Genomic DNA, 115,343 nt, shown 5'->3' on the forward strand with positions numbered 1-115,343 from the left:
GTGTGGGTTCGATTCCTACTGCCCCTGCCACTATTTTATTTATTCATCTTCAGATTATGGCGGTTGTGGCGAAGTGGTTAACGCACCAGATTGTGGCTCTGGCACTCGTGGGTTCGATTCCCATCAATCGCCCCATTTTATCATTGGGCTATAGCCAAGCGGTAAGGCAACGGACTTTGACTCCGTCATGCGTTGGTTCGAATCCAGCTAGCCCAGTTGCATTTTTTAAAAAACAACAGCATAAGATGTATTAAGTTCTTTTACATGTTGCGGAAGTAGTTCAGTGGTAGAACATCACCTTGCCAAGGTGGGGGTCGCGGGTTCGAATCCCGTCTTCCGCTCCAAATTACGGCGGCATAGCCAAGTGGTAAGGCAGAGGTCTGCAAAACCTTTATCCCCGGTTCGAATCCGGGTGTCGCCTTTCTATTGCCGGGGTGGTGGAATTGGCAGACACACAGGACTTAAAATCCTGCGGTAGGTGACTACCGTGCCGGTTCAAGTCCGGCCCTCGGCACCAATTTAACTTTGAACGAACTATGTTAAATTGGTCATCAGTTTTCACATTATAAAACATATATGAGAGTGATTTGCATATTGCAGATCACTTTTTTTATATAATAAAAACGTAATGACTATCAATATAAGTTTCTTGCTTGTATCGTATATACTGCATTACCATTTAAAAAACTTTGCTAAAACCGTTGACGTTTTATGAAATACATGTTATATTTATATACGTCGGTTGAACACGACGCATTACATGCCGGTGTGGCGGAATTGGCAGACGCGCACGACTCAAAATCGTGTTCCTTCTGGAGTGCCGGTTCGACCCCGGCCACCGGTATACAAAGGCTTCTACAATATGTAGAAGCCTTTTTTGTTGTGTGAAAATATCCTCCAAGGCTTGTGAAAACATGATACCTGCTGATTGTATAAATCCGCTTTTTTCAAAGATACTAACAAGAAGTTCTTTGAAAGAGGTGTTTTTTATGGAAGGGACTTGGGCTTGTCTTATCCCATTTATTCTGGTCATTCCCATTTCAATCATTACAAAGCAAGTGCAGTCCGGTCTGTTTGTCGGTTTGCTGGTCGGAAGCTATCTTTTGCATCCCAGCTTGCTTGGCGGGATTGAACATATGGTTCAATATGTCATCAGCAACATTGTCGTCACCAATAATATTAGAATCATTGTGTTTCTATATTCATTTGCTGGCCTTGTAGGGATTATAAAGCTGACCGGCGGGATAAAAGGATTCGTCCATTTGATCAGTAAAAAAGTTAAAACCAAAAAAGGTGCGATGCTGCTTGCATGGCTGTCGACATTTGGCACGTTCAGTGAACCGGACTTTCGCATCGTCACAATTGCACCGATCATGAAAGCTTTAAGCAAGCGTCTGGACCTGTCGAAACAGAAAATTGCGTATGCCATTGAGTTTACGGCAAACCCTGTCATTGCCTTGATTCCGATAGCAACGGCATTTGTCGGCTACATGGTTTCCATTATCGGACAGGCCCTTAAAACGTCAGGAATAGATCAGCCGGCTTACACGGTGTATGTGAAAAGTATTCCCTTCAATTTTTTCTCCATTGTGATTATAGTAGTCGGAATTTATTACTGCTTTTTTAAGAAACAAAAAGCGGACGAAAGCTTAGAAAAAACAGAAAAGAGCGGACAAACTACTGCTCGCAAACATAACAAAAATACGGAACCGATTCCGCGGAACAGGGGTGTGTTGCTTTCAAAAGGATCAGGTTCATTCAACATGGAAACAGGGACGATCTCAGATATTCACGGTGGACATACGGGAATGTTCAAAAGTGATGAGCATGCTGACCAGCAGGAGGAGCTGGATTCGGCGCACCGTGCTTATATTAACGAAACACCGATTCGGCCTTGGAATTTAATCATTCCGATCGGGCTGTTTTTGCTATTAACACTCTTTCTCAGCTGGTGGGACGGCCATTCAAAAGCACAAGGGTTTTTGAATGCTTTTATCAAAAGCGATATGCTTGGCGTCATGTTAACCGCATTATTGGCAGCGGTTATTGCAGCATTTGCTCTTTTTATGTTTCAGCGTTTTCATGCAGGCGAGCTTGTTACCCATTTTATTAAGGGCGGAAACGAATTGGTCAACGTTATTATTATGTTATCGCTGATTTGGGCCGTAACAGCAGTATCTGAAGACCTTGGATTCTCGAAATATGTTACTTCTCATTTAACGTCATGGATCCCTCATATGTTTATTGCGCCGTCTCTTTTTATACTGGGGGCTGTTATATCCTATTTTATCGGGTCATCCTGGGGGACTTGGGGGCTATTAATGCCGCTCGGCGTAACGCTGGCGGTTCAGTCACATACCAGCTTATTATTAGCGATCGGGGCCGTGTTTGCGAGCGGAACATTTGGAGCGTTTGCTTCTCCTCTCAGTGATAATACGGTGACAACCTGTACGGTGTTGGGGATCGATGTTGTGAAGTATGCCCGTTCGAAGCTTGTTCCGGCGCTTATCGCCGCGGGGATCTCCGTTTTGTTATACGGTGCGTTTTCATTTTTCAGATAACAAATACTTTTTAAAGGCGGTATCCGAAATGGGGATAACGCCTTTTTATGAGCTGTTATACTAGAGGAAAAAAGAGGTGATGACATTGAAGCAGATTATTGCAATGGGCGGCGGGGGCTTTTCCATGGAGCCGGATCATCTTGTGCTGGATCAGTATATTTTAGAGCAGTCGGCGCGGTCAAAGCCGAAAATTTGTTTTTTGCCGACGGCAAGCGGAGATTCGGAGAATTATATCGGCAGGTTTTATCAGGCCTTTCAAAAGCTGCGGTATGAGCCGGATCACTTGTCGCTGTTTAAACCGCCGGGTTCTGATCTCAGATCCTTTCTCATGAAGAAAGATATTATATATGTCGGCGGCGGAAATACGCGCAATATGCTTGTCTTATGGAAAGAGTGGGGGATTGACCTTATTCTTCGTGAGGCTTGGGAAAACGGCATCATGTTGGCGGGTCTCAGCGCCGGGGCGATTTGCTGGTATGAAGAAGGGTTGACGGATTCGGCTGGAGATTTGAGAGAGTTAAGAGCTTTAGGATTTTTGCCGGGAAGCTTTTGTCCGCACTATGACGGAGAAGCGGAGCGCCGGCCGGTGTATCACCGTCTGATTTCAGAAAAGAAACTCAGCGAGGGCTATGCCGCTGATGATGGTGTTGCGCTTCATTATAAAGACGGTCAGCTGTTCCGGGCTGTCTCTTCCAGGGAAACCGCAAAGGGTTATCGGGTTTTTAATACCAAAGAAGGCGTTCGGGAAACAGAGCTTATGACCGTACCGTTATCTGAATTTTGATAATATGCTTTTTTTTGTACACAACTTATGTTACGATGAGAGCGAAATCAATAGTTACTGGGGGTGCCCGTCTGAGCGGGCTGAGAGAGAAGCGGCGGCTTCTTAACCCTTTGGACCTGATCTGGTTCGTACCAGCGTGGGGAAGTAAAGGTTTTATTATTGTTGATGAAAACAATAATAGTTTCTTTCTGACTGCAAAACCGGGTTCTTCTTTGAACCCGGTTTTTTTGTGCTGGTGCTGAGCTTGGTTCTGTTATTCAAATGATAAAGGAGAGATTTGTATGCAAAATCAATCAGTACAGCAAGCGAACATTTCCATTATGTCGAGTTTTTCCGGCAGTAAAAAGGTTTATACAGAAGGTTCTTCGCCCGATATACGAGTGCCGATGCGGGAAATCAGCCTGAGTGCGACTACGAGGGCATTCGGGGAAGAGGAGAATGCGCCGGTCCGTGTTTATGATACGAGCGGGCCGTATACAGACCCGGATGTACAGATTGATATTCATGAAGGGCTGGGGGCGCTCCGCACAAAGTGGATTACCGGGCGCGGAGATGTAGAAGAATATAATGGCCGGACCGTGAGACCTGAAGACAACGGTTATAAAAAAGAGGGCCGTGCCGCTGAATACCCCGGCCTACAGCGGAAACCGCTTCGGGCCAAGCCGGGGAAAAATGTAACACAATTGCATTATGCGAGAAAAGGCATCATTACGCCGGAAATGGAGTTTATCGCAATACGTGAGCATGTGTCTCCCGAATTTGTCAGAGACGAGGTAGCCAGCGGCCGGGCGATTATTCCTTCTAACGTCAACCACCCGGAAAGCGAGCCGATGATTATCGGCCGGAATTTTCATGTGAAAATTAATGCAAATATCGGCAACTCGGCTGTTACATCTTCTATCGAAGAAGAAGTTGAAAAAATGACGTGGGCGATTCGCTGGGGCGCCGATACGATGATGGACTTATCCACGGGAAAAGACATTCATACGACGCGTGAATGGATTATCCGCAACTGCCCCGTGCCTGTGGGGACGGTGCCGATTTATCAGGCGCTTGAAAAAGTAAATGGCATTGCCGAGGATTTAACGTGGGACATTTATCGTGACACATTGATTGAGCAGGCGGAGCAGGGCGTGGATTATTTCACCATCCATGCCGGCGTACTGCTTCGTTACGTCCCGTTAACGGCTAAACGCAAGACGGGAATCGTATCCCGCGGCGGGGCGATTATGGCGCAATGGTGCCTGGCTCATCATCAGGAAAGCTTTCTGTACACGCATTTTGAAGAAATTTGTGAAATCATGAAGGCCTATGATATCGCTTTTTCTCTTGGTGACGGGCTTCGCCCCGGTTCGATTGCGGATGCCAATGATGAAGCGCAGTTTGCGGAATTGGAGACTCTCGGAGAATTGACGGAGATTGCGTGGAAGCACGATGTGCAAGTGATGATCGAAGGACCGGGTCATGTGCCGATGCATAAAATTAAGGAAAACATGGACAAGCAGCTGGAAATTTGTAAAGAGGCGCCTTTTTACACGCTCGGGCCATTAACGACGGATATCGCTCCGGGTTATGACCACATTACTTCAGCAATCGGCGCGGCGATGATCGGCTGGTACGGGACGGCGATGCTTTGCTATGTCACGCCGAAGGAGCATTTGGGGCTGCCGAATCGTGATGATGTAAGAGAAGGCGTCATTACGTACAAAATCGCGGCACATGCCGCAGACCTTGCTAAAGGGCATCCGGGTGCACAGATCCGTGACGATGCTCTGTCTAAGGCGCGGTTTGAATTCCGGTGGCGTGATCAATTTCATTTGTCGCTTGATCCTGAAAGAGCAATGGAATATCATGATGAAACGCTGCCGGCTGAAGGCGCAAAAACGGCTCACTTCTGTTCGATGTGCGGTCCGAAGTTCTGCAGTATGAGAATTTCTCAGGATATTCGTGATTATGCGAAGGAAAACGGACTTACTGAAGACGAGGCCGTCAACGAAGGGCTGAAAGAAAAAGCAAAAGAGTTTGCAGAGAAGGGAAGCCGTTTATATCAATAAAAGAAAAGATGAAGATGGAGTTTGCCCATCTTCATCTTTTTTAGAAAAACGGTGAACGGCGAAGCGGCGGAATGCTCTGCTCAAAGCGGAATATATTTTCCGGATCATATTTCGTTTTGACTTGACGGAGGCGGTGAACATTTTCTCCGTAATATGTTTGCAGCCAGTTTCTGATTTCTCTATCAGGCCAATTCACGTAATCTCCCATCGTTTCTCTTGATAGGGACGTTCTCAGTCCTTCGATCCAGCGGACATTTTGTCTTTCTTCTTCAGCAGATGTCCAAGTTGTAATATATTCTTGGGCAATGATTGCGTTGCGATAGTAGAATGCCGTTTGGTCCGGAGCGATCCGTCCGGCCGCCCCGCCGAGAGATTGCTGCCAGACACTGGCGTTTTCGTTCGGAGCGTGCTCTAAATAGCGCTTTAAAGTGGATATTGCGCGTGTTGATAATGGTTTTTCAATAAAGGATCCTGACCGCTTCATCTTTTGCGGCTGATTGCCTCCCGGGCTGTTAAAAAAGGCTGCCGCTTTAATAAATGGCACTGTCTTGACCATGCCGCTTGTCGGTTTTCCCGCTTTCATTAACGGAGCCAGCAGTTCTTTCAGCTCATCTTTTGTCCCGGTAAATTGACCGAGCGCTTCTATGCGGTTTACTTCCTTAGGCCAAAACTGAATTGATGAGGTAAGCCGGTTGTCTATAAATGGAGCCCAGCGCTGCCATGTGTTAAATACTTCCTCAAAATCATCCCAGCCCCAAGTGACAGAAAAAACAGACACGCACGAGATCGGTACGGCTTTAAACATCATGGATGTGATAATGCCGAAGTTGCCTCCCCCTCCTCCCTGAGACGCCCAAAGTAGATCAGAGTGCTTTGAACGGTTGACTGTGATCAAGTCAGCACCTGTTTTTTCGTCCGCTATGATCATTTCGAGCTGGAGGAGACGATCGCAAGTAAGTCCGGCTGTCCTTGTTAAATATCCGATTCCTCCCCCGAGCGTCAGCCCCGTGATTCCCACATTCGCAATGGTTCCCGCAGGAAGGGTCAAGCCGTACCGCCAAAGTGTCTGGTAGACTTCCCCCAATTCGGCTCCCGCTTCAATCGAGACCAGCCGCTTATCCTCATTTACTCTTATTTTCTTCATTTCACTGAGATCAATGACTAGTCCGTCATTTAACAGGGAAAAATTTTCGTAGCTGTGTCTTCCGCCTCTGATACGGAAAGGCACATTGTTCTCACGCGCCCATCTCACCGCATTGAGGGCGTCATGTTTGTTTTGACAAAACACAATGATGTCTGGATATCTTTGCAGGCTTAAATTGATATTGGTTCTCGCAGCATTATAGTCCGGGTCATCTTTTTTGACGATGCGACCGGTCAATGTTGTCTTCTCCACATTCTCACTCACTTTCACTTGTACTCTGCTATGTTTTCTAGCATATGCGGAAAAATGAGAGAGTGTATGAGGAAAACCCCCGGAAGGAAACGATATTTTAAATTGTAGTTGACAGGTAGGGATTGTATGAATTAACATAATCATTACATATTTCCAAACGATGGCTGATCGGATCACCGAAGGCTCTTATCTTTTAAACAGATAAGGGCCTTTTTTGCGTGAAAGTCATGAATGAAATGAAAAGCGGAGGGATGAAAAGTGGCGTTAAAAAAGGTATCACATGTGCGCAAAAAGAGCAAAAAACGAAAAAAGTATAGAAAACACACATTGAATTTCGAACTGCTTGTAGAGAAAAACAAACGGGAGATTATGAGAAATGAGGAACAGATGGAGCAGATTTATATAAAGATAGATGAAAAGCATGCGGGGGTTCGATAAAGATGAAGGAGAGAAAATGGAGGATAAAAACAACGGTACTCGCGCTGTCGGTATCCATCATGTTATCAGGGTGCGCGTTCGGGAGTGCCGGAGAAGAACCGTCATCTGCGGCGGATAAAAAGGAAGAAACACGTATTGCCCATGTCAAGACAAAGGAATTTAAAGCTTCTCATCCGGCGGCGATTCCCGCTAAATCGAAAGCCAGAACTGACACTTTTGTTGCTGGGATTTCCGCGCCGGGCGGTGTGTTTCTGCCGTACTTTTACGAAAACGGCTGGGACGGAAATGCGACAGATCCTATTTTTGAACCGTTAGTCAAATTGGATAAAACGGGGAAGCCTACCCCGGCTCTTGCGGAAAGCTGGAAAATTTCCAAAGATCAGCTTACATACACGTTCCGTTTAAGAAAAAATCTCGTTTTCAGCGACGGTTCACCGCTGACCGCAAAGGATGCCGCATTCACTTTAACACTGCTGCATGATCCTGCATATGCGGGCTATGAAGATATCACCACGGCTTATATTAAAGGCGGTAAGGCTTACAAAGAAGGAAAGGCAAAGATGATAGAGGGCATTCGTGTCCTTGATGACAGAACCATTCAAATCACGACTGAGAAAGTCAGTGCGAAGTCGCTGCTTCTTTTGGGCGGGCAGGTGCTGTCAGAAGCCTACTACGGAAAGAATTATCAATTCGGCAAACTGGACTATTTAAAAGAGCTTTATGCCAAACCGCTCGGAGCGGGACCTTATCAATTTACAGAATATCTTCCGGGACAGGAAATACGCTATCAGGCTAATGAACACTATTATGCAGGAAAACCGAAAACGGAAAAGCTGATTTATAAAATTATCGATCCGTCAACTTCCCTTCAGCTGTTTGAAACGGGTGACCTTGATTACGCTTCTTTCTCACCTGATGATGATACGGTTCAGCATTTAAAAAGTCTCGGTTTTGCCAATATAAGCGTATCTGTCGTGAATGATTACGGGCTTGTGTACGTCAATCACAAGCGTCCGCCTTTTCAAGATAAGGAAGTGTCCCAGGCGCTTATTTACGGACTTGACCGTCAAAAAATCGTCGATGTCCGCTTTAAACGCTACGGAGAAGTCGCGAATGTGCCGGTGTCTCCGGTTTCGTGGGCTTATGATGACAAAGATGTCAATCGGTACGCGTTTAACCCTGAAAAAGCCAAAAAGCTTCTCGATGAAGCAGGCTGGAAAACGGGCAAAGACGGTGTACGTGAAAAAAACGGCAAAAAGCTTGAAATCAGCTATTACACGTCTAAAGCGGATGATGATTTCATCCCGATCGCGAAAGAAAATTACGCGGACATCGGAATCTCATTAAAACCGGAAGTGATGGATTTTAATACAGAAGTAGCGAAAATAAATGACAAACAATATGACCTTGCCGCCGTTTCCACCTCGCAGATTCTTGATCCGAATGACACGGTGGAAAAGCTGGCTTCCGGCCATCCCAATAATGTAACGGGGTATTCCAATCCGAAAGCGGACCGGCTGATAGAGAAAGGAGCCGGCACGCTTGATATCAGCAAAAGAAAAGAGATTTATCACCAGCTGTACCGGGAGCTCGGGGAAAACCCGCCTTACATTCTGATTCATTACCGTCAGAGCGCAAGGGCGGTCAGCGGAAAAATAAAAGGGCTTGAGCCTGACAATTATTCTGGAATCAGTTCAAGTCTCTCAAATGTCTCAATTCAATAGAACGGTTGGGCAAAATACCCGGTGCATCCTGGGGATTTTGCCCTTTCAGCGGAAAGGAGGGGCTTTTTGTGAAACGGTATGCCGCAGAACGATTCATTCAAATGCTTGTGATCTTATTGGGTACTTCCTTTATTATTTTTTTCTTATTCGCCATGCTGCCGGGCGACTATATTGATTCCAATGTCAATCTGACTCCTGAAAGAGCGCAGGAGTTAAAAGCGCTTTACGGGCTGGATCAGCCGATTTGGCAGCGCTATGTGACATGGCTCGGAAATGTGCTCAGCGGAGATTTTGGGTTTTCTTTGAAATATCAGGAGAACGTCCTGTCACTGCTTCGGAAATATGTCTGGAATTCGTTTTTTGTCGCGTTTTTGGCGTTGCTTGTCACATGGTCAGCCGCGATGATAACGGGTGTCATATCCGCTGTCAGGAAATACTCATGGTTTGACGGGATCGTGACGTTTCTTGTTTTTGCTTCCATGGCGTTCCCGTCTTTTTTTATCAGCCTTCTGTTTATTAAGTGGTTTGGGGTGGATTTGAAAATATTGCCCGTCGGCGGGATGATTGATACCGGAAGCACGAGTACAGGTTTTTCGTACGTGCTTGAAGCCGCCAGACATATGATTCTTCCGGTCGTGATTTTATCTATGCTCGGCATCGGCTCGCTGACAAGGTATTTCCGCTCCGGCATGCTGGACGTGATCAGACAGGATTATATCAGAACGGCGAGAGCGAAGGGATTGAAAGAGCGCACCGTCATCTGGAAACATGCGTTGAAAAACGCGCTCATTCCGGCCATCACTCTTCTTGCTTTTGAACTGCCGGGACTGTTTTCCGGAGCCATCATTATTGAACAGATTTTCGGGTGGCCGGGTGTCGGACGTATTCAGCTGGAATCTGTGCATTATCGTGATTATCCGGTTTTGATGGCGTTTACCTTGTTTTTGTCTTGTTTAACGATTGTGGGGAACTTCTTGGCGGATATCGCTTATGCCGCGGTTGATCCGCGGGTCAGGCTGAAATAGGGGGTGTTCGGAATGAAAAAACAAAAAGGGGTGCCGCCTTCTCTTTGGAAGCAGACGTACCGCCGCCTGCTGCAGCATAAGCTGACGGTCATCAGTCTTCTTTTCTTATGTTTTATGTTTTTATTGTGCTTTATCGGGCCGTCTTTTTCTCCGTACATAACAGATCGGACGGATATTTCAAATGCCAATCAGCAGCCGGGAATCCATCATTGGCTGGGAACTGACCAGTACGGGAGAGATGTGCTGACGAGGCTGATGCTGGCGGGGCAGATTTCTCTGACCGTGGGGCTTGCTTCAATGGTGCTGTCGCTTGTCATCGGTTCTTTACTCGGGGCTGCGGCCGGATTTTATCGGGGAGCCGCTGATATGATCATTATGCGCATTGCTGATATGCTCATGTCCATCCCGGGCCTGCCGCTGCTTTTGATTTTGGCTGCGGTGATGTCGGAGTGGAAAGTGCCTTCTGAATACAGGATGTACCTGATTATGATGATGTTAAGCTTGATCGGATGGCCCGGTCTGGCGCGGCTTGTACGCGGACAGATTTTGTCGCTGAAGGAGCAGCCGTTTATGATGGCCGCGGAAGTTTTGGGGCTTAGTGATAAACGGAAAATCCTCTATCATTTGCTTCCCAATACATTGCCGTTATTACTGGTAGCGGCGACTTTGCATGTGGCGGGAGCGATGCTGAGTGAATCGGCGCTGAGTTTTCTCGGGCTTGGCGTTGCTCCGCCGACACCTTCTTGGGGAAACATGATGGAAGCGGCGAATCATTTTATGGATTTTACACTCCGTCCGTGGCTGTGGATTCCGCCGGGAACGGCCATTTTTCTGACCGTTGTGGCGATTCATCTGCTTGGAGACGGTTTAAGAGACGCTTTTGATCCTAAGGTAAAACGGCAGGTGAAAATGAAATGAAAAAACCGCTTTTAGAAGTGATGCATTTGGAAACGGCTTTTTATACAGAGGAGGGGGCGGTAAAGGCCGTGGACGATGTCAGCTTTACGATACATGAGGAGGAAACGGTTTGTATTGTAGGGGAGTCCGGCTGCGGGAAAAGCATGGCGTCATTGTCCATTATGCAGCTTATTCCCGAGACGGGGAGAATCGAACGGGGAGCGGTGCATTTTTCCGGACGGAACCTGTTGGAATTGAAACCAAAAGACATGCAGAAAATCCGCGGCAGCGAAATCGGGATGATATTTCAGGAACCGATGACATCTTTGAATCCGGTGTTTACAATCGGTGAGCAGCTGGCCGAACCGATTCGCGAACATTTATTGCTGAGTAAGAAAGAAGCATGGCGGAGGGCCGTTGAACTGATCACGTTAGTGGAGATCCCGCATGCCGAGCAGGTTATGCACCAATATCCTCATGAACTGAGCGGCGGCATGCTGCAGCGCATCATGACGGCTGTCGCGCTAAGCTGCGAACCGAAACTGATCATTGCCGACGAGCCGACGACAGCGCTTGACGTAACCATTCAGGCGCAGATATTGGATTTATTGCGGGATATGAAAAAGCAATTTCGCACGTCTATTTTATTCATTACTCATGACCTTGGCGTGGTTGCTGAAATGGCTGATTATGTGATTGTCATGTATGCGGGAAAAATTGTGGAGGAAGGACCGGTTGCAAAGCTGTTTTCTGATCCGAAGCATCCGTATACGAAAGGGCTGCTCGCGGCCAAGCCGGTTATCGGTCAAAGAAGGGAGATGCTGTACACCATTCCGGGGCAGGTCCCCGAGCTTGCGGACCTGTCGGGATCGTCTTGTTATTTTGCGGAGCGATGTGAACACAGCACGGAAATATGCCGGAGATCGAGCCCGCATTTTACTGAATTCGGGAAGGGGCATCAGGCGGCGTGCTGGCTTTACAGAGAGGAGAAAGCAGATGAGTGATGTGTTGCTGGAGGTCAAGGGGCTGAAAAAATATTACGAGGAGCATGGGGGGATGAGAAAGACCCGCAAAAATCCCGTAAAAGCGGTTGACGGTGTCAGTTTTACGATAGAAAAGGGAGAAGTGTTCGGCTTAGCGGGAGAATCGGGCAGCGGAAAGTCATCAATCGGCAAGACCATTTTGAGGCTTCATGAAAAAACAGCGGGAGAGGTGTTTTTTCAGGGGCGTGATGTGTTTCGGATGAGCCGGCGCGAGCTCAAAACTTTCAGATCAGAAGCGCAGCTCATCTTTCAAGATCCGTTCAGTTCTTTAAATCCCCGGCGCCGGATCGGAGAAGCCATTGGTGAAGCGATGATCGAGCATCAATTGGCGGTAAAACGGAACGCGCGTGATAAAGCGGCGGAAGTTCTTGAAGCCTGCGGCCTTTCCGCAAACTTTATCGACCGTTATCCGCATGAATTTTCCGGAGGGCAGCGGCAGCGGATCGTGATTGCAAGAGCGATGGCGCTCAAGCCGCAATTTATCATTATGGATGAACCCGTGGCGGCGTTAGATGTCTCCATCCAGGCGCAGATGATCAATTTGTTCAGCAGCCTTCAAAAACAGCACGGGCTGTCATATTTGTTCATTTCTCATGATTTAAGCGTGGTGGAGCACTTATGTACGAAGGTCGCCATTATTTATTTAGGGACGATTGTGGAATACGCGTCAAAGGAGGAGCTCTTTTCACGGCCGCTTCACCCTTATACGAAAGCGCTGTTATCAGCCGTGCCTGTTCCTGATCCCGGAGCGAAAAGGGAGCGGATAATTTTAAAGGGTGATATACCGAGCCCCTCTGATCCGCCTTCAGGCTGTAAATTCCGAACGAGATGCCCGGCAGCCAAGAAGATATGTGCTGAGAAAAGTCCGGCGCTGTCAGAAAAAGGGCTTCATCATTTTGTGGCATGCCACTTCGTATAATTGAGAAAAAAACGGTTTTATTGATAATAAACAGGAAAAACCTGCCGGGCAGACCGGCAGGTTTTTTGATGTTATTTTGGTGATGGCAGTCCGAGTCCTTCGGCAACGCGTCTGCCGTATTCAGGATCAGCTTTGTAGAAGTGGCCGATCTGGCGCAGCTTAATTTCTTCTTTTTCCACAGGTTTCATCGCACTGACGATATTGGCGACAAGGCGCGCGCGCTCTTCTTCGCTCATCAGGCGGTACAGGTCGCCGGCTTGTGTGTAATGATCATGATGATTATAGCTTACACTGTCAGCGAAACCTGATACAGGATATGCCGCCTGTTTATCTTCAGGTGACTCTTTCGGGCCGCCGAAGCTGTTAGGCTCGTAATAGACAGAGCGGCCGCCGTTATCATCAAAACGCATTTGTCCGTCACGCTGATAGTTTTTCACTTCATTGCGGGAACGGTTGATCGGCAGCGCCTGATGGTTCGCGCCGACACGGTAGCGATGCGCGTCATGGTATGCGAACAACCGGCCTTGAAGCATTTTGTCAGGTGAGACGTCGACGCCGGGGACTAAATTGCCGGGAGAGAACGTCGCCTGTTCTACTTCCGCAAAGTAATTTTCCGGATTGCGGTTCAGAACCATGCGGCCGACTTCAATGAGCGGATAGTCTTTTTGAGACCATACTTTTGTGACGTCAAACGGATCAAAGCGATATGTGTTTGCGTCTTCTAACGGCATTATTTGAACATATAATTTCCATGCGGGGAAATCGCCGTTTTCAATCGCATTGAACAAATCTTCCGTATGGTAATCGGGATTTTCGCCCGCGATTTTTGCGGCTGTATTAACATCAAGGTTTTTCACGCCTTGCTCTGTTTTAAAGTGATATTTGATCCAGACGCCTTCGCCTTTATCATTTGTCCATTTAAATGTATGGCTTCCGAATCCGTACATATGGCGAAGAGTCGCCGGAATGCCCCGGTCTGACATCAGAATGGTGACCTGGTGCAGGGATTCCGGTGACAGAGACCAGAAATCCCAAACGGCCGTCGGGTTTTTCAGATGTGTTCTCGGATCTCTTTTTTGTGTATGGATAAAGTCAGGGAACTTGATGGCATCGCGGATGAAGAACACGGGTGTATTGTTTCCGACGATGTCGTAGTTTCCTTCTTCTGTATAAAACTTAACGGCAAATCCGCGCGGGTCGCGCACTGTGTCACTAGAGCCCAGTTCGCCCGCAACGGTTGAGAAACGGATGAAGAGCGGCGTGCGTTTACCGACTTCTGACAGAAATGCGGCTTTCGTATATTTTGTAACGTCATTTGTGACTTCAAAATAACCGTGTGCGCCCGCGCCTTTTGCGTGAACGACACGCTCGGGAACGCGTTCTCTGTTAAAGTGCGCCAATTTCTCAAGCAGATGGACGTCTTGTATTAAAGCAGGACCGCGATCGCCGGCCGTCATTGAGTTTTGGTTATCTCCGACAGGAGCGCCCCAGCTGGTTGTCAATTTATTTGAACTCATGTGATCACCTCTTTAGATTTATAAAAACATAATATCACCTATCATTAAAAAGTCAATATTATTTTATAATGATTATAAAATAATTATTTTTATTATCGAAAAAAGGGTTTGGATTTGAAAGCTTACTTGACTGACGGGAATAATGGGTTTAAGATGAGGAAAAATAGAAACCGCTGACTTGGACACAAGAGGCTTTTATTCTTCACTGGATAAGGGCCTTTTTTTATTGTCAGGCGGTAAGGGAGGCGGCGATTGTATGCTTTTCCGGCAGCATTTTAAACCTGTCGATATTCACGGTCATCTGCCGTACAGCCTTTATTTCGGCAAAAACGATAAGACATTTTCCGATTATAACCGGGAGCGGTCAGATAGAATGAATCTGACTTGGGATTTTCCTGATCCGCATGATGTTGAGGGCGATGACGGCGAAATCGCTTTGATGACAAGATGGGAGAATGAATTAGATAAGTACGGCATTGACGTGCTGAATTTTTTAACAGCAGAGAGCAATGACCGGATGGCGGCGTTTATTCAAGCCAATCCCGCGAGATTTACCGGATTTGCATATCATCCTTTGGAGCGGGAGGATGCGTATGAAGAGCTGAAAAGAGCGGTAGAAGAGCTCGGTCTGAAAGGATATAAACTGTTCGGGCCGCTGACAGACATCGATTTTCATGATCCGTCGCTGAAAAAGCTGTGGACGTATCTGGCTGACAAAAGGCTGCCTGTATTAATTCACTTCGGGCTTTTAGGAAGAGCGGGGGGCATTGTCAGCCATCGCAACATCAACCCGCTCTCCATCTATCGCGTCGCGAGAGAGTATGCTGATATACCGTTCATCATTCCGCATTTCGGCGCCGGATATTATCAGGAACTGCTGCAGCTGTGCTGGAGCTGCCCGAATGTGTATATTGACACGTCCGGCTCAAATCAGTGGATGAGGTGGATGCCGTACCCGCTTGATTTGGAAATTCTGTTTCGAAAGACATCTGAATTAATCGGTGCTGAACGGATCATCTTCGGGACGGATTCGAACGGATTTCCGAGAGGATATGTATACAGATATCTTCAGGAGCAGGTGAGGACCTGCCGGGAAATCAATATGCGGGAAGAAGATATAGAAAACATTTTCGGCAACAACGCGCGGACATTATTGAAAATCGCCCGTCAAGAAAAGGAAGTAAATACGTGATACAGCCGATGCGCTCTCTGGCGGGGTTATGCCGGAGGGCGTATTTTAATCCTTATAAAAAACAGTTGACAAGTCGGAATAATTTGAATTAACATGATATTCAAATTTAAAAACAAACGGGTTGCCGATCGGACCGCCGAAGGCTCCCATCTCTGCAAGCAATCGGAGATGGGGGCCTTTTTGTTTTTCGATCGCACGCGGCAAAAAGAGAGGGGGAAGACAGATGGCTGTAACCATCAGCATACAAGAAAAAGCTTTTGAGCATGAAGGCCGGAAAACGCCGGTGCTGAATGATATTGAGCTGTCAATTGCATCGGGAGAATTTTTGACTGTCATCGGTCCGAGCGGATGCGGCAAAAGCACGCTTTTAAAATTGATTGCCGGTCTTGATACCGATTATAAAGGCTTTGTCACAATAAACGGCCGCAATGTGTCGGGACCGGGCATCCGGCAGGGATTTATCTTTCAGGAGCACCGGCTGTTTCCCTGGCTGACGGTAAAACAAAACATCGCTGCCGATCTCAATATGAACGACCCGGCCGTTCGGAAAAAAGTGGATGATCTGATTGAGGTTGTCAGGCTGCAGGGAGCGGAGAACGCTTATCCGCGCGAATTATCCGGCGGCATGTCGCAGCGGGTTGCCATCGCCAGAGCTCTTTTGCGCGAACCGGAGGTGCTGCTTTTAGATGAACCGTTCGGGGCGCTTGACGCTTTTACGAGAAAACATTTGCAGGATGTGCTGCTTGATATATGGCGCGAGAAAAAAACGACGATGATTCTGGTCACGCATGATATTGATGAATCCGTCTATTTAGGCGATAAGCTGGCGATCCTCAGGGCAAAGCCCGGCCGGCTGCACAGCCTGATGCCGATTCAGCTTCCGCATCCGCGCAATCGGACGTCAGCGGATTTTCAGGCCGTCCGGCAGAAGGTGCTTTCTGAGTTTGAGAAAACGGAAGACCTCCGGTTTGCGGATGGGTCCGGGATATAGAAGGGACGAAGCGAAGTGAAAAAAATCATCATTCTTTTAGCCGCAGCAGTCATGATATCAGCCGGATGCAGTGCAAACGGGACAGGAGGGAGCGGGAAAACGGTGAAAGAAATCCGGATCGGCATCCAGCAGAGTTTAAGCCCGCTTCTCATTGCCAAGGAAAAAGGCTGGTTTGAAGAGGCCTTCAAAAAAGACGGAATAAAAGTAAAATGGGTCGAATTCCAAAGCGGTCCTCCGCAGTTTGAAGGTCTTGCCGCCGATAAGCTTGATTTTTCCCAGGTCGGCAATTCACCGGTCATTTCCGGTCAGGCGGCTGGAATTGATTTTAAAGAGATCGGGCTGTCTCAGGACGGGTTAAAGGCAAATGGCATTCTCGTAAACAAGGGCAGCGGGATTCAGAGCCTGAAAGAATTGAAAGGTAAAAAAATCGCTGTAGCCAAAGGCAGCAGCGGCTTTGATTTTCTCTATAAAGCTTTAGATAAAGCGGGGCTTTCCGCCGATGACGTCACCATCATCCAGCTTCAGCCTGATGAGGCGGTTTCCGCTTTTGAAAACAAATCAGTTGACGCATGGTCCATTTGGGAGCCGTATTTGTCAATTGAAACGCTGCAGCACGGGGCGGAAATATTGGCGAACGGAGAAAGCACAGATTTATATTCTCCCGGTTTCACGTTAGTCAGAACGGGATTTTCCAAAGAACACCCGGATGAGGTTGTCCGTTTTCTGAAAGTGTTCAATAAAGCAGTTGCATGGCAAAAGGAACACAAAGATGAAGCTGTCTCCTTATATGCGAAAATCAAACATCTTGATCCGAAAGTCGTCAGAAACGTGCTTAACAATACTGAGCCTCTCAATGAACCGATCAATGATGATATTGTCAAAGCCCAGCAGGAAACCGCTGATTTTCAATATCAAACAAAAGCGATTCATAAGAAAATTCATGTAAAAGACGTTGTCGACAATTCATTTATTAAAAAAGCGCTTGAAACGGGGGATGGCAAGTAATGAAAGCAGAAGCATCAACGGCTGCCGGCGCAATAAGCCAATCAGAAAAGAAAGCTCTGGCAACTTCCCGGAAGTATTCATACCAATGGATGAAAGGGGTTGTACTCCCGGCTGCGGTCATCGCAGTATGGCAGGTTATCGCAAGTCTGGGCATCGTCTCGACAACGGTGCTCCCGTCACCTGTCGTCATCTTGCAGACGTTTCAGGAACTTCTTCTTTCAGGTGAGCTTTGGGGTCATTTAGAGATCAGCTTATACCGGGCGGCTGCCGGATTTCTGCTTGGCGCTGGCCTCGGGCTTGTTTTCGGGCTGCTGGTCGGTTTTTCAAAGCGGACGGAAGCATATCTTGATCTGTCTCTGCAAATGCTCAGAACGGTTCCGCACTTGGCCGTGACTCCTCTGTTCATTTTGTGGTTCGGGTTTGATGAGACATCAAAAATTCTGCTGATCGCATTGGGGGCTTTTTTCCCCGTGTACATTAATACATTTCTCGGAATCCGCAGTGTGGACGCGAAGCTGTTTGACGTCGCGCGGGTGCTGGAATTTAACTGGTATCAGCAGATGACAAAATTAATTCTTCCGGCATCTCTGCCGAATATCCTGCTCGGCATCAGGCTCTCTCTAGGCATCGCGTGGCTCGGTCTTGTGGTGGCGGAACTGATGGGCTCGAGCGAGGGCGTCGGTTATATGATTATGGATGCCAGACAATTTTCACAGACAAATAAGGTGTTTGCCGGCATTATCATTTTTGCGGCTGTCGGCAAGCTGACAGATGCATTGGTCAGAATGCTCGAACGGAAACTATTAAAATGGCGGAACAGTTATGAAGGGTAACCTATTAAAAAAGGAGAGATTCATATGGAGATTCTTTGGTTTATTCCGACGCATGGTGACGGCCGGTATTTAGGGACGCAAACGGGAGGGAGAACGGCGGATCATCTTTATTTTAAGCAAGTGGCACAGGCGGCGGACAGACTCGGGTATACGGGGGTTCTGCTGCCGACGGGGAGATCATGTGAAGACCCGTGGCTGACGGCTGCCGCTTTAGCGGGGGAAACGAGTGACTTGAAATTTTTAGTGGCGGTCCGTCCGGGACTGATGCAGCCGTCTGTCGCCGCGAGAATGGCGTCGACAATGGACCGGCTGTCAGACGGCCGTTTGCTCGTAAATGTCGTAGCGGGCGGAGATCCTTATGAACTGGCGGGAGACGGCATGTTTATCAGCCACGATGAACGTTATAAGGCGACTGAAGAATTTTTAACCGTCTGGCGCGGACTCATGCGGGGCGAAACGGTGACATATGAAGGGGACCATATCAAAGTGGAAAACAGCAATCTGCTGTTTCCGCCAAAGCAGTCTCCGCATCCGCCATTATATTTCGGCGGTTCATCACAGGCGGGAATTGAGGCTGCGGCGAAACATACAGATGTCTATTTAACATGGGGAGAGCCGCCGGAGCAGGTAAAAGAAAAGATTGAAACCGTTAAAAAACAGGCTGCCAAGGAAGGAAGGACGATGCGTTTTGGCATCAGACTTCACGTGATTGTCCGGGAGACTGAGGAAGAGGCATGGGAAGCGGCTGATCGATTAATCAGCCACTTAGACGAAGAGACGATTGCGAAAGCGCAGGCTGCGCTTCGGCGCGCTGATTCATCGGGACAAAAACGGATGGCCGATCTCCATAACGGTGACCGCTCGAAGCTTGAGATCAGCCCGAATCTCTGGGCCGGCATCGGACTGGTCAGAGGCGGAGCGGGCACGGCGCTTGTCGGTGATCCGCAGACTGTCGCTGCTCGAATTTTAGAGTATCAGGCACTCGGCATTGAGACGTTTATCTTTTCAGGCTACCCGCATCTGGAAGAAGCTTATTATCTGGCTGAACTCGTGTTTCCGCTTCTGCCGTTTCAGAATGAACGGACTAAAAAGCTTGAGCGCAGACTGGGTGAAGCAATGGGCAACGACCATTTTGCAAGAGGAAATAAAGCGACAGTCTGATGACGTCGCAAGGCGATAATTGACGGCGGGCGCTTTCTGCGGTTTCATTTCCGGGGAAATGCCGGCAGTGAAGGCGGGTATTCACCCGCCTTTTTAAGCGCTTAGCTTGCACGATGCTCATATGGATGATATGATACAAAACGTAACAATTACGATTTGATAGGAGTGCTGAAATGGCAAAAAAATCAAAAGTGATCAAAGAGCTCAAGCGGCAGAAGCTTGTTGAACAATATGCGGACATCCGAAGAGAATTAAAGGCAAAAGGAGACTGGGAAGCGCTGAGCAAACTGCCGCGTGATTCTGCTCCGGGCAGGCTTCATAACCGCTGTACGGTGACGGGGCGGCCCCGCGGATATATGAGAAAATTTAAACTGTCCAGAATCGCATTCAGGGAGCTGGCCCATAAAGGCCGGATTCCCGGGGTGAAAAAAGCGAGCTGGTAATGTAAAAAACTCCGGATCTGTCATGAACCGGAGTTTTTGCCGTGCTTATGAAAAGTGAAAACATAAGCCAAATGCTGAATCATCATCAGAATGAAAATCAAAAGAATCGGAAAAAAGGGAAGATGCGGCTGAATCAGCGGATAAAACAAAAGCAGAACGGCTGCGGCCGGCAATGAGAAGTAAACGGCGATATACGAGGAACGGCAAGCTTTAGCCGTCATCATTCGTTCTCTTTCATCCTGCTCCTCAAATTCATCGGGCACAAGCCTGTGCTTTTTGCCGTTTCGTTTTTTCTTTTCGGCATAGATATACAATGCGGCACAAACGGTAAACAGCAGAAACGGCGTGATATTCAGCTCAAATGAACCGCTCCCCTCCGTTTGGAAAAACTGAGCGATCCGCGGCGCCGCTTCCATAAAGGAAATAAGTGTCCAGCAGGCCAATCCGTAGAGTGCAAGGTGAAAACACGCTTTTCTTTTCAAACTCATTTTTTCTCCTCCTCCAGCCAGAAAACTTCCTCCATCGGCAGGGAGAAAGCCCGGCAGATGTTAAGCGCCAATAAAAGTGAAGGCACATAATCTCCTTTTTCAATCGCTGCAATCGTCTGTCTGGTGGCTCCGGCTTCTTTTCCGAGCGTTTCCTGAGAATAGCCGAATCTGGCTCTCAGCTCTTTTACTTTATTTTTCATCATCAGGCGTACCTCAAGTTTTCTTCTTTTTTATATTGTATGAGACTCTTAACAAAATGTAAACCCAACTTAACATGTGGACAAAAAAAGAATTTTTTTCGACAAATTTTTTAACATTCCCTTGACGAAAAAAAAATAAACATGTAATATTAGAAACATCAAATCGGTACTGACAAAAAATAATTTTGATGCGGGTGTAGTTTAGTGGTAAAACCTCAGCCTTCCAAGCTGATGTCGTGAGTTCGATTCTCATCACCCGCTCCATACATACGTTATTAACGCAGTGTTTCGTTTCTCTGATAAACGAAGTATTGCGTTTTTTTATGTGAAAAAAGACACGAAAGGCGTGTCTTTTTATGAAAGCCAAGAGACGGTATGCGTGCCTCCGTGAATTTGTTCAAACATTTTGGTTAAGGATGATAGCAGCTCATCCGCCGCGTCGGCATGAAATGAAGGCGGGAAAAAGATCAGCTGCAGCATTTTCCTTGTGCCGGGCGTGACAGGGCGTGTATTGATATGTCCGGTGAAGTCGCCGAAAACGCCGTCCGGGCCGGAGAAAGACAGTACGCTTTCTTTTTCTCCGATCGTAATCGAAATCGGTTCATCTATTTCTGCGGCGTCATACGCCATGATAGGCAATGAATATTTCAAGGAGAAAAAAAGTATGGTATCATGGGCTGAATTCACACTTTCAATGAATCGTTCCCGGGAAATATCGCCGAGCATAAGCTCCATCGGCGTTTTTTGTCCTGAAAAGGCGGGACTGAGCTGTTCCATTATACGCGCCCACTCTTTTACAAAAGGCTGCTCTTCTATACCGCCGTCAGCATAATCAAAGTAAAGAGATTCTTGAAATAAACGGAGGCGGCCTTTCAGCATTTGCGGAGCAGGCCCGACTTCGATCTGTTCATATAAGACGGCTGCCGCTTTGATCCCCGGCACCCGTTCAGCAATAAGTGGATCTAAACTGATGTTCAAGTGTGTTCACTCCATTTCGGGATGATAAAACTCTATTATACCTGTGCGGGAGCCTGATCACAAAGAAAGGAGGCTGTGCAAAAAATGAATATTCATAAACTGAAAGAGGAATTAATCGAATACGCCAAAAGCATCGGAGTCGACAAAATCGGGTTTACGACGGCTGATACGTTCGACAGTCTGCGGGACCGGCTGATTCTTCAGGAATCACTCGGCTATTTATCCGGTTTTGAAGAGCCGGATATTGAAAAACGGGTTACTCCGTCTTTGCTTCTCCCGAAAGCCAAATCAATCGTCGCCATCGCCCTTGCGTATCCTTCCAAAATGAAAGATGCGCCGAGGAGCACGAGGGACGGGCGGCGCGGCATTTTTTGCAGAGCTTCCTGGGGGAAGGATTATCATGACGTGCTGAGGGAAAAGCTTGATCTGCTGGAGAATTTTCTCCAAAGCAAACATGAGGATATCCGCACGAAGTCAATGGTGGATACAGGAGAATTGTCCGACAGGGCCGTGGCTGAACGGGCGGGAATCGGCTTCAGCGCCAAAAACTGCATGATCACCACGCCTGAATACGGCTCTTACGTCTATCTGGCTGAAATGATCACCAATCTGCCCTTTGAACCGGATGTGCCGATTGAAGATATGTGCGGTACGTGCACAAAATGTTTAGACGCGTGTCCGACCGGCGCACTCGTCAATCCCGGACAGCTTAACGCCCAGCGCTGTATTTCGTTCCTGACCCAGACAAAGGGATTTTTGCCGGATGAGTTCCGCACGAAAATCGGAAACCGTCTGTATGGCTGTGACACGTGCCAGACGGTCTGTCCGATTAATAAGGGGAAAGATTTTCATCTTCATCCGCAGATGGAGCCTGATCCGGAAATCGCAAAGCCGCTGTTAAAGCCGCTTTTGACCATAAGCAACCGCGAATTCAAAGAAAAATTCGGACATGTATCGGGATCATGGCGCGGCAAGAAGCCGATACAGCGGAATGCGATTTTAGCTTTGGCTCATTTTAAAGATGCCTCGTCTCTTCCGGAATTAACGGCCTTGATGCACCAAGATCCGCGCCCCGTTATCAGAGGGACGGCCGCCTGGGCCATCGGGAAAATCGGTGATCCTGATTATGCGGGGGAATTAGAAAAAGCGCTTCAAAAGGAGCAGGATGAGGAAGCTATACGGGAAATTGAAAAGGGACTGGAGCTGTTATCGGTTTCTGATAAGACTAAAACCGGCCGGTCCTGACATATGTATAGAGAAAAAGCACTTGGCGTGAGTTCAAGTGTTTTTCTTTATAAAACAGTATGGTGGGTGGAGCGCTTGAAGCATATTATTGAAGATTTAGCGGAGGCCCGGCTTCATTATTTAATCAACGGAACCGAGATGAGGCACAATGGGCAGCCCGGCGATCTTGAGGTCCTGACGAGAAAAAAAGAGCTGTTTGAAAAACGGAAAGTTGACATCGTGAAAGCGAAGGCAAAAGCCGTCATTGTCAAAAGCAGCCTTGAGGACGACGGCACGTTATGCGTCATGTACACGATTCATTTCGAATATTTGTGCAAGGAGCATGACGGACACCTTTACTTAGAAGAGCAGATTGAGGAACGGACTGCATTTCTCTATGATCAGCTTTTGATTAAAGACCGGGAAGTAAAGAAAAAACCGGCGGGATTTTCTGACGGAAACAGCGTAATTGAATATGAGCGGAGTGAACGGGAAGATTTCGGGCGGGCGTTTCAATACGACCGTCTGGCTGCCGTGCAGTACGCGGAGAAGTTTTGGAATAAACGAAATCCCGCTTATAAAAATTTCAGCGACAACTGCACCAATTTTATTTCTCAATGTTTACATGCCGGAAAAGCACCGATGCGGGGGCATCCGAACAGAGGCTCAGGCTGGTGGATGAAGGCAAGCTCGTGGAGCTACAGTTGGACGGTCGCGCATTCGATGAAGATGTATCTGGCCCAATCCAAGGCAGGGCTTCGCGCGGTGCAAGTATCAAGAGCCGAAGAACTGATGCCCGGAGATATCATTTGCTATGATTTTGAAGGGGACGGCCGTTTTAATCATACGGCGATCGTGGTCGCGAAAGATAAAAGCAATATGCCGCTTGTCAATGCCCAAACGTATGACAGCAGAATGAGATATTGGTCATATGAGGATTCAACGGCGTATACTCCTTCCATCAGATATGCGTTTTTTCATATTACGGATGATACGACAAAAGAGTAATTAATGATATAATGGTGGGCGGAATAAAAAACAGAGGTGAACATCGTGGCATTACATGTCGTTTTATATCAACCCGAAATCCCGGCCAATACGGGAAATATCGCACGTACTTGTGCGGCAACAGACACAACGCTTCATTTGATCCGCCCGCTCGGATTCTCGACCGATGATAAAATGCTGAAGCGCGCCGGACTCGATTATTGGGAGTTCGTCAACGTCGTATATCATGATTCATTGGAAGAGTTATTTGAGGCATATGAGAACGGAAAGTTTTTCTTCATTACAAAATTCGGCCAAAAGCCGCACACATCATTTGATTACTCAAATACGGAGGAAGACTTTTTCTTCGTATTCGGCAGAGAAACGAGCGGACTTCCGAAAGAATTGATCGAAAACAATATGGACCGCTGCCTGCGTCTGCCGATGACCGAGCATGTGAGATCATTAAACCTGTCCAACACGGCCGCGATTCTTGTATATGAAGCGCTGCGCCAGCAAAATTACAGAGATTTGACGTGAAAAAAACGCCCGCATCCGGGCGTTTTTTTTATTCAATAAAAAAGACGGACAGCAGCTGTTCACAGCATTTTTATATTTCAGGCTTAACAACGTAACAGTGTTATGTTACAATACTTTCATTGAAGGAGCTGGATTCATGGAGGAACAACTGATTTCTAAAAAAGAATTGCTGGAAGAAACATCAATCTCATACGGGCAGCTGTACCGCTGGAAACGGAAAAATTTAATTCCTGAAGAATGGTTTATCCGAAAATCAACATTTACAGGCCAGGAAACATTTTTTCCGAGAGCGGAAATATTAAAACGTATCTCAAAAATACAGAAAATGAAAGAAAATCTGTCTTTGGATGAAATGAGAGAAATGCTGTCTCCGCAAATGACTGATGTCAATATAACGTCTGCGGAGCTGCTTCAAAAAGGACTGATTTCAAAGGCTGCGCTGCAAGTTTATGGCGAAGACGGCGTGACATTCACGTCCCGCCCGCTGCTGTCTTTATATGTGCTTGAAGGGCTTTTGCAATCGGGCAATATCAGCCTTGAGGAAGGAAAATTGGCGGCAGGGGTGCTGAAAACATATGAGGCTTCCGAACTGAAAGCAAATACGGAGCTTGTCATGCTCCGAAAGCTTGGCGTAACGACGTGCTTCATCGCAGACGCGGAACATATTTTATTTGAACCGACTGTCAAAGTGGTTGAACGGGTGGCGCTTGCTGCGGCATCGGAAGAATTAAAAACGAAATGGATGCAGGAGGACCATCAATGGAAGTAACAGATAAATTAATCATCAACGGTTCAGGAAGTTCAAAAGGAGGCCGTTTTCATACAGTGGAGATCAACGGAAGCGGCACGGTGTCAGGTGATGTGGAGTGCGCGAGCTTTTTGTTTAACGGCAGCGGAAAAACAGACGGACATGTCAAGACGCAAACGCTGACGATCAGCGGTTCGGGGAAAATTTCCGGCAGTGCCGAAGCTGAATCCATCCGAATCAATGGAACGGGTGTCATTAAAGGTGATGTCAAAACGGAGCGGCTGAACGTCGCGGGATTTTCATCTTTCGGCGGCGGTGTGAAAGCTGATGATATTTTCATATCCGGGAAAGCCGGGATTGAAGGCGATTGCGAGACAGAGACGTTCCGTTCGGAAGGCAAATGTAAGATCGGCGGCCTGCTGAATGCCGATGAAGTCAGTATTAAGCTGGCGGCGGGAGAAAGCCATGTGAAAGAGATCGGCTGCCGCCATTTGAAAGTGATGAGCAGAAAGAGCGTGCTTACGCGTTTTAAGCTGATGCCGGCCCCGGTGCTGACAGCGGAGCTGATTGAAGGTGACATCATTGAATTGGCGGACACGAACGCGAAGACAGTCCGCGGAAATCATGTGCGGATCGGCGCAGGCTGCACCATTGGGACTGTGGAATACAGCGGCGATTTTACATGTGATCCTTCCGCTTTGGTTAACAAAGTCGTGAAACGATAGGAGGAACTGCGATGGAAACGACAAAAAAATTGAGTCATTTAAAAATGTACGGAGCCGGACACGCCTCCGGCGGCTCCTATCAAAATGTAAGCATTAAAGGGGAAGGAACTGTCGGCGAAGGACTTCAAAGTGAACGCTGCCGGATATTCGGTACGGGACTTTTTCTCGGAGATGCCGAGATCAACAGGCTGAAAATTTTCGGAGAGCATGAAGTTGCAGGAGATTTATCAGCACGTTCAGCAAATGTGATGGGCACATTGAAAGTCGGCGGCTCCATGCGTTTCGCCACGATGAGGCTGAAAGGACTTGCTGAAATTGGCGGCGGGGCCGCGGGAGAGCAGTGTCATATAAAAGGCAGTCTCACCGTCGGCGGCGATTGCGAGACGGAGCTGTTTCATGTAACAGGATGTATCAATGTGGCGGGATTGTTAAACGCGGGGGACGTAAACATCCATTTGCGTTATGACCGAAGCCGCGTGAAAGAAATCGGCGGCACATCGATCACCGTCAGACGGAAACCTGGTTTTCTTAAACGGAAAGCCGGCACGCTTTCTGCTGAATTGATCGAAGGAGACGCAATTTACCTCGAATACACGGAAGCGGACATCGTCAGAGGAAAGCATGTGGAAATTGGCCCGGGCTGCAAAATCGGAAAAATAGAGTATCAAACAAGCTGCAAATCTCATGAAAAATCAACTGTCCAAGAACATATTCAAATATGAAACATTGTTATGTTGTATAGGAAAGGGTGCTCTTCATAAAGAGCACCCTTTTGCCGTTATTTGTTTTCAGGTTTGCTGTCGTAACCCGCCGTAAAAATGGATACTAAAAAAGTGAGAATGACCCCAAGTAAAATGATCGTTTTCATCATTTCTCCTCCTCTTTGCTTTTCCATTTGATGTCCGAGTCTGGATGAAACTGTATTTCTTTCATTATGAACGGTGCACCGGACCCTTGTCAATGACGGCCTTGTAACGTCTTTATTTTTAAGAAACGAAAAGCATGTATTATCACGTCACCGCATAGATTGTAACAAAGTACCTTATTTCTAGTGCATTAACCATGATAGAGGAGGTTCTTATGGATATATTAAAGAAAATTGAAAAGTACAGAGAGGAAGAGCAGCGTCTCAAATGGGAAGGGACGTTCGCTGATTATTTGGAGATCATAAAAGAAAATCCATTGGTCGCGCAGTCTGCTCATTCTCGCGTTTTTAATATGATAAAAGACAGCGGAATCGAGGAGGATGACGGTAAAAAGACATACAGCTTTTTCTCGCGGGAGCTGTTCGGCCTTGAGGAATCTCTGGAACGGCTCGTGGAGGAATACTTTCACCCGGCTGCCAAGCGGCTCGATGTAAGAAAACGGATTTTACTATTGATGGGACCCGTCAGCGGCGGAAAGTCAACTCTTGTCACCATGCTGAAAAAAGGGCTTGAAGCCTACTCATTGACAGACAACGGCGCTGTTTACGCCATTAAAGGCTGCCCGATGCATGAAGATCCTCTCCATCTCATTCCCCATCATCTGCGCGACGACTTCTACAGAGAATACGGCATCAGAATTGAGGGCAGCCTTTCTCCGCTTAATGTCATGCGGCTTGAAGAAGAATACGGCGGCAGAATTGAGGATGTAAAGGTTGAACGTATATTCTTCTCGGAGGATAAACGTACCGGAATCGGAACCTTCAGCCCGTCTGACCCGAAATCACAGGATATCGCCGACTTGACGGGGAGTATTGATTTTTCAACAATTGCCGAATACGGCTCAGAATCAGATCCGCGCGCTTATCGGTTTGACGGTGAATTAAATAAAGCGAACCGCGGAATGATGGAGTTTCAGGAAATGCTGAAATGCGATGAAAAATTTCTGTGGCACCTTCTGTCACTCACGCAGGAAGGGAATTTCAAAGCCGGACGGTTTGCGCTCATCTCAGCCGACGAATTGGTTGTTGCGCATACGAACGAAACGGAGTACCGCTCGTTTATTGCCAATAAGAAAAATGAAGCCCTTCACTCCAGGATCATCGTGATGCCTGTTCCTTATAATTTAAAGGTGTCAGAGGAAGAACGGATTTATGAAAAAATGATTTCTGAAAGTGATGTTTCTGACGTACACATCGCCCCCCATACATTAAAAGTGGCCGCGATGTTTTCTATTTTGACCCGGCTGAAGGAACCGAACCGCTCTGATATTGATCTCGTCAAAAAAATGAGGCTTTATGACGGAGAAAGCGTTGAAGGTTACAATTCCGTTGATCTTGAGGATATGAAGAAGGAATTCCATGATGAAGGAATGAGCGGAATTGACCCGCGCTATGTCATCAACCGCATTTCCTCAACAATTATCAGAAAAAATATGGAATCGATCAATTCGCTTGACGTGCTGCGTTCCTTAAAAGAAGGACTTGACCAGCATCCGTCGATCTCCGCCGAGGACAAAGAGCGGTATATGAATTTTATTTCCGCCGCCAGGAAAGAGTACGATGACATCGCTAAAAAAGAAGTGCAGAAGGCGTTCGTCTATTCATATGAAGAATCCGCTAAAACTCTCATGGACAATTATTTAGATAATGTGGAAGCGTACTGCAATAAAAATAAGCTCCGCGACCCGCTGACGGGTGAAGAAATGAATCCTGACGAAAAACTGATGAGATCCATTGAAGAGCAGATCGGCATTTCAGAAAACGCGAAAAAAGCGTTCCGCGAAGAAATCTTAATCCGCATATCCGCCTATGCAAGAAAAGGAAAACGCTTTGACTATAATTCGCACGAAAGACTCCGCGAGGCGATTCAGAAAAAGCTGTTCGCAGACTTAAAAGATGTGGTGAAAATTACGACCTCAACCAAAACGCCGGATGAGCAGCAGCTTAAAAAGGTCAATGAGGTAGTGGCAAGGTTAATAGATGAACACGGCTATAATTCGACTAGCGCTAATGAACTGCTGAAGTATGTCGGAAGCTTGTTAAACCGCTGATGTTTGATTTCATTGAGAGGCCCGTCTGTAAAAGGACGGGTTCTTTTGTCTGTTTTTCGCAATTGTTTGTCAATTGGAGAGTCCGGCCGGCATAAAATAAAAATAAATCTTTTCGCCGGACTTGTTTCATAAACAGGACCAAGCCGGAATACACATGTAAAACGACCATAACGGTTAAGGAGGGGAATTCATGTCCCGTAATGACAGCGGAAATTTTTTGATTTCAGAGGAAGACTGGTCCCTCCATCGCAAAGGCTTTGACGACCAGCAGCGCCACCAAAAGAAAGTACAGGAAGCGATAAAAAACAACCTTCCGGATCTTGTTACTGAGGAAAGCATTATTATGTCCAACGGAAAAGATGTCGTGAAAATCCCGATTCGTTCGCTTGATGAATATAAAATCCGTTATAATTATGATAAAAATAAACATGTCGGCCAAGGCGACGGCGACAGCGAAGTCGGCGATGTTGTCGCAAGAGACGGCGCAGATAAAAAGCAGGGAGCTGGAAAAGGCCAGGGAGCCGGCGATCAGGCAGGCGAGGATTATTATGAAGCGGAAGTTTCATTGATGGATCTGGAAGAAGCGCTGTTTCAGGAATTAGAACTGCCGAATCTGCAGCAAAAGGAAAGGGACAATATCGTCCATACCGATATCGAGTTCAATGATATCCGGAAAACCGGGCTGACAGGGAATATCGATAAGAAAAGGACGATGCTGTCGGCCTATAAACGAAACGCCATGACAGGCAAGCCGTCGTTTTACCCTATTTATCCGGAAGATCTGAAATACAAAACATGGAATGATGTGACGAAGCCGGAATCGAAAGCTGTCGTTTTAGCGATGATGGATACAAGCGGTTCGATGGGCGTATGGGAAAAGTATATGGCGAGGAGCTTCTTTTTTTGGATGACACGATTTTTACGGACAAAGTATGAAACGGTTGATATCGAATTTATCGCTCACCATACGGAAGCGAAGGTTGTGTCCGAAGAAGATTTTTTCTCGAAAGGCGAGAGCGGGGGCACCATCTGTTCCTCCGTTTACCGGAAGTCTCTTGAATTAATTGATGAAAAATATGACCCCGCCCGCTACAACATCTATCCGTTTCATTTTTCAGACGGAGATAACCTGACTTCGGATAACGCCCGGTGCGTAAAGCTCGTCAATGAAATCATGAAAAAATCGAATCTGTTCTGTTACGGTGAGGTCAATCAATATAACAGGCATTCCACCCTCATGTCCGCCTATAAAAATGTCAAAGATGATAAATTTAAATACTACATCCTGAAACAGAAATCAGACGTATTTCAAGCGCTGAAAAGCTTTTTTAAAAATGAGGAAGCCGGTGTAAGCAAAGCATCGTATGAAATATAAAGCCGAGTGAAGAATCGTGCGGCCGCGGTTCTTCACCCGGCTTTTTTAAATTAAAAATAAAGAGAAAAAACGGCATAAAAAAAATCCTTAAAAAATGAAACTTTTCTCTTTACAAACCTTCTTTCATTTATTAATATTTTATCTTGTGAACTATTATTAAGGGAATGAGGTGAAAATACGGTGATTGAATCAGAGCTCGCTTTGCTCAGTTTTGAACAACTGTTTGATACTTCCAGATCGATTTACAAAAAGCAGAAAATGATTCTGGAGACAGTTCTTGAACCTTTTGATATTACAGTGCTGCAGTATCTGCTGATGTTCAAAATACATAAGAGCAAAAGCACGCAGCTTTCAAGGCTGGCTTTGTCGCTTGATCTGAAACCGGCGTCTGTCACGAGAATGACCGATATTCTGTATAAGCGCCGCCTAATGGTTCGGAGCGACTATCACGACGACCGGCGTGTTGTTATGATTCAGTTAACCGAAGAGGGGGAAGAACTTCTAAAGAAAGCTGCTGTTCAATATGCCGAAAAAGCGGCGGTCTTATACCGGCAGCTCAATACCGCTGAACTGCAGTACCTGCGCAAGCTTGCGGAAAGTTTAACGAAGCTTGCAAACGGCTGTGCAGTGAAAAACGGAAAATAAAAAAATCCCCACATATTTTTATCATCATTCCACAAAATGATAGAGGAAGAAACGAAAGGAGAAAACAAAATGAACAGAGGACGTTTAATTCTGACCAACATTATCGGTTTGATTGTTGTTCTTGCAATTATAGGCGGAGGTGCTTACTACTATTATCAAAGCACACACTATGTAAAAACCGATGAAGCAAAAGTTGCCGGCGACATGGCTGCTATCACAGCTCCTGCTGCGGGTAAAGTAACTGACTGGAACCTTGATGAGGGGAAAGAAGTAAGCAAAAACGACGTTGTTGCAAAAATCAAAGGACAGCAAAATGCTGACGTAAAAGCCATCATGGATGGAACAATCGTGAAAAACGAAGTGAAAAACGGCCAAATGGTGCAAGCCGGTACGACAATTGCCCAGGAAATTGACATGAAACACCTTTACATCACTGCAAACATTAAAGAAACAGACATTAGAGACATTGAAGTAGGAAACAAAGTAGACGTAATTGTTGACGGCGACCCTAATACAACATTTGACGGAACAGTAGAAGAAATCGGTTATGCGACAAATTCAACATTTGATATGCTGCCTTCTTCAAACTCAAGCGGCAACTACACAAAAGTAACGCAAAAAGTTCCTGTTAAAATTTCACTCAGCAACCCATCTGACAAGGTGCTTCCTGGTATGAACGCATCTGTAAAAATCTCTGAATAATACAGATCAGTCATCAAACCATGAAGGGAGGTTGTCTTAGGTGGCTAAATCAGATAATCAAGTAAAAAGTCCTAAAACATTGCTTATTGTGCTTATGGCCGGGTTATTCCTGGCGATCTTGAACCAAACGCTTCTTAACGTGGCGATGCCGCACTTAATGACCGAGTTCGGTGTGAGTGCGACGACGATTCAGTGGCTTACGACCGGATACATGCTGGTCAACGGTGTTTTGATTCCGTTATCTGCGTTCTTAATTACCCGGTTCGGACAGAGAAGCCTCTTTCTCGTAGCCATGTTCTGTTTTACAGCGGGAACGTTAGTCTGCGGAATCGCGCCTAACTTCTCAACCATGCTGATCGGCCGGTTAATTCAGGCGGTCGGCGGCGGTATCCTGCAGCCGCTGGTCATGACAACCATTCTGCTTATCTTCCCGCCTGAAAGCAGGGGGAAAGGAATGGGGATTTTCGGTCTTGCGATGATGTTTGCTCCGGCGGTCGGACCGACTCTTTCCGGCTGGATCATCGAGCATTACACATGGCGCATTATGTTCTACGGCCTTGTTCCGATCGGGGCAATCGTTATTATCATAGCGTTCTTCCTCTTTAAGAACTTGGTGGAACCGCAAAAAATCAAACTCGACAGCTTGGGTGCGATTCTATCCATTGTCGGATTTGCCTCATTGCTTTACGGAGTCAGTGAAGCGGGCAGCGACGGCTGGGGAGATCCGATCGTGCTGTCTACCGTCATTGTCGGTGTCATCGCGATTGCCGCGTTTGTCATTCAGCAATTGCGCTCTGAAAAACCGATGCTCGACTTCCGGGTATTTAAATATGATATTTTCTCACTTTCCAGTGTAATTAACATCATTATTACCGTTGCGCTTTACACAGGAATGTTCCTGCTTCCGATTTACCTGCAGAACTTAGTCGGCTTTACGGCGCTGCAATCGGGCCTCTTGCTATTGCCGGGCGCGATTGTCATGCTGATCATGTCGCCGATTTCCGGTATTCTGTTTGACAAAATCGGTCCAAGACCGCTTGCGATTATCGGGCTGGTCATCACGGTCGCAACGACATTCCAGTACACAAAATTGACAATTGACACACCTTACACGCACATTATGCTTGTCTATGCCATCCGCGCATTCGGTATGTCACTGTTAATGATGCCTGTTATGACAGCCGGAATGAACCAGCTTCCGGCACGGTTGAACAGCCACGGCACGGCGATGAGCAACACGCTCCGCCAGATCAGCGGTTCAATCGGAACAAGTTTGATCACAACGATTTATACGAACCGTACGACAATGCACTATTCGCAGATTGCGGATAAAACAAGCACGGCTGATCCAAGCTTCATGCAGTCGTTCCAAAGCGCGGTTTCGAATTTAATGGTCAACATGAACATGTCGCTTGATGCGGCGAAACAAACCGTTTATTCTTATCTCTACAAAACAGCTTCACTTAATTCCAACGTTATGGGGATTAATGACGCGTTTATGTGGGCGACGATCTTTGCGGTTATCGGCGTAGTCCTGAGCCTGTTCTTGCGTGACGTACGGAAAGACAAACAGCGGGCGAAGAAAAAAGAGGAGCTGTCATTGCTTCCGGCCCCTAAAGAAGTGAAGGAATCTTAATCATCTGAATGGGAGGTTTCCTGAATGAAAATTTACGTAGTGTACGATAGTGAAGGCGAACATACAAAACACCTTGCTGAAGCCATTGCCGAAGGAGCACGAGAAAACGCTGAGGCTGAAGTCCTGATCGACCATGTCGATCAAGCAGACATCCGCAAGCTGAAAGACATGGATGCCATTATCTGGGGATGCCCGGGACACTTTGGCACCATCAGTTCAGGCTTAAAAGCGTGGATCGACAGACTCGGCTATCTGTGGGCTGAAGGCGAGCTGATTGATAAAGTCGGCGCCGTATTCTGTACGACGGCGACAACACATGGCGGATTAGAAATGACAATGCACAATCTGATCACTCCTATGTTTCACCAAGGCATGATTGTTGTCGGACTTCCTGGCAACGTTCCTGAAAACGCGCTGTACGGCTCTTACTACGGCGCGGGCGTCACATGCCCGGTTGACAGCGATGTGCTGATGACGGAAGAAGGCCTTCAATTAGGCCGTGCGCTTGGCAGACGTGTCAGCCAAGTCACAGGTAATCTAACTGCCGGACGACAGTAAGGAGAGGGTTATATGGCCATTATTATAGCGGTTATTGCTGCTGTCATTGTGATTGCACTTCTTATCACATTCAATGTCCGCAGCACTTCTGCAGGACAGAATGTCAAAGAAGAAAAGAGAGAAGCGATCGGCACTACAGCCGAACAGCCGGAAAAGCATGATCCGGCCGAGGAGCGCTCAGCCGAGCATGCTCCAGTCGTTGTAAAATCTGAATCTCCCCGTGAGAAAAAGAATACAATGGGCGATGATGTGTACCGTCAGGCGCTTCAGAAGTTTAAGACTTCTGAGACGGATCAGGAACCAAACGATCCTGATAGCGGCGGCAAAATGCAGGATAGCAGCTATCGTGATGCGCTGCTCTCCTTAAAAAACAAAAAGAAGTAATTGAAAAGGCAAATCTGCGTAAGAGCGGATTTGTCTTTTTTTTATTGAAGATATTGTAATACATGATGATCTAGTGTACTATGTTACTCATACACTTGATCCGAATGGAGAGAGAAAGAATGACATCGTTTTTAGGTTTGCTGAAAAAAGATGCGAAAGTTTCATGGATTTGGCTCGCGGTGTGGCTTTGCGGCATGATTTGCTGGGCGTTTGCAGCCCATGTCATCGCTGCCCGTCAGAAAGAACCGCTCGTCATTTTCGGCTTTTTTACGGCAATGGGGTTTTTTCAATTTCTTGTAGCGCCGCTTTTTATGTACTATCACCTTCATAAAGAAGGAAAAAATCAGCTGTGGCTTTACAATCCGAATGGAGGGTTTTATCTGCTGGCTTCCAAGCTGACGGCCTCACTGCTGTATCAGTTGATCGGGCAGCTGGCGCTGACCGGTTACGGCATTTGGATGTACCGGATGCTTTCTGCAAAAGGAGCGCTGGAACACACCATTCCCCTGGCCGGCACATTAACCGGACTGAATGCTTACCTGCTGATCAGTTCAGCGTATTTATCTGTGATCGTGGCCGTCTTTTGGACTGTTTTTCACTCATTAAAACATGTTCCCGTCCTCCGTTGGGTGATCTGCATCGTGCTTGCGTTTGTCTGGACCTATATTGACGATAAAATCATTACGCCTTTCACTTCATCTCAACATGATTTATGGCCGGTAAAAGTGTATGCGGATTTTGATTTTCACTATACAAAATTGACCGGCTGGACGGTGGAGCTGAAGGCCGTCCACATCTCGCTTTTCAGCTTCCTGGCAGTGATCGTGCTTGCGGCGCTCTGTCTCGCACTGGCCTCTATGCTGCTGAATCGAAAGGTTGAGGTGTAATGATGGAGAATGAATTTCAGTCATCCAAGCCGATTTATCTGCAGATTGCCGATCGTGTATATTACCGGCTGATCCGAAGTGAGCTTTCACCGGGGGACAAACTGCCGTCCGTAAGGGAGATGGCCGTACAGATGAAAGTGAATCCGAATACGATACAAAGAACGTACAGTGAAATGGAAAGGCTGGGGATCGTGGAGACGAGAAGAGGACAGGGAACCTTTATAGCGGAAAGGTCCGATCTGAAAGCGGAGCTGAAAGACAGGCTGACTAAAGACGTTTTCAAACGCTTTATTCAGGAAATGGCGGAGCTGGGGTTATCTCCTGAGGAAATGATCGACGGGATCAAACAATATGCGGAGGAAGCAAACGATGAATCTTGATTTTGAACGCGTAACAAAAAAATACGGCCGCAGGCTCGCGGTCAGCGATGTATCATTTTCATTGTCTCCGGGTAAAATCTACGGAATTTTAGGGCCGAACGGAAGCGGTAAATCAACAACGCTTAAAATGCTTGCCGGGCTTGCGTTCCCGACCTCGGGCGCCGTCCGGATCGGAGACTGCGCAGTAAGCAGGAACATGCTGTTTCGTACGGCTTATTTAACCGAACATGATATGTTTTTCGCCCGGACGACCGTCGGTGATATGCTCACATTTTATTATTCGCAATTCCCGGATTTTCAGCTGGAAAAAGCACATAACCTATTAACGGAAATGAATCTTTCAGCGGGGCAGAAGATAAAAGAGCTGTCCAAAGGCAGCCGGGGCAGGCTGAAAATCGTTTTGGCCCTGTCGAGAAAAGCATCCGTCATTCTGCTGGATGAGCCGTTTTCAGGTCTTGATCCGGCGGTCAGAGAATCGATTGTCAACAGTCTCGTATCTTATATTGATTTTGACAGCCAGATCGTCGTCATCGCCACGCATGAGATCGGCGAGATTGAGACGCTGTTAGACGAAGTGATGGTTTTCATAAAAGGGAAAATCGCTGAACGGCGCGAGGTCGAAGAAATTCGGGAACAGGAAGGAATGTCCGTGCTGCAATGGTACAGAAGCGTCATGCAGGCGCACGAAATAGAAGGGGGATTCTAATTGGAAAAGGTATTAGAACTGCAACAGGTAAAGAAAACGATAAAAGGACGAACGATTATTCATGATCTGAGCTTCTCCGTCCGGGCGGGCGAAGTGTTTGGGTTTCTAGGGCCGAACGGAGCGGGGAAAACCACTACAATCAGAATGATGGTCGGATTAATGAAACTGTCTCAGGGAGACATCGTAATCTGCGGGGAATCCATTACGAAAAACTATGCAAAAGCGGTCAGGCACGTCGGAGCCATCGTGGAAAACCCGGAGCTGTACAAATTCCTGAGCGGTTATAAAAATTTACAGCAGTACGCAAGGATGGTAAAAGGCGTTACGAAAGAAAAAATAGATGAGGTCATCGAGCTCGTCGGGTTGCAGGACAGAATACATGACAAAGTAAAAACCTACTCTCTCGGAATGAGACAGCGTCTCGGCCTCGCCCAAAGCCTGCTGCATAATCCTAAGGTGCTGATTCTGGATGAACCGACAAACGGCCTTGATCCCGCGGGCATCAGGGAAATCAGGGACCATCTGAAAAAGCTGACACGTGAAAAAGGAATGGCTGTCATCGTCTCAAGCCATCTGCTGTCAGAAATGGAGTTAATGTGCGACCGAATCGGCATTCTGCAAAAAGGGGAGCTTGTCGATATTCAAAAAGTAAGGGATGAAGGAAAAGAGGATAAAGATACATACTTCTTCCATATTGAACAAAGAGAAGAGGCTCTTGCCGTTCTGAGTCAGTTTGACTGTGTGAAGAAGACAAACGGCATTGAGATCAAGCTGTCAAAACAGGAAGTGCCTGATGTGATTTCACTGCTCGTCCGTGAAAACATCCGCTTATATGAAGTGAAAATCATGACAAAATCTTTGGAAGACCGTTTCTTGGAGATTACCGGCGGGACGAAAGAGGAGGTTCAATATGTTTAAGCTGATCTATAATGAATGGATAAAAATTTTCAGCCGCGTCGGCACGTGGGCTATGATTGTAATTTTAGGCGTTTCGATGATCGGTTTTGCGCTTCTGTCAAACCATTTCACCTCGAGCGAAGCCAATCCGAATTGGAAACAGGAGCTCCAGGCCGAAAACAAAGAAATGAAACAGCAGATGAAGGAAACCGGAAACCAGACGCTCATTGATAACCTGAAACAGAATGTCGCGATAAATCAATACCGTATGGATCATAACATCCCTGAGGATACAGGGTACACAGTGTGGTCATACGTAGCTGATTCTTCGATGATGACTGTTTTGACCGGGCTGTTTACGATTATCATTGCCGCAGGCATCGTGGCGAATGAGTTCAACTGGGGGACGATCAAGCTGCTGGCTATCCGTCCGCTCAGCCGTTTTCAGATTTTGCTTTCTAAATATATGACGGTGCTGCTGTTCGGACTGCTGATGCTTGTGATTTTATTTGCCGGCTCCGCTCTGTTGGGATTGGTCTTTTTCGGTACAGGGGGAGATACTGCGGCTGATGTTCATCTCGTATACAAAGACGGCCATGTTTTTGAGCAAAATATCATCGCCTTCCTCGCTAAAACATATGTCTATGAATCTGTCTCCGCTTTTATGCTTGCGACGATGGCGTTTATGCTGTCTGCGGTATTCCGGAACAGCTCATTAGCGGTCGGATTTTCTATTTTTCTATTGGTTATGGGAAACACGGCGACTGTATTTCTTGCCACGAAATTTGAATGGACCAAATATATTTTATTCGCCAATACGGATTTGTCGCAATATATGAACGGGACTCCTTTAGTAGAGGGGATGACGATGACATTTTCGGTTGTGATGCTTGTGATTTACTTCGTTATTTTTCTGGCGCTCGCATTCGGCGTCTTCTTAAAACGCGATATTGCCACCTGATATAAAAAGCTGTTTTGCCTTTGCAAAACAGCTTTTCGTTTTAGATGAAAAAAACCCTGCCGGCGTACACCGGCAGGGTTTTTAAACAATTTATGCTTTTGTTACGTTAGCAGCTTGTGGTCCGCGGTTTCCTTCAACGATTTCGAAAGAAACAGATTGGCCTTCTTCTAAAGTTTTGAAGCCTTCGCCTTGAATAGCAGAGAAGTGAACGAATACATCGTCTTGACCTTCTACTTCGATGAATCCGAATCCTTTTTCAGAGTTGAACCATTTTACTTTACCTTCTAACATGAAATTTCCTCCTAAAGCGACATAACGCTTAAATTCACTATTCTTGCTCTAAAACAAACTTCCAAGACGAAAACTCTTACAAAACTTTCTTCTTAAAGATAGTTCGAACAAAAATAATTACCTTTACTCTACCAGTAATTCGAAGAAAAAACAACTGCTAAATGTAACTTTTTTCGAAATAACATGTTTTAAGAGGGGAACGCTCGGATACGGAAATCTGATTTGAGACTAGAACAGCCCATTTTCAGCTGATAAAAACCGCTTTGCAGCCTCTTAAGGAAGCAATTGACAACCCTTTTTTAAATCGGTATTGTATGTAATCATGAGCCCGAATACCATGGTGCAGCCTCTGTACATAAAAATAGATAGGGAGTAGGTCAACTTGAACCTGCGGCTTATAAACAGTCTGTTTCTTTTCATTTTGATCATGTCACTTACTTCATGTCATTATCCTGACGGGAACCGGACAATTACTATCGGAATCAATGAATCTGATCAATCGATCTGGGAGTTTGTCGCGAAAAAAGCCGGTGAGGAAGGATTGCAGCTCTCTTTGGTAACGTTTTCGGATTATGCCGAGGCCGATTTGGCGCTTGCCGGCGGGGATCTCGACGCCAATGCGTTTCAATCCGTTTCTTATTTTCAATCTTTGCCGCCTCATGTGAAAAAGAAGCTGGCTCCTTTAGGAACGACATATGCGGCATCGCTGGGGGTGTATTCCAAGCAACATAAACGGCTGAAGGATATACCGGACGGAGCGGTCATTGCCGTGCCTGGTGAAGCGGCGGCCTTCGGCAGGGCGCTTTTTCTCATGCAGGAGGCCGGACTGATGACATTGAAAAAGGGATTCACCGGTCCGGGTTCAACTGATATGATCAAGGACAACCCGAAGCATCTGACCTTAAAAACGGAAACAAAAAAGAACGCCTATCAGGCGGCGGAACATGCTGACGCAGCAGTTCTCAGTCAAAGCGAGGCGAAAAGAGCAGGATTTCATGCGGAGAAGGACGCGCTGATCCGATCGGCGCAAATGAAGGAAGCGTATATTCATCTGATCGCCGTCAGGGCTGAGGATAAAGATGATGAACGGATGCAAAAACTCCTGTCTTTGTATCAATCAGATGATACCGCGGCGTTTATTGAAAAAGAATATGAGGGCAGCCTGATTCCTGTTTTCCTGAGGGGCGGCTTTCTCACTGAAAAGAAAGAATGATTTCCTCTTCGGGCGATCATTCTTTTTTTTCAGTGCTGCACACTTGATTGCGCCCTGATGTTTTCGCTTTGTACAGCATCCGGTCCGCGATCAGGGGCAATGTCTGAGGGTCCGATGTATTTGTCGGATAATGCGCGATGCCGAGGGAAACGGTCACGGGAATTGTATCTCCGCTCGTCAGCAGAATCGGGTTCGCGTCAATCGTGTGCCTGATTTCTTCTGCGAGGTGAAGCCCTTTTGTATACGTGCAATTGGGCATAAGCACGGCAAATTCTTCCCCGCCGATGCGGGCTGACGGATCAGAACTGCTGAGTAAGAGCCTCAGGCGCGCCCCCAGTTCCTTCAGCACTTGGTCCCCTTCATAATGGCCGTATTGATCATTGATCTGCTTAAAGTGATCAATATCCAAATAAATAAGCGCGAGCTGAGACGAGGGGGATTGAGACGCCCGATCGTACAGAACGCGCGAGACTTCCTCGAATTTTCTCTTATTAAAAATCCCCGTCAGAAAATCATAATTCGCTTGAAACTTGTATTGCTTGAACAAAAGGCGGGCATCGGCTTCGTGTTTAATGATATACAGCGACAGCATTCCGCCCAAGGTAGAAATGAGCCAAAAATAAACGAGGGCCCCGGCAGGCTGTTCAGGCATAAGTAACAGCAGCGTCAGGGTGATAATAACATTTGAAAAGAGCAGCATAACGAACGCATTTTTGTGATTCGGCTTTTTTCCTCTGAATACGGCCACAGAAAGTATCGCAATCATGCCGACTGCGGCGATAGAATAAATGGCGCTGGCATTGAAATTGATCAGGATACGGCCTGCCACGATAATGAAAAAGGCAGCTGCTGTAGACACCCAGCCTCCGTAAAGAGCGGCGATGATAATGGGGATATTTCTGAGATCAATGATGGAATCGGAGTAAGAAAAGCCGAAAGCAATCAGAAAAACCCCTAAAAGCCCGCAAACCGCCCCTTTCAGTAATTGAAACATCGGACGGTCTTCTTTATGTGAAAGCGACTCTTTAAAAAGAACGGTGAAGAGATAATTAAATGTGATTAAAATCGTCAAATTAAGAAACAGTTCCTTCAGCATAACAATCACCCTTATATAAGTTACTAAAGAAAGGATGGAAAGAAAAGAGAAAAATCATTAAAAATACATATATTGTCAATTCTTACTTGACCGATCGGAATTGATGTAATATAGTGTTTAAGGATAATGAGCAAGGGAGTGTTTACCTGTTTTGGAGAATTTATTTGTAATCTTACATGTTTTTATTTTGTTTTTGTTTATAGCAGGTCTGTTTGTGATGCAAAAAAAACACGTTTCCTTTTCTAAACGTGTCTTTACCGCACTCGGATTAGGCATTGTATTCGGTTTTGCACTGCAATTGATTTACGGGCCGGCTTCACATATCGTGACACAAACGGCCGATTGGTTTAATATTGCCGGCGGCGGTTATGTCAAATTGCTTCAGATGATCGTCATGCCGCTAGTCTTTATTTCTATTCTCGGCGCATTTACGAAGCTGAAACTGACCCATAACATCGGGAAAATCAGCGGACTGATCATCGGAATTTTGATTGCTACGACAGCAATTGCCGCGGCAGTCGGAATTGTTTCGGCGCTTTCCTTTGATCTGAAAGCCGTTCATATCGACCAGGGGAGCACTGAGTTATCAAGGGGTCAGGAGCTGCAGCAAAAATCTGAGGACATGACGGCCAAAACGCTGCCTCAGCAAATCGTTGAGCTTCTGCCGGGGAATCCGTTTCTTGATTTCACGGGAGCCAGACCGACTTCCACCATCGGAGTCGTTATTTTCGCCGCTTTCCTCGGCATCGCTTTTCTGGGCGTGAAACGGAAGCAGCCGGAGCACGCAGCGACATTCAGCGGAATTGTCGATGCGGTTTACGCGATTATTATGCGCGTCGTGACATTAATTTTAAGACTGACGCCTTACGGGGTATTGGCGATTATGACCAAAACGATCGCGACAAGCGACATCGACAGCATTGCGAAACTGGGGATGTTTGTGATCGCTTCATACGCCGCGCTTATCGCCATGTTTATCATTCACTTGCTGCTGATCACGTTCAGCGGTTTAAATCCGATCACATACGTGAAAAAAGCATTTCCGGTTATGGTGTTTGCGTTTACGTCCCGTTCAAGCGCAGGGGCTTTGCCGCTCAATATTAAAACACAAAAAAGCATGGGCGTACCGGAAGGCATTGCAAACTTCGCCGGTTCATTCGGCTTATCAATCGGTCAAAACGGCTGTGCCGGCATTTATCCGGCAATGCTCGCGATGATGATTGCTCCGACAGTGGGGCAAAACCCGTTTGAACCGGGATTTATCATTTCCGTCATCGCCATCGTGGCAATCAGTTCATTCGGTGTAGCAGGCGTGGGAGGCGGCGCGACATTTGCGGCTCTTCTCGTCCTATCCGCTTTGAACATGCCTGTGGCGCTTGCCGGGCTGCTCATCTCAATTGAGCCGTTAATTGACATGGGGCGCACCGCCTTAAATGTCAGCGGCAGTATGACCGCAGGGCTGTTAACAAGTAAAATGACGAAGGAAACCGATACCGCGGTGTACAATGATTCCTCAATCGTTATTGAAGCTGAAGAAGCTTAACAAAAAAGCAGATCAATGGTTCATTCTCTTATAGAAAAATATGAGATAGAGCGCTAAAACGAAAAAATCCTTCATCGTTGAACGAATGAAGGATTTTTTCGTTTCTAATGATTTCCGGGTTCAATTTCTTCCAGCATATTCATCACGGTGCTGTCATTTAAAACATTTACCGCGCTTTCTTCGAAGTGAATCGGCTCGGTATAGTGAGGCTTCGGCGAAGTTTCTTTACTGCGGCTGCGGTCTGCCTGTCCGTCCGTATGGGATGAGCCGGAGTGATTGCGGGAAGTCTGCTCATGCTGCTGTCCGCCGGATTCCCCGCCGAAAGCCTGTTTGATCAGCTCGGCAGGCTGTAATGAGCCGGTTTGTGAATGCCGGCCTTTGTCCGTGTGCTGCTGTCCGCCGGATTCCCCGCCGAAAGCCTGTTTGATCAGCTCGGCAGGCTGCAATGAGCCGGTTTGTGAATGCCGGGCTTTGTCTGCGTGCTGCTGTCCGCCGGATTCCCCGCTGAAAGCCTGTTGAATCAGGTCAGCAGGCTGCATGGAGTGTGTGCCATCTTTATGCTGCATTCTGCCTGAAACCATTCCGGAGATTTTCCGGCGGATTTCGGGTGATAAAGCTGCAATCAGAATCGATGATCCGATCAGCAGCGCTGTCGGGCTGATGCCGCTTTTTTTTCTGAACAAGTTAAATCCCTCCTCATTCAATTGATTACGCTTACCTTTCCCTTTCCTTCTGATATTTATCCAAACCGCTCAGAATGCAAACGGCGTGCATAAATCCCGCCGAATAGAAAAACCTATACGTAAAGTGAGAAAGGAGGAATTCACATGATAAAAAAGCAAGCAGTTATCTCTGCCCTTCTTCTGCCGATGCTGATTACCGCAGGGTGCAGTATGGGGAACCAGGGAGAAGGAAAACGAAATGACAACCGCACCCAGAATGTAAATTACCGCAACACGCCTAACGACGGTGCGACAAATATGAATACAGTGAACCGTCATAACCAAAACACCGATCACAATGACAATCGTAACCTGAGAGTGGCTGATAAAGCCGCCGACAAGGTGACTGATTTAAAAGAGGTTAAAAATGCGACTGTGATCGTTGCCGGAAACAGCGCATATGTTGCTGTTGTTTTGACAAACGGGCAAAAAGGCGCCATCGCCAACCATTTAAAAAATAAGATTACCGATAAGGTGAAATCAGCCGATAAACATGTCCGGACTGTATATGTATCAGCGAACCCGGACTTCGTTGAACGCATGCAAGGCTACGGAAAACGAATCCAAAACGGACATCCTGTATCCGGTCTGTTTGATGAGTTCGGCCAAATGGTGCAGCGTGTATTCCCAAACCCCAATAAATAAATGAATGGAAAAGCCGCATTTGCTGCGGCTTTTTTATTTTATCTGCCGTCACGACCCAGCGCTCCTGAGCATAAAGTAAAGAATGAGATGAAAATGAAAGGATCGGGGAGGGGAGCTTGTTTGCGTGACGGCATGGGGAAACGGGCGGTATTCACTCTGATCCTGTGCGGAGTCCTTGTCATATTGGCTGTCAGTTCAGCCGTTTCAGTAAGTATGATGTACATCCTGTCAGGCCAAAACAGCCGCTCTGTTCCGACGAAGGAACAAGTGACTGAACACATGAATAAAGAAATTTACAAACATACAGCGATTTATTATACGGCGGATGAAAAGCCGCTCTTGGATCTGACCAAGCTTACGCTGGACCACGCAAAGCGTATCAATCAAATCATTGTCGGCTATAAAGGTGCAGCGCCGCTTGAACTCATTTTCTTTTCGGATGAAGCTGAAATGGAGCAATATTCAGGATTGAAAAATGTAGTCGGTTTTTATTCAGAACAGGAGCAGATGATGGGGCTTTTGCCTGAAGAGAAAAAACAGCTTTTGAAAAAAGATGAGCTGGCCGTTTTCATGTATAAGCAATTGATTATACATGAATATACACACTATGCGTTTCATCAAAAAACGCGGCAATTGGGGACGGATACGTCTGTATTTCCGCTTTGGTTTCATGAGGGGCTGAGCGAGTGGGTTGCGCATTATGATGTAGTCATTGATCCGATTGCATTTTCCGTCGTGCCGTTTGATCAATTAACGACCGACCGAAAATGGCAGAAATCGCGTATGGAATATGAAACGGATGTCTATTTGCAAAGCTTCTATATGATAAAGGACTTAACCGAAACATTCGGAGAAGGCATTATCTTAACCATTATCAACAAAACCGCCGAAACACAGGATTTTGAAAAAGGCTTTGAAGCGGCTACGAAAGAAAGCCTGAAACAATTTGAACATGATTTCATAAAAGCATATGAAAAAAAGAAAACGGCATTGGAGAGTCAGGTTTCCAACGCCGTTTTTTAATCAATGGAGGTTTTGCTGCTGCTGTCCCATTTGTCCTTTAATCGGAGGCATTTGCGGCTGTCCCTGGGCCGGCGTAAATGAATTCAGCATGGTCTGCATATCTTGTGCATTGAGCTGAGGAACCTGATAATAACCGTGTTTGTTTTGGTATAAGAAGATTTCATACGCCATTTCGACATATTGCTGAATTTGGGCGGAGAGCACTCTTCTAGTGACGGGATTGGTCATTTCAAGCGAGCTCATCGTCAAGAGAGAAGCTTGAGCTTTAATCAGGCCGAGCATATGGCCGCTGATCCCGAGATCTTTGACATCATTTAATGATTGATTCGGTTTTTTCGGCTGAGTCGGTTTTATACCGTAGACGGCCTGGTTCTGTTCCTTCATCATATATGTCGACGTTTCCTGAGAAGGCTTTTGGCCTGTCTTAAAGCATTCTGCCGTCAGATTATAGAGTCCGAGAATGAATTGATACTGGCGGTCAAGGATGTCGGCCAGCTGCTGATCCTGTATAAATTGTCTGAGCATCATAAATTGATCCAAAACGCCGACTGTTCCGGCCAGCACTTCATGCATATCGAAAAGCTCATGTCCTCCGTGATTCACTTGCGGTGAACCCGGAATCCCCTGATTTACTGGCTGCTGCTGATTCTGCTGCTGTTCCACTGGTTGTTTTCCTCCTTCATGTCAAATCATCATTAAGATGTGAAAAAAGCCGATCCGTTATACATCAAGTCCTGTTTCGTTACGTGGGGATTATTTACTATTTTGCGCCAGTGAAGACAATCTTTACAAAAAAATGATGTGATTTTTAAGAAAATAAGCTAACGTATTTCTTAGAAGACAGGGGGGAAATAAATGAAGAAAAAAAGGGGTATGCGTCTTACGTGCTGTTTGCTGACGGTTTGTTTTATGATGTTCAGCGTGAAAGATGCGGAAGCAATCGGACAAGCAGGATCACTGAATGAAGCTGGAATGGATAAAGCGTATAAAGAACGGCAGACTGAAGACTCCGGCCGTGTCCCGCTCAGAATCATCAGCATGAATGATCTGCACGGAAAAATTGATCAGCAATATGAGCTTGACCTTAACGGAGACGGTAAACCGGATGGCACGTTCGGGCGGATGGACTACGCCGCAGCGTACATTAAAAAGGCGAAAGCCGAGAAAGAACACGCCTTTGTCGTGCATGCGGGCGATATGATCGGGGGCAGCTCTCCCGTGTCAGCCCTTTTTCAGGATGAACCGACAGTAGAATTGATGGAAGACATCGGTTTTGATGTCGGAACTGTCGGCAATCACGAATTCGATGAAGGAACGAATGAGCTTAAACGGATCATCAATGGAGGAGATCATCCGGACGGTAAGGGGACAAGCGGTTATGACGGCCAAAATTTCCCGCTCGTCTGCGCCAACTGTAAACTGAAGTCAGGGGAGTCCTTTCTGCCGCCGTATGAAATTAAATACGTTTCCGGAATTCCGGTCGCATTTATCGGGGTTGTAACCAGATCGGCGGCAGGCATGGTCATCCCGGACGGAATTAAAGATATTACGTTTACGGATGAGGTAAAGGCCGTCAATGACGCCGCCGCTGACCTGAAGAAAAAAGGAATTAAAGCAATCGCCGTGCTCGCCCATATGTCTGCTGAACAAAATGGCTCAGCAATCACGGGAGAATCCGCAAAGCTTGCAAGCGGAACAGACTCAGAGATTGATGTGATTTTCGCCGCGCACAATCATAAAGTCGTAAACGGAGAAATCGACGGCAAGCTGATCGTGCAGGCATTTGAATACGGAAAAGCAATCGGAATCGCCGATCTTGAACTTGATAAAGAGTCGAAGGATATCGTGAAAAAATCAGCGGAAATCCAATATATCGATCAAAGTAAAATCAAGCCTGACCCGGCTGCGGCAGGCATATTAAGCAAATATGAAGAGAAAGTGAAACCGATTATCAGCGAAGCGGTCGGGGAAGCGGCCCATGATATAACGGGCGGGTATTCAAATGACGGCGACACGGCGCTCGGAAATCTGATTGCCGACGGTATGAAAGCGAAGATGAAATCCGATTTTGCGCTTATGAATGGGGGAGGCATCCGGGACGGCATAAAAAAAGGGGCGATCACATGGGGAGACCTTTATAATGTACAGCCGTTCGGCAATGTGCTGACGAAGCTTGAAATCAAAGGAAAAGATTTGCGGGAGATCATTAACGCGCAAATTTCTCCGGTGTACGGTCCGGATTACAGCATCAGCGGATTTTCCTATACATGGAACCCGGAAACCGGACAAGCGGTTGAAATGAAAATGGCGGACGGGACAGACATACAGCCCGAAAAAGGATATACAGTAACAGTCAATCAATTTATGGCGACGGCAGCGGGGGCAAAATACGGTCCGATCGGGAAACTCGGCAAGAATCCGGTGACGGGGCCTGAGGATTTGGAAGCGACAGTAGACTATGTCAAAAGCTTTTCCGCGCCGATTTCTTATCAAACCGACGGCCGCATCCGCACGGCATCAGCCGCCGAAACACCTGATGACACCGGCAATCAGCCGGGAAGCGGGGAAACACCGGGCGGCACCAGGCCTGATAAAGGAGAAAAACCTCAAGCGAAAAAACCCGCTAAAAAACCGGATGCGGCAGAACAGCCTGATCAAACCAAAAAACCTGAACGTCCTGTCGTAGAAGAAACAGCATCTGATACAGTGCAGTCAATTCCCGAATCCCGTCCGGCGCCTGCCGCAAATTCGGAACAAAGGACAAAACAGACTGAAAGCGGCACACAAAAAGGCCGCCCATTGCCTGATACTTCAGCGGGCAGCCATCAGACGGCATTGGCCGGCCTGGTGATCACGGGTGCCGGCGTATATTGGCTTTTCAGAAAGAAAAGGGGAACCCACACACGATGAACAAACTGAAACATATTCCGCTTCTCGTCATCATCGCCGGTATCATCATCACATGTTACGGAAGCTGGAAGATCATTGATTCACATATGAAAACGAACCATTCGCTTGAAGAAGCAAAAAAAGCAACAGAACCTGTCTTGGAAAAGAACGAAACAAAAAGCGCTGTGCTGACACAGCGCAAAAAAGAATTTCACCCCGAAACGGGTGAGGCAAGCGGCATTTTAGAAATCCCTGAAATCGACGCTGAGCTCCCGATCGTGGAAGGGACTGACGCAGATGATTTAGCAAAAGGCGTCGGACATTATAAGGACAGCTATTATCCGGGCGATCACGGCCAAATTGTGTTATCCGGCCACAGGGACACGGTGTTCCGCCGGACCGGCGAATTGAAAAAAGGAGACAGACTGAACGTGATTTTGTCTTACGGCACGTTTTCTTATAAAATCAGCCGTACAAAAATCGTCAGCCGGGATGATACATCTGTCATCACCCTTCAGCACAAGCGGGAGGAACTGATCCTGACCACTTGCTACCCGTTTTCTTACATTGGAAATGCGCCGAAACGATATATTATATATGCCGACCCGGTTTAAGAAAAATACGTTTCGGTAAAATGAGCCAGATCAGCCGGCATCGGCGCCTCGGCAACGATTTCTTCTCCTGAGATCGGATGGACGACACTGACTTTTTTTGCGTGAAGCGCCTGCCTGTGAAACAGCGTCCTGCTTCCGCCGTACAGGTCATCGCCCGCCAACGGATGGCCGATGCTTGCCATATGAACCCTGATTTGATGTGTTCTCCCGGTTTCCAGTTCAAGCTCTGCCAATGTAAGCTGCGCACCGGGATGATAGCCTTTCACTTTGTAATGGGTGACGGCGGCTTGTCCGCCGGGTGAGACGCGCCGTCTGACGGAATGTGACCTGTCGCGGCCGATCGGCGAGTCAACCGTGCCTTTTTTCGGCGTGACTTTTCCTTCCGCCGCGGCGATATAGGTGCGTTTTAATGTTTTGGTTTCGAGCTGACGGTCAAGGATTGCATGGGCCAGGCGGTGTTTCGCGAAAACGACCGCGCCTGACGTGTCACGGTCAAGACGGTGAACGTGGCGCACTTTCGCCTGCTCGCCGTTGATTTGAAAATGGTAAGCGATCAGGTTGCTGAGGGTGCCGGTCTGACCCTCTTCATTTGGATGAGTCGGCATTCCCGCCGGCTTATTTGCAATCAGCATATGATTGTCCTCAAATAAAATGTCCGGCTCTCCGTATTCCGGAGTCACCGAAGAACCCGTTTTTTCTTGAAGATCAATGAATAAGCGATCTCCGCTTTTCAGTATGATGTTGTTTTTCGGGGATGTTCGATTCACCTGAATGCTTTCTTGGTTCATCCATTCCGTAATTACGGGTTTTGACGCCTGGAATTCAGATTTCAGGATTGAAAACAGCCATTGTCCGGCGTGCTTTTCCGTAATCAGGAGTTCCAGACCGCGGTCATTTTGTTTCATATCATAAAGCTCCTTTTCAAGCGGAAAGCGGCTGTTTCAATAGGAAACACTTACCTTAGCTTTCGCGTTTTTTTCTGTGCTATTCTTGATAAAGATTAAGGATATTCACATGGCAAGAAAGGTGATTGATGTGAGAATTGTGAACGCAGCGACTGACGGACAAGAAAGCGCGATACAAGAGCTTTCCTCTGAATTGTTTCAAAATGTCTTTCCTCTTTATTTCTCCGAACTGGAAATTCAGCGCTTTAAAAAAAGGGGCGTATTATCATTACAAAACCAACGTTACCAAGGAACTTTAAAAGAAGCGTTTCAAATTATGGCTTGTCTGCAAACGGTACATATCATGCTGTCAAAGCCGCACCCGGTATATGATGTCAAAGAGCGGGCGCTGTTTGATAAAAATTGCGCTTTGCTGAATGAATGCGGAATGAATTTTCCCTTTACCTATGATGATTTCGAGACAGGGGCCGGATCAGAAGCCTGCGGTCACAGAAGGCTGATCTGACGGGTATAAAGAGCCTTTTGACAGGCTCTTTTTTGCTTCCTTGACATGATACCACAATTTCTTTCCTCTAACTCCCTTTATAATGAGACAAATCCCCGAGCATAATAAATATCGAAAGGGGTGCTTTACAATGAGTTCAATCAAACAATCAATGACTACCCACGTGGCTACCGTTTCTCCCAATCAAACGATTCAGGAAGCGGCTGCGCTGATGCACCAGCATAATGTCGGAGCAATTCCCGTCGTTGACGGAGGGGAATTAAAAGGAATGCTGACAGACCGTGATATCGCATTGAGAACAACGGCTCAAGGCCGCGACGGCCAAACACCTGTTTCACACGTGATGTCTTCTGCAGTTGTATCCGGAAACCCGGAAATGAGTCTTGAAGAGGCGTCACATCTGATGGCCCAACACCAAATCCGCCGCCTTCCCATTGTCGATCAAAATCATCTGGTCGGGATCGTTGCGCTTGGAGACTTAGCGGTTGATCAGCGTTCAAATGAGTCTGCGGGAGCGGCTCTTTCCAATATTTCCAGTCAAAACACACAGTAACGGATGAAGAGAGCTTGCACTTATGCAGGCTCTTCTTTCCGTCAGAATGTTACATTTTGAACGCGAAAGAAATTCACGGTATAGTGTATACATAGGTCAGTACGTTTAACTAAAGGAGCTGTAACCATTGATAAAAGCATTAATCTTTGATTTTGACGGGTTAATTTTAGATACAGAAACCCATGAATATGAAGTGCTTCAGGAAATGTTTGAGGAACACGGTTCAACATTGCCTTTATCCGTCTGGGGAAAGGTGATCGGAACGGCCGCGGGGTTTAAGCCGTTCGCATATTTAGAGGAGCAGCTGGGAAGAAAGCTCGATCATGATGAACTGACGGCGATCAGGCGCGGGCGCTTCGAACAGCGGATGAAGACGGAAACGGCTCGCCCCGGGGTGGAAGCTTATTTAGCCGCGGCAAAAGAATTAGGATTGAAAGTGGGGCTCGCGTCCAGCTCAGATTTTAAATGGGTATCGGGCCATCTGAAGGAATTAGGCCTGTTTGATGAATTTGAAGTGATTCAGACGGCTGACGACGTAGAAGAAGTGAAGCCGAATCCGGAACTCTATCTGAAAGCTGCGGAACATTTAGGCGTTGAACCATCTGAATGTCTGGCCTTTGAGGATTCGGTCAACGGCTCAATCGCAGCCAAACGGGCCGGCATGAAATGTGTCATCGTCCCGAATAAGGTAACAAGCGCCCTGTTATTTGAAGAGTACGATCACAGACTGGAATCGATGGCTGAAATGGAACTTGAATTACTCTTACAGCGATTGAACGATCAAAACGAACCGGCAGGGGGAAGCAGCATTGTCTGAGAAACTTGATCTGACCCGTTTTGAAAAGAAAATGGTCATACGGAATATGGAAGAGAAAGATATTAACAAAATTATTGAACTGCAAAAGGATTGTTTTCCGGGGATGGAGCCGTGGGAGCCTGAGCATTTAATCAGCCATCTCGCGCACTTTCCGGAAGGTCAGTTTTGCGCCGAGTATGAAGGGGAAATTATCGGTTCATGCTCAAGCCTGATCATCAATTTCGATGAATATGATGACCGCCACACGTGGCAGGACATTACAGACGACGGTTATATCACGAACCACAACCCGGACGGATTGAATCTGTACGGGATTGAGGTAATGGTTCACCCGGAATACAGACGGATGAAAATCGGACACCGGCTGTATGAGGCGAGAAAAGACTTGGCGAGACGATTGAATCTGAAAAGCATCATTATCGGCGGGCGGATTCCGAATTATCATAAGTATGCGGAAGAAATGACGGCGAGAGCTTATGTCGAACAGGTGACGCGCCATCAGATTTATGATCCGGTGCTTTCTTTCCAGCTGATGAACGGATTTACGCTCATGCGGATCAATCCGAATTATCTCCCGGATGACACCGCGTCCATTAAATATGCGACATTAATGCAATGGAACAATGTCGATTACCTGCCGCAATCGAAGCGCTATTACAAATCGGCATTTCCTGTGCGCATCTGCGTCATTCAATATGAAATGAAAAAGATTTACTCCTTCGAGGAATTTGCCAATCAGGTTGAATATTATGTCGATGTGGCTTCCGATGCGAGATCTGATTTCGCGGTGTTCCCGGAGATTTTCACGACGCAGCTGATGTCTTTCCTCGAGGAGCGTTCTCCGAGTCTGGCCATTCAGAGGATTACCGAATATACCGAGGACTATATCAGCCTCTTTACAGATCTCGCGGTGAAATATAACGTCAACATCATCGGCGGCTCCCACTTCGTTGAAGAAGAGGGGAAAATTTATAACATCGCCTACTTATTCAGACGTGACGGCACGATTGAAAAACAATATAAGCTTCACATTACGCCGAATGAGCGGAAATGGTGGGGCATCAGCGCCGGAGACAGGGTGCGCGTATTTGATACGGACTGCGGAAAGATCGCCATTCAGATCTGTTACGATATCGAATTTCCGGAGCTTGCGAGAATTGCCGCGGATCAAGGGGCGAAAATTATCTTTACGCCGTTCTGCACTGAAGACCGCCAAGGCTACTTGCGCGTAAGGTACTGCTCTCAGGCGAGAGCGGTTGAAAACCAAATTTACACCGTCATCTCAGGTACGGTCGGAAACCTGCCGCAAACAGAAAATATGGATATTCAATACGCGCAGTCAGCCATTTTTGCTCCGTCTGATTTTGAATTTGCCAGAGACGGAATCGTCGGTGAAACGAATCCGAATATCGAAATGGTCGTGATCGGGGACGTGGACCTTGAAATCTTAAGAAGGCAGCGTGAAAACGGAACCGTGCGCCAGCTGAAAGACCGGCGCAAAGATATTTACCGGATTACGCATCTGAAATAAAAAAAACGCCCGCTCCGCTTAAGGGGCGGGTTTTTTTATAAAAACACTTGCACCGGCCCCGGTTTCGGGATATGCTCTTGTAGCCCTTTCGCTTTCTGGGAGAAAGCGTTTTTTTAATTGCCGCCGCTTTATTGACTCGCCCATGCCGCGCCTTTATATTCTTATTAAGAGGAAAACTTCACCAAGAGAATCGGCGTCAGAAGCCGGGCAGCTTTCGATACAGTGCAATGATATTGAAAGGGAGATGAGCGGTGTGGAACATGTACAAAAAAATCAGTCACTCAAACAAAAGGATAAAGAGCTGATTTGGCACGCGATGAAAGGGGCGGAGCCGGATGACAGCATAATCGTCCAAAAAGGGGAAGGCGCCTGGGTTACGGACATTGACGGCAGACGGTATTTGGACGGCATGTCAGGCCTGTGGTGCGTCAATATCGGATATGGGAGAAAGGAACTTGCCGATGCGGCTTACAGCCAATTGAAGGAGCTTCCTTATTATCCGCTGACCCAAAGCCATCAACCTGCGATTGAGCTTGCAGAAAAATTGAATGAATGGCTCGGCGGCGATTATGTAATCTTCTTTTCCAACAGCGGATCGGAAGCAAATGAAACCGCGTTCAAAATTGCCCGCCAATACCACATTGAAAACGGCGATCACAGCCGCTTCAAATTCATCTCCCGGTACAGAGGCTATCACGGTAATACGATGGGGGCGCTCGCCGCTACCGGCCAGGCGCAGAGAAAGTATAAATATGAGCCGCTCTCACAAGGTTTTTTGCACGCGGCGCCGCCTGATCTCTATCGGAATCCCGGCGATGCCGTCACATTGGAAAGCGCGCATGAAATCGACCGGATCATGACGTGGGAGTTAAGCGAAACGATTGCCGGCGTTATTATGGAACCGATTATTACAGGCGGAGGGATACTGATGCCCCCGGACGGGTATATGGCAAAGGTAGAGGACATTTGCCGCCGCCACGGCGCGCTTCTGATCAGTGATGAAGTTATTTGCGGTTTCGGCCGCACGGGAGAGCCGTTCGGATTTCAGCATTACGGCGTTTCACCGGACATCGTCACAATGGCAAAAGGCATTACGAGCGCTTATCTGCCGCTGTCGGCAACGGCAGTAAAACGGGAGATTTTTGAGGCGTATTCGGGCGGTGAGCCGTACGGCCGCTTCCGGCACGTGAATACATTCGGAGGCAATCCGGCAGCCTGCGCCCTGGCCTTGAAAAACCTGCAATTGATGGAGGACGAAAATTTGATCGCCCGCTCCCGGGAGCTTGGAGAAAGGCTGCTCCGTGAGCTTGAGCCGCTCAGAGAACATCCGGCGGTCGGAGATGTACGGGGCAAGGGCCTTCTTGCCGGCATTGAGCTCGTCAAGGACAAAGTCACGAAGGAACCCGCTGATGCCGCCCTTGTGCAGCACGTCATCACCGCGTGCAGAGAAAAAGGCCTGCTTGTCGGGAAAAATGGCGATACTGTAGCGGGATATAATAATGTCATTCAGCTGTCTCCGCCTTTTTGCCTGTCGGACGAGGAGCTCTCTTTCATCATTTCGACCGTCAAGGAAAGCGTGCTGAGCATTGATTTTTAATGTAAAGGAGTAAAACATGAGTTTTCACAACCAGCAGATTCTACCGGCAATCCGGAACATGAAGCAATTCGATGCATTTTTAGAAAGTCCGTTCTTATACGGCGTCATTTTAGATATCCACCTCGGTCAATTAAAAGGTGTCGTGAATGAAGCAAAAAAACACGGAAAACTTCTGATGGTTCACGTCGATTTAATCCACGGCATTAAGCATGATGAATACGGTGCGGAGTTCATTTGCCAGGATATCCGGCCCGCGGGCATCATTTCGACGAGATCATCAGTCATCGTCAAAGCGAAACAAAAGAAAATATACGCGATCCAGCGTCTGTTTCTCTTGGATACAAGCGCCATGGAGAAAAGCATGGAATTCGTCGGAAAGCATAAGCCTGACTTTATCGAGGTTCTCCCGGGCATCGTTCCGACTTTAATCAGAGAAATTAAAGAAATGACGGGGATTCCGATTTTTGCCGGCGGCTTCATCCGCACGGAGCAGGACGTTGAAAACGCCTTGCAGGCAGGAGCCACGGCCGTGACGACTTCAGACACCGAACTATGGGCTAAATATGAACATTCTATGACAAAAAAAGATTGACACCGCTTACACCCATTGTTACAATAGACCTAGGTTAATACTATGTGATGGAGACCCGGAGACCCACAACAGCTCTTTACGGAAGCAATAAAGCGTAAAGCGGTTTGTTGTGGGTTTTTTATTCTCTATAACTCTGTCAAACCTGCTATTTTGTCATTTAGGAGGAATGATGATGACAGCATTTTGGGGAGAAGTAATCGGTACAATGCTGCTTGTTATTTTCGGCGGCGGCGTTTGTGCGGGAGTCAACTTAAAGAAATCGCTTTCATACCAATCCGGATGGATTGTTATTGTATTCGGCTGGGGATTGGGAGTAGCCATGGCGGCATATGCCGTCGGCAGCATCAGCGGCGCCCACTTGAATCCGGCTTTAACGATAGGCCTTGCGCTTGAAGGCAGCTTTCCTTGGAAAGAGGTACCTGTTTATATTGCGGGACAGATGATCGGAGCAATGATCGGTGCGGTTGTTGTGTACCTTCATTATCTGCCGCATTGGAAGGCGACGGATGATCCGGCCGCTAAACTGGGCGTTTTCTCGACCGGCCCGAGTATTCCTCATACATTTGGGAATATGATAAGTGAAGTCATTGGTACGTTTGTGCTTGTGCTCGGCATTTTGGCAATCGGAGCGAATGAATTTACAAAAGGGCTGAACCCGCTGATTGTCGGATTCCTCATCGTTGCCATCGGGATTTCTCTTGGAGGGACGACCGGATATGCGATCAACCCTGCGCGGGATTTGGGGCCGAGAATCGCTCACGCCTTTCTGCCGATCCCGAAAAAAGGGCCTTCAAATTGGAAATATGCCTGGATTCCCGTAATCGGTCCGATCATGGGCGGTGCGTTCGGCGGCGTATTTTACAATGCCGCGTTTAAAGGAAATGTGACACCTAGCTTTTGGTTTGTAAGCGTTATAATGGTTGTAGTGCTTTTCATACTCTATATTTATACCAAGAAATCTCAATCACGGAAAACATTATCAAATTCTGAATATATTTAAAAAGGAGAGCGGCATCATGGAGACCTATATTTTATCAATTGACCAAGGCACAACAAGTTCAAGAGCGATTCTTTTTAATAAAGAAGGAAAAATCGTGCATTCCGCTCAAAAGGAATTCACACAGCATTTCCCTCAGCCGGGCTGGGTGGAGCACAATGCGAACGAAATCTGGGGATCGGTGCTCGCCGTTATCGCGACTGTGATTTCCGAGTCCGGAATCAGCGCTGATCAAATTGCCGGCATCGGCATCACGAACCAAAGGGAAACGACGGTCGTATGGGATAAAGATACCGGAAAGCCGGTATACAATGCGATTGTGTGGCAATCGAGACAAACATCCGGCATTTGCGAAGAGCTTCGTGAAAAAGGATATAATGATACATTCAGAGAAAAAACGGGACTTTTGATCGACCCTTATTTCTCTGGAACGAAAGTCAAATGGATTCTTGACAATGTAGAAGGCGCGCGGGAAAAAGCGGAAAACGGAAATCTTCTGTTCGGAACGATTGATTCATGGCTCATCTGGAAAATGTCCGGAGGGGCGGCGCACGTAACGGATTATTCCAACGCTTCAAGAACGCTGATGTTTAATATTCATGAATTAAAATGGGATGACGAGCTGCTTGATATTTTAGGCGTGCCGAAATCAATGCTGCCGGAAGTGAAACCGTCTTCTCATGTGTACGCGAAAACGGTTGATTATCATTTCTTCGGTAAAAACATTCCGATTGCGGGAGCGGCCGGAGACCAGCAGTCTGCGCTGTTCGGTCAGGCGTGCTTTGAAGAAGGCATGGGGAAAAACACATACGGCACAGGCTGCTTTATGCTGATGAATACCGGAGAAAAAGCCATCACTTCTGATCACGGCCTTCTGACGACAATCGCCTGGGGATTAGACGGAAAAGTCGAGTATGCACTGGAAGGAAGCATCTTTGTCGCAGGTTCTGCCATCCAATGGCTGAGAGACGGCATGCGGATGTTCCAGGATTCAAAAGAAAGCGAGACATACGCAGAGCGTGTGGATTCCGCTGACGGTGTTTATGTCGTGCCCGCTTTCGTCGGATTAGGCACACCGTACTGGGACAGTGACGTGCGCGGCTCAGTTTTCGGCCTGACACGCGGAACGACGAAGGAGCATTTCATCCGGGCTACGCTTGAATCTCTCGCTTATCAGGCGAAAGATGTGCTTGATGCCATGGAGGCTGATTCAGGCATCTCTTTAAAAACATTGCGTGTAGACGGCGGAGCGGTAAAAAATAACTTCCTCATGCAATTCCAGAGCGACTTGCTTGATGTGCCGGTCGAACGTCCGGAAATTAATGAAACGACGGCGCTCGGTGCCGCGTATTTGGCCGGAATCGCTGTCGGCTACTGGAAGGACAGCACTGAAATCGCTGATCAATGGAACCTTGATAAGCAATTCAAACCGGAAATGGAAGATGAAAAACGCGATGAATTGTACGGCGGATGGAAAAAAGCAGTAAATGCAGCTATGGCTTTTAAATAAGATAAAAATGTGGTATACTGAAAACAAGTTAATAGGAACGGTCCTGAGATGAGGAGAGACCACAGCACCAAAGTGATAACTGCGCTTTGGCTGTTGTGGTCTCTTTTTCTATACCGTGACAACAAGGAGGAAACGTAATGATGAATCACCAATTTTCAAGTTTGGAACGGGATCATATGCTGGAAGACATGACTAAAAAAACATACGATCTGTTTATTATAGGGGGAGGTATTACGGGTGCCGGTACGGCGCTTGACGCTGCTTCAAGGGGAATGAAAGTCGCTTTGAGCGAAATGCAGGATTTCGCGGCCGGCACATCAAGCAGATCCACAAAGCTTGTCCACGGCGGTTTGCGTTATCTGAAGCAATTTGAAGTCAAAATGGTTGCAGAAGTCGGTAAGGAACGTGCCATCGTGTACGAAAACGGCCCGCACGTCACGACGCCGGAATGGATGCTGCTGCCGTTTCATAAAGGCGGCACGTTCGGTTCATTCTCTACTTCCATCGGCCTGCGTGTGTATGACTATTTAGCGGGAGTAAAAAAATCAGAGCGCAGAAGCATGCTGTCTGCTAAAGAAACGCTGCAAAAAGAGCCGCTCGTCAAAAAAGACGGCTTAAAAGGCGGAGGCTATTATGTAGAGTACCGGACGGACGATGCGAGACTGACGATTGAAGTCATGAAAGAAGCCGTTAAATTCGGTGCGGAGCCTGTCAACTATTCTAAAGTGAAAGAACTGCTTTATGAAAAAGGAAAAGTTGTCGGCGTTTTAATTGAAGATCTGCTGTCAGGCAAGGAATACAAAGTTTACGCCAAAAAAATCGTCAATGCGACAGGTCCGTGGGTCGACGAGCTGAGAGAAAAAGACCACAGCAAAAGCGGAAAACATCTTCAGCACACAAAAGGGGTCCATCTCGTATTCGACCAATCCGTATTCCCGCTTAAACAGGCGGTGTACTTTGATACGCCGGACGGCCGGATGGTGTTCGCCATTCCGCGTGAAGGAAAAACATACGTGGGTACGACCGATACGGTTTACAAACAAAAACTTGAGCACCCGCGCATGACGGTGCAGGATCGCGATTATGTCGTCAGCTCCATCAATTATATGTTCCCGGAACTGAACATTACGGCGGACGATATTGAATCAAGCTGGGCCGGCCTCAGACCGCTTATTCACGAAGAAGGGAAAGACCCGTCTGAGATCTCCCGTAAAGATGAAATCTGGACATCTCAATCAGGCCTGATTACGATCGCCGGAGGAAAACTGACGGGCTACCGTAAAATGGCTGAGCACATTGTCGATCTTGTCCGCGACCGCTTGAAAGAAGAGGGCGGCCAGGACTTCGGCGGCTGCAAGACGAAGACGATGCCGATTTCCGGCGGACATGTCGGCGGCTCTAAAAACTTCGAGTCATTTGTGGAAGCAAAGACAAAAGACGGCTTGAAAATCGGTTTATCACAGGAAACCGCTAAGCAGTTAGCCATCAGATACGGCTCTAACGTTGAAAATGTATTCAGCCGGATTGAAGGTCTGAAAGACGAAGCGGAAAAACGCCAGATTCCGGTTCACATTCTGGCGGAAGCGGCTTACAGCATCGAAGAAGAAATGGCTGCGACACCTGCCGATTTCTTCGTCCGCAGAACGGGAAGACTGTTCTTCGACATCAAATGGGTGCAAACGTATAAAACGGCCGTGATTGATTACATGAGCGACCGATTCCAATGGAATGACGAAACGAAAGAAAAACACACTGAGTGGTTAAATACGCTGCTGCACGACGCGGTTGTTCCGCTCGAACAATAATAACCGGAGGGCTGTGCCGAAAAGGCATGAGCCCTTCTTTTATCTTTTTACATAAAGCATTTGGTTAAGTTATCAAGTGACACGGGCAGCCGCTTCATATTAAAATATGGTCATAAGCTGAAATTATAGGAGGACGAACATGAGTTGGAGTAAGAGTTACGAACGCTGGAATCAGGCCGAACAATTAGATTCAGAATTGAAAAAATTATTGGCGGACGCAGAAGGAAACGAGCAGCTGCTGGAAGATTTTTTCTACAAAAATCTTGAGTTCGGAACAGGAGGCATGAGAGGAGAAATCGGGCCGGGTACGAACAGGATGAATATTTACACGGTCCGCAAAGCATCCGCCGGACTTGCGGCGTATATCGCGAAACAGGGGGAAGACGCGAAAAAAAGAGGGGTTGCGATCGCATACGACTCCCGTCATAAATCTCCTGAGTTTGCGATGGAAGCTGCAAAAACCCTTGCTTCCCAAGGCATTCAAACATACGTATTTGATGAGCTCCGCCCGACGCCTGAGCTGTCTTTTGCGGTGAGAAAGCTGAACGCTTATGCCGGTATCGTCGTGACGGCCAGCCATAACCCGCCTGAATATAACGGATATAAAGTGTATGGCGATGACGGCGCACAGCTGCCGCCGAAAGAAGCGGACATCGTCATTGCGGAAGTGAATGCCATAGAAAATGAATTAACGATTCAAGTTGAAGATGAACAGTCACTGAAAGAAAAAGGTTTGATTAAAATAATCGGTGAAGAAATTGATAAACCATATACTGAAGAACTGACTTCCATCTCCGTACATCCCGAGCTTTCGGATGAAGTGGATGTCAGCGTCGTGTTCACTCCGCTGCACGGCACGGCAAATAAACCGGTGCGCCGCGGTCTTGAAGCACTCGGTTACAAAAACGTCACCGTCGTGAAGGAGCAAGAGCTGCCGGACCCGGATTTTTCAACCGTCAAATCGCCGAATCCGGAAGAGCACGCGGCATTCGAATATGCCATTAAACTCGGAGAAGAACAAAACGCTGATATTCTCGTCGCTACGGACCCGGATGCCGACCGTCTCGGCATTGCCGTAAAAAACAGCGAAGGCAAGTACACAGTGCTGACGGGAAACCAGACAGGCGCGCTTTTATTGCATTACCTGCTTTCCGAGAAGAAAAAACAGGGCGCCCTTCCTGAAAACGGTGTCGTCATGAAAACGATTGTCACGAGCGAATTGGGCCGCGCCGTCGCTTCATCGTTCGGATTAGATACGGTTGACACACTGACAGGCTTCAAATTTATCGGTGAAAAGATCAAAGAATATGAAAAATCAGGCCAATACACGTTCCAGTTCGGGTATGAAGAAAGCTACGGCTACTTAATCGGCGATTTCGCGCGTGACAAAGACGCGATCCAGGCTGCGCTGTTAGCCGTCGAGGTATGCGCCTTCTATAAAAAGCAGGGCATGTCGCTTTATGACGCGCTGCTGTCCATTTTTAAAGAATACGGTTATTACCGTGAAGGCTTGAAGTCATTGACATTAAAAGGAAAACAGGGAGCAGAGCAGATTTCCGCTATCCTGACTTCCTTCCGAAACGATCCGCCGAAGCAGATGGCCGGAAAACAAATCACGCAGGCTGAAGACTATTCAACGGGAAAACGGACTGTATTTGCCGATCATCATGAAGAAGATATTGATCTGCCGAAGTCAAATGTCCTGAAATATTTCCTTGAAGACGGCTCTTGGTTCTGCCTTCGTCCATCGGGAACGGAGCCGAAAGTGAAGTTCTATTTCGCCGTGAAGGGAACTTCTTTACAAGACAGCGAACAGCGTCTTGCCGCATTATCTGAAGCCGTCATGAAAACGGTGGATGGCATAGTGGAAAAAACGAAATAAACAACAAACCGCCGGAAGCGACATCCGGCGGTTTTTTTATGCGTCTCATCCGAAAGTATGAGGAAAATTCATGCTGAAAACAAAGGAATATACAGAAAAGAATTGATATAATATGGATAATTCTGATTGGCCGGAGTGAGGGGAATTGACGAAAGCGACGGTAGAAACGTTAAAAACGTTAAAAGCGATTGCGGAAACCTTAAATCAAAGCCACGATTTAAAGGATGCGCTTGATAAAGTGCTCCGCGAACTGCTCAGCCTGACCGGGCTGCAGACAGGGTGGATTTTTCTGATTGAGCCGGACGGATCTTATACGCTCGCCGCATCCGCTTATTTACCGCCGGCTCTCGGTCAGCGGGAAAATGCACTCATGTGCAGCGGGGAATGCTATTGTCTGACCAAATTCAGCAATGGCGGATTGACAAAGGCCGTAAACATAATGAATTGTAAACGGATTGAATTTGCGAAACAGACGACGAACTGCCGCGATACGGAGGGCATTACCCATCATGCGACCGTACCGCTTGAGGACGGCGGCCGGAAGTTCGGTTTATTAAACGTCGCCGCAAGTGAAAAGACATTTTTCAACGAAGAAGAATTGCATCTGCTTGAAGCGGTTGCATTTCAAATCGGAACGGCGATTCAGCGGATGAAACTGGCCGAATTTGAGCAGCAGAACGCCCTGTTGATGGAACGAAGCAGACTTGCGCAAGAGCTGCATGATTCCGTCAATCAAATGCTGTTTTCTGTCAGCTTAACGGCAAAAGCCGCAAAGAGCTTTACAGATGATGATCGGCTCCGGCAGATGATTACGTTTATTCAAGAGCTGTCTCATGATGCGCTAACAGAAATGAGGGCGCTTATTTGGCAGCTGAAGCCGGAAAGTTTGACGAAAGGGCTGTATGCGTCGATCAAAAGCTATGCCGCTCCTATCGGCCTGGAAGCCGTTTGTGAAATGGAGGATGAGCTGGAGCTTACAGATGAACAGGAACACGCGCTTTGGCGGATCGCCCAGGAAGCCTTGAATAACTGTAAAAAGCATGCGGGAACGGACCGGGTTATCATTTCCGCCGTTAAAAAGCCGGATTGCGCTGAGCTTCATATTAGCGACCGTGGAGCGGGCTTCAGCGCTGATGCGCATGCTGTGCTCCCATCGCTCGGCGTGGCCGGCATGAAAGCGCGGGCTGAAGCAATCGGCGGCCGCTTTACACTGCAATCCGAGCTTGGCGCCGGAACGATTGTCTCCGTTCGGCTTCCGTTTCGGGACAGGAGGTCTGATTGATGAAAATTGTGATTGCTGATGATCATCACGTTGTCCGCAAAGGACTGCGCTATTTCTTCGCCACTCAGGAAGACATTGAAGTTGTCGGTGAGGCGTCCACCGGTGCTGAAGCGCTTCAGCAAGCTGAAAAGACGGAGCCGGACATCATTCTGATGGATTTATCAATGCCTGATATGGACGGCATAGAAGCGGCAAAAATTGCGGCGGAACGATTTCCGGACATCAGTATCGTCGTTTTGACGAGCTATTCTGATCAGGAGCATGTCATTCCCGCCCTTAAAGCCGGCGCAAAAGCGTATCAGCTGAAAGACGCCCAGCCCGATGATTTAGTAAAAACGCTTCGGGAAGTGTATTCCGGACGTTACCGGCTGTCGGCGGATATTGTGCCTCACGTGCTGACCCATATGGTTCAGGATGATCAGGATAAGGAAAAATATGATCAGCTGACCCCCCGTGAAAAAGATGTTCTTCAAGAAATAGCCAAAGGGAAAAGCAATAAGGAAATTGCGGCGGCACTGTTTATTTCAGAAAAAACAGTGAAGACCCACGTGTCCAACCTGCTGTCAAAGCTGAATCTTTCCGATCGGACGCAGGCGGCATTGTATGCGGTAAAATATAATGTTTTTGGAAAGGCGGTAAAATGATGAGCATATTAGTGATCAGCGGAACACCGAGAAAAAACGGGCGGACTAGAATTGCCGCTTCTTATATAAGTGATCGGTTTCATACCGATTTTATTGATTTGAGCGAAAGTGAACTGCCGCTTTATAACGGTGAAGAAGAACAGAACGAGCTGCCTGCAGTGGAAGAGTTAAGGCGGCAGGTGAAAAAGTCGGCGGCCGTCGTCTTATTATCTCCCGAGTATCACAGCGGCATGAGCGGCGCTTTAAAAAACGCCATCGATTTTTTAAGCAGCGATCACTGGGCATACAAACCGGTGGCAATCATTGCTGCGGCGGGCGGAGGAAAAGGAGGCATGAACGCGCTGGCGAATATGCGGACGGTCATGCGGGGCGTCTATGCAAATGTCATCCCGAAACAGCTGGTCTTAGACCCGATTCACATCGACATGGAGCGCCGGACCGTATCTGAGGATATGGCTGTCAGCCTGAAAGAGATGATCGAAGAGCTGAATATGTTCACAAACATAAGAAATCCCGGCGTCTGACGCCGGGATTGTTTTATGTCAGCATGGCTAATTGATCTTCATAAGCGAGCTCTGTCGCATGATCAATATACCCGAGAAGGGAATACAGCTCTTTTTCAAGCACCGCATGATCATATTCGAAATGATACGCGTGCAGAAAGTGCTCAATACGCTTTGATAATAAATCATCTTTTGTACGAACCATCAATATTAACAAATTGTCCCATTGAGACCGGTGTGTGTAATACAAGGCTTTGTCATAATCGGCATGATCCATCTAACGCTTCTCCTTTCAATGAGAAGTTCTCCGTTAGTTTATGCCGCCGAAGACCGATGCAACGGGGGAAAAGTTGGTGTCCTTATCACAGCGGCATAGCAATATGAGGGAGACATAAAATAAAACCGCATATCCGTCTCTTCTTTGGACACGCTAAGATTGACAAAAAACGACTCAGGAGAACATAAAGATGAAATCCCTTCCATTTGCGCTTGCCCTCTTGTTTTGCGGCATTCTCATTGCCTCGATCGCTGAAAAAGGGCATACAGAACACCTTGATCCATCAGTTGAAAAATGGGAGCAGCTCGCATGGAACCAGCTTGAACGTGAATACAAGGGGGCCGAGCTTACCGATTATTCGTACATGGGCCGTACAAAAGTGAACCGGGAACAGACGAAAGATGTGTTTCGCGTAACGGTGCAAACAGCAAAAGAAACGTTTTCATCCCGTGCTGAAGTGTATTTCCATCCCGTGACAAAACATGTGATCAGCATTAATATTTTCAGACTGTAAAAAAAGCTGCACAGCCTTATTGAGGCCGTACAGCTTGTCAGATATCAGAAGAAACGTTTTGCGCCGAGGTAACGCTGTTTCCAATAGGAATTGTTCATGCTGGAAATAACGACACCCGAATCGTTGGCATTAATAAACTGGCCGTTCCCGAGATAAATACCGACGTGGGAAGGTCCGGCTTTATAAGTTGAGAAAAAGACAAAGTCACCGACCGCCGGCTGGCTGACTGATGTCATCGTATTCCAGTAGCCTGCGGCTGAAAGTCTGGATACAGAAGTGACCTTATTGAGAACGTAATAAATGAAACCGCTGCAGTCAAAGCCTCTCGGCGTCGTCCCGCCCCATACATACGGTACGCCCAGCTGAGCTTTTGCGGCATCGATCATTACATTAATCTTCGCGCTTGTTGAACCTGTGCCGCCTGTGTTGCCGGACTGATTCGGAGTCGTGTTTGTCTGCTGCCCGGTAATCGTCAGCTTTTGTCCGATTTGAAGAACATCTGTTTTCAGATTGTTTTTCTCGCGGATCTGCTGGGCGGTCACATTGAACTTTTGGGCGATCACCCATAAAGAATCCCCGCTTTTCACGGTATATGTAGTGGTTTTCCCTGTATTTCCGGACTGGTTCGGAGTTGACGGTGAAGTCGAAGAGCCGGAAGATGACGTTTTGGTCAGCTTAAGTACTTGTCCGACCCGCAGCATGTCTGACGTCAGTTTGTTGATGCTTCTGATTTGCTGAACCGTCATATTGTATGCGTTTGCGATTTTCCAGAGTGAGTCTCCGCTTTTTACTGTATAAGAGGACGTTTGCGTCTGGTTTTTATTTTGGTTTGAATTGTCCTTTGACGGCGTGTTTCCCGAAGAAGACGTTCCTTTTGTTTTCAGGACTTGGTTTACGTAGATCGTATCCGTTTTTAAGTTGTTTAATACTTTGAGTTCCGCAATGGTCATATTGACGCTGTTTGCGATCTTCCATAGTGAATCGCCGAGTTTGACTTTATACGTCCCGGAAGATGATGACTGCTTTTTGCTGCTGTTTGAGCTGCTGCCAGGAGCGGTTTTTTTCTGATCGGTGCTTGAGGAAACTTTCCCCGTCACTTGCAGCTTCTGTCCCGCGCGGATTAAGTCGCTTGTCAGACCGTTCAATTTTTTCAGTTCCTGTACGGACATTTTAAAATCAGATGCGATCAGCCACAGCGAGTCGCCGCTTTTCACTGTATAAACGCTTTTAGTCGTGCCGCTGTTCTTTGAAGATGGCTTTTTGCTGCCGGAATCTGATTTGCCGTTAGGAATGTTGAGCGTCTGCCCGATAGAAAGAACGGTGGATTTTAGATGATTGGCTGATGTAATGGCATCCACGCTCGTATTGTAGTTTTGGGCAAGCTTCCATAATGAATCTCCGCTTTTAACCTTAATCGTTTGTGCTTCTGCCGGTGTTACAGCTAACGCAGACCCGACGATCGCAGATGCAGTCAAACCGACCGCTACCTTTTTTTTCATAATGAATCTCCCTTTTCCTGCGATGATTTTACTATCCCCATTCGTTGCAGCCGCAAGGTGAGGATATCAGTAATGATAATCTTTATATCGGCACTTGTCTGCAATCGTTTATCATATTAATAGAAATAGTCCTTTTTTCTTATGCCGGCATAAAAAAAGAAGGAATGCGGGCATTCCTTCAGCTTCTGAGCAGTCTCATAATCTCCTCTTTATTTTTGACCAGATCCCTTAACGTATATTTGTCTAAAACGGCCAGGTAAGCTTGCAGGGCTTCATTCAGAAGGTTCTTTAAGTTGCAGGCGGGAGATATGATACAGAGATTTTTTTTGGAGTCAAAGCATTCTACGATGTTAAAGTCGTCTTCTGTATTTCGAACGACTTCTCCAATGTTTATGTCTTCCGGTGTCATTCCTAAACGGATTCCGCCTCCCCGGCCCCGGATCGTTTCGACATATCCGAGCTGGCCGAGGCGGTAAATGACTTTCATGAGGTGGTTTTTAGAGATGGAATAAGTATCTGCGATTTCTTTTATGTTGGAAAGTTCATCGGAATGTCTGGAAGCCAAAAAAATCAAAACGCGTAAAGAATAATCGGTATAGTTCGTTAATTTCATAGAATGACCTCGAAAAAAGAGATTTTGCTTCTGTTACAGTCTATCATATATGAATCTAAAATGAAAAAAAAGGAATTTGCCCCCTTAACTCAAAAAAAAACGTGCGCTCCTTCTGAGCACACGTTTTTTTCGTTAAGACATCGGCGGCTTCCGATCGTCAGCCGATTGATGTTTTTCAATTTTGCGATCCAATTTTGCGAGATAACGGGAGGCGAAATCTTTTCCGCCAAGACCGAATGAAAGTCCGAAGGCAAGCGCGAAACCGCCCAGAATCAGAATAAACGCGGCATTTACGATCGTGTCGGCGACACCGAGCTGATCCAGCGCCATAAAGATTGAAAGAGTGATAATGGTATATTTCGCAAGCGGCGCCAGGAATCTGAATTCCTTTCCGCTCAGCATGCCGGCAAGCAGCCTGCTGACGAGCTGTCCGGCCAAAAGCCCGATTCCGAGAATAAATACAGCGGCCAGAACATTAGGCAGGTAAGCGATAATACCTGTTGCGATAACAACGAGAAATTCGAGATGGACAAGCTGCAGCGCCTCTGCCGTAAAGAGCAGGACGATGATGATCTGAACAATCATGCCGACCGTCTGAGAAAGCGTCAGCTTCGGGGTACCCGCCTGTTCAAAGCCCATTTTACCGAGAAGAGAGTCGAAACCGGCCCGGTGCAAGAGCCCGGATACAATGCTGTTGACCCATTTTCCGATCCAGATGCCGGCGATGATCAGCACGATACCGATGATGATATTAGGGAGCATTGTGAAGACCGTGTGCAGCATGGCTGACGCCGGTTCAGAAATACCCGCCACATCAAGCCGGTCAAGCGCAGAAATGATCACCGGAATGAAAATCAGCACGTAGACAATCGTTCCGATGATTGCCGACAGGCTTGTATCCTTCAGGTATATAGAAAGCCCCATACGTGCGGCGAGCCTTTCCGTGCCGATACTCGCCAGAAAGTTTGTGACGATATCACGGACGAGACGGGCAACAAGCCAGCCGATTAAAACAATCAGCGCCGCGGCGAATAATTTCGGTATAAAGGACAAAACGCTTTGGATCATATTTGTAAACGGCCCTGATACTCCGCTGATTTGGAGAGCGGCCAAGACGCCGGGCAGGAACAAGAGCAAGACGAAGTAAAAAACGATTCGTGAAGCGGCCGTAACGGATTTGCTCATCTCCGCTTCTTCAGACACCATTGTCCATTTTCTGAGCCGGCCGTTTTCAGCGAGTTTCATGCCCGCTTTTTTGACGAGATAGCTGAAAAGCGAAGCGGCCGCCCAGCCCAATAGCAGAATCAGGCCGGCTTTTAAAATGCTCGGCACAGCCGCCGTTATCGCTGACAGCATGCTGACAAAAGGCGAAGCCACGGTTGTCAGATGCAGAATGTTAAAGAATAGAATAAAAACGATGATTAATGCGATAAAATAAATGACTTTACTGATGACTTTTTCTGAGGAATAGCGCGCCGGCTTTGTTTCGGCGAACAGTCTGTCGTCGATTTTTGTTTTTTGCAGGCCTTTGTATACAGCTTTTTCAATGATTTTGGCAATGCCCCAGCCGATAAGCAGGACGAGCAGTGCAATGACCAGATTCGGGAGTTTGCTGAGATACGTCGTTAGCATGTCTGCTGTATTCAAGTAGAATCGCTCCTTTTCTTTTTGGGGTATGGTGTGTGTTTTACCCACTTACATATAAAGCAAACGGGGCGGGTGTGCCGAAAGTTTTCAGACGGAAACCGATCTGTTATTTCATCTTTTGAGAGGAGGGGTCATACATTATAAATAAGTCCAAGTAGGGGGGATTCGGTTGAACGCGGAGGAGACAAAAGGTTTACAGCGGGCAATTGAGGAAATAACCGACATTGCGAAGGGTTTCGGCCTTGATTTCTACCCGATGAGATATGAAATTTGTCCGGCTGAGATTATTTATACATTCGGCGCGTACGGCATGCCGACGAGATTCAGCCATTGGAGTTTCGGCAAACAATTTCACAAGATGAAACTCCATTATGATCTCGGTTTGAGCAAAATTTATGAACTTGTCATTAATTCCAACCCTTGCTACGCTTTTTTGCTGGACAGCAATTCGCTGATCCAAAATAAATTAATTGTAGCCCATGTTCTTGCCCATTGTGATTTTTTCAAACATAACTGCCGCTTTCAAAATACGAACCGGGACATGGTTGAGAGTATGGCGGCTGCGGCGGAGCGGATTAAGCATTATGAAAGAATTCACGGGATCAAAGAGGTGGAGTCCTTTTTAGATGCCATTCTGGCGGTTCAGGAGCATATCGATCCGTCGCTCGTCAGGCCGAAGCTGCTGTGGAGCGTCGATGACGAAGAGGAGGACGAAGAAGAAACCGCGCCATCGCCTTACGATGATTTATGGGGAATGGATAAGCCGAAGCAGGTGAAAAAGAAAAAAGGGAAAAAACCGTTTCCGCCCCGGCCGGAAAAAGATATTCTGCTGTTTATCGAGGAACATTCGCGGGAGCTTGAACCGTGGCAGCGTGACATTTTAACCATGATGAGAGAAGAAATGCTGTATTTTTGGCCTCAGCTGGAAACGAAAATCATGAACGAAGGCTGGGCATCCTATTGGCATCAGCGGATTATCCGCGAGCTTGACCTGACTTCAGATGAAGCCATCGAATTTGCGAAGCTGAACGCAGGCGTCGTTCAGCCGTCAAAAACGGGAATCAACCCGTATTATTTAGGGCTGAAAATTTTTGAAGACATCGAAGAGCGTTATGACAACCCGACAGATGAAATGAAAAAAACAGGGGTAAAGCCCGGTTCCGGACGCGAAAAAATGTTTGAGGTCAGGGAAATTGAATCGGATATATCATTTATCCGCAATTATTTGACGAAAGATCTCGTGATGCGTGAGGATTTGTATTTATTCCAAAAACAGGGCAGGGACTATAAAGTGATCGACAAAGAATGGAAGGCCGTGCGCGACCAGCTCGTGAACATGCGGGTCAACGGGGGATTTCCTTATCTGACCGTCAATGACGGGGATTACCTGAAGAATAATGAACTTTATATTAAACATTGGTATGAGGGAATTGAGCTTGATCTGAAATATTTGGAGAAAGTGCTGCCGTATCTGTACCAGCTGTGGGGCAGGAGCGTGCACATCGAATCTGTTCTTGAAGACAGAGAAGTGATGTTTTCGTATGACGGCAAAGGAGTGCACCGGAGATATCTGTAAAAGAAGAAAGGATGCGGGGAAACCCCCGCATCCTTTTTTTATTTTCCGTGTTTCAGGATGTGAAAGATCTTTTTGGCCTGGTCCGTGTTGTTTAAAAGCCCCGTAAATGACTCTCTTCCCGGACCGTATGCGTAAACGGGAACTTCTTCGCCTGTATGATCGCCGGTTGTCCAGCCGCTGTTGGTTTTCGCATTAAAGAGCTTAATGATCGCTTTGTAGATGCTCTTGTCAGCATCCTGTTTTGCGGCCGTTTCGATCTGTTTGATTTCAGCTTTTGACCATTTCAGGTCTGTATAACGCGCAAGCACGGAAGATACGGATTTGCCCGCTTTGATTTGGTCAGCCATAAATGCCGGGGTTTTTTTGGCGGCAAGAATCGGTTCAACATGCCAGTTTTTATCGTCATTCGCGCCGATCGTCAATCCGCCGGTGGTATGATCAGCCGTGGCAACGACAAGCGTATGTTTGTCCTTTTTGGCAAATGCGATCGCTGCTTTATACGCTTTTTCAAAATCCTTCATTTCACTCATTGCGCCGACTATATCATTGTCATGTCCCGCCCAGTCAATTTGGCTGCCTTCTACCATTAAGAAAAACCCTTTTTTATTCTTGTTCAGCCTGTCGATCGCTGCCGTTGTCATGTCTTCTAATGAAGGGACGGCGTTTGATCGGTCGATTGCTTTGTCGAGTCCGCCATCGGCAAACAGGCCGAGAATCTTCTTATTACGATCCTTTTTGAGCTCCTGTTTTGATGTCACGTAGCTGTATCCCGCTTTTTTGAAATCCTTTGTTACATTGCGGTCTTTACGGATAAAGTTTGACTTGCCGCCTCCGAGGAGCACATCGACTTTCTGTTTTCCGTTGATGCGGTCATCAAAGTAGCTGCTTGCGATGTCATCCATATTTTTTCGGGATTTGTTATGGGCTCCGAATGCCGCAGGGGTGGCGTGCGCAATCTCCGAAGTTGCGACAAGTCCGGTGGATTTCCCTCTTTGTTTCGCTTCTTCGAGGACGGATTTTACCCGCTTTCCTTTTTTATTGACTCCGATCGCCGCGTTATACGTTTTCACGCCTGTGGCCATTGCCGTGCCAGCCGCCGCGGAATCGGTAATATTGGAATCAGGATCGTCAGGATAAGTCATCATCATACCGGCGAGATTGGGGTCGAATGCCGTCAGTTTCATACCATCCGAAGGCTTTCCTTTGTTAATGACCGAACGGTAGGCGTTCATATAGGGAGCGCCCATTCCGTCGCCGACCATGAAGATGACGTTTCTGATTTCGTTTTTGTCAGGCTGTTTTTTTGCCGCAGCCTGTTCGGAGTGCTGAAGCCCAGCGCCCGCAATCAGACCGGCTGTCAGCACGGATACGGCTGCCGCCGGCAGAAGTTTTGATCGAACCTGTTTAAATAGACTCATTCTCACTCGTCCTCCTTTAATCGTGTCTGCATGTCTAATGGTAGGGGGTGTTTGTAAAGAGCGCCTGTTCCTCCTGTAAATTTCAGGTGAAACATTGTTAGAAATGTAAATTCCGGTGTAAAGTTATGTTTTCAAGAAAGAGTGAAAACCATTCACTTTTTTGAAAAAGACGAGGATTTTTTTAACAAGGGGTTATTTGGAAAATGAACTGCTTTGTTTTTCCAAAATACGAGGATCACAGGAAAAAAACATGACAAATTGACTCGTTTTTCGTCACGTTTGAAATCAAATTGAAATATTTAATACCCTTAAAAACTTTTTTCTAAAACGAATTAGTAAGAAATTTGTCACGGGAAGTCAAGTCTATTTCTAGTGGAAATTGAACCTTATAATAGGAAACAGATAAAAACTTTAAAAAAGAGACACATAAAATAGATAGAATCATTCAGGGAGGAAAATATGAAAAAGCAACTTGTTACAGCAACAACGGCAGTGGTTTTGGGGACGACTTTGTTTGCGGGCGCGGCATCTGCGCAAACGATTAAGGTAAAAAAAGGCGATACATTATGGGGACTTTCAAATCGGTACGGAACGTCAATTAATTCCATTAAATCTGAGAACAAATTAAAATCGGATATCATTTACATCGGTCAGACGCTTTCGATCAACGGTAAATCATCCTCAGGTTCAAGCTCAAGCAGCAAGTCATCATCGTCTACATATAAAGTCGTAAAAGGCGACAGCCTTTGGAAAATTGCGAATAAATATAAAATGACGGTAAACCAATTAAAAAGTTTAAACGGTTTAAAAACGGACCTGATCCGCATCGGACAAGTTCTTAAAGTAAAGGGATCAACTTCCGGTTCAACGTCTTCGGGATCTTCGTCATCAAAGCAGCCTTCATCCAGCCATAATGTTGCACAGACGAGCCTGAATGTAAACAAGCTGATTTCTGATGCGCAATCTTTAACCGGGACGCCGTATGTATGGGGCGGAACAACGACTTCCGGCTTTGACTGCAGCGGATTTATCTGGTACCTGTTAAACAAACAGACGAGTGTCGGCAGAACGAGCACTGCGGGATACTGGAGCTCAATGAAGAGCGTGTCCAGCCCGTCAAGAGGAGACTTCGTCTTCTTTACAACATATCAGGCCGGCCCTTCACACATGGGTGTGTACATCGGAAACAACAAGTTCATCCATGCCGGTTCTGACGGCGTCACAACAAGTGATCTGAATAACAGCTACTGGAAACCGCGCTACCTGGGCGCGAAAAGATTCTAGCAGCGAAAGAAACCCGTTCATCAGAACGGGTTTTTTATTTAGACGGGACAGAGCTCCATTTGTTTCACCTAAAAATGAAAATGTGATAAAAAATCTAAAAAGGTTTTCTTTTTTTCATTTTCATAGAGGGCGATGGCGTATGCGCCCGCGCTCGGCATCTGGGCGAATTCGCACGGAATTTCAATCATGCTGCCTGCGGCGAGTTCGGCCCGTACCGCTGACAGCGGCAGAAATGAGACACCCAGCCCCTCTTTAATAAATCGTTTCGTAATATGCGTCTGTGTCACCTTCATTGTCCTGACGAAAGGGAACTGTATTCTGACCTGGCGGAGCAAATCATCCCAATAGTCAGGATGGTTATGGGTCAAAAGCAGATATTGTCCGAACAGGTCTTTCACTTCATCCGCCTTCCCTGTTCCGGGTTTTCGGCCGGGCGGCGCGACGAGGACAACGGGGTCATTGTACAGGGGGCGGCAAGTGAGGGAAGATGATTGCACCTTTAAGCAGCTCAGTCCGATATCGGCTGAGCCGTTTCTGATTTGAGAGGCGATTTCTTCCGATTCGAAAATGGTGACCGTCATTTCGGTTTCTTTATTGTCCTCTGTATAACGCTTCATGACAGACGGGAGAACGGTGTCGGCGATAAGCGGCGAAACAGCGAGTGTCAGCGTGTGCGAGTAGCCCTGGCGCACCCTGTGCAGTTCCGCCATGCTGTTTTCATAGTCTTCCAAAAGCCTCATGGCAAACGGCACGTATGCTTTTCCTTCTTCGGTCAATTGTATCTTTCGGCCGCTTCGCTGAAACAGCTTGCAGCTGATTTCTTTCTCTAATAATTTTATATGAACGGTGACGGTCGGCTGAGATAAAAAAAGCGTTTCCGCCGTTTTTCTGAAATTCTCATATTTTGCCGCGGTGACGAAGGTGTGAAGCCATTTAAAATCCATAGATGCACTCCTCTGATTAAAAGTTTTAATTAATTCCCTTAAAAATATTCATTATTTTTTAAATATTATATTTACTATAATAACAGAAAGAGGATAAGGGGGAATGAAATTGATTTATCGTGGATTGAAAGGGATTACTTGTGCAGAAACGGCTATCAGCCACATTGACGGAGAAAAGGGGCATTTAATATATCGCGGCTATGATGCGAAGGATATCGCGCTGCAATTCAGTTTTGAAGAAGCGGCGTATCTCATTTTGAACGGGGCGCTTCCTGATGAGCGGCAATTGCTTGCGTTTCAGGAAGAACTTGCAGCCGAGCGCGGGCTTCCGAAACATTTGATCGACTTACTGGAAACGCTTCCGGATGAAATGGACGACATGGCGGTGCTGAGAACGGCTGTTTCAGGTTTGGGCACAGATTCATTTACATATCCGCCCAAGCCGGAAGAAGCGGTTAAACTGATTGCCGTCACACCGACGATTATTGCGTACAGATACCGCCGTAAACAAGGGCAGGAAGCGTTGTCACCTGAGGCGCGATACGGACACGTTGAAAACTATTTGTATATGCTGACAGGCAGGCAGCCGTCCGCAGCCCAAAAGAAAGCGCTTGAAACGTATATGATTCTGGCGATGGAGCACGGGATGAATGCATCGACTTTTTCAGCGAGAGTCACCGTTTCGACTGAATCGGACTTAGTGTCTGCCGTCACTGCCGCACTGGGTACGATGAAAGGGCCGCTGCACGGAGGCGCGCCTTCAGGCGTCACGAAAATGCTTGAAGACATCGGGAAAAAAGAAAATGCAGAAGCGTATTTGGCAGCGAAGCTTATGAGGGGAGAACGCCTGATGGGCTTCGGGCACAGGGTGTACAAAACAAAAGACCCGCGGGCGGAAGCGCTGCGCATAAAGGCTGAAGAAGTGGCGGGAAATGATCCGTCGCTTGACTTGGCGCTTTATGTGGAGAAGGAAGCCATCCGCCTGTTAGAGCAATATAAGCCCGGACGGAAGCTGTATACGAATGTGGAGTTTTACGCAGCGGCTGTGATGCAGGCCATTGATGTCGACAATGATTTGTTTACGCCGACCTTTTCAGCAAGCAGAATGGCAGGCTGGTGCGCACACGTGCTTGAACAGTCCGCTGACAACATGATTTACAGGCCGTCTGCGAAATACACCGGCGCTTTTCCCGAAACGGCTCAGCAGCTTTAATTACCGGCATATTTGTCCGTTTAACTCCCCGCACTGCGTGGTATCGTCTCAGTAATACCAATTGCAGGAGTGTGAGAATATGAATCCGATGGACAGACAGACGGAAGGACAAAAGCCGCAGGTGCAAAAGCGCCAGCCCGGCATTGAGTCAGACATGGAGCCGAAACCGCTCTTGGAGGACCCGGATGTAAAAGGGTCGGGCAGATTAAAAGGAAAAGTCGCCGTCATCACGGGCGGAGACAGCGGCATCGGCGCAGCGGCTGCGATCGCTTACGCGAAGGAAGGGGCGGATCTTGCCATCCTGTACCTAGACGAACATGCCGATGCCGAGAGAACGAAAAAGCGTGCGGAAGAATACCAGGCCGAATGCCTGTTAATTCCGGGAGACGTCGGTGATGAGGCGCATTGTCAAAAGGCGGTCCGCCAAGTCTTAGATCACTACGGAAAAATAGATATTCTCGTTAATAATGCGGCTGAGCAGCATCCGCAAAACGGGATTCTTGATATTACAGCTGAACAGCTGGAGAAGACATTCCGTACAAACATGTTTTCTATGTTTCATATGACAAAAGCCGTGCTGCCTCATCTCAAAAGAGGGAGCGCCATCATTAATACAACGTCTATTACCGCTTATCAGGGAGACACTTCATTGATCGACTATTCGTGCACGAAAGGCGGCATCGTTTCCTTTACGCGTTCAATGGCGATGTCATTGGCCGATCAGGGGATCAGAGTAAATGCGGTGGCCCCTGGCCCGATCTGGACCGCCCTGATTCCGGCAACGTTTACTGAAGAAAAGGTGGAAAAGCACGGTCTGGACACTCCGATGGGAAGACCGGGACAGCCTGCGGAACACGCCGGAGCTTACGTGCTTCTGGCTTCAGACGAATCTTCCTATATGACGGGGCAGACCATTCACGTAAATGGCGGCAGATTTATTTCAACATAATACGCAAGTCTTATCCCGCGCTTTTAAAAAGGGCGGGATTTTTATTTGAACGTACATATGAATACGATTTTCAAAAAATGGAAGTCGCCAGCTGAATCACTAATGTTAATATTTCACAGTGGAGAATCCGCTGAGTTCTGTTTTATGAAAACTAAAAATAATATATAGAATTTTCAAAAAAGTTATTTTCATTTTTATATTTTTCGCTATAATATGACATAGGAGAAAGGAATGATGTGCTGAAACATTTCATGCGAAAAATAAGAATTTAGTCATTATTGCTATTGTTATCTGAATATTCTAACATATATTGGTTTACAAGGAGTGAAGCAGATGAAGGGGAGCGTATTCAGAAAGAAAAGCATTCAGGACCTGCTTGCCGCAACGAGCGGGGAAAAGTCGCTGAAAAGAGAGTTAGGGGCCTTTGATTTGACCCTTCTGGGGATAGGGGCCATCATCGGAACGGGGATTTTTGTATTAACCGGAACAGGCGCTGTCACGGCGGGGCCGGGGCTGACCGTTTCATTTGTCATCGCCGCTCTTGCGTGTTTATTTGCGGCTCTGTCATATGCTGAATTTGCTTCAAGCGTCCCGGTTTCAGGTTCCGTCTACACGTTTACTTATGCGACACTGGGTGAACTTCTCGCGTTTATCATCGGATGGGATTTAATCTTGGAATATATGCTCGCCGTCAGCGCGGTTTCGGTCGGCTGGTCCGGCTATTTTCAATCATTCTTGGCGGGCTTCGGCATTCATCTTCCGACCGCATTAACGGCCGCGCCGGGATCCATTAAAGGCACGGTCACATTCTTTAATCTCCCCGCATTTGTTATCGTGCTTGCGATTACATTCCTTCTCTACTTAGGCATTAAGGAATCGAAGCGGGTCAATAATATTATGGTCATTTTGAAGGTTCTGGTTGTTCTATTGTTTATCGCCGTTGCGGCCGTATATGTCAAACCTCACAACTGGCAGCCGTTTATACCGATGGGGTTCGGCGGTGTTTTCAGTGCCGCGGCGCTCGTTTTCTTCTCTTTTATCGGTTTTGACGCCGTCTCTTCCGCCGCTGAAGAAACGAAAAATCCGGCGAAGGATCTGCCGAAAGGAATTATCTTTTCATTAATCGTCTGCACCGTGCTGTATGTGACCGTATCGGCGATTATGACGGGCGTCGTTCCGTTTGCCCGCTTTGAAGGCGTTGACCATCCCGTGTCTCTCGTCCTGCAGATGGCCGGACAGAATTGGGTGGCCGGGATTATTGATATCGGCGCAGTGTTGGGGATGACAACGGTGATGCTCGTCATGCTGTACGGCCAGACGAGGGTGATGTTTGCCATGTCCCGTGACGGTTTGGTGCCGGGGGCGCTTTCAAAAGTCCATCCGAAGCATAAAACGCCGCACGTGGTGACATGGGTATTCGGCATCCTGTCGGCATTACTCGGCTCGCTCGTCCCGCTTGATGAACTGGCGAAGCTGGTGAACATCGGCACGCTTGCCGCATTTGTCCTGATTTCCGTGGCGGTTATCGTATTGAGAAAGAAACAGCCTGATCTGCCAAGGGCTTTTAAATGTCCGGGGGTTCCCTTTATTCCGATATTGTCCATTCTGTTCTGCGTGTTTTTGATTATTAACCTTGGCGCCACCACCATATTCCGTTTCTTTATCTGGCTGATCATCGGTCTGGTGATTTATTTCTTATATTCGAGAAAGCATTCGAAATTAAACGGGGATTTGTAAGGAGCGGCACCCGCCGCTCCTTTTTATTTTTCGGAATAATGAAACATATTGAAATGGGCTTAAGTTATCGCAGTGAATAAGGGATAATATAGGGCGGAAGGGAAGTGGAAAGTCGTGTCTGACCAAAAAAGGGTTCAATGGGCCTCAAAAATAGGATTTATTATGGCCGCTGCCGGTTCGGCGATCGGCCTGGGAGCCATTTGGAAGTTCCCTTACGTAGCGGGTACGAACGGGGGAGGCGCTTTTTTTCTTGTATTCGTCCTCTTTACCGTGCTTTTAGGCTATCCGCTTTTGCTCGGTGAATTTATTTTCGGAAGACGGAGCCAGACAAATGCGATTGATGCCTACAAACAAGCCGCGCCGAAGTCGGTATGGCACCTCACGGGTTATGTGGGTGTGGCGGCCTGTTTTTTAGTTTTGTCTTTTTACAGTGTTGTCGGCGGGTGGATTTTGCTTTATGTGTTAAAAGCCGTTACCGGTTCTTTATCCGGGCTCACTCAGGAGCAGTACGGCACGGTGTTCGGGACGGTCATTGAAAATCCGATCCAGACTCTCATTGCGCAGCTTGTATTTATGATCATGACGGTGGCGGTCGTCGCAAAAGGCGTGCAGAAAGGGATTGAACGTGTCAGTGCGGTGCTGATGCCGATTTTATTCGTGCTGTTTCTATTGCTTGTGCTGCGATCAGTCACGCTCGATCATGCCGTTGAGGGGATTAGATTTTTATTGGTTCCGCACTTTGAAGATTTGACGCCGGAATCCATCCTATATGCTTTAGGACAGGCGTTTTTTACATTAACGCTCGGTGTTTCGGTCATGGTGACATACAGTTCGTATCTGCCGAAAACCCAAAATCTTCCGGGTTCGGCGGGTTCCATTGTTATGATGAATGTGCTCGTTACGCTGTTTGCGGGACTGGCCATTTTCCCGGCGGTTTTTTCGTTCGGCTTTAAACCGGATGAAGGGCCTACACTGCTGTTTACCGTGCTGCCGGCTGTGTTTGACCGGCTGCCGTTCGGCTCGCTGTTTTTTATCAGCTTTTTGGCGGTCTTTTTCTTCGCCGCGCTGACTTCGGCCTTTTCGATGGTGGAAATTATCGTGGCGACTGTCGGGAAAGGTGATGAAACGAAAAGAAAGAAGCTGTCGTGGACAAGCGGTCTGCTCATTTTCTTAGTCGGAATTCCGTCCTGTTTATCATACGGTGTTCTCGGTGATATTCATTTGTTCGGAAAAACGTTTTTTGATCTTGCGGATTTCACCGTCAGCAATGTGCTGATTCCGCTCGGCGCTTTATTAATATCAATCTTCGTCCCGCTGAAAATACCGAAGCAGGAGCTGTTTGCCGAGATGAAAAGCGGTTCCGCCATCGGCTATCGTTTCTTTCAGGTGTGGTATTTCCTTCTGAAATATCTCGTGCCGCTGGCTATCATCGTCGTATTGCTGCATTTAATCGGCGTTCTTTCATTTTAAAAAAACAGGCCCCCGTAAAAGGGCCTGTTTTTATGTTTAAAAACCGAATTGCAGATTCGTATCAACCGCAACGATCGTATATACACAGACAATGACGAACAGATTGAGAATGACACCGAGCAGTCCCGGGCCCGTCCGTCCTTTTTTAATAAACAGCTCAATGATGCCGAACGGCACAGCGGCCATCGCAAACGGCAGCATCTGATAAGAATAGAAAGTCACATTGCTGATGATTGCCACGTTCAAAAGCAGCAGCGACAAAATCGCGGTACCGACTGATATCCAGCCGAAAACATTATGCTCTTTAAAAATTCTTACCAATTCCATAATTCCACCTCACCGATGTTTGCTGCTTTTACTGTTTTGTTTTTCAGCAGACGTTCGATTTCTTTTGTCGGCCCCGTCACGACAGAGCCGTATACGTTCATTCCGTGATGTTCAACATAGTCGATTCGGCTGCCCAGATTCATGTCTTTGCGTTTCGATATTGCATGCGCCCATTTTTTATGGCGGGACATAAATTCAAGGGCATTGATAAATTGTTCACGGTCTGTCTGTCCTTGCGTTTCGAAAGAGGACACCATCTTGGAATCTTTCCCGGGAAATCCTAACGGCTCGGCGTAAGGACTGTCTTTCAGATTTTTCTCCGTTTCGACCGCGTTCCATAAAAACTTCACATCGTATTTTTTAAAAGTCGAATATACTTGAGAAGAAGGGTAGGCCCTGTCATAAGAAAGATAGACCTCCGCCACGCTTCCTTCAGGCAATTTTTTTAATGTCTGTCCGGCTTTTTCAATCGTGCGTCCCTTTAAGCCGGAAGGATGGGCGAAATAATGCTTTGCCTGTGCCGCGTCTAGATCATAGTAGTTAACGGCAGGCGATTTGACCGTATCTAAAAACATTTCAATCCGTTCTCCGCCGACGGATTTCGTTTTTGTGCCGATCTGCTTTTGCAGCGGAAATTCCGTATTCATTCCAAACAGCTTCACCTGGCTTTTCAGTCCGGAGGTATCGACGAGGACGTTCGGCATTGTGGTCGCCACCGTCACTGCCGCGGTCTCCATTAATTGATTGCCGGTGCTTTCTTTTCCCCCCAGACCGTAATAGAGGTAGCTTCCTAATGTGCAAAGCGGCAAAATCATCAAAGTGGAGATGACGGCGAGAACTGAAATCCGCAAATACGATTTGCGTTTTCCGTATGATAAAATGGCCTTCTGTTTTTCCGGGCTGATGCCGACGTCCCATTCCCGGTCGTCCTGCATTTCGCTTTCAATCAACTCCTGATAGACTTCCAGCTTTTCCAGCTCTTCTTCAAAGGCGGCCATTTCCCGGTCGCTCATTTCTCCATTTTTGTATTGGTAAAAACGCTTTTTAAATTCTTCATTCATCATTAACACCTCTATTATAAAGTGCTTTCAGCCGCTGTCTGGCACGAAATAAAACACTTTTAAAATTAGCCTCTGAAATATTCATAATATGGGATGCTTCTTTGTAATTCAGTTCTTTTAAATAATACAGTGTTAAGGCCTCCCGATAATTGTCGGGAAGTTCGGACATATACCCTGTCAGCACTTCCTTGATTTCAATCTGATGAGCCGGGCTTTGAACAGCCGTCTGAAAAAGGCTCCCAATTAAGTCATCGGAAATGGTCACTTCCTTTTTATGTTTTCTGACATAATCTATAAACGCATTTCTCGCCACTTGAAAAAGCCATGGCTTTACTTTGCTGTGGTCGTAGGAGTGAATGTGTATGTATGCCCTCATAAAGGTTTCCTGCAGCAAATCTTCAGCGAGATGCTTGTCTTTTGTCATGGAGAGCAGGAACCGGTAAACATCATTCATATACATTTGGTAAATTTCATCGATCGTCACTGCCTTTTCTCCCCTCTATGTTATACACGCATAAGAAAGGTTTAAAGTTGCACGTTCCATGCAAACGGCTTAAATTCATTTTCACCTCATCAAACACCATTTCTCTATAGTACCCAAAATCCGTCATAAAAGATAGAGATCGGCGGAGGAAAAATATAATTATTAGTACCAGGTAATAAAAAATATTGTTATAATAGAGAGAGAGAACACTTTTGATCATTACAACAAAGGAAGTGCGTTATGTATAAGTTTTGTGCAAATGCCATCAAATGCATTCTATCCCTGCGCGGAGGAGTGAAAGTGTACAATAAAGAGAATCTTCCGTCTGATAAAGGATTCGTTATCGCGTGCACGCATGCGGGCTGGGTGGACGTCCTCACGCTCGGTGTCGGGATATTGCCCCATCAGATTCATTATATGGCGAAAAAAGAGCTGTTTCAGAAAAAGTGGATCGGACGTTTTTTGAAGAAGATTCACGCGTTCCCGGTTGACCGTGAAAATCCGGGCCCAAGCAGCATTAAAACGCCGATTAAGCTTCTGAAGGAAGGAAAGATTGTCGGGATTTTTCCGAGCGGTACGAGAACATCTGAAGACGTCCCGCTGAAAAGAGGGGCCGTGACCATCGCCCAAATGGGAAAAGCGCCGCTCGTTCCGGCCGCATATAAAGGGCCGTCTACGGGAAAAGCGCTGTTTAAAAAGGGAAAAATGCGGCTTATTATCGGCGAGCCGATTTTTTTGGAGGACTTTTCCGATCTTGCGCCGAAGGAGAGGCTTGCGGCCATGACAGAAGAGCTGAATGCCAGAATTAAAGAGCTTGAGAAAAAACTTGAACAATTGTAAATGAAAAAAAGCTTGCCGTCTGTATCAGACGCGCAAGCTTTTTTGTTATGCTTCTTTTTGTTCGGCGGTTTCCAGCAGTTCATCAAACGCCAGTTTTTTCACTTCGATATATGCGACGTGGTGGCCGTCAATTTCATTAATGATAAATTCACAGCCTTCTTCGATAATCGAGTCGTATTGTTCGACGTCGTATTTCTGGGTAAGGAACCAGCCGCCGATGGTGTCGACCTCGTCATTTTCCAAATGGATGCCGAGGAGTTCGTTCACTTGATCAATCAGGACCTTGCCGTCAAGCATGTAATGGCCGTCGCCGAGTTTGCGGATTTCGTTGATTTCATCGATATCAAATTCATCACGGATTTCCCCGACGATTTCTTCAATAATGTCTTCAACGGTGACAAGCCCCGCGGTTCCGCCGTATTCATCCGACAGAATCGCCATATGAACGCGTTCCTTCTGCATTTTTACAAGCAGATCGTGAATCGGTGCCGACTCAATCACATGGATGATCGGATTGACAAAATCGGTAATCGGCGAGTCGACTGAAACTTCGCCGCTGATGCAGGCGGTCAGCACTTCTTTAATGTTAATAACGCCGATAATATTATCTTTGTCACCCTCTTCGACAGGGTACCGGGTATATTTTTCAATCTGAATGATGTCCATCATTTCAGAAATTTTGATATCATGCGGCAGACTGACGATTTCCGTACGCGGAATCATGATTTCTTTTGCAAGTCTGTCGTCAAATTCAAAGATTTTGTTCACGTATTTAAATTCAGACTGGTTGATTTCACCGCTTTTATAGCTTTCCGATAAAATGATGCGCAGCTCTTCTTCAGAGTGGGCAAGCTCATTTTCAGATACCGTCTCCAGACCGAACGTCTTCGTTAAAAGACGGGCGGAGTTGTTCAGAAGCCAGATAAACGGGAACATGATGCGGTAAAACCAAATGAGCGGTTTCGAAAACAGCATTGAAACGGCTTCCGCTTTCTGGATGGCGACTGTTTTCGGCGCCAACTCTCCCACGACCACGTGTAAGAATGTAATGATCGCATAGGCGAGAATAAATGAAATAATATGCGATAATGAGCTTGGTACGTTTATCTTTGTGAAAAGCGGATGAAGCAAGCGTTCAATCGTTGATTCGCCTAAGACACCAAGACCGATGGAAGTCAATGTTATGCCGAGCTGGCACGCCGATAAATACTCATCTAAATGCGTGGTCACTTTTTTGACACCGATTGCGGCTTTATTTCCTTCTGCTATAAGCTGGTCAACCCGTGAGCCTCTGATTCTGATTATCGCAAACTCAGATGCTACGAAAAATGCCGTCAGCGCGATTAAAACCGCGACTAAAATCAAATTCACAATGTCCAATTAGAACCTTCACTTCTTTTGGGAAGATGAAGGTAACACCTCCTGTTAGTAAGATAATGGTTTAACTTAACAGCAGCATAAATGATTGAAGCACTGCAAGCTTTTCAGGAGCCAGCCTTTTTTTCAGCTGGGCGCGCTCCTCTGGTTCAAGCTTTTCAAACCGATTCAAGATCACGGAGATGTTTTGATTCATGTGATCAATTTCCGATGCCAGATTTCCAATATCGTCAGGCAGGGCTGAAGAGGGAAACTGGTTCTCCAGTCGATCTTTTATATCAGACAGGGCCAATCGCTGCTTTTTACAAGCGACTATAAACTTTAACCGATTAAGTGCAAGTGTATCGTAGTAACGATAGTTCGAACAAGACCTGTCAGGCTTTAAAAGCCCGAGGTTTGTGTAGTAATCCACCGTGCGTTTCGTTACACCGGCAAGCTCTGCTAATTCACTGATGCGATAAGTCTCAGCCCCATCTAAATCCCTCCCCAACCATCACGTTATAGTTATGAGAATAGTTTAATATATGAAGGGGAGTTTGCACAAGTTTATTGTTTTCCGTCTTTCTCCTGAAACGGCGCGGCGGGCTGTCTGAAAAAGCGTTGACTGCGCCATGTAAATCTTTCATAATCATTGTAAATAGAAACGGAAGAAAAAGACAGAAGGGACAGATGACAGTGGCCGGTTTATCACGGGAAGTGACACAGAATCTGGAGAAAGGGTCATGGATACGCAAACTATTTGATGAAGGCGCTCGGCTGAAAAAAGAGTTCGGCGCCGATAAGGTGTTTGATTTTTCAATAGGAAATCCGGTTGCGGAGCCGCCTGAAACATTTAAAAAGGCGCTTTGCGAAGCGGCTGAAACAGGGCGGCACGGATACATACAAAACCAGGGGCTTCCGGAGGCGAGAGAAAAGGTTGCGCGCTTTTTGTCAGAGCGGTTTCAGACAGAAATTTCCCCCAGGCATACAGTCATGACGGTCGGAGCCGGCGGGGCGCTGAATGTCGCGCTGAAAAGCATTTTAAACCCCGAGGAAGAAGTCATCCTTCTTTCGCCTTATTTTGCGGAATATAAAGCGTATGTTGAAAATTACCGCGGCAGACCCGTCATCTGCCCGCTGACTGACTCATTTGAGATTGATATTGAAGCGGTTAAAGATGCGATCACCCCCCGTACGAAAGGACTGATCGTTAATACGCCGCATAATCCGACGGGGACTGTGCTCAGCCAGAAAAACCTTAACGAATTGGGCGCCTTATTAAAAGAAGCCGAAGAGCGGAACGGCCAAAGCATATTTATTTTATTTGATGAACCGTACAGCCAGCTGATCTACGGAGAAGAGCAGGCGAATCCGTTTCAGGCGTATCACCGCGTGATTTTAGTCAGTTCGTTCAGTAAAGATCTCGGCATTGCGGGGGAAAGGCTCGGGTATATCGCGGCAGACGCCCAAATGCCTGAGGGCGATCTTCTGACGGATGCGTTCGTTTTCTGCAACCGGACGCTCGGCTTTGTGAACGCTCCGGTCATGATGCAGCGTGCCGTGGCGAGAATGGATGATCTTTCGATTGACGCTGAACCTTACAGAAAGCGGAGAGACCTTATGGTGGACATCCTCACAGAAGCCGGCTTCGAATTTGAAATGCCGAAAGGAGGCTTTTTCGTCTTTCCGAAATCACCGATTGAAGACGAGGTGGCATTCTGCATGTATGCCGCACAGAAATACAAACTATTGATCGTACCCGGCAGCGGATTTGGAAAAAGCGGCTATTTCCGATTATCTTTCAGCGTGCCTTCAGAACAGATCAGACAGTCGCGCGATATTTTCAAAGCACTGTATCAAGATTTTTCTTCATAGCCTCCAATACATAAAGATGGGAGAACGGACAAATGTCGAGGAGAAATAATGGCACGTCAGACATCAGCATTACAGGAATCGGAGTCTTAACCGCGGTCGGACAAGGCAAGGAGGCGTTTCTCGATGCGCTCATGGAGGGGCGGCACGCCTTTGATGTGATGAAACGGCCCGGCCGGCAGAAAGGCAGTTCGTTTATCGGCGCGGAGCTTAGCGAATTAACGCCGCCGGACGCGCTGTCGAAGCGCTTGTACCGAAGGGCCGCATTATCAGGAAAGACGGCGCTTATCGCTTTATATGAAGCGTGGCATGACGCTCAATTAGACGGCGCTGATCACAGCCGCACCGGTCTGATTATCGGCGGCTCGAATATGACGCAGCGCGAATTGCTGCAGGCCTTTGAGAAAAACGGTGAAACGCCGCAATTTGTAAATCCGACATACGGGCTTTCTTTTATGGATAGTGATTTGTCGGGGCTTTGTACGGAGCAATTCGGGATAAAAGGGCCGGCCTTTACGGTCGGCGGCGCGTCGGCCAGCGGCCAGGCGGCGGTTATTCAGGCTGCTCAAGGAATCAAAGGCGGCCTGTTTGACCGGTGCATCGTGATCGGGGCGCTGGCCGATCTGTCGTACATGGAGTGTCATGCTCTCCGTTCTTTGGGAGCGATGGGCACTGATACATACGCTGAACGGCCTGAAGCCGCCTGCCGCCCGTTTGACCGGCATACGGACGGGTTTATATTCGGAGAGGCGTGCGGGGCGATTGTGCTGGAACGCGCTGAATCTGCCGAACAGAGGGGCGCGCGTTCGTGGGCCGGCTTAAAGGGCTGGGGGATGGCTTCTGATGCGAACCGCAACCCGAATCCTTCAGCAGAGGGCGAAATGACGGTGATCCGCCAGGCGCTGGAGCGGGCCGGTCTTTCAGCAAAAGAGATCGATTACATCAACCCGCACGGCACCGGTTCACCGATCGGTGATAAGACTGAATGCCGGGCGCTTTCTGAAAGCGGCCTGTCGCACGCGCGGATTAATGCGACAAAATCGATTACCGGACACGGTCTGAGTGCGGCCGGAACGGTGGAAATCATTGCTGCTCTCTTACAAATGCGGGAAAACAAGCTTCATCCGATCCGAAACTTAACGGAGCCGATTGACGATTCATTTCAGTGGGTGACCGACGGGCCGAGCGCCCATACCGTACACCATGCGTTAAGCTTAAGCATGGGATTCGGGGGGATTAATACGGCGCTTTGTTTAGAAAATCATTTCCGAAGCAGATAACGGCAGCCTTCTTTTTGAAGGCTGTTTTTTATATGATAAAAATCTGAAAATGATGAAAGAATGGAGTTGTGATACAATAAACTATACAAATGACAATCATGCTTTGACTTAGGAGGTGGCAGGATGGGGCCCTCTGTGTAGTCAATCATCCATTTCGTTCCTCTCGCTTAAGAAAAAACGATGAAATCAGGAGGTGACGTCCTTATCCTTCAATTCGGGATAAGGTGAAATGGACGATATTGACAGTTTGATTTTAATCGGTGTGCTCATTGCGTTAACGGCATTTTTCGTGGCGAGTGAATTTGCGATCGTCAGAGTGAGAAGATCCAGAATCGATCAGCTCATTTCAGAAGGGAACAGACGGGCGGTGCTCGCAAAGCGTATCATTACGGATCTTGATGAGTATTTATCCGCCTCGCAGCTTGGCATTACACTCACATCCATCGGGCTCGGCGTACTGGGAGAGCCTGCATTTGAGCGGATGCTTCATCCTGTGTTTCAGGGCATGGGGCTGCCGGATTCTGCTGAGCATGTGATTGCTTTTGCTGCGGCGTACGGGCTGATTACGTTTCTGCATGTCGTCGTCGGTGAGCTTGCGCCTAAAACGGTTGCGATTCAAAAAGCGGAAAAGCTGACGTTATGGATTGCCGGACCGCTTCGGTTATTTTACGTGTTCATGTTCCCGTTTATTTGGGTGCTGAACGGCTCCGCGAGAATTCTGACCGGTTTGGCCGGATTAAAGCCGGCATCTGAGCATAAAGGCTCCCACTCTGAAGAAGAGCTGCGGATCCTGCTGTCAGAAAGTTTAAAAAACGGAGAAATCAATCCGTCTGAATATACATTTGTGAATAAAATTTTTGATTTTGATAATCGGATCGCCAAGGAAATCATGATCCCGAGAAAAGAAATCGCGGCTGTTTCCACTGATATGGACGTGCCGGAAATGCTTGAGATGATGCTGAAAGACAAATATACGCGCTGGCCCGTAACGGACGGGGACAAAGACAGTGTCATCGGCATGATCAATACGAAGCATCTCTTTTCAGATCTGCTGTTTATGACAGAAGATGAAAAAGCGGAAGTATCCATCACGTCTTACATCCGCCCGGTGATTGAAGTCATCGAGACGATCCCGATACACGACCTGCTGATAAAAATGCAGAGAGAACGGATTCATTTGGCGATATTGTCTGATGAATACGGCGGAACGTCCGGTCTTGTGACGACCGAAGACATCCTTGAAGAAATCGTCGGCGATATCAGAGACGAATTTGATGAGGACGAACAGCCGCAGATTCAAAAGCTGTCCGAACGCCATTATGTGCTGGACGGAAAGGTTCGGATTGATCAGGTGAATCATCTTCTCGGCGCAGGGATTGAAGAGGAAGTCGACACGATCGGCGGTCTTGTGCTGAAACGGAATATTGACATCTGTGCGGGTGAGTCGATACAAATCGGGGGATACACTGCCCTCATATTAGAAATGGATGGCCGGTTTATTAAACAGCTTGAACTCAAAGAAGAACAGGGCCGCCCGGGCGGTCAGGGAACAATAAACCGCCAGCTGCCCGTGCCTGAAACGGTCATGCTTCATAACGCAACCTTGAGCGAAAAATAAGCTCAAGGTTTTTTTAAATGGATATCATAACAAAGCCGCACCAGAACGCCAAAAGGCTTCCGGCTGCTGAAACAGCGATGTAGAGCAGGCTTTCCTTTATGCGATTGTTCATCATCAGCTGCACGGCTTCAATACTGAACGTGGAAAAGGTCGTAAACGCACCGAAAAAGCCCGTCGCGATGATGATGCCGGCAGAAGGATTATCCAGGCCCAGGCCGGTGAACATGCCGAGGCCGAAGGAGCCGAGCAGGTTGACCGCAGCCATTCCAAGCGGCATCGGAAAACCTTTTGTTCTTTCTGAAATTGTTTTACCCAGCAGAGACCGTAATACCGCTCCGATACCCGCTGCGATAAGCATCAGGACAATCGTCATGGCGTATCATGCCCCCTTCCCGCTGCGTGAAGGGCAATCCGCCGTCCCCAGAAAATGCCGGCACATGCAAGGGTAATGCCAGAGACTAATGTCGCGGCAAAATAACAAAAAGCCGCTGCGGGAGACGATTGCAGCAGAAAAATGGTTTCTTTTGCGAAGGTTGACATCGTCGTGAAACCTCCGCAAAAACCGGTTCCTAAAAAGGCGGTCAAAAGAGGGCGTTTAGCCCGAATGATGAAATAACCCGTAATAAGACCGAGTAAAAGGCTTCCCGCCGCATTTTCGAGGAAAGTGGCCGCCGGGAAAGAACTGCTGTGAATGTGCGCGCTCATTTCAAAGCGGAGCAATGCGCCAAGCGCGCCTCCGATAAAAATTGCGATGTATTGTTTCATATCAGCCATCCTTAGAAATAAAATCCGGAAAATCAGTTACAATGCCGTCAACTGCCATCATTTGCAGTTTTTCGGCCGTCTTTTGATTTCTGACCGTCCAGGCAAATACTTTCAGGCCGTGTCTGTGAGCGGTGGAAATCAAGAACCGATTCAGGCGGGTATATTTAATATTGACATAATTTACGGCTGATTTGTAGGCGGCCAGCTGGCTTTTGGAAAACATCCCGAAGCTGGGTCTTGCAATTATTGCAGTCGGAACGGACGGATACATGTCGTGAAAGGTCTGAATTGACTTGAGGCTGAATGATTGAACGATAGGGCGGATGGAAAAGGAAAACCTGCTTAACAGCTGGCCGACTGCTTTTTCAAGACCGACTTGAGAAACGTGCCCCTTCAGTTCAATTAAAAATCCGATTTCAGAATGATAACGCTTCAGAACCTCTTCGAGCAGGGGAATCCGCTCCCCTTTAAACTCAGCCCCATACCAGCTGCCGGCATCCAGAGACTGCAGCTTCTTCAGCGTAAAATCTTTTACAAAACCGGAGCCGTCCGTCGTCCGGTCGACTTTGTCATCATGGATGACGACAATCTGGCCGTCTTTTGTGAGCTGGACGTCAAGCTCAATGAAATCAGCGTTCATTTCGGCAGCGATATCAAATGCCGCAAATGTATTTTCGGGCGCGTAACCGGATGCGCCGCGATGAGCGATGGTATACAAGCTTGTCAGCTCCCCTCATGGGCATTTCTGTTATTATATCAGATTCGTATATGCACAGCGATTCAAACTGGTGAATGTGCGAAACAGTATTTTTTTGGAATAAAGATAGTGCTTTTTTCGGTTTACAATCCGCAGTGATGATTTATAATGGCAAAAAGGAGGCGAGATCATGGGAAAAGGGAGATTGAAAGTGGAAGAAAGAATTAAGGCCGAAACCGATGCTGAAATCCAAAAAGCGACTCTCCTGAAACAGACACAATCAAAGAAGAAATAGTGCCTGACCCTGTTGTATCTGGCTGAAAGATGAACGAATGTGTGAAAAACCCCGGCTGTGCTCTGATGCCGGGGTTTTTCAGGCTGCCTAAAGACATTAAAAGAAGCTGATGTCCGAATGTTTTAGTATAATAGATTTTCGACAAGACAAAGGAGCATATGCCATGATGACACAATTTCAGAGCTTTTTTACGCTTGACCATATTTTGCAGATCAGTATCAGCATCGGAATTTTAGCGGCTTTTCTCGTTTTGAGAAAACTGTTTGTCAAATACTTTTTTCAGCTCATTTACAAATTGGCGAACAAGCCGAAAACCGACATATTCAAACAGATTGCCGTAGCGTTTGACAAGCCGGCCAGGTGGTTTTTCGTGGCGCTGGGTCTGTTTTTGGCGATTGAGTATTCGCCGTTTTTAGACGGGCAGATGGACATTGTCAAAAAATTATACCGCTCTCTGATCGTTGCGCTGATCGCCTGGGGGCTTTGCAATCTGACATCGGCGTCTTCGTTTTTATTTCATAAAGTCAATCAGCGCTTTGAGCTTGATATGGATGACATTTTGGCGCCGTTTTTATCCAAGGTGCTGCGCTTTGTCATTCTCGCGCTCAGCGTCAGTGTGATCGCGCAGGAATTCAATTATGATGTAAACGGGTTCGTGGCCGGACTCGGACTTGGCGGATTGGCCTTCGCGCTTGCGGCTAAAGATACGATCAGCAATTTTTTCGGCGGCATTATCATCATTACGGAAAAGCCGTTTACGATCGGCGACTGGGTCGAGACGTCATCTGTAACGGGGGGCGTTGAAGATATCACATTCCGAAGCACAAGGTTCCGGACGGCGCAGGGGGCGCTTGTTACCGTGCCCAATTCAACGCTGTCCATGGAAGCCATCACAAACTGGACGAGGATGACGAAGCGCCAGGTCACGTTTTCCGTTCGTGTTTCTTATGCGACGCCGATTGATCGTTTAGAGCGATGCATCACAAGGCTCAGAGAAATGCTTCGTGAACATGAAGGCGTGCATGATGATACGATTATGGTTAACTTTGACGTGTTTGCGGACAGCTATTATAATCTGTTTTTCAACTTTTACACAAAGACCATCGTCTGGGCGGAAAGCCTGGATGTGCGGCAGGATATCAACCGCCGGATTATTGATATTTTTGCTGAGGAAGGCGTGGAATTCGCCTATCCGGGCCAGAATGTATTCGTAAAACAGAAAAGCCACGATGATCCGGTTCATGTGAAGGATCATTCCGGAGAAAAAGAACGGGCATAACAGGCGCCGTTCTTTTTTCATGATATGATAAAAAGAAAAGGCGGTGGAAGAGTGGAAGCGTTTATGACATTGATCAATCAGGCGGAACGTATCGTGGTGCTGACGGGAGCGGGAATGAGCACGGAATCCGGCATTCCCGATTTTCGTTCGGCGGGCGGTATATGGACCGAAGACACATCCAGAATGGAAGCGATGAGCAGGGAATCCTTTGAACGCCGTCCGCGTGAATTCTGGCCTAAATTCAAACAGCTCTTTCAGATGAAAATGAGCGGAAGCTATGAGCCGAATGCCGGCCATACGTATTTGGCGGATCTTGAAAAGCGGGGAAAGCAGGTAGACGTTTTCACACAGAATATTGACGGGCTGCATAAGAAAGCGGGAAGCAGCAGTGTCTATGAGCTTCACGGTTCAATTCAGACCGCCGCATGCCCCCGCTGCGGAGCGCGCTACGGGCTTTCTCATCTGCTGAAGGACGAAGTGCCGGAATGTACGGCGGAAATCGGTGATCATGCGGTATGCGGCACCGTATTAAAAACGGATGTCGTGCTGTTCGGCGATCTCGTTCAGCATTTTGAAACCCTTTATGAAAAGCTTGATAAAGCTGATCTTCTTCTTGTGATCGGCACTTCGCTTGAAGTGGCGCCGGCAAGGTTTGTCCCTGAGGATGCGGGCCGGATTCCCGGTTTGAAGCAGGTGATCATTAACCTTGAGCCGACATATTGCGACCATTTATTTGATCTTGTCATCCATGAGAAGATCGGTGAATTTGCAAAACGGATCAGCGCCGCGACATAAAAAAAGCCGGATCATATACAGATCCGGCTTTTCTTATTCATGGACGGGAATCATTTGATCCGTCAAAACATCAAAGGAGTAGCCCTGGGCTTTCAGTTTTTGGATCAGGCTCGGCAAAGCGTGCACCGTCGCAGGCAGATCGTGCATTAAAATGACATGCGGCCTGCTCGTATGAACGCTTTCCAAATATGCGAGCTGATTCAATACTTCCGGCACGTACCGTGCGTTTTTGTACTTCCAGTCTTCACTGTCTATCGTCCAGTCCCAGTACACGAATCCGCCTTTTTCGAGATTCTTAATCTGGGCATCCGTCAATGACGGTTTACTGCCGTAAGGCGTGCGGACAAGATCCGTTTTTACTCCGGTGATTGCCTCGAGTGTATCGCGTCCCTGCTGCATTTCGTTCAGCGGTGATGTCGGTGTTTGATAAAACAGGTGATTATCGTGCGTCACGCCGTGCAGGCCGAGCGCGATTCCTTCCTGCTTCGCTCTTTGCACGGAATGCTGATAGGCTTTCATCCGCGGTTCAAGCATAAAAAAAGTGGCCTTTGCGCCATTTGCCTTCAATACATTCAACAGCTGTTCAGTATATGGAGACGGCCCGTCGTCGAAGGTTAAATATACCGTTTTTTTCCCTGGGTCACGCTCTCTCTGCAAATGTTTCATTAAGACGTCGGGAGAATCATTTTTCAGCCGCAGGCTTTCTGCTTCATCCCGAAGCTGCCCGTTTGCGGTCACGGTGACCTGTTTGTTTTTTGCGGCGGAAGCGGAATATCCCATTATGACGATTACCAGAAGCAGTCCGCACAAAACTGCTAAACTCGTAAGTTTAAAAGCCAATGAAAACAGAGAAGGGGAAACACCTTCTTTTGTGTTGCGCATAACAATCTCTCCAGTAGCATAAGTTTCTGCATAATGCCGATAACAGCGGAGGCTTGCGAAGTGCCATAAGTTAACAGCATATGTATGTCGAATCAAGTATACAGGAACAAAACTGGAAAAGACATAGAAAAGATGTCGAATAATAAGATTTTAAGAAAAAAATAAACTCCGCAGCCGGCTCGTTCAGTATGATAGAATAGTTGACAATAACAGCTGTGAATGCACATCACGGCAGATAACGATGAGGAGGGTTTACATGAAGACATTAGTAAACGGCCAGTTGATTGATCGTGAAGAAGCGGCAGTTGATATTGAGGACCGCGGATATCAATTCGGTGACGGTGTGTATGAGGTCATCAGAGTGTATAACGGCGCCTTATTCGGTCTGCGCGAGCATATTGTCCGTCTTTTCAGAAGCGCCGCAGAAATCGGCATCACCCTGCCGTTCTCCGCAGAGGACATAGAATGGGATCTGCAAAAGCTCGTACAGGAAAACAAACTCATTGACGGCGGGGTCTATATACAGACGACGAGAGGGAAGGCGCCGCGGAAGCACCAGTATGACGAAGGATTGGAACCGCAGACGACGGCATACACCTTTTCAGTGAAAAAACCGGAAAATGAACAAAAAGCCGGAGCGCAGGCCATAACGGCGGAAGACAAACGCTGGCTGAGGTGTGACATTAAGAGTCTGAATTTACTGTATAATGTGATGATGAAACAAAAAGCCTATGAAGCAGGCGCTTATGAAGCGGTGCTGATAAGGGACGGAGCTGTCACGGAAGGAACCTCTTCCAATGTATACGCCGTCATAAACGGCACTGTCCGGACGCATCCTGCAAATGAGCTGATTTTAAACGGCATTACGCGGATGAAACTGTTAGAGCTGATGAAAGAAAACGGGATTGAGGTGCGGGAGAAGGCTCTTACCGAAGACGAACTCAGGGATGCGGATGAAATTTTCATCTCGTCAACGACGGCTGAATTAATCCCGATCGTAACCCTTGACGGGAAACCGGTCGGAAGCGGAGTGCCGGGACCTGTAGCCAAAACGATTCAGGAGGCTTTTCAGTCGCACATTCAGCAGGAGCTCGGGGTTCAGTCATAAGCTGAAAAAAGGCCGGAACACATCCGGCCTTTTTACTTCAGTCAGATAAAAAGAGATTCGATATGCTGAACGAGCACACGGGAGATCTTCTCTTTTGAAAGACGCTCAGGTTCAAGCATGGCATGCAGCGCCAATCCGTCGGCGATGGCGTACATTTTCTCCGCTTCGATCTCTTTATCAAGATTCGGTTTCAGAAGCTTATTTTCATCCAGCCAGTCAATCAGACCGCGGATATATGCCAAGATCCCGTCCTGCTGGGGTTGAAACTCTTCTCCCTTATGTCTGGCATAAGCTGTGAAAGCGAACCATACCTCCATTTCAGCCATCGTTTCTTCATCTGTCGGGATGATTTCAAGCATCAGACGCACCGCTTTTTCTTTCGGCGGCAGATCTTTCATGGCAACTTCGTTAATTCTGGCGGCCGCTTTTTCTTTTACGAGTGTCATCGCATACCCTAAAAGCTCATCCTGGGTGGTGAAATAGTGCCTCAGCGCGCCTAAAGAAAGACCCGCTTCCTGGGCGATGTTTCTCACTGTCGCTCCTTCCATTCCCCGCTCCAAAATCGTCCGCCAAGTGGCTTCGGCTATTTGTTTTCTTCTTTTTTCATGATCGATTATTTTAGGCATGGTTCCAGTGTAACAGGAAATATTTTTTCTTGCAATTTTGTAATACAGTTGTATTAAATAAAAAGCAGTGATACAATGCATTTTAGAAAACGATAAGGGGGAACCGGATTGAACGCGATTGCTTGGTTGATTGTCATTTGTGAGGCTGCTTTTTGGGCGGCTGTCATCTTCGGATTGGCGGCGCGCTATATATTCAGGCGGCAAAAGCTCGGAATGTTTTTTTTCGCTCTCATTCCTTTATTGGATGCCGTACTGTTTCTGGCGGCCGCAGCTGATTTATACAGAGGGGCGGCGGCGACTATGGCGCATGCGGTGGCGGCCATTTATATCGGAGTGTCTGTCGCCTTCGGGAAAAGCATGATTCAATGGGCGGATGAGCGGTTCCGCTATTATGTGGTCAAGGAAGGGGCAAAACCGGTCAAACGGTACGGGCTGGATTATGCCAAACATTATGCAAAAGGATGGGGAAGACATGTATTAGCATTTGTCATCGGCGGCGTTCTTTTAGCCGGAACGGTATTTCTCATTCAGGACGCTTCCCGCACCGAAGCGCTCAGCAAGCTGTTAAAGGGCTGGTCTGTCGTATTGTGCATCGATTTTTTGATCATGGCGAGTTTTTTTGTGATGCCGAAAAAAAGAAGAAACAGCCGGGAGCTGTAAAAAAAGCAGCTTTTGATTAAGCTGCTTTACAGAAAGAATTATTTTACGATCAGCACGGGAATATCGGATTTCGATGACAGTTTTTCACTGACGCTTCCGAATAAAAGTTTTTTCAGCCTGTTCTGGTCCCGGCTCCCCATGACGATCAAATCCGCCGATATACGGTCGGCATGCTCGATAATGGCATCAGCGGGATCACCTTCTAAAATGTCGATATCCCCGTCAATCTGGCTGTCGTTCATCAGCATTCTCGCTTCCGCAACGATTTCTTCCGTACGGTCTTCATAAATCATCGGATCAGGGGAGATTCTTTCCGCCTGGAGCGGGTCAGGAACGCTTGCAATCCCGCCGCCGATATACGTTGCCCCGGCTCCCGGCCTCGGGGGATCAACAATCGTCCGGGTATCTTTTGCATTGTGGGAATGTACGACCGTTAAATCCGCGTGAAATGTTTTTGAAAGGTCTATGGCTTTTTGGAGCGCTTTTTTACTATCATCACTTCCGTCAAAAGCTGCTATCAACCGGTCCGCGTGAAACATCGGCCTCATCCTTTCAGTAAAAAAGGTTTGTTTTACAATACCCGAATGGCAGAAATGTAAAACCTGCATTGACAAAAAAAGGATTTGTTTATATGATGAAGGAACAATATAGGGAAAAAGGAGGTATGGATCATGTCAAAACTAAAGCTTGTCAACTCATCTTCAGCTGAATACCGGCGTGACTCCCATACAGCGTCCGTTTTCTGAACATTTGCTTAAAAACGGGGCAGTCGCGCATAAGCGGCGGGTCTGTACCTTATTTATAATAATAAGAGGCATGGAGCTGAGGCTTCATGTCTTTTTTTATACAAAAAAATGAAAGAAAGACAGGTGTGATGCTTGTGGCGGTATTAGCGAAAACAATGAAAAACAATCCGGAAAAGCTTGAGGGCGGCTGATTGATGAAAGGGGATGACAGTATTTGTTTACTGTATTAAAAAAGCTCGCATGGTTTTTTAAAGCCTATTGGCTGCGCTATACGACAGCGATTGTTCTGTTATTGATTGTGAATGTCATTGAAATGTTTCCGCCTAAACTTCTCGGTAACGCGATAGACGATATGAAGGCGGGCGTGTTTACAAAAAGCGGGATGCTGTTTTACATATGTGTATTTCTCGCATTAACGGCAGCCGTCTATTTACTGTCTTATTTTTGGATGTATCAGCTTTTCGGCGGGGCGAATGTCATGGAGAAGATTCTCCGTTCAAAGCTGATGGGAAGGCTTCTTCAAATGTCACCGCCGTTTTACGAGAAATACAGAACGGGCGATTTAATGGCGCGGGGGACAAATGACTTGCAGGCCGTCAGTATGACGACGGGCTTCGGGGTCTTAACGCTCGTTGATTCGACGATGTATATGCTGACGATATTTTTGACAATGGGGCTTCTCATCAGCTGGAAGCTGACATTTGCCGCGATTATTCCGCTGCCGATAATGGCGGCTGCGGTCAGCCTGTACGGAAAAAAGATCCATGAGCGGTTTACGGAAGCGCAGGATGCTTTCGGATCATTAAATGACAAGGTGCTGGAGTCGGTATCCGGCGTCCGGGTCATCCGGGCTTTCGTACAGGAAAAAAATGATATCAGCCGGTTCGGTGATATGACGGCGGATGTATATGAGAAAAACATGAAGGTGGCGTTTATCGATTCACTTTTTGAACCGACTGTGAAACTTCTCGTCGGCCTCAGCTATCTCATCGGTCTCGGCTACGGCGCATATCTCGTTTTTCAAAACCGGCTGACGCTGGGAGAGCTGGTATCGTTTAACGTGTACCTCGGAATGATGATCTGGCCGATGTTTGCGATTGGAGAATTAATCAATATCATGCAGCGCGGGAATGCCTCCTTGGATCGTGTCAATGAGACGCTTTCCTATGAGCCAGACGTGATCGGGCCCAAGCACCCCGCCGGCATCAAGGAGCCCGGGCGTCTTGTTTTTGAACAAGTGACTTTCACGTATCCGAGCGGAGCGGGACCGGCGGTTTCTGATGTATCTTTTTCCGTAGAAAAAGGGCAGACACTCGGCATCGTCGGGAAGACGGGAAGCGGAAAGACGACGATCATTAAGCAGCTGTTGCGTGAATATCCGCCCGGCGCGGGAGCAATCACGTTTACAGGCGTTCCGATTCAGGAGATTCCGCTTGAGGAGCTCCGCGGGTGGATCGGCTATGTGCCGCAGGATCATATTTTATTTTCAAAGACTGTAAAAGAGAATCTGCTTTACGGACGGCAGGATGCAAACGAAGAGGAAATCGGCAGCGCGCTGAAAGATGCGCATTTTGAAAACGATATCGGTATGCTTTCCGACGGGCTTGAGACGCTGGTCGGCGAGAAGGGCGTAGCGCTCTCTGGCGGACAAAAGCAGCGCATCTCAATTGCGAGAGCGCTTTTGACCGATCCTGACATTCTCATATTAGATGATTCGCTTTCTGCCGTAGACGCGAAAACGGAAGCCGCCATCATTGACAGCATCCGTAAAAAACGGCGGCATAAAACAACGATTATCACCACCCATCGGCTCTCGGCAGTTGAACACGCAGATCTCATTCTCGTCATGGATGAAGGCCGGGTGTCTGAAAGAGGCACGCACCGGGAGCTGTTGGCGCAGAACGGCTGGTATCGAAAACAATATGAGAGGCAGCAGCTGTCCTCTCTTGAAGAAGGGGGGACGGGCGCATGAAGACCGGGAGAAGATTATGGAATTACGCGCTTCAATATAAGAAGCTGCTGATATGGGCGGTCGTCCTGCTCATTATTGCGGTCGGCACTGAGCTGACCGGCCCGTTTATCGGAAAAAAAATGATTGACGACCACATTCTCGGCATTGAAAAAACATGGGTTAAAGCCTCTGCGGACGATCCGGGCGCCGTCAGGTTCCGGGGGCATGATTATGTCAGGGAGGACCGGCTCAAACCGGGGGCGGACAAAACCGGAGAGGCGCACATTTATCAAGTCGGTGCGGGCTACTATTTTGTTGACCGTCCCGTCAGTTTTGACGGAAACCGTTCGGTGTCTGACGGCCGGCTGACAATATCAAACGGTAAAGAAAGCAGGTCATATCCCGCCATTACGTTATCAAGACAGGAGATTTTTCAATTTTACCGTCCCGAAATAAAAGGATTGCTGACGCTGACCGCCATTTACGCGGGACTGCTCATGTTTTCCGTATGTTTTCATTACGGCCAGCATTATCTGCTGCAGATGGGAGCGAACCGGATCATACAGCGCATGAGGCAGGATGTATTTTCACACATTCAGAAAATGCCGATCCGCTACTTTGATAATCTGCCTGCCGGAAAAGTCGTGGCCCGCATTACGAATGACACAGAAGCGGTCAGGGATTTATATGTAACGGTGCTGTCGACATTTATCACAAGCGGCGTTTATATGCTCGGCATTTTTACGGCGCTGTTTATGCTTGACGTCAGGCTGGCCGCCGTTTGCCTGCTGATTATTCCGATTTTAATGATCTGGTCGGTTGTGTACCGCAAATACGCATCCGTCTTCAACCAAAAAATCCGTTCCATTAACAGTGACATTAATGCGAAAATGAACGAGTCCATTCAAGGAATGCCGATTATTCAGGCGTTCCGCCGCGAGAAGGAAACGATGAAGGAATTTGAAGAATTGAATGAAGCTCATTTCCGCTACAAAAACAAAATGCTGTCCTTAAATTCCCTCATGTCCCACAGTCTTGTCAATGTGTTGCGCAATCTGGCGTTTGTCGGGCTGATCTGGTATTTCGGAGGCGCGAGTCTGAGTGCGGCCGGTATTGTTTCGATCGGTGTTTTATATGCATTTGTTGATTATTTAAACCGTTTGTTCCAGCCGGTTACGGGGATTGTCAACCAATTTTCGAAGCTTGAATTGGCCCGTGTCTCTGCCGCCAGGGTATTCGAGCTTTTACAGGAGGAGGAAACGGAAGAAGAAGGCGCTCCCGCAGACAGAAAGGCGGAAGGGACAGTGGAATTCCGCAATGTTTCTTTTGGGTATCGAAAGGGAGAAGAGGTGCTGAAACAGATCAGCTTTACAGCTGAAAAAGGGGAGACGGTCGCCCTCGTCGGCCATACGGGGTCCGGCAAAAGCTCCATCCTGAATCTTCTGTTCCGTTTTTATGATGCCCAAAAAGGAGATATCCTGCTGGACGATAAAAGCATATACGGCATGTCGAGGCAGGAGCTGAGGTCGCATATGGGCATTGTGCTGCAAGACCCGTATCTTTTCTCGGGCACGATCGGCTCCAATGTGACACTCGATGATCAGCGTATTTCTTTGGAGCAGGCGGAAGAAGCGCTTCGCCAAGTCGGCGCCGCAAGTCTTCTGCAATCTTTGCCGAAGGGCATCAGAGAGCCCGTCACCGAAAAAGGCGGCACACTGTCCTCAGGCCAGCGTCAGCTGATTTCTTTTGCAAGAGCGCTTGTGTTCGATCCGGCCATTTTAATTTTGGATGAGGCGACGGCGCACATTGACACCGAAACAGAAGCAGTCATTCAAAAAGCGCTGCAAGTCGTTCAAGAAGGACGCACGACATTTATTATCGCCCATCGGCTTTCCACGATCAGACACGCAGACCAGATTCTCGTGCTGGAAAAGGGCCGCATTATTGAAAAGGGAAGCCATGACGAATTAATGGCGCAAAAGGGGCAGTACCACCAAATGTATGAATTGCAGAAAGGAACGGCGAAGTCCGCGGTGTAATCGGAAAGGGTGAATCAAAGATTCGCCCTTTTTTTCATTCAGTAAGCCAGTCCCACCCGTTTTCTGACAAACTGCGGGCTGATCAGCTCACGGTACAGAAAGTGCGCCGTGTCTCCGACGGTGATTTCAGCGCCGTCTTCAGGAAGGCGATCCTGTTCGAACCGGTAAACTCCGGCAGCATCTCCGTCAGGAAGGTAGGTGGGACAGATGATCGTCCAGTCAAGATCCTCTGCCAGCAGCATCTCGTATACGCGGGCGTGTTCCTTTGCGGCTCTTGTTGATTTTCGTTTTGATTCTGCCGATTCAAAACGGTATTGATCAGGCATAAGCCGTGATTGAAGGATACCCGCGGTGCCGATCGTAATCAGACGCTGAACATGATGCCGTTTCATGCTGTCTATTATATGGGTCATAGCGGTTGAAAGGGTATCGTCACCGTCCGTGCCGAGACAGCTCACGACTGTGTCCGCTTTGGAAATCAATCGGCTTACATCTTCCCGCCGCCTCGCATTCCCTGTTATGATTTGTTTTTCAGGAATGGGAAGGACTGTTCCGGCTGATCTGACAAGAGCGAATATCTCCATGTGTCCATGTTTCTGCGCTTCTTTTATAAAAGCCTGTCCGACTCTTCCCGTTGCTCCGAGTAAAGCGATGTTCATGTAAAAAACCTCCTCGCCGCTCATTATATCATTCAAAGCAGCGGGGAAAAGAATACCTGTGAATAAACGGGAAATGGTGGGCAACATATTCATTGACCAAAGAAACACTTACGAACTGAATCAGCTCCCAATTGACTGAGGCAATGAATGACATGTTTTCCCTCCTTTTTTCCTAGGGTATGTGGAATAGGAAAAAAGGGTGACGGCATAAAAGAAGACGCGGTATCCCGCGCCTTCTGTAAGCCATTTATTGAGTTATTGTACGCCTTGGCCGCCCATGTTCTGCTGTGCGAAAGATACTAAACGTTTAGTGATTTCTCCTCCGACAGAACCGTTTGCACGAGAAGTTGTTTCTCCGCCAAGGTTTACGCCGAACTCAGAAGCAATTTCGTATTTCATTTGGTCGATTGCTTGAGCAGCGCCGGGTACTACTAGTTGGTTTGAAGAGTTGTTGTTTGCCATTTGTATGATCTCCTTTATAAAGTAGTATGGTTGGGTTTGCTGGAATTGCACCAGCCGATGATTTTCGGAACGAAAACCATTGCCAGCTCGGCTTCACCCAATGCTGTTTGCCGCTTTGTACTACGTATTATGGTGAATCAAACGGCATCTCATTCGGAAAACGGTGTGGTAAATAGCGGAAGGAAAAAGAAAAGCCCAGCCTGGTGCGGCTGAGCTTTTAGCTTTCAGTCATATATGTGATAAAGCATTAATTCATGCAGCTCTTTTACGAGAGCCGGCTCTTCTTTTCCCGGATGTGTGTGTCCCCATTCAATGTCTCCTGACTTGTGGTAAATCCCTTCGTAATGCGTACCCTGCCAGTAAAATGAAATCCGCCATCCGGGCAGTTTCTCTTTTTTGAATAACGGTTTCCAGCTGAAGTGCGAAATCATGACGTTCACGCTCCTTATGGGAAATGTTGATCTTGTTCATTGTAGCTCATCGTTCAATGCCTGTCCCGGGTAAACCTAAAAAAAGACAGCCTCACCGCCAAAGTTTTTCCGGGGCGGTGATGGACCGTTCTGATAAATACGACGCGTATTCAAAATTTCTCCGTTTTGTCAGGTAATCGACCGATCTCAGCTTCGGATGGGAAAATATGCTGCGCCCGGGGCGGGAATTGGCTTCAAACATCCAAACTTTCCCTGAATGATCGACGCCGAGGTCAAAACCGATTTCGCCGATAAAACCTTCAATGTGCTCATTTAACACGCGGCTGACCGCCAAGGCGGCTTTTGAAAGTTTCCGCATCATGCCGACTCTCTCTCTCGGATCGCCGTATAATTCAGCTAACGTCCTGACTTCTCCGCCGGTTGCGAGATGCGTCGTGATGCTGTTTTCACCGGAAATTTTTGCCGCAATGGCCGTCACTGTCCATTTCCCCTCGGCGTTTTTATTCGTGTGCACCCTGAAATCGACGGGGCGCCCATCCAGCCGGATCAGGTCAATGCCTTGCTGAATTAAAAATGCGGACGGGTCATTGTTTTCTTTAAATGATGTCATGAAGGATGCCGCATCTGAATACTCTGCCGTCACCACCGTTTTTTCCTCATTCGTGTGTTTGACAGATAAGCCGGCATCTGTTTTTTCCACCTTGTAAATCCCCGTGCCGAGTGCGCCGTCTGCAGGTTTGATATAGACGGTGTCAAACGTGCTGCATAACGTTTCTAACGCTTCTGCATTCGGGTGCAGGACAGATTTTGGCAGAAGTGAAGCGGTGAGACTGTTTTTTTCCAGAAGCTTATGAATGTCCCATTTATTAAAGAATTGCGGATTAAACCACGGAATCTGATAGTCATTCATCAGCCTTTGTTTTGTCTGCTGTAAAAGCGGAACTTCTTCCGTTTTTCGGCTCGGGAGCCTGTCATATACGACATTCGGAAGCGGGACGGCCGTCCGTTTCCAGCTGTTTTCTTTATAAATCAGCGCTTGGACGGTGCCTTCCTCCCAGTTGATCTGATGGGCCCCGAAAACGAAACAATATCCGTTCGCCTGTTCATGAAGAGAGAGCATCTTGGAAAAGAAGGCTGTACGGTCTCTTAACGGGCGGGACGGCGATGATGTGAACCCGGCTGTGAAAACGCCGATCAGCGGTCCGATGTGCACCGTCTGGCCGTGTATGAGAAAGTCAGCCCGGCTTTTATGCGGTATCAACAGCTCCTCAAACAAATCTTCAGAAAGGAGCGCGCTTTTTTCAAGTGATTGAGAAAAGGCTACACGGCATTTGACAACCTTGGTCCCGAAGGCAGCGGATAAAAGCCCTTCCCGTTTCATGGAGGAGGGGAGAAACAGCGTATTTTTGCTTTTTTTATCGATGCCGACAATCATCCCTTTATGATTCACGCGGTAATACTCCTTTCCGGCTTTCCTGTGACTGAAGTTCGCGGAAGCGTCTCAGCGGACTCGTATACAAATCCTCTTTCGCCTCCGGAGCCACGCTTAAAATAGCTTTCCGTCCCGGCTTTGAGTTGACATCCAAAAGCCAGATGCGTCCGTCTTTGGCATAACAAATATCGAGCCCCAGCTCAAACAGCGGCCCGAACCGTTCATCAAGGAAATAAGGGACGGATTGGGTGATCGAAAAGACATCATCCAATAAAACGGCCTGCTGCTTTCTCGGAATTTCCTCAAACCATGTGTCAAACTTAATCGGTTCGGATCCTCCGGGCAAATGAGATAAAAGACCGTTCTGATAACCCCTTCTGACCGCTTTTCCGACCGTTTCCCAAACGCCTGACTCAGTTTTGCGCATGAAAATGCGGATGTCGCACGGATGCCGCTCTTTATCCTGGATATTTAAGTAGGATTGAAGCAAATAGCGGTGCTGCAGCACTTTTTTGCACCAAGACTTAAAAGACACGTGATTGGAAAATGATTTTGTTTGTTTGTTTTTTCCGATATAGTAAGTGGCCGTAATTGATTTTTTGCCTGTTTCAAGCAGGATGATGCCTCTGCCTCCCGCGCCGAAAGCGGGCTTAAGTATACATGCTTTTTCCTTGGCTAAGTATGATTGCACCTGTTCATAGCGGCTGACTTCGGCCGTTTCAGGAATATAGGGACTGATCAGATGATGCTTTTGGAGCGCATCCGTGACCGTCCATTTATCAGGAAGCCCCCGGCCGATAAATTCCGTTTTCCGATATTTTTTCAGCCATTCGACGATCGGTTTGGCTTTTTGCGATTCAGCGGATTTTCCGTAAAAACAGCGGTCGTAAATATATTCGGGAATATCGATTTCCGTTTCGTTCCACTTTCCGCTTTGCGGGTGATAGACGAGCGCTTTCACGCGCAAAGAATCCGGAAAAATATCAAACGGTGTAAAGCGGGCTAAGCGCACATTATATTGAGGCGCTCTTTCAGCCAATTCCCCGGCGTAATCTTCTTCGTGCCGGCGGGATACAGACATAAAACCGAGTGTTGTCATATTATTACTCCCCCTTTATTCAAAAAGCCGCTGATGGAACGGCCCTTCCATCCAATAAATATGCTAAGCGCATCATAAAAGATGATCTACTGTAAAGAGTACGAAACAGCATCTTGCCTTATTCCTCACAAACAACAATTCAGGTTCTTCATTTGCCCGCATGCACGCCAGCCTCTATAATACGAATAGATATATCATCAAGAAAATAGAACATAAGATGGAGGCAGAAGAAAAGGAATGGGCATAGCAGGAACGTTTCTATTTATGATTGTGATCGGAGCCGCGATCGGCGCGGTGACGAATCATCTTGCCATTCAGATGTTATTTCGTCCGTACCGGCCGTATTACCTGTTCGGAAAACGGGTTCCGTTTACGCCGGGGCTGATCCCGAAAAGGCGGGATGAATTGGCAAAACAAATGGGGCTCATGGTGACGAACCACCTTTTAACCCCGGAAGGAATAAAAAAGCGGCTTTTATCAGATACCGTTAAAAACCAGGCGCTTCTTTTCGCCGAACAATTCACGCAAAAAATGGCCGCTTCCGAGATGACGGTGCACGAAGCTTTGGCTGCCGCGGGCATCCGGAATCCGCAGGAAAAGACGGATGCCTGGATTGACCGTTTTACCGATGAAAAGCTTTCGGAACTGTACCGGAAATATGAGCACCGCGCCATAAAAGACTGGCTTCCTGATGAGCTTCAGGAAAAGCTGGATGAAAAAGTCCCGTTGGCCGCAGATTATATTCTGAAGCGGAGCATTGATTATTTTGAGAGCGAAGAAGGGAAAGACAGGCTCGGAAATATGATTGACGACTTTTTGAATTCCCGGGGGATGCTCGGCAGCATGGTGCAGATGTTCCTCGGCAATTCAAGCTTGGCAGACCGTGTGCTGCCTGAGCTGTTAAAGTTTTTGCGCAATGAGGAAACGAAAAAGCTTCTGGCTGATCTGCTTTCTCAAGAATGGGGCAAGCTCAAATCTTATACACTTTATGAGGCCGATGAAAAGTGGAATGCGAAAGATCTGCTGTTCAGCATGAAAAAGCGGGCTTTGGCCGCACTTCAAACCGCGCCCTTTTTCGAATGCCGGCTCGGTGACATCATCTCCCGTTATGAAGGGGAGATTACGGGAACGTACGCGCCGAAGCTGCTTGATGCGGCACTCGGCAGTATTGCCGCTCATTTGGAGGATGTGCTGAAACGGCTGCGTCTTGAGGAAGTGGTCAAAGAGCAGGTTGATCAGTTTCCCGTTGAACGGCTGGAGGAAATGGTGCTGTCGATTTCCAAGAGAGAATTTAAGATGATAACGTATTTAGGCGGTCTGCTCGGCGGGATAATCGGAGCAATTCAGGCTTTGTTTGTCATTCTTTTCTAAGGAAAACATACGCCGATGATGAAAGTCGCTCCGCAGTCTGTTATAGTGGAGTGGTATGTCCGAAAGGAAGAAAGGAGCGGTTACTATGGCAGTTCATTTTTATGATGCAGCATATGATCTTGAAAAAGCTTTGCGAAACAGTGATGAATACAGCCGTCTGAGAGGGCTTTATGATCAAGTAAACGCAGATGAATCCGCAAAACGCATGTTTGATAACTTCCGCAATGTACAGCTGCAGCTGCAGCAGAAACAGATGTCAGGTGAAGAAATCACTCAGGAAGAAGTAGAGCAGGCACAAAAAACGGTTGCTCTCGTACAGCAGCATGAATTGATTTCTCAGCTGATGGAAGCGGAACAGCGCATGAGCATGCTGATCGGCGAGTTAAACAAAATCATTATGAAACCTCTTGAAGAGCTTTACGGCAGCCCGGAATAAGCTCCACACCCCTCCATCTATGAAATGGAGGGGTTTTTTTATTCAACAGAAAAATCAAGCGAACCTTTTACCGTACCGTTAATGATGACAGACAGAGTGTGAATTCCCCGATAATGCTTGCGGGTGGTTAAATCTTTAAGGGAATGATGTTTGCTGAAGGTTTTTACGTCTCCGTTATCCATGGCGGACTCCGACATCTTAAACACCTTGCGGCTGCGGTGCCCCCTTTTCTTTACAAAATCAATCGCGTATTCAACCCTGACTTTTTGCCGGGCGGATGAGCGGATCTGAAAAGAAAAATGTATGCTTGTTCCGATGGCGGCCGTTTCCGAATTCAGTGTAAAACGTTCCAATGAAATCCGGGAGGCGTCTTCAAACCCGAAAACCGCAAGCGCCTGTTTGTCTCCTCTTTTTAACAGTGTCCTGCAGGCGTGCTTCAAAATCCAGTCCGTGTGCGGACAGCTTCCGAACCGCTCGGCTGCGATCTGTGCCAGAACATCCGGATGTGTTTTGGAGATGTCATTCAGGTTATTCGCCACGCTTTTTCTGACATATAACGAGTCATCCTGCATCAAGCGGTCCAGAACAGGGAGAATCGGGGAAGGATCGTCAAGAAGAGCCGGAATGGAGATTCCCCATGGCAGGCGCGGTCTTGAGCCTTCGCTGGCAAGCCTTCTGACATGTTCGTCCGGATGCTCCGTCCAGGAAAGGAACTCTTTGAACATCCGCTCCCGGTCAAGCCTGATATACGGGCGGACCGCAAATTCGGAAGTGGAAAAACGAGTGAAATACTGAAGCGCCTTCATTGATTCGTCCCAGTGATCCGTTCCGTACTGTTGGACATAATCGGGAAAAATAATCCCGGCGAGCCCTGAGAAGCGGGGAGCTGTCTCATATAAGACGTCAAGCGCCCGTATGTAATCCTTCGGCAGTGTTTCATATAAAGAGTCTGTGATCCGGCGCATCCGCTGTTTTAACGTCAGTCCGGGCCAATCTTCCTGAAACATCAGCGCCCGGCACTTGTCCCGCTCAAAAGCCGGATACGCCGATTTGATTCTGTTCAGAAGTGCTTCTGCAAATTCTTCGTTATAAATATCTTTTAATAGAGACATGACAGTCACCGCTTTTTTTCTTTTATTATATGAGAATGTATGTTCCCTTGCAACTTTATCATACATTCAGCATAGATATTTCCTCTGATTTTTTTAGTTAAAAAAACCCTTGTTTTTTAACAATATAATTGAGATAATAACTCTGAAAGCGCCTACACTTACAGATGATCTAAGGATACGGTCGCCTATACTGCCTGGTATGTTAAGGGGTAGCAACAGAGAGTAAGTGAAACGAGCGCATCAACGGTCAAATAAGGGGTTCCTGATATATTTCGTAAATAGAAATACACATTGGGGAGAAGGCAGCAAATCGATCGTATCCCAACAAAACGACAGTTCAAAGTCTGCTTGAGGCAGGCTTTTTTGCTGCGGAGAAAAGGTTGTTCTAAACAAAGAGACAGGGTCATATCCTAATGACAAGTACAGTCATCAAGGAGGGGGACTTCTCTGTGTCAAAACAAATGCTGGCGTTAAATATAGACGGAGCGCTTCTTCGCTCCAACGGCAAACTTCATCAGACGACAAAGGATGCCATCGAATACGTCAAGAAAAAAGGAATTTACGTCACACTGGTCACAAACCGCCATTTTCGCTCTGCTCAAAAAGTGGCGAAAATATTAAAGCTGAATGCAAAATTGATTACCCACAGCGGCGCATACATTTCTGAAAAAATAGATGAGCCGTTTTTTGAAAAGAAAATATCAGAAGATCACACGTTTAATATTGTTCAGGTGCTGGAAAGCTATCCATGTAATATCCGGCTTCTTCACGAAAAATATTCGATCGGAAACAAGAAGAAAGTGAACTCCAATCTGGTCGGGAAAACGATGATTCATCCGTCTGATCCGATTTTTTATCCGGTGCAGTTTGTCGAATCATTAAGTGACCTGCTCCTTGATGAGCCGGTTTCAGCGCCCGTCATTGAAGTGCATGCCGAAGATGGCCTGCAGGCTGATATAACGGATACGATAATGAAAGCATTCCCGGCCGTCGATGTGATCCGCGTCAACGGAGAAAAACTGAACATCGTGCCTAAAGGGGTTTCAAAAGAAAGCGGACTTTCGATGGTCGCCGCTGAACTCGGGCTTTCAATGGAAGAGGTTGTAGCTATCGGCCATCAGGAAGATGATCTGCCGATGATCGAGCTGGCCGGTCTCGGCGTCGCGATGGGAAATGCCTCAAATGAATTAAAAAGAAAAGCGGACTGGGTGACAAGGTCAAATGATGAACAGGGAGTCGCCTATATGATTAAGGAATATTTCCGCATGCAGCACCGCAAAGGCTTTCTCGATAAGTTCCATATGAAACGGCCGTAATCAAGAGCCGCAGACGCGAAACGCCGGTCTGCGGCTTTTTCGCGGATTGATTTTAGCCTGTTCTTTCTGTACACTAAAGAAAGTTTTGAATCTGAAAAATAAGGTGATCACATTGCAAATAAAAATAGACGGCATCACGGATGACAGGCTGCATCGTCCGCTGCAAAACATCGCGAATTTATTTTTTGAAGAGTGTGTTCTTGCATACGGCGAAACGGAGGAACCCTCTGATCTCGTCATCTCACTTGCCATTTCTCAAGATGCAGACAGCGTGTCGGTATCCGGAGAAATCAAAGGAACCGGCGAAAAGGAACATCATACGAAACCGCTTCTTGCCGGATGGAGCGAAAAAGAAGTATTTAAACAGGTGAAAAACACGCTGTCGTACGTCTACTTAAATCTTCTTCAATCGCATACGGGCATAACACAAAAATGGGGAATCTTAACCGGCATCAGGCCTACTAAACTTCTTCATAAAAAGCTGCAGAGCGGCCTGACAAAAGAAGAGGCGCATGCCGATCTGAAAAAAGATTATCTGATCCATGATGAAAAAATCAATCTGATGCAGGAGATTGTCGACCGCCAGCTCGCTGCGGTTCCCGATCTGTACCGGGTCAAAGATGAAGTCAGCATTTATATCGGCATTCCGTTCTGCCCGACGAAGTGCGCCTACTGCACGTTTCCGGCTTATGCCATTCAAGGACAGGCGGGAAGAGTCGGCTCCTTTTTATGGGGGCTTCACTATGAAATGCAGAAAATCGGAGAATGGCTGAAGCGGCATGATATCAAAGTGACGACCATTTATTTCGGCGGCGGCACGCCGACAAGCATTACCGCTGAGGAAATGGATCTTTTATATGAAGAAATGGTCCGCTCTTTTCCGGATGTCGCAAATATCAGGGAAATTACCGTTGAAGCGGGCCGTCCCGACACGATTACGGAGGAAAAGCTTGCCGTTTTAAATAAGTATAAGATTGACAGAATCAGCATCAACCCGCAATCTTATGAAAACGAAACGCTTAAGGCCATCGGCAGACACCATACAGTTGAAGAAACCATCGAAAAATACCATCTTTCCCGCAAACACGGCATGAATAATATCAACATGGACCTGATCATCGGCCTGCCGGGAGAAGGGACGGCTGAGTTCAGGCACAGTCTTGAGGAAACGGAAAAGCTGATGCCTGAATCTTTGACCGTTCATACGCTTTCTTTTAAACGGGCGTCAGAAATGACGAGAAACAAGCATAAGTATAAAGTTGCCGACAGACAGGAAGTGTCCCGCATGATGGATGACGCCGTCCGCTGGACAAAAGAGCACGGCTATACGCCGTACTACTTGTACCGGCAGAAAAACATTCTCGGAAACCTTGAAAATGTCGGCTACTCCTTCCCTGGTCAGGAAAGCATCTACAACATTATGATTATGGAAGAAGTGCAGACGATTATCGGTATCGGCTGCGGCGCGGCAAGCAAATTCATTCATCCGGAAACCGGAAAAATCACGCACTTCGCCAATCCGAAAGATCCGAAATCATATAATGACCGATTCGAGCATTATACAGAAGAGAAAATCAAATACTTAGATGAGATGTTCGTCAAATCCGCATTATAATATCAAAAACGGCACGGAATCAGCGTGCCGTTTTTTTTATGTTTAACCGTCTGTAAAAACGGGAAAAGACCATCAGACTGTTATTCGCAAGAGGTGCATAATATGTATGATGTCATTGGAGCGGGAATCGGGCCGTTTAATTTAGGGCTTGCCGCATTGTTAGAGGATATACCCGGAACAGACGCTCTTTTTTTCGATAAAAAGAAAGAATTTGCGTGGCATCCCGGTCTATTAATTAAAGGGACGGATTTACAGGTGGCGTTTCTGGCGGACCTGGTCACGCTCGCCGATCCGAAAAGCCGCTACACGTTTTTAAACTTTCTCCATGAACATGACCGGCTGTACCGGTTTTATACGTTTAATGAATTTGATATTCCGAGACGGGAATTTAACGACTATTTGAGCTGGGCGGCTTCAGAAATCAAATCATGCCGTTTCGGCTCAGAGGTAATCGGCGTGAAAAATGCCGGCGGACATTATGACGTCAGCGTCAAGAACATTGAGGACGGAAGCATCAGTGTCTATCAAACGAAGCATTTCGTCATGGGGACGGGGTCTGAACCGCTTATTCCCGCAGAGATTGCTGACGAAGCGCGTCAGGACACGATGGTCAGCACGGAATATTTGTTTCGGAAAGACGAGCTCGCCGGCGCCGAATCAATTACAGTGGTCGGCTCCGGACAGAGCGCCGCGGAGATCTTTTCTGACTTATTGCACGATGAACAATACCGCCGCAGCCGGCTGCAATGGGTGACACGCTCCGCCGGATTCCGAGAATTGGAAACCGCCAAGCTCGGGCAGGAAATGTTTACACCTGATTATGTGGAATATTTTAACCGCCTGCCTTTTAAAGAACGGCTGAACACGCTCCCTGAGCTGGACGGACTGCGCCACGGCATTGATTCTGACACACTTGCCGCCATTTACGATGCCCTGTATCACAGATCGATCAGCGGAGGTTCGCCTGACGTGTATATTCAGCCGATGGCGGAGCTTGAAAAAATTGAAAAGCAAAACGGGCGCTGTGTACTGAGCTTTCATCAATGGCAGATGGATGAAACCTTTACGGCCGATTCAGAAAAAGTGATATTGGCGACCGGTTTTAAACCTCATATTCCGGAATGGTTTACGGCAATTGCCCCCGATATCGAATGGGAGGATGAGAAACGGTTTAAAGTGACGGCCGATTCCCGTCTTGTCTTTAAGGACGACAGGCGGCATCATTTTTTCACATTAACGAATCTTGATCATGCTCACGGAACGGGCGCTACGAATTTGAAGCTGTCTGTTTACAGAAACCAAAAAATCATCAATACCATTCTGGGAAAAGAGCATTTCTCCATTAATAAAAAAACGGCTTTTCAGCAATTTCTTCCCGCTCAAAAAAACTGACCCCTTATGAAGAGGTCAGTTTTTTTTATGATTTCTGCGGCTTCTTTTCAGGCGTCTTCCATTTGAACACGCTGTTCAACAGGAGATATATCCGCTTCGATTCTTTCGTGAGCAAAGGGCCGAAGATGGCCAGTATCAAAACATATAAGGCGGCGAAAGGTTTAAGTGAAGCGGACAGGCCGCCGGCGATGCCGAGATTTGCGACGATAATGGAGAATTCGCCGCGTGACACAATGGTCAGCCCGATATTAGACGATGCTTTATGAGAAAGCCCCGCCCGGCGCCCGGCGATCATGCCGGCGATAAAGTTTCCGGCAATCGTCAGCAGAACGGCGCCAAGGGCAAGCCATACCGCATCTCCGAGTGAAAACGGATCAATGCTCAGACCGAAGCTGAAGAAAAACATGGCCCCGAAAAAGTCACGGAACGGCACGACAAGATGCTCAATCCTGTCAGAATGGGCCGTCTCCGAAAACACGAGTCCGAGCAAGAGCGCGCCGATCGCTTCAGCGACATGAATCGTTTCGGAAAAGCCGGCAATGAAAAAGAGCGCGGCGAAAATGACGATGACAAATACCTCGTTTGAACGGATATCAAGCAGCTTGTTCAGCAGAGGCGGCAATTTTCGAGCGGCAATGAAAAACAGCAGCATATATCCGAAAGCGATCACGATTGACATCAGCGCGCCTCCGACAGACGTCGCGTCTCCCAGAACAAGCCCGGAAACGACGGACAAGTAAACCGCCAGAAAGATATCCTCAAACATAATGATGCCGAGAATCAGCTCCGTTTCCGGATTGGCCGTGCGCTTTAAGTCGACAAGCACCTTTGCGACAATGGCGCTTGATGATATCGTGATGACGCCCGCCAATACAAGCACTTCCAAAAAGGAAAAGCCTGTGATAAAGCCGTAGATCAGCCCTAAACTGAAATTAATCAGAATATAAATCGTTCCGCCGACGGCGATAGAACGTCCGGATTTGACTAATTTTCCGACCGAGAATTCAAGCCCGAGGTAAAAGAGGAGGAACAGGACGCCCATCCGTCCGAAAAATTCAATCACTTCCCGGCTTTCGATAAACGTCAGGTCAATGATGCCCGCTTGGGGCGCGTGCGGCCCGACAAGCATTCCTAAAATGATCAGGAAGGGGATGATCGAGAATTTAATTTTATTGGCGATGACACTCGCAATGGCTACAAGAACTAACGCCGTACCGACTTCAAATACAAGATGGTCCATAAACAGATCACACTCCGTCTCTGGAGAGGAAGTCTTGGATCAGCTTTTTCAAATGCTTTCTTTCACCTGAGAGGACGAGTGTATCGTTTGCTTCAAGGAGCGAATCAGCGCCCGGGTTTAAAAGCTTTTTCTGGTTATGCTTAATGATGGCGATGACCGTCACGTCATAGTTTTGGCGCACATCCAGTTCGCCGAGCGTCCGCCCTGCCGCTTTTGCCCCTTTTTCAACTTTAAACCATTCGATAATCAGATCGTTGAACGCCATTTCAATCGATTCAAGCGCCTGCGGTTTGTACACCATCCCGCCGATAATCGCGGCAATCTGTCTTGCTTCCGCATCATCAAGTGAAATGCTTGCCAGAAGCTCATCAGGGTCGCGGTCATCAAATCTGTAAATTTCCCGCCTGCCGTCATCATGAATGATGATCGTCATTTTTTCATGATTTCTCGTTTCGATTTCGAATTTTTTCCCGATGCCGGGCAGATCGTTTTCTTTAATATTCATAAAAAATCCCTCCGGAATATACTGTTTTTACATCGTAAATACAGATTGGCAATGAGAAATGGTCTGATGCCGGAGGTAATTTGACTGGTATTGTATCGGAATGGCGCATGTCCTTTCCATTGTGGAATCAATGAATTGATCAAGAGGTTTGACAGATAACAGGGAGATCATCCGGGATAACGCACCGTATCCTTTTGACAGGCCTTGCGGAGCGGTTTTGGTGTGAACCGGCGTCTTTGCCGAATCCGTTTCCTGCGGGTAAACCGAAATTTGTACATGGCTGTCTGTTTCTGTCACCAATTGGGAAGGAAGAGCGACATCCGAAGGGGGGAACAGCACCATAAAAAAGCTCAGTAACAAGCTGAGTATCACATATTTCATTATCGGCGTTTTTCCCCCCTTTTGTTTTGTATATCAATTTCACTATATAAAAATGTATGTTCAGTTTCAAATGATATGCATTTTTCGGTATCTATTGACCTTGAAAAATAAAGGAATTTCGCTTCGGCGGAAGGAATATATCATTTGAACAAAATATGTAAGCGGATTCAAGGAGGATGTAAACATGCAGTATATTCGCTATGAAGAAAAGGGAAAGATCGCAGAGATTGTGCTGAACCGGCCTGACAGTTACAATGCGCTGAATGAACAAATGCTCCGGGAATTGGAAAACGCATGCGTGATGGCAGCCGACAGCGAAGCGCTTATCGTCCTCTTGCGGGGGGAAGGCCGGGGATTTTCCGCGGGCGGTGATATCCAGATGATGACGTCTGATCATGATTCAGGAGAATATGAACGGCTCATGAAAATGATCGAATCCATTACGCTGACGCTCTATGATATGAAAAAAATTGTGATAGCCGCCATCCACGGAGCCGCGGCGGGGCTCGGGCTGAGTTTCGCGCTGTGCGCCGATGTGGTGCTCGCTGAAGAAAACGCCCGCCTCGCGATGAATTTCATCGGCATCGGATTGGTTCCCGATGGAGGAGGCCATTATTTATTAATGAGACGCGTCGGTGAGATCGAAGCGAAAAAACTGATTTGGAGCGGTGAAAAATTACCGGCTGAAAAAGCGGTGCGGCTCAAGCTTGCCGACGGGCTGTTCAGCGGCGGCCCTGCGGAGGGGGCACAACCGTATATCGACCGATTGCTGCATGCGCCGCTGTCAGCGATGATTGAAACGAAGGCTATTTATCAGAGCCTCCATATCAGCCGGTTAAAAGATGTTTTGTCTCTTGAACGAAAGGCCCAGGAAAATATGAGAAAAACGGATGATCATAAAGAGGGCATCCGCGCCTTTTTAGAAAAACGGACGCCGCAATTTAACCGATAAAATACAGAAGCCGGAAAGCTTCTGTTATCTGTGGAATAAAATCAGCTTTCCGGCTTCATTTACCAAGCGATGAGTACTGTTCTCAAGCTTTTTTTCCTTCAATAAAGCCTCTCCGGCGGCCTTCGCCTCCACCTCATTATCCGCTTCGATCCGTTCATTCAGCAGCGTTTCTCCCGACGCATGGAATGCGGTCAATACATATTGTCCCATCATGTCACCCCCTTTATAGAATGATATTCTGATAAAGAATTTAAAATCCTCCATTAATTTTTACCCATTATTAGTATATAATGGGTCAAGGAAGGAGTTGGATTCGTGCTTACAATTGAAAACGTAACGAAAACATTCGGCAGCTTTACCGCTGTTGACAATTTGAACCTGCAAATACCTGAAAGGGAAATGTTCGGGCTCCTCGGCGCAAACGGCGCGGGAAAAACGACGACCTTTCGGATGATTTTAGGTCTTTTAAGCCTGACTGACGGGCATATCACCTGGAAAGGGCAGCCGGTCAATTATTCCATCAGTGAAAAAATCGGCTATCTTCCGGAAGAGCGGGGGCTGTATCCGAAAGTGAAGGTGAGTGACCAGCTTGTCTATTTGGCGAGATTAAAAGGAATGGGCAAAAAAGAGGCGGAAAAAGAGCTCATGACATGGCTCGAGCGGTTCGGCATTACAGATTACAAGAATAAGAAAGTCGAAGAGCTGTCGAAAGGAAACCAGCAGAAAATCCAGTTCATTTCGGCCGTCCTGCATAAGCCTGAACTGCTGATTCTCGATGAACCTTTCAGCGGTCTTGATCCGGTGAATGTCGAGCTGCTGAAAGAAGCGGTTATTTCTTTGAAAAACAGCGGCGTTTCCATCGTTTTTTCAAGCCACCGAATGGAGCATGTGGAAGAACTTTGCGAGAATTTGTGCATTCTCCAGAAGGGAAAACCCGTCGTTCAAGGCAATCTGAAAGACATTAAGCGGTCTTTCGGCAAAAAAAATGTCACCGTTCATTCAGATGATGACCTCAGCTTTTTAAAAACGCATGAAGGCGTCGTGAAATGGAAGGAAACAAATGACGGAATCAGACTGCAGGTCGCGAATGAACCGGTTTCTCAGGATATTTTCCGGGCGCTGCAAGGGAAAGGTTTTATACGGAAGTTTGAATTGGAAGAGCCGTCACTGCATGATATTTTTATAGAAAAGGTGGGGGCCGTTTATGAATAAATTTTGGATTATGCTGTTTCATACATATAAAAACAAAATCGCGACAAAGTCATTCATTATTTCGACCGCCATTACCGTTTTATTAGTATTAGCGGTGACCAATCTGCAATCGATTATATCCGTGTTTCAATCGGATGACGGCAAGCAGCAAATTGCGGTGATTGATGAAACGGGCGGGCTGTACCCGGCGTTTGCAAAACAGCTTAAAGCGGCGGATACAGACAATGATCTGCAGGCAATGGAGACGAAGGAGTCCGAAAAAGATGCCGTAAAGCGTGTCAAAGACGGTGAATGGGACGGACTGTTTATCATCAGACAAGATCAAAAAGGAACGATAACAGGAGCATACAAAGCGCTGACCATTTCTGATGAATCAGCGTATAAACTGCTCAAGCAGGCTTTAACCCAGACAAAAACCGCTGTCGAAACCGCCAAGCTCGGCATTTCGGCAGAAAAAGTCAGCAGCCTCTACACTCCGCCGGAAGTCAGCAAAGACGCGCTGGAAAAAGGGGCGAAATCTGAGGAAGAGCTCGGTCAGGTAATGGGGCTTGTCTACATCATGCTGTTTGTCATCTACTTCTCAGTTATCATGTACGCAAGCATGATTGCGATGGAAGTGGCGACGGAAAAATCGTCCCGCGTCATGGAAATTTTAATTTCAAGCATGCCGCCGATTCAGCAGATGTTTGCCAAACTGTTCGGTATCGCGCTCGTGGGGATCACACAGTTTGCGGTGCTGATTGCGGCTGGTTATCTCTCACTGAAGC

The 115,343-nt window shown here is 47.3% G+C and carries 115 protein-coding genes, 8 tRNA genes, 1 pseudogene and 1 riboswitch (2 of these 125 cut by a window edge); of the genes and pseudogenes, 86 read left to right on the forward strand and 38 right to left on the reverse strand.

The window, feature by feature from the left end:
* From NYE28_RS04520 to thiC, 10 genes are all read left to right on the forward strand, one after another.
* Positions 1-30: transfer RNA gene (locus NYE28_RS04520), tRNA-Trp, on the forward strand (it extends 44 nt beyond the left edge of the window).
* A 29-nt stretch (positions 31-59) separates the two neighbouring features.
* Positions 60-135 (forward strand) — tRNA-His (locus NYE28_RS04525).
* A 9-nt stretch (positions 136-144) separates the two neighbouring features.
* Positions 145-216: transfer RNA gene (locus NYE28_RS04530), tRNA-Gln, on the forward strand.
* Between the two features lie 53 nt (positions 217-269).
* A tRNA-Gly gene (locus tag NYE28_RS04535) sits at positions 270-344 on the forward strand.
* 6 nt (positions 345-350) lie between these two features.
* A tRNA-Cys gene (locus NYE28_RS04540) sits at positions 351-421 on the forward strand.
* Between the two features lie 7 nt (positions 422-428).
* A tRNA-Leu gene (locus NYE28_RS04545) sits at positions 429-517 on the forward strand.
* 245 nt (positions 518-762) lie between these two features.
* A tRNA-Leu gene (locus tag NYE28_RS04550) sits at positions 763-844 on the forward strand.
* A gap of 145 nt (positions 845-989) precedes the next feature.
* Positions 990-2,561, forward strand: a complete 1,572-nt coding sequence (locus NYE28_RS04555; protein WP_124934895.1) for a Na+/H+ antiporter NhaC family protein — start codon at positions 990-992, stop codon at positions 2,559-2,561.
* 85 nt (positions 2,562-2,646) lie between these two features.
* A complete protein-coding gene (locus tag NYE28_RS04560; RefSeq protein WP_094031611.1) occupies positions 2,647-3,345 on the forward strand; it encodes a Type 1 glutamine amidotransferase-like domain-containing protein in 699 nt (232 codons plus the stop codon).
* A gap of 49 nt (positions 3,346-3,394) precedes the next feature.
* Positions 3,395-3,505: riboswitch (TPP riboswitch) on the forward strand.
* Positions 3,506-3,626: 121 nt separating this feature from the next.
* Entirely contained in the window at positions 3,627-5,399 is a 1,773-nt protein-coding gene (gene thiC, locus NYE28_RS04565; RefSeq protein ID WP_342490314.1) for a phosphomethylpyrimidine synthase ThiC, read from the forward strand.
* A gap of 40 nt (positions 5,400-5,439) precedes the next feature.
* Here the strand turns inward: thiC and NYE28_RS04570 are convergent, their stop codons facing one another.
* A complete protein-coding gene (locus NYE28_RS04570) occupies positions 5,440-6,795 on the reverse strand; it encodes an FAD-binding oxidoreductase (protein WP_342490315.1) in 1,356 nt (451 codons plus the stop codon).
* A gap of 258 nt (positions 6,796-7,053) precedes the next feature.
* Between NYE28_RS04570 and NYE28_RS04575 the strand changes: the two genes are divergently transcribed.
* From NYE28_RS04575 to NYE28_RS04600, 6 genes are all read left to right on the forward strand, one after another.
* The gene (locus NYE28_RS04575; RefSeq protein ID WP_003155431.1) at positions 7,054-7,233 is read left to right on the forward strand and encodes an FbpB family small basic protein; all 180 of its coding nucleotides are present in this window, start codon (positions 7,054-7,056) and stop codon (positions 7,231-7,233) included.
* Positions 7,234-7,235: 2 nt separating this feature from the next.
* Positions 7,236-8,957, forward strand: coding sequence for an ABC transporter substrate-binding protein (locus tag NYE28_RS04580; protein ID WP_160222923.1), 1,722 nt, complete (start codon positions 7,236-7,238; stop codon positions 8,955-8,957).
* Positions 8,958-9,025: 68 nt separating this feature from the next.
* Positions 9,026-9,982, forward strand: a complete 957-nt coding sequence (locus NYE28_RS04585; protein WP_094031614.1) for an ABC transporter permease — start codon at positions 9,026-9,028, stop codon at positions 9,980-9,982.
* A gap of 12 nt (positions 9,983-9,994) precedes the next feature.
* Positions 9,995-10,900: an oligopeptide ABC transporter permease gene (gene opp4C / locus NYE28_RS04590; RefSeq protein WP_014417251.1), complete on the forward strand. Its 906-nt coding sequence runs from the start codon at positions 9,995-9,997 to the stop codon at positions 10,898-10,900.
* The gene (locus tag NYE28_RS04595; RefSeq protein WP_059366796.1) at positions 10,897-11,883 is read left to right on the forward strand and encodes an ABC transporter ATP-binding protein; all 987 of its coding nucleotides are present in this window, start codon (positions 10,897-10,899) and stop codon (positions 11,881-11,883) included. Before opp4C ends, NYE28_RS04595 begins: the two co-directional genes overlap by 4 nt.
* Positions 11,876-12,841, forward strand: coding sequence for an ABC transporter ATP-binding protein (locus NYE28_RS04600; RefSeq protein ID WP_342490316.1), 966 nt, complete (start codon positions 11,876-11,878; stop codon positions 12,839-12,841). The genes NYE28_RS04595 and NYE28_RS04600 overlap by 8 nt, the downstream gene beginning before the upstream one ends.
* A gap of 71 nt (positions 12,842-12,912) precedes the next feature.
* Here NYE28_RS04600 and katA read toward each other — a convergent pair whose 3' ends face one another.
* Entirely contained in the window at positions 12,913-14,358 is a 1,446-nt protein-coding gene (gene katA / locus NYE28_RS04605; RefSeq protein WP_342490317.1) for a catalase KatA, read from the reverse strand.
* A 256-nt stretch (positions 14,359-14,614) separates the two neighbouring features.
* On the opposite strand from katA, the gene NYE28_RS04610 reads away from it, so the two are divergent.
* From NYE28_RS04610 to rpsN, 6 genes are all read left to right on the forward strand, one after another.
* The gene (locus NYE28_RS04610; RefSeq protein WP_039062853.1) at positions 14,615-15,550 is read left to right on the forward strand and encodes an amidohydrolase family protein; all 936 of its coding nucleotides are present in this window, start codon (positions 14,615-14,617) and stop codon (positions 15,548-15,550) included.
* A 223-nt stretch (positions 15,551-15,773) separates the two neighbouring features.
* Entirely contained in the window at positions 15,774-16,541 is a 768-nt protein-coding gene (locus tag NYE28_RS04615) for an ABC transporter ATP-binding protein (RefSeq protein ID WP_043021596.1), read from the forward strand.
* Positions 16,542-16,556: 15 nt separating this feature from the next.
* On the forward strand, positions 16,557-17,546 hold the full coding sequence (locus tag NYE28_RS04620) for an aliphatic sulfonate ABC transporter substrate-binding protein (protein WP_043021597.1): 990 nt from the start codon (positions 16,557-16,559) through the stop codon (positions 17,544-17,546).
* Positions 17,546-18,379, forward strand: a complete 834-nt coding sequence (locus NYE28_RS04625) for an ABC transporter permease (protein WP_337681269.1) — start codon at positions 17,546-17,548, stop codon at positions 18,377-18,379. Before NYE28_RS04620 ends, NYE28_RS04625 begins: the two co-directional genes overlap by 1 nt.
* 24 nt (positions 18,380-18,403) lie before the next feature.
* Positions 18,404-19,540, forward strand: a complete 1,137-nt coding sequence (gene ssuD / locus NYE28_RS04630) for an FMNH2-dependent alkanesulfonate monooxygenase (RefSeq protein WP_015417089.1) — start codon at positions 18,404-18,406, stop codon at positions 19,538-19,540.
* Between the two features lie 173 nt (positions 19,541-19,713).
* A complete protein-coding gene (gene rpsN, locus NYE28_RS04635; protein ID WP_025284463.1) occupies positions 19,714-19,983 on the forward strand; it encodes a 30S ribosomal protein S14 in 270 nt (89 codons plus the stop codon).
* 20 nt (positions 19,984-20,003) lie between these two features.
* Here rpsN and NYE28_RS04640 read toward each other — a convergent pair whose 3' ends face one another.
* Positions 20,004-20,471 (reverse strand): hypothetical protein, encoded by a 468-nt coding sequence (locus tag NYE28_RS04640; RefSeq protein WP_012117138.1) that lies wholly within the window; start codon positions 20,469-20,471, stop codon positions 20,004-20,006.
* Complete coding sequence (locus NYE28_RS04645) at positions 20,468-20,671, reverse strand: helix-turn-helix transcriptional regulator (RefSeq protein WP_003155407.1); 204 nt, start codon at positions 20,669-20,671, stop codon at positions 20,468-20,470. Before NYE28_RS04645 ends, NYE28_RS04640 begins: the two co-directional genes overlap by 4 nt.
* A gap of 190 nt (positions 20,672-20,861) precedes the next feature.
* Here NYE28_RS04645 and NYE28_RS04650 point away from each other — a divergent pair.
* Positions 20,862-20,935, forward strand: a tRNA-Gly gene (locus NYE28_RS04650).
* Between the two features lie 90 nt (positions 20,936-21,025).
* Here NYE28_RS04650 and NYE28_RS04655 read toward each other — a convergent pair.
* Positions 21,026-21,649 (reverse strand): hypothetical protein, encoded by a 624-nt coding sequence (locus NYE28_RS04655; protein ID WP_015239451.1) that lies wholly within the window; start codon positions 21,647-21,649, stop codon positions 21,026-21,028.
* Between the two features lie 84 nt (positions 21,650-21,733).
* Here NYE28_RS04655 and queG point away from each other — a divergent pair, with 84 nt between their 5' ends.
* The 18 genes from queG to NYE28_RS04745 all read left to right on the forward strand — a co-directional run bounded on the left by queG (position 21,734) and on the right by NYE28_RS04745 (position 37,980).
* Positions 21,734-22,894, forward strand: coding sequence for a tRNA epoxyqueuosine(34) reductase QueG (gene queG, locus NYE28_RS04660; RefSeq protein WP_015239452.1), 1,161 nt, complete (start codon positions 21,734-21,736; stop codon positions 22,892-22,894).
* A gap of 75 nt (positions 22,895-22,969) precedes the next feature.
* Positions 22,970-23,881 (forward strand): amidase domain-containing protein, encoded by a 912-nt coding sequence (locus NYE28_RS04665; RefSeq protein WP_012117141.1) that lies wholly within the window; start codon positions 22,970-22,972, stop codon positions 23,879-23,881.
* A 36-nt stretch (positions 23,882-23,917) separates the two neighbouring features.
* Positions 23,918-24,400 (forward strand): tRNA (uridine(34)/cytosine(34)/5-carboxymethylaminomethyluridine(34)-2'-O)-methyltransferase TrmL, encoded by a 483-nt coding sequence (gene trmL / locus NYE28_RS04670; protein ID WP_007610253.1) that lies wholly within the window; start codon positions 23,918-23,920, stop codon positions 24,398-24,400.
* Between the two features lie 136 nt (positions 24,401-24,536).
* Positions 24,537-25,169: a YhbD family protein gene (locus NYE28_RS04675; protein ID WP_039062845.1), complete on the forward strand. Its 633-nt coding sequence runs from the start codon at positions 24,537-24,539 to the stop codon at positions 25,167-25,169.
* On the forward strand, positions 25,160-25,873 hold the full coding sequence (locus tag NYE28_RS04680; RefSeq protein ID WP_017417324.1) for a polymer-forming cytoskeletal protein: 714 nt from the start codon (positions 25,160-25,162) through the stop codon (positions 25,871-25,873). Before NYE28_RS04675 ends, NYE28_RS04680 begins: the two co-directional genes overlap by 10 nt.
* A gap of 11 nt (positions 25,874-25,884) precedes the next feature.
* A complete protein-coding gene (locus tag NYE28_RS04685; protein ID WP_257726632.1) occupies positions 25,885-26,595 on the forward strand; it encodes a hypothetical protein in 711 nt (236 codons plus the stop codon).
* A gap of 358 nt (positions 26,596-26,953) precedes the next feature.
* Positions 26,954-28,849 carry a serine/threonine protein kinase PrkA gene (prkA, locus tag NYE28_RS04690; protein ID WP_003155391.1) on the forward strand — a complete coding sequence of 632 codons (1,896 nt, stop codon included), beginning with the start codon at positions 26,954-26,956 and terminating at the stop codon, positions 28,847-28,849.
* Positions 28,850-29,039: 190 nt separating this feature from the next.
* On the forward strand, positions 29,040-30,224 hold the full coding sequence (gene yhbH, locus NYE28_RS04695; RefSeq protein WP_342490318.1) for a sporulation protein YhbH: 1,185 nt from the start codon (positions 29,040-29,042) through the stop codon (positions 30,222-30,224).
* Between the two features lie 180 nt (positions 30,225-30,404).
* Positions 30,405-30,869 carry a MarR family transcriptional regulator gene (locus tag NYE28_RS04700; protein ID WP_003155389.1) on the forward strand — a complete coding sequence of 155 codons (465 nt, stop codon included), beginning with the start codon at positions 30,405-30,407 and terminating at the stop codon, positions 30,867-30,869.
* 36 nt (positions 30,870-30,905) lie between these two features.
* On the forward strand, positions 30,906-31,571 hold the full coding sequence (locus NYE28_RS04705; protein WP_007610259.1) for an HlyD family secretion protein: 666 nt from the start codon (positions 30,906-30,908) through the stop codon (positions 31,569-31,571).
* A 40-nt stretch (positions 31,572-31,611) separates the two neighbouring features.
* Positions 31,612-33,207, forward strand: coding sequence for an MFS transporter (locus NYE28_RS04710; RefSeq protein ID WP_003155387.1), 1,596 nt, complete (start codon positions 31,612-31,614; stop codon positions 33,205-33,207).
* A 24-nt stretch (positions 33,208-33,231) separates the two neighbouring features.
* Entirely contained in the window at positions 33,232-33,765 is a 534-nt protein-coding gene (locus NYE28_RS04715; RefSeq protein WP_003155386.1) for an NAD(P)H-dependent oxidoreductase, read from the forward strand.
* 12 nt (positions 33,766-33,777) lie between these two features.
* On the forward strand, positions 33,778-34,149 hold the full coding sequence (locus NYE28_RS04720) for a hypothetical protein (RefSeq protein WP_025284468.1): 372 nt from the start codon (positions 33,778-33,780) through the stop codon (positions 34,147-34,149).
* 119 nt (positions 34,150-34,268) lie between these two features.
* Positions 34,269-35,036, forward strand: a complete 768-nt coding sequence (locus tag NYE28_RS04725; RefSeq protein ID WP_012117148.1) for a hypothetical protein — start codon at positions 34,269-34,271, stop codon at positions 35,034-35,036.
* Between the two features lie 2 nt (positions 35,037-35,038).
* The gene (locus NYE28_RS04730; RefSeq protein WP_012117149.1) at positions 35,039-35,416 is read left to right on the forward strand and encodes a GntR family transcriptional regulator; all 378 of its coding nucleotides are present in this window, start codon (positions 35,039-35,041) and stop codon (positions 35,414-35,416) included.
* Positions 35,406-36,122: an ABC transporter ATP-binding protein gene (locus tag NYE28_RS04735; RefSeq protein WP_342490319.1), complete on the forward strand. Its 717-nt coding sequence runs from the start codon at positions 35,406-35,408 to the stop codon at positions 36,120-36,122. Before NYE28_RS04730 ends, NYE28_RS04735 begins: the two co-directional genes overlap by 11 nt.
* Complete coding sequence (locus NYE28_RS04740) at positions 36,123-37,040, forward strand: ABC transporter ATP-binding protein (RefSeq protein WP_337681272.1); 918 nt, start codon at positions 36,123-36,125, stop codon at positions 37,038-37,040.
* Entirely contained in the window at positions 37,033-37,980 is a 948-nt protein-coding gene (locus tag NYE28_RS04745) for an ABC transporter permease (RefSeq protein WP_025284471.1), read from the forward strand. Before NYE28_RS04740 ends, NYE28_RS04745 begins: the two co-directional genes overlap by 8 nt.
* A gap of 90 nt (positions 37,981-38,070) precedes the next feature.
* On the opposite strand, the gene cspB is transcribed toward NYE28_RS04745, so the two are convergent.
* Complete coding sequence (cspB, locus tag NYE28_RS04750; RefSeq protein WP_003155376.1) at positions 38,071-38,271, reverse strand: cold shock-like protein CspB; 201 nt, start codon at positions 38,269-38,271, stop codon at positions 38,071-38,073.
* A 382-nt stretch (positions 38,272-38,653) separates the two neighbouring features.
* On the opposite strand from cspB, the gene NYE28_RS04755 reads away from it, so the two are divergent.
* Positions 38,654-39,484: a MetQ/NlpA family ABC transporter substrate-binding protein gene (locus tag NYE28_RS04755; RefSeq protein WP_043021369.1), complete on the forward strand. Its 831-nt coding sequence runs from the start codon at positions 38,654-38,656 to the stop codon at positions 39,482-39,484.
* Positions 39,485-39,500: 16 nt separating this feature from the next.
* Here NYE28_RS04755 and NYE28_RS04760 read toward each other — a convergent pair whose 3' ends face one another.
* Entirely contained in the window at positions 39,501-40,580 is a 1,080-nt protein-coding gene (locus NYE28_RS04760) for a diguanylate cyclase (protein ID WP_012117154.1), read from the reverse strand.
* Positions 40,581-40,731: 151 nt separating this feature from the next.
* On the opposite strand from NYE28_RS04760, the gene NYE28_RS04765 reads away from it, so the two are divergent.
* Complete coding sequence (locus NYE28_RS04765; protein ID WP_025284474.1) at positions 40,732-42,123, forward strand: L-cystine transporter; 1,392 nt, start codon at positions 40,732-40,734, stop codon at positions 42,121-42,123.
* Between the two features lie 104 nt (positions 42,124-42,227).
* Here the strand turns inward: NYE28_RS04765 and NYE28_RS04770 are convergent, their stop codons facing one another.
* Complete coding sequence (locus NYE28_RS04770) at positions 42,228-42,806, reverse strand: hypothetical protein (protein ID WP_160222928.1); 579 nt, start codon at positions 42,804-42,806, stop codon at positions 42,228-42,230.
* A 144-nt stretch (positions 42,807-42,950) separates the two neighbouring features.
* Here NYE28_RS04770 and NYE28_RS04775 point away from each other — a divergent pair, with 144 nt between their 5' ends.
* Positions 42,951-43,490 carry a YhcN/YlaJ family sporulation lipoprotein gene (locus tag NYE28_RS04775; protein WP_003155362.1) on the forward strand — a complete coding sequence of 180 codons (540 nt, stop codon included), beginning with the start codon at positions 42,951-42,953 and terminating at the stop codon, positions 43,488-43,490.
* A 120-nt stretch (positions 43,491-43,610) separates the two neighbouring features.
* On the forward strand, positions 43,611-44,513 hold the full coding sequence (locus tag NYE28_RS04780) for a hypothetical protein (protein ID WP_160222929.1): 903 nt from the start codon (positions 43,611-43,613) through the stop codon (positions 44,511-44,513).
* On the opposite strand, the gene NYE28_RS04785 is transcribed toward NYE28_RS04780, so the two are convergent.
* On the reverse strand, positions 44,514-45,176 hold the full coding sequence (locus NYE28_RS04785) for a spore coat protein (protein ID WP_160222930.1): 663 nt from the start codon (positions 45,174-45,176) through the stop codon (positions 44,514-44,516). It abuts the gene before it with no gap.
* 192 nt (positions 45,177-45,368) lie between these two features.
* On the opposite strand from NYE28_RS04785, the gene NYE28_RS04790 reads away from it, so the two are divergent.
* A complete protein-coding gene (locus tag NYE28_RS04790; RefSeq protein WP_160222931.1) occupies positions 45,369-47,423 on the forward strand; it encodes a 5'-nucleotidase C-terminal domain-containing protein in 2,055 nt (684 codons plus the stop codon).
* Entirely contained in the window at positions 47,420-48,016 is a 597-nt protein-coding gene (locus NYE28_RS04795) for a class D sortase (RefSeq protein WP_039062837.1), read from the forward strand. The genes NYE28_RS04790 and NYE28_RS04795 overlap by 4 nt, the downstream gene beginning before the upstream one ends.
* Here the strand turns inward: NYE28_RS04795 and NYE28_RS04800 are convergent.
* Positions 48,013-48,921 carry an RluA family pseudouridine synthase gene (locus tag NYE28_RS04800; protein WP_076423787.1) on the reverse strand — a complete coding sequence of 303 codons (909 nt, stop codon included), beginning with the start codon at positions 48,919-48,921 and terminating at the stop codon, positions 48,013-48,015. The two genes, NYE28_RS04795 and NYE28_RS04800, sit on opposite strands and share 4 nt — an antisense overlap.
* Before the next feature lie 109 nt (positions 48,922-49,030).
* Between NYE28_RS04800 and NYE28_RS04805 the strand changes: the two genes are divergently transcribed.
* From NYE28_RS04805 to NYE28_RS04865, 13 genes are all read left to right on the forward strand, one after another.
* A complete protein-coding gene (locus NYE28_RS04805) occupies positions 49,031-49,426 on the forward strand; it encodes a DUF5365 family protein (protein ID WP_007408448.1) in 396 nt (131 codons plus the stop codon).
* A 130-nt stretch (positions 49,427-49,556) separates the two neighbouring features.
* A complete protein-coding gene (locus NYE28_RS04810) occupies positions 49,557-49,979 on the forward strand; it encodes a CBS domain-containing protein (RefSeq protein WP_007408449.1) in 423 nt (140 codons plus the stop codon).
* Between the two features lie 127 nt (positions 49,980-50,106).
* The gene (locus tag NYE28_RS04815) at positions 50,107-50,796 is read left to right on the forward strand and encodes an HAD family hydrolase (RefSeq protein ID WP_003155347.1); all 690 of its coding nucleotides are present in this window, start codon (positions 50,107-50,109) and stop codon (positions 50,794-50,796) included.
* A complete protein-coding gene (locus tag NYE28_RS04820; protein ID WP_007408451.1) occupies positions 50,789-52,327 on the forward strand; it encodes a bifunctional GNAT family N-acetyltransferase/carbon-nitrogen hydrolase family protein in 1,539 nt (512 codons plus the stop codon). Before NYE28_RS04815 ends, NYE28_RS04820 begins: the two co-directional genes overlap by 8 nt.
* A gap of 244 nt (positions 52,328-52,571) precedes the next feature.
* Complete coding sequence (locus NYE28_RS04825; RefSeq protein WP_088056574.1) at positions 52,572-53,924, forward strand: aspartate aminotransferase family protein; 1,353 nt, start codon at positions 52,572-52,574, stop codon at positions 53,922-53,924.
* A 16-nt stretch (positions 53,925-53,940) separates the two neighbouring features.
* Complete coding sequence (locus NYE28_RS04830) at positions 53,941-54,516, forward strand: glycerol-3-phosphate responsive antiterminator (RefSeq protein WP_007610287.1); 576 nt, start codon at positions 53,941-53,943, stop codon at positions 54,514-54,516.
* Between the two features lie 172 nt (positions 54,517-54,688).
* On the forward strand, positions 54,689-55,516 hold the full coding sequence (locus NYE28_RS04835; RefSeq protein ID WP_015417110.1) for an MIP/aquaporin family protein: 828 nt from the start codon (positions 54,689-54,691) through the stop codon (positions 55,514-55,516).
* A 16-nt stretch (positions 55,517-55,532) separates the two neighbouring features.
* Positions 55,533-57,023, forward strand: coding sequence for a glycerol kinase GlpK (glpK, locus tag NYE28_RS04840; RefSeq protein ID WP_007610291.1), 1,491 nt, complete (start codon positions 55,533-55,535; stop codon positions 57,021-57,023).
* Between the two features lie 137 nt (positions 57,024-57,160).
* Positions 57,161-58,828 carry a glycerol-3-phosphate dehydrogenase gene (gene glpD, locus NYE28_RS04845; RefSeq protein WP_003155341.1) on the forward strand — a complete coding sequence of 556 codons (1,668 nt, stop codon included), beginning with the start codon at positions 57,161-57,163 and terminating at the stop codon, positions 58,826-58,828.
* Positions 58,829-58,967: 139 nt separating this feature from the next.
* Positions 58,968-60,710, forward strand: a complete 1,743-nt coding sequence (locus NYE28_RS04850) for a phospho-sugar mutase (RefSeq protein ID WP_007409283.1) — start codon at positions 58,968-58,970, stop codon at positions 60,708-60,710.
* Between the two features lie 145 nt (positions 60,711-60,855).
* A complete protein-coding gene (locus NYE28_RS04855; RefSeq protein WP_342490320.1) occupies positions 60,856-61,992 on the forward strand; it encodes a GAF domain-containing sensor histidine kinase in 1,137 nt (378 codons plus the stop codon).
* A complete protein-coding gene (locus tag NYE28_RS04860) occupies positions 61,992-62,636 on the forward strand; it encodes a response regulator transcription factor (protein WP_012117168.1) in 645 nt (214 codons plus the stop codon). Before NYE28_RS04855 ends, NYE28_RS04860 begins: the two co-directional genes overlap by 1 nt.
* The gene (locus NYE28_RS04865) at positions 62,636-63,160 is read left to right on the forward strand and encodes an NADPH-dependent FMN reductase (RefSeq protein ID WP_032871071.1); all 525 of its coding nucleotides are present in this window, start codon (positions 62,636-62,638) and stop codon (positions 63,158-63,160) included. The genes NYE28_RS04860 and NYE28_RS04865 overlap by 1 nt, the downstream gene beginning before the upstream one ends.
* A 13-nt stretch (positions 63,161-63,173) precedes the next feature.
* Here NYE28_RS04865 and NYE28_RS04870 read toward each other — a convergent pair whose 3' ends face one another.
* Positions 63,174-63,416, reverse strand: coding sequence for a YhdB family protein (locus NYE28_RS04870; protein ID WP_003155335.1), 243 nt, complete (start codon positions 63,414-63,416; stop codon positions 63,174-63,176).
* A 190-nt stretch (positions 63,417-63,606) separates the two neighbouring features.
* Between NYE28_RS04870 and NYE28_RS04875 the strand changes: the two genes are divergently transcribed.
* Positions 63,607-63,930 carry a DUF3889 domain-containing protein gene (locus tag NYE28_RS04875; protein ID WP_003155332.1) on the forward strand — a complete coding sequence of 108 codons (324 nt, stop codon included), beginning with the start codon at positions 63,607-63,609 and terminating at the stop codon, positions 63,928-63,930.
* A 44-nt stretch (positions 63,931-63,974) separates the two neighbouring features.
* Here the strand turns inward: NYE28_RS04875 and NYE28_RS04880 are convergent, their stop codons facing one another.
* From NYE28_RS04880 to NYE28_RS04890, 3 genes and pseudogenes are all read right to left on the reverse strand, one after another.
* Positions 63,975-65,429: a peptidoglycan endopeptidase gene (locus NYE28_RS04880; protein WP_039252199.1), complete on the reverse strand. Its 1,455-nt coding sequence runs from the start codon at positions 65,427-65,429 to the stop codon at positions 63,975-63,977.
* A gap of 178 nt (positions 65,430-65,607) precedes the next feature.
* Positions 65,608-66,042, reverse strand: coding sequence for a nitric oxide-sensing transcriptional repressor NsrR (gene nsrR, locus NYE28_RS04885; RefSeq protein ID WP_007610306.1), 435 nt, complete (start codon positions 66,040-66,042; stop codon positions 65,608-65,610).
* 132 nt (positions 66,043-66,174) lie between these two features.
* A pseudogene (locus NYE28_RS04890) lies at positions 66,175-67,754 on the reverse strand (mechanosensitive ion channel); the annotation flags it as partial.
* 104 nt (positions 67,755-67,858) lie between these two features.
* Between NYE28_RS04890 and NYE28_RS04895 the strand changes: the two are divergent.
* On the forward strand, positions 67,859-69,265 hold the full coding sequence (locus NYE28_RS04895; RefSeq protein ID WP_007409274.1) for a SpoVR family protein: 1,407 nt from the start codon (positions 67,859-67,861) through the stop codon (positions 69,263-69,265).
* A 38-nt stretch (positions 69,266-69,303) separates the two neighbouring features.
* Here NYE28_RS04895 and NYE28_RS04900 read toward each other — a convergent pair whose 3' ends face one another.
* Complete coding sequence (locus tag NYE28_RS04900; protein WP_077391948.1) at positions 69,304-70,683, reverse strand: alkaline phosphatase; 1,380 nt, start codon at positions 70,681-70,683, stop codon at positions 69,304-69,306.
* Between the two features lie 459 nt (positions 70,684-71,142).
* On the opposite strand from NYE28_RS04900, the gene NYE28_RS04905 reads away from it, so the two are divergent.
* Positions 71,143-71,967, forward strand: a complete 825-nt coding sequence (locus NYE28_RS04905) for a C40 family peptidase (RefSeq protein WP_015417118.1) — start codon at positions 71,143-71,145, stop codon at positions 71,965-71,967.
* Between the two features lie 68 nt (positions 71,968-72,035).
* Here NYE28_RS04905 and NYE28_RS04910 read toward each other — a convergent pair whose 3' ends face one another.
* The gene (locus NYE28_RS04910; RefSeq protein WP_007409271.1) at positions 72,036-72,911 is read right to left on the reverse strand and encodes a LysR family transcriptional regulator; all 876 of its coding nucleotides are present in this window, start codon (positions 72,909-72,911) and stop codon (positions 72,036-72,038) included.
* Positions 72,912-73,020: 109 nt separating this feature from the next.
* On the opposite strand from NYE28_RS04910, the gene NYE28_RS04915 reads away from it, so the two are divergent.
* The 4 genes from NYE28_RS04915 (at position 73,021) to NYE28_RS04930 (ending at position 78,280) form a co-directional block, all read left to right on the forward strand.
* A complete protein-coding gene (locus NYE28_RS04915; RefSeq protein ID WP_025284485.1) occupies positions 73,021-74,124 on the forward strand; it encodes a citrate synthase/methylcitrate synthase in 1,104 nt (367 codons plus the stop codon).
* Positions 74,125-74,203: 79 nt separating this feature from the next.
* Positions 74,204-75,073: an SDR family oxidoreductase gene (locus NYE28_RS04920; protein WP_007610321.1), complete on the forward strand. Its 870-nt coding sequence runs from the start codon at positions 74,204-74,206 to the stop codon at positions 75,071-75,073.
* 333 nt (positions 75,074-75,406) lie between these two features.
* Positions 75,407-76,810 (forward strand): amino acid permease, encoded by a 1,404-nt coding sequence (locus tag NYE28_RS04925; protein ID WP_012117176.1) that lies wholly within the window; start codon positions 75,407-75,409, stop codon positions 76,808-76,810.
* A gap of 114 nt (positions 76,811-76,924) precedes the next feature.
* A complete protein-coding gene (locus tag NYE28_RS04930; RefSeq protein ID WP_337681274.1) occupies positions 76,925-78,280 on the forward strand; it encodes a sodium-dependent transporter in 1,356 nt (451 codons plus the stop codon).
* Between the two features lie 36 nt (positions 78,281-78,316).
* On the opposite strand, the gene NYE28_RS04935 is transcribed toward NYE28_RS04930, so the two are convergent.
* Genes NYE28_RS04935 through sigM form a run of 3 tightly spaced genes read right to left on the reverse strand, consistent with a single transcriptional unit; the run spans position 78,317 to position 80,152 of the window.
* Entirely contained in the window at positions 78,317-78,607 is a 291-nt protein-coding gene (locus NYE28_RS04935) for an anti-sigma-M factor (RefSeq protein WP_003155315.1), read from the reverse strand.
* A complete protein-coding gene (locus tag NYE28_RS04940) occupies positions 78,595-79,668 on the reverse strand; it encodes an anti-sigma factor (RefSeq protein WP_337681275.1) in 1,074 nt (357 codons plus the stop codon). The genes NYE28_RS04935 and NYE28_RS04940 overlap by 13 nt, the downstream gene beginning before the upstream one ends.
* Complete coding sequence (gene sigM / locus NYE28_RS04945) at positions 79,661-80,152, reverse strand: RNA polymerase sigma factor SigM (protein WP_003155312.1); 492 nt, start codon at positions 80,150-80,152, stop codon at positions 79,661-79,663. The genes NYE28_RS04940 and sigM overlap by 8 nt, the downstream gene beginning before the upstream one ends.
* 240 nt (positions 80,153-80,392) lie before the next feature.
* On the opposite strand from sigM, the gene NYE28_RS04950 reads away from it, so the two are divergent.
* Positions 80,393-80,992: a 1-acylglycerol-3-phosphate O-acyltransferase gene (locus tag NYE28_RS04950; RefSeq protein WP_007409265.1), complete on the forward strand. Its 600-nt coding sequence runs from the start codon at positions 80,393-80,395 to the stop codon at positions 80,990-80,992.
* 45 nt (positions 80,993-81,037) lie between these two features.
* On the opposite strand, the gene NYE28_RS04955 is transcribed toward NYE28_RS04950, so the two are convergent.
* Together NYE28_RS04955 and NYE28_RS04960 are read right to left on the reverse strand one after the other, a co-directional pair.
* On the reverse strand, positions 81,038-82,372 hold the full coding sequence (locus NYE28_RS04955) for a hemolysin family protein (RefSeq protein WP_003155308.1): 1,335 nt from the start codon (positions 82,370-82,372) through the stop codon (positions 81,038-81,040).
* Between the two features lie 61 nt (positions 82,373-82,433).
* A complete protein-coding gene (locus tag NYE28_RS04960; RefSeq protein WP_007409263.1) occupies positions 82,434-82,859 on the reverse strand; it encodes a MerR family transcriptional regulator in 426 nt (141 codons plus the stop codon).
* A gap of 179 nt (positions 82,860-83,038) precedes the next feature.
* On the opposite strand from NYE28_RS04960, the gene NYE28_RS04965 reads away from it, so the two are divergent.
* The 3 genes from NYE28_RS04965 (at position 83,039) to NYE28_RS04975 (ending at position 87,118) form a co-directional block, all read left to right on the forward strand.
* A complete protein-coding gene (locus NYE28_RS04965) occupies positions 83,039-84,223 on the forward strand; it encodes a pyridoxal phosphate-dependent aminotransferase (RefSeq protein ID WP_337681276.1) in 1,185 nt (394 codons plus the stop codon).
* A 32-nt stretch (positions 84,224-84,255) separates the two neighbouring features.
* On the forward strand, positions 84,256-85,500 hold the full coding sequence (locus NYE28_RS04970; RefSeq protein WP_015417126.1) for a beta-ketoacyl synthase N-terminal-like domain-containing protein: 1,245 nt from the start codon (positions 84,256-84,258) through the stop codon (positions 85,498-85,500).
* Positions 85,501-85,729: 229 nt separating this feature from the next.
* The gene (locus NYE28_RS04975; protein ID WP_342490321.1) at positions 85,730-87,118 is read left to right on the forward strand and encodes a hemolysin family protein; all 1,389 of its coding nucleotides are present in this window, start codon (positions 85,730-85,732) and stop codon (positions 87,116-87,118) included.
* Positions 87,119-87,131: 13 nt separating this feature from the next.
* Here NYE28_RS04975 and crcB read toward each other — a convergent pair whose 3' ends face one another.
* Genes crcB through NYE28_RS04990 form a run of 3 tightly spaced genes read right to left on the reverse strand, consistent with a single transcriptional unit; the run spans position 87,132 to position 88,601 of the window.
* A complete protein-coding gene (crcB, locus tag NYE28_RS04980; protein WP_012117180.1) occupies positions 87,132-87,491 on the reverse strand; it encodes a fluoride efflux transporter CrcB in 360 nt (119 codons plus the stop codon).
* On the reverse strand, positions 87,488-87,883 hold the full coding sequence (locus NYE28_RS04985) for a CrcB family protein (RefSeq protein ID WP_032866192.1): 396 nt from the start codon (positions 87,881-87,883) through the stop codon (positions 87,488-87,490). Before NYE28_RS04985 ends, crcB begins: the two co-directional genes overlap by 4 nt.
* A 1-nt stretch (position 87,884) precedes the next feature.
* The gene (locus NYE28_RS04990) at positions 87,885-88,601 is read right to left on the reverse strand and encodes a glycerophosphodiester phosphodiesterase family protein (RefSeq protein WP_015417128.1); all 717 of its coding nucleotides are present in this window, start codon (positions 88,599-88,601) and stop codon (positions 87,885-87,887) included.
* A gap of 169 nt (positions 88,602-88,770) precedes the next feature.
* Between NYE28_RS04990 and NYE28_RS04995 the strand changes: the two genes are divergently transcribed.
* The 3 genes from NYE28_RS04995 (at position 88,771) to NYE28_RS05005 (ending at position 90,949) form a co-directional block, all read left to right on the forward strand.
* Positions 88,771-88,875 carry a YhdX family protein gene (locus NYE28_RS04995; protein WP_003155299.1) on the forward strand — a complete coding sequence of 35 codons (105 nt, stop codon included), beginning with the start codon at positions 88,771-88,773 and terminating at the stop codon, positions 88,873-88,875.
* A gap of 163 nt (positions 88,876-89,038) precedes the next feature.
* On the forward strand, positions 89,039-90,154 hold the full coding sequence (locus NYE28_RS05000) for a mechanosensitive ion channel family protein (RefSeq protein WP_007409256.1): 1,116 nt from the start codon (positions 89,039-89,041) through the stop codon (positions 90,152-90,154).
* 51 nt (positions 90,155-90,205) lie between these two features.
* Positions 90,206-90,949 carry an NAD-dependent protein deacylase gene (locus NYE28_RS05005; protein ID WP_342490322.1) on the forward strand — a complete coding sequence of 248 codons (744 nt, stop codon included), beginning with the start codon at positions 90,206-90,208 and terminating at the stop codon, positions 90,947-90,949.
* A 33-nt stretch (positions 90,950-90,982) separates the two neighbouring features.
* Here NYE28_RS05005 and NYE28_RS05010 read toward each other — a convergent pair whose 3' ends face one another.
* A complete protein-coding gene (locus NYE28_RS05010; RefSeq protein ID WP_342490323.1) occupies positions 90,983-91,831 on the reverse strand; it encodes a polysaccharide deacetylase family protein in 849 nt (282 codons plus the stop codon).
* A 256-nt stretch (positions 91,832-92,087) separates the two neighbouring features.
* Here NYE28_RS05010 and dat point away from each other — a divergent pair, with 256 nt between their 5' ends.
* Entirely contained in the window at positions 92,088-92,939 is an 852-nt protein-coding gene (dat, locus tag NYE28_RS05015; RefSeq protein ID WP_342490324.1) for a D-amino-acid transaminase, read from the forward strand.
* A gap of 41 nt (positions 92,940-92,980) precedes the next feature.
* Here dat and NYE28_RS05020 read toward each other — a convergent pair whose 3' ends face one another.
* Entirely contained in the window at positions 92,981-93,565 is a 585-nt protein-coding gene (locus NYE28_RS05020) for a TetR/AcrR family transcriptional regulator (protein ID WP_012117186.1), read from the reverse strand.
* Between the two features lie 108 nt (positions 93,566-93,673).
* Here NYE28_RS05020 and NYE28_RS05025 point away from each other — a divergent pair, with 108 nt between their 5' ends.
* Positions 93,674-94,225 carry a hypothetical protein gene (locus tag NYE28_RS05025; protein WP_007409251.1) on the forward strand — a complete coding sequence of 184 codons (552 nt, stop codon included), beginning with the start codon at positions 93,674-93,676 and terminating at the stop codon, positions 94,223-94,225.
* Positions 94,226-94,263: 38 nt separating this feature from the next.
* Here the strand turns inward: NYE28_RS05025 and NYE28_RS05030 are convergent, their stop codons facing one another.
* Positions 94,264-94,764, reverse strand: a complete 501-nt coding sequence (locus tag NYE28_RS05030) for a universal stress protein (RefSeq protein ID WP_007409250.1) — start codon at positions 94,762-94,764, stop codon at positions 94,264-94,266.
* Positions 94,765-95,185: 421 nt separating this feature from the next.
* On the opposite strand from NYE28_RS05030, the gene NYE28_RS05035 reads away from it, so the two are divergent.
* Complete coding sequence (locus NYE28_RS05035) at positions 95,186-96,943, forward strand: ABC transporter transmembrane domain-containing protein (RefSeq protein WP_015239494.1); 1,758 nt, start codon at positions 95,186-95,188, stop codon at positions 96,941-96,943.
* On the forward strand, positions 96,940-98,961 hold the full coding sequence (locus NYE28_RS05040) for an ABC transporter ATP-binding protein (RefSeq protein WP_059366844.1): 2,022 nt from the start codon (positions 96,940-96,942) through the stop codon (positions 98,959-98,961). Before NYE28_RS05035 ends, NYE28_RS05040 begins: the two co-directional genes overlap by 4 nt.
* 38 nt (positions 98,962-98,999) lie before the next feature.
* Here the strand turns inward: NYE28_RS05040 and NYE28_RS05045 are convergent, their stop codons facing one another.
* The 6 genes from NYE28_RS05045 to NYE28_RS05070 form a co-directional block, all read right to left on the reverse strand.
* Complete coding sequence (locus NYE28_RS05045) at positions 99,000-99,620, reverse strand: SDR family oxidoreductase (protein WP_076423810.1); 621 nt, start codon at positions 99,618-99,620, stop codon at positions 99,000-99,002.
* Positions 99,621-99,648: 28 nt separating this feature from the next.
* Positions 99,649-99,774, reverse strand: a complete 126-nt coding sequence (locus NYE28_RS05050) for a hypothetical protein (RefSeq protein WP_007409245.1) — start codon at positions 99,772-99,774, stop codon at positions 99,649-99,651.
* A 101-nt stretch (positions 99,775-99,875) separates the two neighbouring features.
* The gene (locus NYE28_RS05055; protein WP_007610368.1) at positions 99,876-100,082 is read right to left on the reverse strand and encodes an alpha/beta-type small acid-soluble spore protein; all 207 of its coding nucleotides are present in this window, start codon (positions 100,080-100,082) and stop codon (positions 99,876-99,878) included.
* A gap of 224 nt (positions 100,083-100,306) precedes the next feature.
* Complete coding sequence (locus NYE28_RS05060; protein WP_012117190.1) at positions 100,307-100,522, reverse strand: YheE family protein; 216 nt, start codon at positions 100,520-100,522, stop codon at positions 100,307-100,309.
* A gap of 82 nt (positions 100,523-100,604) precedes the next feature.
* Positions 100,605-101,963 (reverse strand): YheC/YheD family protein, encoded by a 1,359-nt coding sequence (locus NYE28_RS05065; protein WP_015239497.1) that lies wholly within the window; start codon positions 101,961-101,963, stop codon positions 100,605-100,607.
* The gene (locus NYE28_RS05070) at positions 101,953-103,044 is read right to left on the reverse strand and encodes a YheC/YheD family protein (protein ID WP_337681280.1); all 1,092 of its coding nucleotides are present in this window, start codon (positions 103,042-103,044) and stop codon (positions 101,953-101,955) included. Before NYE28_RS05070 ends, NYE28_RS05065 begins: the two co-directional genes overlap by 11 nt.
* A 237-nt stretch (positions 103,045-103,281) precedes the next feature.
* Between NYE28_RS05070 and NYE28_RS05075 the strand changes: the two genes are divergently transcribed.
* Entirely contained in the window at positions 103,282-104,415 is a 1,134-nt protein-coding gene (locus tag NYE28_RS05075) for a DUF445 family protein (protein WP_025284496.1), read from the forward strand.
* 85 nt (positions 104,416-104,500) lie between these two features.
* Entirely contained in the window at positions 104,501-104,851 is a 351-nt protein-coding gene (locus NYE28_RS05080; protein ID WP_014720937.1) for a YlbF family regulator, read from the forward strand.
* Positions 104,852-104,889: 38 nt separating this feature from the next.
* Here the strand turns inward: NYE28_RS05080 and NYE28_RS05085 are convergent, their stop codons facing one another.
* Positions 104,890-106,029 (reverse strand): DNA alkylation repair protein, encoded by a 1,140-nt coding sequence (locus tag NYE28_RS05085; protein WP_342490325.1) that lies wholly within the window; start codon positions 106,027-106,029, stop codon positions 104,890-104,892.
* Between the two features lie 383 nt (positions 106,030-106,412).
* Between NYE28_RS05085 and NYE28_RS05090 the strand changes: the two genes are divergently transcribed.
* The 3 genes from NYE28_RS05090 to NYE28_RS05100 all read left to right on the forward strand — a co-directional run bounded on the left by NYE28_RS05090 (position 106,413) and on the right by NYE28_RS05100 (position 110,286).
* The gene (locus tag NYE28_RS05090; RefSeq protein WP_012117197.1) at positions 106,413-107,279 is read left to right on the forward strand and encodes a Cof-type HAD-IIB family hydrolase; all 867 of its coding nucleotides are present in this window, start codon (positions 106,413-106,415) and stop codon (positions 107,277-107,279) included.
* Between the two features lie 112 nt (positions 107,280-107,391).
* Positions 107,392-108,894: a coproporphyrinogen III oxidase gene (locus NYE28_RS05095; RefSeq protein ID WP_342490326.1), complete on the forward strand. Its 1,503-nt coding sequence runs from the start codon at positions 107,392-107,394 to the stop codon at positions 108,892-108,894.
* A 102-nt stretch (positions 108,895-108,996) separates the two neighbouring features.
* Positions 108,997-110,286 carry a SidA/IucD/PvdA family monooxygenase gene (locus NYE28_RS05100; RefSeq protein ID WP_015417143.1) on the forward strand — a complete coding sequence of 430 codons (1,290 nt, stop codon included), beginning with the start codon at positions 108,997-108,999 and terminating at the stop codon, positions 110,284-110,286.
* Between the two features lie 25 nt (positions 110,287-110,311).
* Here the strand turns inward: NYE28_RS05100 and NYE28_RS05105 are convergent, their stop codons facing one another.
* From NYE28_RS05105 to NYE28_RS05115, 3 genes are read right to left on the reverse strand one after another with little or no spacing between them, the layout of a single operon-like run.
* Entirely contained in the window at positions 110,312-111,526 is a 1,215-nt protein-coding gene (locus NYE28_RS05105; RefSeq protein WP_168985234.1) for a cation:proton antiporter, read from the reverse strand.
* Positions 111,527-111,533: 7 nt separating this feature from the next.
* On the reverse strand, positions 111,534-112,031 hold the full coding sequence (locus NYE28_RS05110; protein ID WP_012117200.1) for a cation:proton antiporter regulatory subunit: 498 nt from the start codon (positions 112,029-112,031) through the stop codon (positions 111,534-111,536).
* A 27-nt stretch (positions 112,032-112,058) separates the two neighbouring features.
* Positions 112,059-112,412, reverse strand: coding sequence for a hypothetical protein (locus NYE28_RS05115; RefSeq protein ID WP_052827227.1), 354 nt, complete (start codon positions 112,410-112,412; stop codon positions 112,059-112,061).
* Between the two features lie 184 nt (positions 112,413-112,596).
* Between NYE28_RS05115 and NYE28_RS05120 the strand changes: the two genes are divergently transcribed.
* Positions 112,597-113,364 carry an enoyl-CoA hydratase gene (locus tag NYE28_RS05120; protein WP_007409232.1) on the forward strand — a complete coding sequence of 256 codons (768 nt, stop codon included), beginning with the start codon at positions 112,597-112,599 and terminating at the stop codon, positions 113,362-113,364.
* A 24-nt stretch (positions 113,365-113,388) separates the two neighbouring features.
* On the opposite strand, the gene NYE28_RS05125 is transcribed toward NYE28_RS05120, so the two are convergent.
* Positions 113,389-113,574, reverse strand: coding sequence for a YhzD family protein (locus tag NYE28_RS05125; RefSeq protein ID WP_094031625.1), 186 nt, complete (start codon positions 113,572-113,574; stop codon positions 113,389-113,391).
* Positions 113,575-113,679: 105 nt separating this feature from the next.
* Here NYE28_RS05125 and NYE28_RS05130 point away from each other — a divergent pair, with 105 nt between their 5' ends.
* Both NYE28_RS05130 and NYE28_RS05135 read left to right on the forward strand, forming a co-directional pair.
* Positions 113,680-114,576, forward strand: coding sequence for an ABC transporter ATP-binding protein (locus tag NYE28_RS05130; RefSeq protein ID WP_007409231.1), 897 nt, complete (start codon positions 113,680-113,682; stop codon positions 114,574-114,576).
* Positions 114,569-115,343, forward strand: the 5' portion of a protein-coding gene (locus NYE28_RS05135) for an ABC transporter permease (protein ID WP_025284501.1). 485 nt of this gene lie beyond the right edge of the window; 775 of the gene's 1,260 nt are visible here — the first part of the coding sequence; it begins with the start codon at positions 114,569-114,571; its stop codon lies off the right edge, out of view. The genes NYE28_RS05130 and NYE28_RS05135 overlap by 8 nt, the downstream gene beginning before the upstream one ends.

The sequence above is a fragment of the Bacillus sp. FSL R5-0443 genome (assembly GCF_038608285.1).
GTDB classification, from domain to species: domain Bacteria; phylum Bacillota; class Bacilli; order Bacillales; family Bacillaceae; genus Bacillus; species Bacillus velezensis.

Coding starts and splice junctions, on each gene's coding strand:
- NYE28_RS05105 (WP_168985234.1), bottom strand. CDS start 111,526: ATGGACCATCTTGTATTTGAAGTCGGTACGGCGTTAGTTCTTGTAGCC.
- NYE28_RS05075 (WP_025284496.1), top strand. CDS start 103,282: ATGGGCATAGCAGGAACGTTTCTATTTATGATTGTGATCGGAGCCGCG.
- NYE28_RS04735 (WP_342490319.1), top strand. CDS start 35,406: ATGAATCTTGATTTTGAACGCGTAACAAAAAAATACGGCCGCAGGCTC.
- NYE28_RS04730 (WP_012117149.1), top strand. CDS start 35,039: ATGGAGAATGAATTTCAGTCATCCAAGCCGATTTATCTGCAGATTGCC.
- NYE28_RS04925 (WP_012117176.1), top strand. CDS start 75,407: ATGAAGGGGAGCGTATTCAGAAAGAAAAGCATTCAGGACCTGCTTGCC.
- NYE28_RS04645 (WP_003155407.1), bottom strand. CDS start 20,671: ATGAAAAATAAAGTAAAAGAGCTGAGAGCCAGATTCGGCTATTCTCAG.
- NYE28_RS04775 (WP_003155362.1), top strand. CDS start 42,951: ATGATAAAAAAGCAAGCAGTTATCTCTGCCCTTCTTCTGCCGATGCTG.
- NYE28_RS04580 (WP_160222923.1), top strand. CDS start 7,236: ATGAAGGAGAGAAAATGGAGGATAAAAACAACGGTACTCGCGCTGTCG.
- NYE28_RS04610 (WP_039062853.1), top strand. CDS start 14,615: ATGCTTTTCCGGCAGCATTTTAAACCTGTCGATATTCACGGTCATCTG.
- NYE28_RS04555 (WP_124934895.1), top strand. CDS start 990: ATGGAAGGGACTTGGGCTTGTCTTATCCCATTTATTCTGGTCATTCCC.
- NYE28_RS04830 (WP_007610287.1), top strand. CDS start 53,941: ATGAGTTTTCACAACCAGCAGATTCTACCGGCAATCCGGAACATGAAG.
- NYE28_RS04870 (WP_003155335.1), bottom strand. CDS start 63,416: ATGGATCATGCCGATTATGACAAAGCCTTGTATTACACACACCGGTCT.
- NYE28_RS04725 (WP_012117148.1), top strand. CDS start 34,269: ATGACATCGTTTTTAGGTTTGCTGAAAAAAGATGCGAAAGTTTCATGG.
- NYE28_RS04935 (WP_003155315.1), bottom strand. CDS start 78,607: ATGGAATTGGTAAGAATTTTTAAAGAGCATAATGTTTTCGGCTGGATA.
- NYE28_RS04995 (WP_003155299.1), top strand. CDS start 88,771: ATGGGAAAAGGGAGATTGAAAGTGGAAGAAAGAATTAAGGCCGAAACC.
- NYE28_RS04675 (WP_039062845.1), top strand. CDS start 24,537: ATGGAGGAACAACTGATTTCTAAAAAAGAATTGCTGGAAGAAACATCA.
- NYE28_RS05080 (WP_014720937.1), top strand. CDS start 104,501: ATGGCAGTTCATTTTTATGATGCAGCATATGATCTTGAAAAAGCTTTG.
- yhbH (WP_342490318.1), top strand. CDS start 29,040: ATGTCCCGTAATGACAGCGGAAATTTTTTGATTTCAGAGGAAGACTGG.
- NYE28_RS04685 (WP_257726632.1), top strand. CDS start 25,885: ATGGAAACGACAAAAAAATTGAGTCATTTAAAAATGTACGGAGCCGGA.
- nsrR (WP_007610306.1), bottom strand. CDS start 66,042: ATGAAATTAACGAACTATACCGATTATTCTTTACGCGTTTTGATTTTT.
- NYE28_RS04790 (WP_160222931.1), top strand. CDS start 45,369: ATGAAGAAAAAAAGGGGTATGCGTCTTACGTGCTGTTTGCTGACGGTT.
- NYE28_RS05125 (WP_094031625.1), bottom strand. CDS start 113,574: ATGGGACAATATGTATTGACCGCATTCCATGCGTCGGGAGAAACGCTG.
- NYE28_RS05045 (WP_076423810.1), bottom strand. CDS start 99,620: ATGAACATCGCTTTACTCGGAGCAACGGGAAGAGTCGGACAGGCTTTT.
- NYE28_RS04875 (WP_003155332.1), top strand. CDS start 63,607: ATGAAATCCCTTCCATTTGCGCTTGCCCTCTTGTTTTGCGGCATTCTC.
- NYE28_RS05085 (WP_342490325.1), bottom strand. CDS start 106,029: ATGTATGATAAAGTTGCAAGGGAACATACATTCTCATATAATAAAAGA.
- NYE28_RS04985 (WP_032866192.1), bottom strand. CDS start 87,883: ATGAAACAATACATCGCAATTTTTATCGGAGGCGCGCTTGGCGCATTG.
- glpK (WP_007610291.1), top strand. CDS start 55,533: ATGGAGACCTATATTTTATCAATTGACCAAGGCACAACAAGTTCAAGA.
- NYE28_RS04965 (WP_337681276.1), top strand. CDS start 83,039: ATGACAGTGGCCGGTTTATCACGGGAAGTGACACAGAATCTGGAGAAA.
- NYE28_RS05030 (WP_007409250.1), bottom strand. CDS start 94,764: ATGTTTCACGCGGACCGGTTGATAGCAGCTTTTGACGGAAGTGATGAT.
- NYE28_RS04910 (WP_007409271.1), bottom strand. CDS start 72,911: ATGGATTTTAAATGGCTTCACACCTTCGTCACCGCGGCAAAATATGAG.
- opp4C (WP_014417251.1), top strand. CDS start 9,995: ATGAAAAAACAAAAAGGGGTGCCGCCTTCTCTTTGGAAGCAGACGTAC.
- NYE28_RS04625 (WP_337681269.1), top strand. CDS start 17,546: ATGAAAGCAGAAGCATCAACGGCTGCCGGCGCAATAAGCCAATCAGAA.
- NYE28_RS04680 (WP_017417324.1), top strand. CDS start 25,160: ATGGAAGTAACAGATAAATTAATCATCAACGGTTCAGGAAGTTCAAAA.
- cspB (WP_003155376.1), bottom strand. CDS start 38,271: ATGTTAGAAGGTAAAGTAAAATGGTTCAACTCTGAAAAAGGATTCGGA.
- NYE28_RS04720 (WP_025284468.1), top strand. CDS start 33,778: ATGGCCATTATTATAGCGGTTATTGCTGCTGTCATTGTGATTGCACTT.
- NYE28_RS04975 (WP_342490321.1), top strand. CDS start 85,730: ATGGACGATATTGACAGTTTGATTTTAATCGGTGTGCTCATTGCGTTA.
- NYE28_RS05000 (WP_007409256.1), top strand. CDS start 89,039: ATGATGACACAATTTCAGAGCTTTTTTACGCTTGACCATATTTTGCAG.
- NYE28_RS04715 (WP_003155386.1), top strand. CDS start 33,232: ATGAAAATTTACGTAGTGTACGATAGTGAAGGCGAACATACAAAACAC.
- NYE28_RS04940 (WP_337681275.1), bottom strand. CDS start 79,668: ATGAATGAAGAATTTAAAAAGCGTTTTTACCAATACAAAAATGGAGAA.
- ssuD (WP_015417089.1), top strand. CDS start 18,404: ATGGAGATTCTTTGGTTTATTCCGACGCATGGTGACGGCCGGTATTTA.
- NYE28_RS04860 (WP_012117168.1), top strand. CDS start 61,992: ATGAAAATTGTGATTGCTGATGATCATCACGTTGTCCGCAAAGGACTG.
- NYE28_RS04745 (WP_025284471.1), top strand. CDS start 37,033: ATGTTTAAGCTGATCTATAATGAATGGATAAAAATTTTCAGCCGCGTC.
- dat (WP_342490324.1), top strand. CDS start 92,088: ATGAAGACATTAGTAAACGGCCAGTTGATTGATCGTGAAGAAGCGGCA.
- NYE28_RS04705 (WP_007610259.1), top strand. CDS start 30,906: ATGATAGAGGAAGAAACGAAAGGAGAAAACAAAATGAACAGAGGACGT.
- prkA (WP_003155391.1), top strand. CDS start 26,954: ATGGATATATTAAAGAAAATTGAAAAGTACAGAGAGGAAGAGCAGCGT.
- thiC (WP_342490314.1), top strand. CDS start 3,627: ATGCAAAATCAATCAGTACAGCAAGCGAACATTTCCATTATGTCGAGT.
- NYE28_RS05100 (WP_015417143.1), top strand. CDS start 108,997: ATGTATGATGTCATTGGAGCGGGAATCGGGCCGTTTAATTTAGGGCTT.
- NYE28_RS04640 (WP_012117138.1), bottom strand. CDS start 20,471: ATGAGTTTGAAAAGAAAAGCGTGTTTTCACCTTGCACTCTACGGATTG.
- NYE28_RS04970 (WP_015417126.1), top strand. CDS start 84,256: ATGTCGAGGAGAAATAATGGCACGTCAGACATCAGCATTACAGGAATC.
- NYE28_RS04760 (WP_012117154.1), bottom strand. CDS start 40,580: ATGCTGAAGGAACTGTTTCTTAATTTGACGATTTTAATCACATTTAAT.
- NYE28_RS05115 (WP_052827227.1), bottom strand. CDS start 112,412: ATGAAATATGTGATACTCAGCTTGTTACTGAGCTTTTTTATGGTGCTG.
- NYE28_RS05110 (WP_012117200.1), bottom strand. CDS start 112,031: ATGAATATTAAAGAAAACGATCTGCCCGGCATCGGGAAAAAATTCGAA.
- NYE28_RS04920 (WP_007610321.1), top strand. CDS start 74,204: ATGAATCCGATGGACAGACAGACGGAAGGACAAAAGCCGCAGGTGCAA.
- NYE28_RS04880 (WP_039252199.1), bottom strand. CDS start 65,429: ATGAAAAAAAAGGTAGCGGTCGGTTTGACTGCATCTGCGATCGTCGGG.
- katA (WP_342490317.1), bottom strand. CDS start 14,358: ATGAGTTCAAATAAATTGACAACCAGCTGGGGCGCTCCTGTCGGAGAT.
- NYE28_RS05055 (WP_007610368.1), bottom strand. CDS start 100,082: ATGGCAAACAACAACTCTTCAAACCAACTAGTAGTACCCGGCGCTGCT.
- NYE28_RS04865 (WP_032871071.1), top strand. CDS start 62,636: ATGAGCATATTAGTGATCAGCGGAACACCGAGAAAAAACGGGCGGACT.
- NYE28_RS04905 (WP_015417118.1), top strand. CDS start 71,143: ATGAAAAAGCAACTTGTTACAGCAACAACGGCAGTGGTTTTGGGGACG.
- NYE28_RS04795 (WP_039062837.1), top strand. CDS start 47,420: ATGAACAAACTGAAACATATTCCGCTTCTCGTCATCATCGCCGGTATC.
- NYE28_RS04835 (WP_015417110.1), top strand. CDS start 54,689: ATGACAGCATTTTGGGGAGAAGTAATCGGTACAATGCTGCTTGTTATT.
- NYE28_RS04825 (WP_088056574.1), top strand. CDS start 52,572: ATGAGCGGTGTGGAACATGTACAAAAAAATCAGTCACTCAAACAAAAG.
- NYE28_RS04850 (WP_007409283.1), top strand. CDS start 58,968: ATGAGTTGGAGTAAGAGTTACGAACGCTGGAATCAGGCCGAACAATTA.
- NYE28_RS05070 (WP_337681280.1), bottom strand. CDS start 103,044: ATGACAACACTCGGTTTTATGTCTGTATCCCGCCGGCACGAAGAAGAT.
- glpD (WP_003155341.1), top strand. CDS start 57,161: ATGATGAATCACCAATTTTCAAGTTTGGAACGGGATCATATGCTGGAA.
- NYE28_RS04800 (WP_076423787.1), bottom strand. CDS start 48,921: ATGAAACAAAATGACCGCGGTCTGGAACTCCTGATTACGGAAAAGCAC.
- NYE28_RS05020 (WP_012117186.1), bottom strand. CDS start 93,565: ATGCCTAAAATAATCGATCATGAAAAAAGAAGAAAACAAATAGCCGAA.
- NYE28_RS04600 (WP_342490316.1), top strand. CDS start 11,876: ATGAGTGATGTGTTGCTGGAGGTCAAGGGGCTGAAAAAATATTACGAG.
- NYE28_RS04950 (WP_007409265.1), top strand. CDS start 80,393: ATGTATAAGTTTTGTGCAAATGCCATCAAATGCATTCTATCCCTGCGC.
- rpsN (WP_025284463.1), top strand. CDS start 19,714: ATGGCAAAAAAATCAAAAGTGATCAAAGAGCTCAAGCGGCAGAAGCTT.
- NYE28_RS04900 (WP_077391948.1), bottom strand. CDS start 70,683: ATGAGTCTATTTAAACAGGTTCGATCAAAACTTCTGCCGGCGGCAGCC.
- NYE28_RS05050 (WP_007409245.1), bottom strand. CDS start 99,774: ATGTCATTCATTGCCTCAGTCAATTGGGAGCTGATTCAGTTCGTAAGT.
- NYE28_RS04810 (WP_007408449.1), top strand. CDS start 49,557: ATGAGTTCAATCAAACAATCAATGACTACCCACGTGGCTACCGTTTCT.
- NYE28_RS05040 (WP_059366844.1), top strand. CDS start 96,940: ATGAAGACCGGGAGAAGATTATGGAATTACGCGCTTCAATATAAGAAG.
- NYE28_RS04805 (WP_007408448.1), top strand. CDS start 49,031: ATGGCAAGAAAGGTGATTGATGTGAGAATTGTGAACGCAGCGACTGAC.
- NYE28_RS05120 (WP_007409232.1), top strand. CDS start 112,597: ATGCAGTATATTCGCTATGAAGAAAAGGGAAAGATCGCAGAGATTGTG.
- NYE28_RS04595 (WP_059366796.1), top strand. CDS start 10,897: ATGAAAAAACCGCTTTTAGAAGTGATGCATTTGGAAACGGCTTTTTAT.
- NYE28_RS05010 (WP_342490323.1), bottom strand. CDS start 91,831: ATGCGCAACACAAAAGAAGGTGTTTCCCCTTCTCTGTTTTCATTGGCT.
- NYE28_RS04615 (WP_043021596.1), top strand. CDS start 15,774: ATGGCTGTAACCATCAGCATACAAGAAAAAGCTTTTGAGCATGAAGGC.
- crcB (WP_012117180.1), bottom strand. CDS start 87,491: ATGACGATTGTCCTGATGCTTATCGCAGCGGGTATCGGAGCGGTATTA.
- queG (WP_015239452.1), top strand. CDS start 21,734: ATGAATATTCATAAACTGAAAGAGGAATTAATCGAATACGCCAAAAGC.